Here is an 87,870-nt window from a genome sequence, read left to right as displayed (position 1 = left end):
GGGCGGGGGCCTTTCCGTCCGGGGGTGGCGCGGGGGGGGGGGGCCCGGGCCGCCCACGTGCGCGATCAGGTGCGCGGACGGTGGCGGTGGAAGACCAGCGGGCTGTAGGGCACCGCCGAGGGCGGCGGCGAATTCAGGATGCCGGGCTTCATCGCGCCGACCACGTGCATTTCGCAGGGTTTGCAGTCGAAGCGCAGGGTGTAGCGCTCGCCGCCGCTGACCAGGGTCATCGGCTCCGCCCGCACCTGGCCCTGCACGCCTTGCACGCCCTTGGCTTGCTTCGGGCACAGGTTGAACGAGAAGCGCAGGCAGTGCTTGGTGATCATCAGCGGCACCTCGCCCGGTTCCTCGTGCGCCTCGTAGGCGGCGGCGATCAGCTGCACGCCGTGCTTGTGATAGAAGGCGCGCGCCTTCTCGTTGTAGACGTTGGCCAGGTAGCTCAGCTGGGTTTCCGGGTACACGGCGCGCGGCTCGGCCGGGGCCTTGCGCGGCGGACGGTCCCAGGCCGCCAGGCGCGCAGCCTCGTGCGCGGCGACGGCGTCGCGGCGCAGCGCGTTGATGGCGCTGGACGGCACGAACCAGGGCTGGCTCAGCTTCAGCTCGACGTGGCCGGCTTCGAACATGGTGTTGCCGAGCTTGGCCAGGCTGGTGCGCAGGCCAGCCTCGGCCTGGGCGGCCTGCTGGGCCGGCTGCAGGGCGATCGCCGCCACGGCGTCGCTGGCGATGCCGTCTTCGTCGACGATGGCCAGGCGCAGGCCTTCCGGCGTCTCGGACAGGATCAGGTCCACGCGCACCTTGCGCTCCGAGGACTTCTTGTTCAGCGCCGCTTCCCACTGGTGGTCGCGGTTGCGGTGGATGACGCTGCCCACCTTCAGGCCCGGCAGGGTCGCGATGGCCTCGTTCGGAAACACGCGCCAGCGCTGGCCTTCCTCGTCCTCGCCCAGCTTCTCGGCGCGGTTGGCCTGGATGCCGACCGTGGTGCGCTTGTTCATGTAGTTGAGGCCGTCGCCGTTGGCCATCGGCGCGCTGCTGAGCAGGTCGAAGTGGTCGCCGGCGATGCGGGTGACGCTGCCCAGCTCCACGCCCACGTACTTGGGCGAGTCGAAGGCGCCGATATCATCCTGGCGGCCCTGTGCGAAGTAATCGGTGTGGCCGCGGTGGAAGTTCTTGTCCACGTCCGGGGTGAACATGACCTGGGTGCGGCCGCTCGAGGCGCGCGCGAATTCGGGACGGCGCTCCAGCAGCTCGTCCAGCAGGACGCGGTAGTGGGCGGTGATGTTCTTCACATAGCCCATGTCCTTGTAGCGGCCTTCGATCTTGAAGGAGCGGATGCCGGCGTCGACCAGGGCTTCCAGGTTGGCGCTCTGGTCGTTGTCCTTCATCGACAGCAGGTGCTTGTCGTAGGCCACCACGCGGCCCTGGCCGTCCGTCAGGGTGTAGGGCAGGCGGCAGGCCTGCGAGCAGTCGCCGCGGTTGGCGCTGCGGCCGGTGTCGGCGTGCGAGATGTAGCACTGGCCGGAGAAGGCCACGCACAGCGCGCCGTGCACGAAGTACTCCAGCGGCGTGTCGACCTGGGCCTTGATCTTCCTGATCTGCTCGACGGTCAGTTCGCGCGCGAGCACCAGCTGCGAGAAGCCGACGTCGCCCAGGAATTTCGCCTTCTCGACGGTGCGGATGTCGCACTGGGTGCTGGCGTGCAGCTGGATCGGCGGCAGGTCGAGCTCCAGCAGGCCCATGTCCTGGATGATCAGGGCGTCCACGCCGGCCTCGTACAGCTGCCAGATCTGCTTGCGGGCCAGGTCCAGCTCGGCGTCGTGCATGATGGTGTTCATGGTGACGAAGATGCGCGCGCGGTAGCGGTGCGCGAACTCGACCAGCGCCGCGATGTCCTCGAGGGGATTGCTGGCGTTGTGGCGGGCGCCGAAGGCCGGGCCGCCGATATAGACCGCGTCGGCGCCGTGAAGGATGGCTTCGCGGCCGATCTCGGCGGTCTTGGCGGGCGAGAGCAGTTCGAGCTGGTGAGCGAGGAGGGACATGGGAATTCCTGTGGGGCGAAGGCCGAAATTATAGCCAGATCGCCGTCCGCCGTCATTCCCGGGGAAGCAGTGCGCCTCTCGCCGTCCCCGTCTGTGTTGTTGCCTGGCCTCGACCGTGCACGCGCATGCGGCTGCGCAGGTCGGGCTGGAAGAAATATTCCCCGCCGCCCAGGCTGTCCAGCAAGGCTTGCGCATCGCGCTGGTCGCGGCTGGGAAAACCCTGCGGGAAGCGGCGCAGCACCGCCGCCAACTGGCCCAGGGCCTCGGCGGCGCGCGGCGTGCCCAGCGACCACTGGGCGCGGGTGAGGGCGACGCGCAGCAGCCAGGCCAGCGCCCCTTGCGACTCGGCAATTGCGGCGGCCTGCAGCAGCACGCTGTCCGCCTGGGCCGGGGGGCGGCCGGCGGTGCGCATCCAGACCGCTTTCTGGCGGATCAGCTCCGCCGCGCACCAGCCCGCCAGGCCCTGGCCGACCCGGGCGAAATCGGCCGGCCCGGCCAGGCCGGGAAGGATGGTGAAGATCGTCTCGGCCTGCGGTCCCGGCAGCAGCGCGCCGGCGCCGCTCGGGCATGCCCCTTCGCTCAGCGCGCTGAACTGGGCCGCCCAGGATTGCCAGTGTTTCAGCCCGTGCACCTGCGAGCGCTCACACAGCACGCCGGTGAAATAGGACGCCGCATGCTGGTCGCCGTTCCAGAAGGCAATTGGGATGGCGGACAGGGCCAGCGACAGGCAGGTCGAGGCGGGATGCTCGATTTCCTGGGCGCGCTCGAGCGCATTCGTGGCCAGTGCGGCCGCTTCCTCGGCATGGCCCGCGAGCCAGCGGATGCGCGCCAGCACCGCGCTGGAGGCCGCCTGGCGGTCGTACTGGAGCGCCGTTCCGGCGGGACCATGTGGCGCCGGCCATTGTTCCGTGTCGCGCGCAAGCCGGTGCACGCGTTCGGCGTGGAACCGCGCCTGGCGCTGTTCGCCATGGAAATGCAGGGCGGCCGCCATCATCCGGTCGTGGATATCGTCGGCGCAGCGGTCATGCGCGCTCTTGCCGCCCTTACGGTAAGGCGCGAACGCATGAGCCAGGGCGATTGCCTCCGGATACTGCCCCTGGAGCAGGTGATTGACGCACAGCCCGCCGAAGCTGCGCGCCAGCTGGGTATTGTCCCCCTGGCTGTGCGCCAGCTCGTAGGCGCGGGTGAAGGCGGCCGCTACCTGTTCCGACGGGCTGTCAAGGTGCACCAGGACCCCGCCCAGGCTGGCCTGCAAGGCCATTTCGGCAGCGGCGTCGCGCGCGTGCGGCAAGGCGCGCAGGATCTGGGTGCGCTGCTCGTCCAGCAGCGACAATTCGCTCCACAGCGGCGTGGCCGCCGCGGCCAGGCGGACGCCCAGTCCGGCATCGCCGCCGTGCGCGAAACACCAGTCGAGGGCGGCGCGCACGTCTGCCAGGCGGCCGGCATGGCGGGCCAGGCGCTGCGCTCCGCCGGGCTCGCCGCGCGCTTCCAGCATCAGGTCCAGGCAGCGCGCGGCGTGGGCGCGCGCGACAAAGGCCAGTTCGCCATCCTGCGCCAGGCGCTCGGCGGCGTACAGGCGGGTGGTCGCGAGCATCCGGTAGCCCACGCCGGCGCCATCGTAGTCGCACACGAGCAGGGAACGCGCGGCCAGGTTGTACAGGGCCGCCGGTTCGAACGCGGCGCCCTGGTCCGGCCACAGGGCGCGGGCGCAATCGGCGGTAAAACCGCCGCGCCATGCCGACAGGCAGCGCAGCAGGCGCTGTTCGCCCGCCGACAGGAGTGCATAGCTCCAGTCGAGCACGTCGCGCATCGACTGGTGACGCGCCTCGCCGCCGGGCCGGCTGCGCGACAGCATGGCAAGCGATGCGCCCAGCCCGGAGGCGACGCCGTGCAGTCCGAGCATCGGTACCCGCGCGGCGGCCAGTTCGATGGCCAGGGGCAGGCCGTCCAGGCGCCGGCACATTTCCGCGATCAGGTTCCAGTCGTCCGCAGTCAGGCGCGAAGCATCAATCGCACCGGCTGCGCATTCGACGAACAGGGCCAGCGCGCCGTAGGCGGGGAGCGCCTCGGCCGGCGTACCCGCAGCGGGCACGGCGAGCGGCCCCAGGGAGTGCACCCGCTCGCCCGCCAGGCCCAGCGCCTCGCGGCTGGTCGCCAGCAGGGTCAGGCCGGGCGCGGCCGCGCACAAGCCCTCGGCCAGGCGCGCCGGCGCATCGCCCAGGTGTTCGCAGCTGTCGAGCACCAGCAGCATGCTGCGCCCGCGCAGTTGGGCCAGGATAGCGTCGTAGGGAGCATGCGAGGGGAGTTCCAGCGCCGCCGCCAGGGCGTCGACGACCAAGGAGGGATGGGAAACGCTTCCCAGCTCCAGCATGCATACCCCGTCGCGGAGGTGCTGGGCCATCTGGCGTGCGCAAGCGATGGCGAGCGCCGTCTTGCCCACGCCGCCGGGTCCGGCGATGGTGAGCAGGCGCGTGTCCCCCAGGGCGGCGCAGACGGCGCCGACGGCGTCCTCGCGGCCGATCAGCCGCGAGCCGAAGCGCTGGTCCAGGCGGAGAGGCGCGGACAGGGGGGTGATGCGCGAGCCTGGCGCCGCGGCGATGGAGGCCGAGGACACCGGGCCGACGAAGCTGTAGCCGCGGCCGGCCACGTTGTCGATGTAGCGCAGGCCGCCGCTGTCTTTTTCCAGGAGCTTGCGCAGGGCGCTGATGTGGACCCGCAGGTTGGATTCTTCGACGCAGGTACGCGGCCAGGCGCGCGCCATCAGCTCTTCCTTGCCGACGACTGCGCCGGCCCGCTCGAGCAGGAGGGTCAGCACGTCGAACGCCCGGCTGCCGATCTGGACCGGCTCGCCATTCCTCAGCAGCGTCCGGCGCAGCGGATGCAGTTCGAATGGACCGAACGTGAACGGGACGGTGTTCATGCGGTGTGTATCATGCAGGACTGAGTGGGCACAGCGGGCGCTTTCGTGTCATGGCCTTTATGAACTTGCAACAGTTTAGCGCAAGCTTCAGCACTTTCCGTCAACCGGATACAACATTACGAGTGCATGCACTGAATTTTGGTCGACAATTCTTTCACGAACCTTGCAGACTTTTAGTATTTTTACCCGCTCCGCATGATTACACCGGTCGACCGCTTAATTCACGCGGAATTGGCCGTCGACCAGGCGCGCAATGCCCAGCGGATTACCGTCGCGCAAGGCTTGCGGCAAGAGTCCGGTCGGGACATCCTGGTAGCAGACCGGCCGCAGGAAACGCTCGATCGCGGTCGCCCCCACCGAAGTCGAGCGGCTGTCCGATGTGGCCGGGAAGGGACCGCCGTGCACCATCGCATGGGCCACCTCGACACCGGTCGGGAAGCCGTTGAACAGGATCCGTCCGGCCTTGCGTTCCAGGGTCGGCAGCAGGACGGCCGCGAGGGCATGGTCGGCCTCCGTCGCATTGACGGTGGCGGTCAGCTGGCCTTCCAGGTGACGCGCCACGGCCAGCATCTCGGCCTGGTCGCGGCAGGCGATGAGCACCGAGGCCGGTCCGAAGATCTCTTCTTCCAGGGCCGGGTTGGCCAGGTAGGTGGCGGCGTCGCATTGGTACAGGGCCGCCTGGGCGGCGCAGCCGCTTGCTTCGGCGCTGCCGCGTGCGAGCAGTTGCACGCCGGCCAGGCCCGAGCGGCGCTCGATGGCGCCGAGATAGGCCTGGTGGATGCCGGCGGTGAGCATGGTCCCGGCGGCTGTGGCCTGCAGCGCGTCCACCGCGGCAATGCGGAAGGCGTCCAGCGCCTCGCCCGCCAGCGCGATCACCAGTCCCGGGTTGGTGCAGAACTGGCCGACGCCCAGGGTCAGCGAATCGATGAAGCCCGCCGCCAGCCTGGCGCCGCCGTTGGCGAGTGCGCCCGGCAACAGGAAGACTGGATTGACGCTGCTCATTTCCGCATAGACGGGAATCGGCACCGGACGCGCATTCGCGGTGCACAGCAGCGCCAGGCCGCCCTGGCGCGAGCCGGTGAAGCCGACCGCCTGGATGGCCGGGTGGTTCACCAGGTCCTGGCCGATCTGCTTGCCTTCGCCGATCACCATCGAGAACACGCCTTCCGGCATGCCGCAATCGATGGCGGCCCTCTGCACGGCCCTGGCCACCAGCTCCGAGGTGCCCAAGTGGGCGTTATGGGCCTTGACCACCACCGGGCAGCCGGCCGCCAGCGCGGAGGCGGTATCGCCGCCGGCAACCGAGAACGCCAAGGGGAAGTTGCTGGCGCCGAACACGGCTACCGGGCCGAGCGGGATCTTCGCCATCCGCAGGTCCGGGCGCGGCGGGCTGCGCTGGGGAAGGGCGGCGTCCAGGGTCGCTCCGAGGAAGTGGCCGTCGCGAACCACCTTGGCGAACAGGCGAAGCTGGTTGACCGTGCGTCCACGTTCGCCTTCCAGGCGCGCTAGCGGCAGGCCGGATTCCTGATGGGCGCGCTCGATCAGCAGCGGGCCGATGTCCAGGATTTCTTCCGCAATCGATTCGAGGAAACGGGCGCGCTGCTCCAGGCCAATGGCGCGGTAGGCATCGAAGGCCTGCTCCGCCAGTTCGCAGGCGCTCGCCAGCTGCGCCGGGCTCGCCGTGCCGAAGGCCGGTTCCAGTGCCGCGCCGCGCGCGGGGTCGGCGCTGCGCACTTCGCCTGCGACACCGCGCTCGCTGCGGCGCCCAATGATCATTTCTCCGTGAATCGTCATCCCTGCTCCCATAAAGACTGTGACTGCCGTGCGTTCATAAAAGGCCGGGCGCGATCTTATCAAAGGGCTGTGCGCGAGACTGTGCCGATTCCCGCAGCGAAGGGCGTTAAATGCGACAGCGATATACGTATCCATTTTTCATGGCCAGGCCGGGTTCCGCTGGATAGAATGAGGCGCTGACAATACTGAGGGAGCGTCAAATGCGTGGGGTCCTGATGGCGCCTGTGCTGGCCGCCGCATTGAACATCGTTCGGGCAGCGGCGCAATCCCTGCCTTCGGTCAGCGTACCGCCCGAGGTCGACCGGGTGTTGCGCGATTACGAAAAGGCCTGGGCGGCGAACGACGCCAGGGGCCTCGCCGCCCTGTTCGCGGAGGACGGCATGGCCCTGCCGAGCAACCAGCCGCCCGCGCGCGGCAGGGACAGCATCGCGAAGGCGTACTCCGGCGGTGGCGGCATGCCGACTTTCCTGCGCGTGATCGATTATCGCGCTTCCGGCGACCTCGCCACGGTGGTGGGCGCGTATGGCCCGGCCGGCCAGGCGCTCGATGCCGGCAAGTTCGTGCTGGTACTGCGCAAGGTGGATGGCCGCTGGCTTATCGCGGCCGACATCGAGAATGCCAATATGCGCATGGGACCGCCGCCGCGGCCGCCGCCGAAGCCGGCGGGTTGAAAGACATCCGGCGAGGGCTCAGGCCGGCATGGGGATAGCCTGGCGCAGGCGGATGATGTGCCGGGCGCCGTCGCTGCCGATCACTTCGATGCTCTGCACCTTGCCGCCGTCTTCCTGGACGTAGATGTCCTGGGGATGGCGGACCATGTGATCCAGGCCGTCGAAGCTCACGGCCAACATATCGTTCTTGGGGTCGTACAGGATGCCCAGCAGCGGAATCCATGCGGCCGCGAGCTGGACGCCGAAGTTCATCGACGCGACTTCGACCTCGGCGGGCGTACCGAGGAGCGCCTTCGACATCCTGTCGGCGTAGCTTCCCCAGGCGGGCTTGTCCAATCTGATGGTGGCCATGTTTCCTCTCCTTTGCCTCCTCTGTCATCAGACCGCGCCGCGCCGCCCGAGTTTCGCGATCACTTCATCGTATAGCTCTGCCAGGCGGTGTCGACGGCATAGTTACGCGCAGTGTCCCAGTAGGTGAAGCTGTAGCGCACCACGTCGCCGATCTTCAGGCCGCCGGCGATGAAGCTGTTGCTGCTGCCGTCGAGGCGCATGCGCACGTTCTGCTGGGCGCCGTTGTTGACCGTGTAGTGCACGTCGGCCCAGCTGCCGGTATTCGCGGTGAACTGGAGCGTGGTCGCCGAGGTTTGGGTCACGTAGGTCGGGCCGGTCGGCGCCGGCGGCGGGGTGGTGGTCGTGCCCGAATCCCAGACGATGTCGTCGATGGCGAACTGGAAGGCCGAGGCCGGCGAGCGGTTGGCGTCGCTCGAGATCATGAAGACGTCGAGCAGCGACTGCAGCGCCACCTTGGGACCGATCAGGGTGCTCACGGGGACGGTGGCGGTCGCCCACTCGCCGTTGCGCACCAGGCCGTGGGTCGTGGTGTTGGCCGGGAAGTTGACCCAGTTCTGGTTGGTATAGGTGTCGCCGACGCCGATGTTGAAGGAGACGTTGGCCGGAATCTTGATGCGGAACTTCATCGTCCCGTTGCGGAAATTGCTCAGGTCGCGGGCCTGGCGCGACTGGACGCCGCCGCCGAACCACTGGCCGGGGGTGTTGTAGCTCCAGGCGATGACGTTGCTGCCCTCGTAGGGCGGCAGGTTTCCCGCGCCGCTGGAGGCGCCGTTCCACAGGAAGATGTCCGAGCTGGTGCCGGCCACCAGCTTGTTGTTGACGCTCGTGGTGTCGGTGAACACGCCGAACTTGCCGACTTCCGGCACGGTCTGGTTGCCCAGCTTGACCGTTCCCTTGCCGTCGAGCCGGTAGACGCGCACGTAGTCGACGTACATGGTCCCGGGCAATGGCGCGCTAACCTGGCCCGGGCTGGCGGCGTCGGTGAAATTGCCACCCACGGCGAGGTTCAGGAGCAGGTAGAAGGGCGCCTGCAGGGCCGTCGAATTGACCGGCAGCGGCGCGTCGTACATGTTGCGCTCGACGCCGTTGTCGACCACCGTGAAGCGCATCTCGCTTTCCGTCCAATACAGGCGGTAGAGGACGAAGCGGTTGGTCAGCGGGGTCGAGGAGACGTACCAGTTCTTGGTCTGCCAGGCGGTCGAGGCGGCGCAGCTTTCATTGCCGGGGACGCAGGCCGCTTGCTGGTAGGTGATGACGTTGGAGCCGACAAAATTGTTGGCGGAGGGCGAACCGGCGGCGGTCCGGCTCGAGGCCTTGTGGCCCATCTCCATGATGTCGATCTCGCCGTTGCGCGGCCAGGTCTGCGGGCTCACGCCCAGCATCCAGGCGGCCGGCCACAGCCCGGTGGCGACGGCGGGAGTGCTCATGCGCACCTCGACCATCCCGTATTGCACCTGGACCTTGCCCTTGGTGTCGATCTTCCCTGAGGTGAAGACATTGCTGCCGATGGTCTGGTTGCGCGCCTGGATCGCAAGGGCGCGGGTGCCGGATTCGAAGGGCACGTTGACGATCGATACGTTGTTGGGGCTGTAGTACTGGAGCTCGGCATTTCCGTAGCCGCACAGGTTGATCTGGCAGCCGTTACCGTCGGTGGCGGTCCACGCACCGGTGTTGAGGCTGGTGCCGTTGAACTCCTCGGACCACAGCAACTGGCCGATGGCGGGGTTGCTGACGCTGGCGGAGGTCTGCGCCCCCATGGTCAGCAGCAGGCCTGCGGCCATTGCCTGGAAAGGTTTCCATGTAAAGTGACGATTTTGTTTATGGTTATTCACTTCGACTCCTCGATTAACTCCAAAGAAATGTGGGGAGGCCGTTCTGGCTCCGCCACGCTGCGCCCAACATCGACGTTGGTTCTGAGAATTCTTGCGGAAGCTGTGACTGGAAACGTTTCCATTCGGAATACGAAAAAATATATGCGTATTTGAATAGCGCGTCAAATCCAATCGTGCGCAGTAAAGCTATTGAGAGCGCTCGGTTGTGAATGTTTGAGGTGGCTCAAAAGAGGGCAGGTGGGACTGCGTGAGTGAGCCAGCGCAGGGAAGCTAAAACTTTGGGCTGGCCTTCCCCGTTTGCGCAACTCGACGAGTATCGGAATTTCTTCACGGCATATCGCAACTCAACAAGTTGCGGTATGCTCCCGGCAGGAGGAGCCAATATGAGAAACGATTTTCGTCTGTCGAGGATGCTGCATGTCCTCGTCCACCTGCACGGCCGCAAAGGCGCGGCCAGTTCCGAAGAGATCGCCACGATGCTGGACACGAATCCGGTACTGGTACGCCGCATGATGGCGGGCTTGCGCACCGCTGGCTACGTCAATTCCACGGGCGGGCGGGGCGGCGGCTGGACCCTGGCCGCCGACCCGGACACCATTACGGTGCTGGACGTCTACCGCGCCCTGGAGGAGCCGGTCATCTTCGCGATCGGTCCCAGTGTCGATCATCCGGGCTGCGCGGCCGAGGAAGCCATTACCGGGACGCTCAATGTCGCCCTGGCCCAGGCCGCAGGCCACCTGATGCGCCAGTTCGGCGAGATCCGCCTGTCGGCCTTCTTGCCGCCGGCCCGCCCCGGCTGAAGCGCACTTCCGGAGCGCAGCCTACGCGCTGCGCATGAAATGGCGGCGCCGCCGCCATATTACTTTACCGCTTATATAACTGTTGATATTCTTTACCCATGAAACAAGGACTCGGTACCCAATTGCGCCACCTGATCGAGCTGCTCGACAGCGCGGTCGAAGCCGCCTACGTCGACGCCGACCTGCCGGATTACCGGCCGCGCTACACGCCGGTCATGCGCGTGCTGTCGATGCGCGAGGCGGTGACGATTGGCGAGATCGCGGCCCTGGCCGGCATCACCCAGCCAGCCGCCACCCAGACAGTGGCGCTGATGCAGAAGCAGGGCCTGGTGCAGATTGCGCCGGGCGCGGAGGATGCCCGCCAGCGTGTGGTCAGCCTGAGCGCGAAAGGCCGCGCACTGCTGCCGCGCCTGCAGGAATGCTGGCGCGCGACCAAGCTCGCGGCGGATGGCCTGGACGCCGACCTCGACCTGCCACTGTCGCAATCGCTGGCGCAGGCCATCGCCGCCCTGGCCGACCGGCCGTTCGGCGAGCGCATCCGGTCGGCGCGACTCGCATTGCAGCAGGACGGCGACAGCAAGGCGACAGGCCAAGACAGCCGGCGCCGGTCCGGCAAGAAGAACGCGGCTTAAGAAGAATCCAGAAAAATGTACAGGAGACGAAGCAATGAATGAAGCAAGCACGATGTCCGCCAACAAGGCGGCGCCATCCTCGCGCCTGATGGCCCACCCTTTTGTCCGCAGCGTGATCGGTATTGTGCTGACCTTCGCGCCGGTGCCGCTGACGATGATCCTCTCGTCGGCACTGGTGGACAAGCCCTACCGGATCGCCTGGCCCCAGTTGCTGGCGGCCGTGCTGTCCTTCCTGGCCTACCGCTTCTTCGTGCACCGGATCGAAAAACGCGCGCTGACGGAATTCGGCGCCCAGGGCGCCGCGCGCGAATCCTTGCTCGGCCTGGGATTGGGCGCGGGCCTGGTGTGCGCCGTGTTCGCCTTGCTTGGTTTGCTGGGCGCCTACCACCTGGACGGCATGAACACAGTCACGCTGCTGCTTGCGCTGCCATTGGCCGAATTGATGCTGGTTGCCCTGACCGAGGAAATGCTGTTCCGCGGCGTCGTGTTCCGCATCAGCGAGCAATCGATCGGCAGCCGCTGGGCGATCATCGTTTCGGCCGTCGTGTTCAGCGCCGCCCATTTGCCGAACGACGGTGTCAGCCCGGTCGCCGTTGCGGCACTGGCCGTGTACAGCGTCATGCAGGCGGCTATTTTTATGCGGACGCGCCGCCTGTGGATGTGCATCGCCAGCCACCTCGCCTGGAACTACTTCGTCGGGCAGATCTTTTCGGCCACGGTGTCCGGCCACCAGGCCGAGGCGGGGCTGCTGCGTGGCGAACTTTCCGGCTCCATCCTGCTGACCGGCGGCGCCTTTGGGGTGGAAGGCTCCGTGGTCACACTGGTGGTGCTGTGCGCCGCAGCCGCCTGGTTCCTGCGCGGCGCGCTGAAGCGGGGCAGCTGAAGCGCTACAGCAACTCGATCCCGAAACGCCGCACCAGCAAGGCGAAGGCCGCGAAGCAGGCGATCGTGATCAGGGCGCAGCTGCCGAGGGCCCACCAGAAACCGAGACGCTGCAGCAGCCAGGGAAAGGCCAGGAACATCGGCAGGGTCGGCACCACGTACCAGAAGGTGTACCACGCGTGATTGGCCAGCTTGGCGGCAGGCTGGTTCTCCACATGCAGCCACACGAGCGTCAGCAGGGTGATCATCGGCAGGGCGGCGATCAGGCCGCCGAACCGGTCGCTGCGCTTGGCGGTCTCCGACACCAGCACGACAACGGCCGCCGTGATCAGGTACTTCGTAATAATCCACTTCATCGTCTGCTTTCTTCCATCGGCACGGTGAGCGGCGCCTAGTGTAACCCGGCAGGTGGTGCGCGCGGCGGTCAGAAGCGGTGACGCAGGCCGAGGGCGAACTGCCGGTTTCCGAGTCCCGGCTCTTCGCTGTTGCCCTCGGTGTAGACGGCTCCATTGCGGTTACGGATTCCGCCATACGAAGTGTAGACGTCGGTACGCTTGGAGAACGCGTACATATACGCCACGCCCAGCTGGGTCGCGTCCTGGTCGTGCACGGTCCGGTCGTCCGCATGCACGCAGGTCAGCACGACCGTACTGGCCCCAAGCGGGATCGACGCCGCCAGCAGCAGGTCGCGGCTGTCGGTCGACGGCACCGGCGGCGCGCCGCCGAACACCGCGGCGCCATTGTTGATCGGCGCACTGTTCGGCCCCCGGTTCACTTCATAGGCGGCGTGGCCCCGGAACGCAGCGAACTGGTAGTTCGCAGCGAGCAGCAGGTTGCGCGCAAGCCCGCGTCCCGACACGGTAGCGCTGTCGTTGTTCTTCCGGTGGAAGGCAATGCTGGCGTTGAGCGGGCCTCGGCTGAAATCGAGCGAACCGCCGAGCGCCCGTCCGGCGGCGGCATTGCCGGGTGCTTCGCCGGCGGCCAGCATCAGGGCGGTGCTGAAGCCATCGAACACGGGGCTGCGGTACAGGACGGAGTTCGCTGCGCGGAATCCCGCCGGGGCCATCAGGTTGTTCGACCGGATGACGCCATTGCGCAGCGGATCGGCGACGACGTTGAGCACGGTGAACAGCGGCGTATCCTGGAGTCCCACGCTCACGGCGCCGAATTTGCCGCGCAAGCCCACGATGGAGGTCCGGCCGAACAGGGTATTGTTCTGGGTCGAGTCGCCCTTGTCGGCGTGGATGCCGCCTTCGATCACGAAGAAGGCGGCCAGGCCGCCGCCGAGTTCCTCGGCGCCCCGGAAGCCCCAGCGGCTCTGGGTCGCCATGCCGCTGGTCACCCGCGTCGCGCTGCCGGCGGCGCCGCCCTGGTCGACCGAGATGCCCACGTCCATCACGCCATACAACGCCACCGAAGATCCCTGGGCCAGCGCCGCGCCGCTGCAGGCGAGCGCCGCGCACAGCAAGGAAAGCTTTGCTTTCATACGCGCTTCCCTTCTCAGGCGGCCGCCGCCGGTACGGTGGCGGCCGGTGCGGGGTCGGGAATCGGCTCGATTTTCCCGAGCACGAACACGAAGCAGAAAATGCCGATCACCAGGATCACGCCGGCGACCAGGAAGGCATTGGTGAAGGAGGCGGTGGCGCCCACGATCAGGCCGGTCACGATCGGCGCGGCCGCGCCCATCAGGTTGTTGGCGAAGTTCATGATGCCGCCGACGGTGCCGGCGCCGCCCTTGGGGGCGATCAGCGAGGGCAGCGACCAGCTGACCGGTGCGGCCGAGGCCAGTCCGCCCAGGGCGATCGAGATCCAGAAGATCGCCCAGACCGGATCGGTGGTCTGGGTCGCGCCGAACACCGCCAGGCCGAAGCTCATGCCCGTCACCAGCACCGCCTTGCGCACCTTGGATTCGTCCATGCCGCGCTTGATCAGGTGGTCGATCAGCCAGCCGCCGACGAACAGGTCGGTGAGGGTGGCGAAGGCCCAGGGAATCGCCGCGAAGCCGGCCGATTTCAGGATGCTCATGTGCATGGTTTCGACCAGGTAGCCGGGCAGCCAGGTGAGGAACAGGTAGAAGGTATAGCCGTAGGCCGCGAAACCGATGGTCAGACCCCAGACCTTGGTCTTGGTCAGCAGGTAGCCGAGCATGTTGACCGCGCCTGCCTCGGCCGGTCCTTCGGGGGCGGCGCCGCCGCGCTGGATGTAGTCGTATTCCACCTTCGACAGGCGCTTGTCGGCGCTCGGATCGCGGTACAGCACGTAGAAAGCGATGAAGTACAGGAAGCTCAGCACCGCGGTCAGGCCGAAGCCCCAGCGCCAGCCGAAGGTCACGACCGTGATCGCCACCAGCGGCACGCCGATCACGTTCGAGAACTTGGCGGCGGCGTCGAAGATCGCCGTGGCCAGGCCGCGTTCGTGGCGCGGGAACCAGTAGCCGGTGGCCTTGGAGCTGGCCGGGAAGGCGGGAGCCTCGGCCACGCCCAGGATGATGCGCGCGACCAGGATGCCGGCGAAGCCGCTCGAGAAGGCGGTGATGAGCGAGGCCACGCCCCACAGGAAAGCGCCCCAGCGCCCGACCCGGGTCGGGCCGAAACGGTCGAGCACCATGCCGACCGGGATCTGCAGCAGGGAGTAGGACCAGGCGAAGGCGGAGAACAGCAGCCCCAGCTCGACCGGCGTCAGGTCGAACATCTCCTTGATCTGGGGCGCGGCCACCGAGAGGCCGATGCGGTCGATGTAGTTGATCAGGACACCCACCCCCAGCAGGGCGCCGATGCCCCAGCGGCGGCGCGGGATCGTTTGTTTTGGTATGGCGTTCATGTTTGTCTCCTGTGTCGTTCGGCAGGGATCTAGCGGCCCTCGGGATGGATGATGTCGTCGGTAAGGACGGAAAGCGGCTTGCGGATGTCGAGCACCACGCCGGATTCGTCCTCTTGCAGGGGTTCGAGATCGCGCAGCTGGCTGTCGAGCAGCGATACCGGCATGTAGTGGGCGGTACGCGCCTGCATCCGTTCGTGGATCAGCTCGCGCGGACCGTTCAGGTGCGCGAAGCGCAGCCCGGGATCGGCGGCGCGCAGCAGGTCGCGGTAACGGCGCTTGAGGGCGGAACAGGCGAGCACCAGGCCTTCGCCCCCGGCCATGGCGCGGGCAATCTCGTCCTGGAGCGCGCCGAGCCAGTCGGCACGGTCGTTGTCGTCGAGCGGGATGCCGGCCGCCATCTTGGCGACGTTCGCCGCGCTGTGGTAGGCGTCGCCCTCGAGGAAGCGCACACCCAGCGCGGACGCCAGCCGCTGGCCGACTACGCTCTTGCCGCATCCGGAGACGCCCATGACTACCCAGCGGAACGAAACGGAAGAGTCGGGGACCTTGTCATGCATGTGAGATATTCGGTTGGGTTGATCGGGCTTGGTAGCGCTACCAATGGAAAGCGAGTCTACCGCGATCACGGATTTTGTAAAGATAAATTTATGCTGCAGCGCCGCAAACGGCCGCTCCTGCGCGCACGCGGCAGGAGCGGCCCGGGAAGGCTGGCGTCTGCTCAGGCGCTCTCGCGCGCCATCAGGGTGAAACCGAGATCGACCCGGGTCGCCGGCGGCTTCTCGCCGCGGATGACGGCGCGCAGCAGCTGGGCCGCCTCGAAGCCGACCCGGTAACGCGGGGTGGCGATGGTGGTGACGGAGGGATTCATCCAGGCCGACACCGGCAGGTCGTTGAAACCGCAGATCGCCAGCTGCCGGGGCACGGCGATGCCGCGGCGCTGGCATTGGAAGATGGCGCCCTGGGCAAGGTCGTCATTGCAGCAGAAGATGGCGTCGCAGTCGGGCGTGGCCGACAGCATGCGTCCCAGGAGTTCCGCGCCGAGCGCGATGGTGGAAGGATCGCTCACCATGGTTTCGAGCCGGGAATCGTAAACGCCGGCTTCGTCCAGGGCGCGGCGGTAGCCGTCCAGGCGCTTCAGCGTGCGTTCGTCGCGCTGCGCGCCCATGAAGCCGATGCGCCGGTAGCCCTTGTCGAGCAGATAGCGGGTCATCGTGTAGCCCGCCTGCAGCTGGGAGAAGCCGACCGACATGGTGTCCGGCGAGCCGGCCAGGTCCATCATCGACACCACGGGCCGCCTGGAAGAGGCAAGCAGCTCGGTGACCCGTTTGCTGTGGGTCAGCCCGGACAACAGGATGCCGTCCGGGCTCGACTGCAGGTAGGTGCCGAGCAGCTTCTCTTCCTCGGCGTCGGAGTAGCGGGTGTTACCGATCAGGATCTGGTAGCCGTCCGGTTCCAGCGCATCCTGGATGCCGGCCAGGACGTCCGTAAACACCGCGTTCGACAGCGAAGGCACCAGCACCACGATCACCTTGGATTGGGCCGAGGCCAGCGCGCGTGCGACCCGGTTGGGGACATAGCCAAGCTCGGCCACGGCCTGGTCGACGCGCGCTCGCAGCGCCGCCGACACCATGTCAGGCTGGCTGATGGCCCGCGACGCGGTCATCGTGCCGACACCGGCCTTGGCCGCGACATCGGCCAGCGTGACGCGGCCGCTTGCACGGGATCGGGAGGTCTGTGGTTTGCTCATTCTTCCTCAGTTAGGAGCTTCCGGTGGTAACGTTATCAAGGGTGCGGCCGCGACTCGGACTGCTGGCGGCGCTTCCAAATGCGGACGCGGTCTTGTATCGGAGCACGATTATGGCAAATGAATCGCAAATTGGCGAACCGGCATGGTCCGTATGGAGCTCGGCCCCATAAGCGAAGGGCCGGTAGCGAATACCGCGATTCGCTACCGGCCCCTTCTTATTCGACCTCGAGGCGGGTCAGGCGGTCTTGCTCTTCAGCCAGCCGGCCTTCCAGCTCACCCCGAGCGTCACCGCGAGGCTCATGATCAGTGCGCCGATGACCGCCATCAGGACCGCGTCGAAAACGCTCTCCGACTTGATGCGCCCATCGAACTCCTGGCGCAAGATCGCCTTGTCCGGCAAGCCGGCGGGATAGACGACCTCCAGGCTGGGCTTCGAAGCAAGCGCCTCGGCCTCTTCCTTGTTGTGCGCCCTGGCTTCGTGGTGATAGGTGACGCCGTCGACCTGGTAGACATAGGCAACGGCATAGTCCTTCATACGGCTGACCTTGTGGCGGACCACGCCTTCAGGGGTGGCCATCGCATACACCGGCGCCTTCTCGATCACCGCGTAGTCATCCCGCTTGCTCAGCGAGGCGTAGCTGAAGAACCAGGCGGAGAGGGGGAAAAGGACAGCCAGCAGGATCAGCGGTTTTTTCATGAGGAAGTCGCAAGAAAGTTGTCGATAGGAAATAAGTATCCCATAAGACGATCGGTATGCGATTGCCCAAGTCGCGCTCACGGCAATTTTACCCATCGCGCGTAAGCGGCCCGGCCGGGATGGAAGGGCAGCATCGGCGGGTATAATCCAGGCCATGAACGACGCCCTGAAACCCGCTTCGGAACCCACCTTGTCCGATGTCGCCGCCCTGGCGGGCGTGTCGCGCGCGATCGCGTCGCGGGCCTTGTCGGCGCAGCCGCGGCCGGTGTCCGCCGACAAGCGCGAGCGGGTGCTGCATGCGGCCGAGGCGCTGGGCTACCGCCCCAATTCGCTTGCGCGCGGGCTGGCCAACAAGACCGTCAACCTGGTCGCGATCCTGGTCAATCACATCCACGACCTGTCCGACCTCGACCTGTTCGACCTGCTGCTGGCGGAGATCCAGGCGATCGGCAAGCAGGTGATCTTCATCCGTGTGGGCGCGGGAGAGGACGCGGAAGACTTTTTGCGCGACGGCGTCGCCTATCACGTCGATGCCGCATTGGTATTTGCCGATTTCGCCGACGCCGCCACCGTGCGCCGCATGTTCCGCAACAATGCGGTGCTGATGCTCAACGGCCATCACGAGCCGGGAGCGCCGTCGGTGACGATGGACGAAGACCAGGGGATCCGTGAAGCGGTGGCCGATGCGGCGGCGAAGGGCGTGCGCAGCGCGCTGCTCCTGACGGGGCGCAGCATGTCGCGGGTGGAGCAGGCCCGCATCGCCTCCTTCCGCGCCGCGATGCGGCAGCATGGCATCGCGCTGCTGGGCGAGCTGGCGGGAGATTATTCCTACGCCAGCGGACGCGCGCTGGCGCAGCAGATCGACGTGGATGCCACCGGCGCCGTGTTCTGCACCTCGGACGCGATGGCGATGGGCGTGCTGGATGCGCACCGCCGGTATTTCCCGGGCCATGCTCCGGAGCGCTTCCGGCTGTACGGCTTCGATAACATCTCGCTCACGCAGTTCGACGCCTATCCGATTTCATCGATCGGAGCGGACAAGCGCGACTACGTGGCGCAGATCGTCCGTATCCTGAACCGGCCAGCGGGCCTGGCCCGGCATAGCGAGCACGTGCTGGTCGCCACGCGCTTCGTCCCTCGCCTGACCGGCTGAGACCTCAGCCCTGCGGCGCCAGGGTCGGCGGAACCGCTTTGCTGCCCCACCACTTCTTGTAGTTGGCCGCGTAGGCGCCCGACTTGACGTAGTCCGCGACGAAGCCGTTCACGAAGTTCAGCAGCGCCGGATCGCCCTTGGCCATGGCGATGCCGATCGGCGTGTTGCCGTACATCGTGGGCAAGGTCTCCAGCTGGCTGTTCTTGCTGGCCAGGTAGTCGAGCAGCGAGGAATCCTCGATGCCGGCGTCGACCCGTTTTTGCTGCAGCAGCAGGACGCCATCCGGTGCGAAGTTATCGGTGTAGACGAACACCGCCTGCGGCGCCGATTTCCTCAGGAAGGCATCCGCCGTGGTGCCGCGGCCGACCACGACACGCTTGCCGTTCAGGTCCGCCAGCCTCTTGATCTGCGCGCTCTTTTGCGCGATCACGCGCAGGCCGGCGACGTTGTAGGGGATGGAAAAGTCCACCACGCGCGCGCGCTGCGGCGTGATCGAGACGTTGGCCACGACCAGGTCGAGCTGTCCCGACCTCAGCATCGAGATGCGCGCATCGCTGGAGACGTCGGAAAAGCGCGCCGGCACGCCGAGTTTCGCGGCCAGCTGCCTGGCGACGTCGACGTCATAGCCGACCGGCTCGTTGCTGGCGTTGCGGAAGCCCACCGGCTCTCCGCCCAGCGAGACGCCGATGCGCACGTAGCCGCGCGCCTTGATGTCCTCGATGCGGCCGGCCAGCGCGGACGTCGCGGCCAGCATCAATGCCGCGGCGGCGGCGTAGCGTTTCAGGCGAAGCTGCATGATCTTTCCTTTCAGGGTTGGATGGTGGAGGCGACGCGCAACTCCGGCGCGGCCATGCGCTCGTCCCAATACCAGTAGCGTATCTCTTCGTCGCAGCGGTAGTTGACCACCCGGTGATTGCCCTTGGCGTCCATGGCGTGGATGACCACGCCGGCCAGGAAGCCGCTCTTCAGCTCCGACAGCTCTTCCACGGCCAGCTTGACGGCGTCTTCCAGGGACGCGCCGAGGCGCATCGCCAGCACGATACTGCGCGAGGTCCCGCAGCGCATGGTCATCTCGCCGGTGTGGGTGCAGGCGGCGGCGCCGTAGCGGCTGTCCGCATAGAAGCCCGCGCCGGGGATCGGCGAATCGCCCAGCCGGCCTGGATACTTCCACGCCCAGCCGGAGGTCGAGGTGACCACACCGATATGGTTGCCTGCGTCGCGGCCCAGGAAGACCGTGGTGTCGCGCACGCGCTCGGGATCGGTGATGGTGTTGCTGAGCGGGGCCAGCGCGATATCGGGGAAGGCCGCCCGCTGTTCCGGCGACATCTCCTTTTCCAGGCGCTCCCACCAGACCCGCTTGCTGTCCGGGTGCAGCACCTCGTCGACCGCGAAACCGCGTTCGGTGGCGAAGCGGCGCGCACCGGCGCCGGTCAGCATCACGTGCGGCAGATGCTTCATCACCTCGTGGGCCAGCGCCGAGACGGGCAGGGTGGCCGGCACCGCGCCGACCGCGCCGACTTCACGCGTCGTACCGTCCATGACGCCGGCGTCGAATTCCATCTCGCCCAGCATGTTCGGCCAGCCGCCATAGCCGACGCTGCGCACCTTGGCTTCACGTTCGACCTTGGCGATGCCGCCGACCATGGCGTCGATGCCGGCGCCGCCTCGTTTCAGGAGTTCGACGGTGGTGTCGAAGCCGGGCCAGGCCTCGGCGTTTGCTAACAGCATTTTCATGACTTGCTCATCTTGGACAGGAATTGGGCGATGCGCGGCTGCGCCAGGCCGCCGTGGGCGGCGAAGAAGCGCGAGGTCGGCAGGTCCGCCAGCAGCCGGCCCTGGTCGAGGAACACGATGCGGCTGGAGATGTGGCGGGCGAATTCGATTTCGTGGGTCACGAACAGCATGGTGGTGCCGCTTCCCGCCAGCTTGGCGAGGATGGCCAGCACTTCGGCCGTCATTTCGGGATCCAGCGCGCTGGTGACTTCGTCCAGCAGCAGGTAGCGCGGCTTCATCGCCAGGGCGCGGCAGATGCCGACGCGCTGGCGCTGCCCGCCGGAGAGCTGGGCGGGATAGGCGTCCGCGCGCTCCAGCAGGCCGACGGCGGCCAGCAGTTCGCGCGCTTCTTCTTCGGCCTGGCGGCGCGGGACCTTCAGGACTTCGACCGGCGCCAGCGTGATGTTCTGCAGCGCCGTCATGTGCGGGTACAGGTTAAACAGCTGGAACACGGTGCCGCAGCAGCGGCGCGCGAGCTGCAGGGCCCTGGGATCGTCGACGCGGTGGCCATCGACGGAGATCGCGCCGCCATCGAGTTTTTCGAGGCCGTTGATGCAGCGGATCAGCGTCGACTTGCCGGAACCGCTGGCCCCGAGGATGGACACCACTTCGCCCGGCGCGATGCGCAGGTCGACGCCATCGAGGACCGTGTTGGCGCCGAAGCGTTTGACCACGCCTTCGATCTGGATCATCTTACAAACCCTTCCATTGGCTATGCGCGCGCAGCTTTGCTTCCGCGCGGGCGCAGGCCCGGGCGATCAGCCGGGCCATCAGGTAGTACAGCAGGCCGATCACGGTCCAGACGATGAAAGGCTTGAGCGTGCGCAGGTTCAGGATCGCGCCGACCTTGGTCAGGTCGACCACGCCGATCACCGAAATCAGGGAGGTGACCTGCAGCTGGTTGACCAGCAGCCCGGCCAGCGGCCCGAAGCCGAAGGCCGCGGCCTGGGGTGCGACGATGCGGCGTAGTGTCTGCCAGCGGCTCAGGCCGAATACGCGCGCCGTTTCCAGCTGATCCCGCCCGACCGATTCGATGGCGGAGACCGCGATCACGTAGACGAAGGCCGCCGTGTTGCCGGACAGGGTAATGAGGGCGGCCTGCACCGGTGTCAGGTCGGTCTCCAGCAGCACCGGCAGGCCGAAAAACACCAGGAAGAGCTGTACCAGCACCGGGGAATTCTTCAGCAGCTCGGCCAGGGCCGCGGCGAATGGAGCCAACAGCGGCGTGCGGTAGTAGCGCAGCATCGCCCAGCCGAGGCCCAGCCCCAGGCCAATGAGGGTGGTCGCGGCGAACAGGGCGACGGAGACACCCAGGCCTTCGAGCAGAAGCAGCAAGTCGTGGGGCGTGAAATCGGTGTAGCGCATCAGCCGAGATTCCTGTTCAGGCGCCGGTGGAGCGCGCCGGCCGACAGCGACACCAGCCAGGTCATCACGGCGTACATCAGCAGGAGCAGGGCGTACACCTCGAATGGCTGGAAGGTGTCGGCGGCGACGATCTTGGCGCTTCCTGTTAGTTCGTTCAGCGTGATCGCAGAGAGAATCGAGGAGGTCAGGATCAGGTTGACGAATACCGCACCAAGCGGACGCACTGAGTTGCGCAGCGCGATGGGCAGCACGATGCGGCGGTAGATGGTGAGGCGAGAAAGGCCGCTGACCTGCGCGGCCTCCAGCACGCCGGGGTCGACCGCCAGGATGCCGGAACGGATCACGTCGGACGTGAAGGCACCGCCCGCCAGCGACAGCGCCAGCACGCCGGTGCTGAAGGCGCTCAGCTCGACGCCGATTTCTGGCAGCCCGTAGAACAGGAAAAACAGCTGCACGATGAAAGGGACGTTGCGGAACACGTCGACGTAGATATCGGCGATGCGCCTGGCCAGCGGCGACGCCGCCGTGCGCATCAGGGCCGCCACGATGCCCAGGGACAGGCCGCCGGCCAGGGCCAGCGCGCAGGCGAGGGCGCTCAGGCGCGCTCCGGCCGCGAAGTCGCCCAGATAAGGTTCAAGCGTGGTCGGATCGAACGTCAAACAAGATGCTCCAACTAACAGTGGTTCCAACACGGTGTGAAACCGGTTTCACCGCAATCCGGCGAGTGTCACACACGCTGCTGCGGATTTCAAGGGCGAGGCCTTGTCAGGCGCGTAGTTTAGCTTTCAGCGCCGCGACTTTTTCGCTGCTGGTCCGGCGCCGGCTGCCGGAATCGAAACCCAGGGCAGCGACCTTCGGCGCCGGCGCCGGCAGGGGCTCCGAGCAGGACGCGTGCACGTCGGTCAGCGGCAGCTGAGCGCGCAGCAGGTGCACGTTGTCCCCGCCGATGCCGGCGCCGGGCATGATCGTGATGCGGCTGTCGGCGGCGTCGAAGCAGCGCCGCAGTCCGGCCAGGCCTTCCAGTGCGCTGGTGGCCCCGCCCGAGCTCAGGATGCGCTCGAAGCCCAGGCTGACGGCCAGGGTGGTGGCCTGCGCCAGGTCCGGGCACAGGTCGATGGCGCGGTGCAGCGTGCAGCGCAGTCCGTGGTCGGCAGCCCGCTGGACCAGCCGCTCGAGTGTGCGCTGGTCAAGGCGGCCGTCGGGCAGCGAGGCGCCCAAGACTACGCCTTGGAGGCCGGCGGCGGCAACGGCGTCGATCTCGTGCAGCATCAGCGCCGTTTCCGCATCGTCGAAGCAGAAGTCGCCGCCGCGCGGGCGGATCATCGCGACCACCGGCACGGGGCTGCTCGAGGCGACGCGCAGCAGGCCGGAGCTTGGCGTCAGGCCGCCGACATCCAGCGCGCCGCATAACTCGATGCGGTCGGCGCCACCGGCGATCGCAGCGGCCAGGCCACCGAAGGTGTCGACGCAGACTTCGAGGGTGATCGTGTCAGGCATGTTTGTCCCCCAGTTTTTCCAGGCCCAGCCAGGCCGCGCCGATCAGTCCCGGTTCCGTGCCGGACTGGCCGGGCACGATGATCGGGGTGGCGGTCTTGCGCAAGGTGGCGGCGCGCACCGCCTGGTCGAGCCCGGCGATCAGCGGCGCGCTGTTGGCCAGGCCGCCGCCGGCCGGCAGGATGGACGCGCCGAGGGTATTGACCAGCATGGCCAGCGGCCCGCTGAGCAGATCGATGAAACAGGCGATGGTGCGCTCGGCGGCGGCGTCGCCGGCCTGCCAGGCGTCGATGATCTGGCGGCTGTCCAGCGCCTGTTGGTGCAGGGTGTGGTGCAGCCGCTCCAGGCCGCGCGCGCCGCCGACCGTGTCCAGGCAGCCCGCCTGGCCGCAGCCGCACTGGAAGCGCGGAATCGTTTGCGGTGGCTTGCCGGCGATCTGCACCGTGAATGGCGCGACGACAGGGCCATGACCCCATTCGCCGGCGAAGCCGCCAGGGCCGCCGATCAAACGGCCGCCGATGACCAGGCCGCCGCCGACGCCGGTGCCCAGGATCAGGCCGAACACGTTGGCGTGGCCGCGTCCGGCGCCGGCCTGGGCTTCGGCCAGGGCGAAGCTGTCGGCGTCGTTGATGATCCAGACCGGCAGGCCGAGGGCTGCGGACAGGTCGGCGGCCAGCGTACGGCCGTCGATGCAGGGAATGTTCGCGCATTTGATGCGGCCATCGACCGGATCGATCACGCCGGCGATCGAGATGGCGACGCCGCGCGACGGGCCGCCGGCGGCGATCAAGGCTTGCAAGGCGGCGGTGAAGGCGGCAAAGTCCTGGGTGGGCGTCGGAACCCGCTGCAGGTCGCCGATCCGGCCGTCAGCCGTTGCGACGGCGCATTTGATGGCGCTGCCACCGATATCGAAACAGGTAATCATGGTCCGAATCATAGGGGCAACAGCCGCTAAACGTAAGAGCGGGCGCTGCTAAACTGGAATAAGTCGTAGTGCGCATAATCTATATTATGTTAAATGCGCTATCTATTGGTGGTCATCGGGACAGGCAGGCCGGCAAAGGTCAATCCAGGAACCGGTGCATTGCGCGGCTTCCTGGTCTGTAGGAAGCCGCCTACTCGGCCTGTTGCCGCCATCTCTAGCCTCGAGAAACGCAAGGCTCCGTATGCGAGCGCTTCCCGGCCTGATGATCGGCGCCTCGCTGCGGTTTCTGTTTGTCTCTTCTCCACCGGACTCAGTCTGTTTCGTACAAGACCGCCGACGCATCGTCGGCGCGCTTCACCGCCATTGCCGCCGTACCGAAGGTCCTGTCTTCATGCGAACGCAGTTCGTCCAGCATGACGGCGAGTCCCATCCGCCGGCAGCGCGTGGCCAGCTCGCCGTGCGTGTACAGTCCATAGGGTTCGACCAGCCGGTAGAAGCCGTCCGTCATCATCAGCAACGCTGATCCGTGCGGCAGTTCGGCTTCGAGAGTGCGCGCCGCGAATGGACCGGAAGGTTTCAGGCACAGGATCGAGGGCGCCGGCGCGGTGTTCTGGGCCTCACGCCTGGCGCGCAGCATCGGCTGCATCAGGGCGCGCCGTTCGCCCGCGTCGGTGACGCCCTGGTCGATCAAACGGGCGATTTCAGCCTGCAGCACGGCCTCCTGCGGATTGACGAAGGGATCCAGATCGACGGTGGGTGCATCCGGCGCATGCAGCAGCGTCTTGCAGTCGCCCAGGCTGTACAACTGAAGCCGGCGGCCGCCACTGGCTGCGTGGACCCGCGCCCAGGTCATCGCACCGATCGGCCATGCGTGCAAAGGCACGTCCTTGCCTGCGGTTCGTGCGGTGAATTCTTCGTACAAGGCCGAGGCGGCGCGCTGTGCGCACGCTTGCTGCGACAGTCCGTCGCCGAGGCACTTCGAGAGTTCGGCGGCAAACCCCTCCGCAAACCAGACGACGTCGCCGCGTTCAGGATCGATGAAGTGACGGTCGGCGACCGAGGTGCCGCCGTCGATCACGATCAAATCGATCATCCCATCGGCCTCGTGGACTGCCACGAAGTCCTCGTTCGAATGTGCCTCCGCGCCGGAAGAAATAGTTTGTACACGCATCGCTGAAACCCTGCTCGACTTGATCGGACCGCAATGTACAGGCTGGATGCTTGAAAAACAATCTCTCCCGTGGTTAACGGGCGTATACTCGACAATATATTTGCTAATGTCGAGTGAGGGAAATCGGAATCCAGGGCTGCTAGCGCTACGATTTGGCACGGATGCGCATTCAGCGTATCAGCACTATAAGAAACTTCGTGCAGTCTTTGGCCTGGTGCATGCAAGGCCTTGTGCAAGCGCGAGCGAGCGACGACCCGCGCTCGCCATCCATCCGATTGTCGTTCACTCATGCAGGTGCAGACCTCCTTCCACGAGCGCACTACGATTTCGCGCTACCGCCACCATCGACACCCTCATGCCTCCTGCACCGCCATTGTCATAGTCGACGACCTTCTTGCCCTCTGCGTCCTTGTGTGAAATTCGCACGCGGAGCGCATCTTTGCTGGCACGTTTCCCCTCCCCGCCATCGACTGCCTCAAGCACGAAGCGATACCCCGGCAGCCCGTTGTAGCGGCCCGTCCCCTCCAGGCGCACCAGTTCTCCACTGCGGCTCGCCTCCTTGATTTCCTGCGCGCGAAACTCGAAAGGCCCGGACAGGCTGACGAATCCAGCGCCTGCACGAGTGCGCCCGCCTGCCATTGCCGCCGCCTGATTCGAGAGTGGCGCCCAGAGCGCGAACCGCAGCGGTCCCGCCTTGGCCCCTGCCCCGCTCGCGGTCGCTGCCACCGTCCCCTGGCCGCGCAGCGTGGCCATTTCCGGCTCGAGCACCCAGACAGGGTGGCGCGTCACAGTCGAGCGGCCGCCAGAATCCGTAACTTGCACAGTTACAGTAAAGAGGCCGGGTGCACAGAAACGGTGCTGGAAATCCACCGACCCTACGCCGCGTGCTTCGCGCACGGTGGGATACGATGTATCGCAGCCATCGGTCCACGTCGCCTTTGCCTTGTGTGTCTGTGTAGCCGAGTTGTCGACAAAGCTGAGCGAAAGGCGCGCTTCGTCGCCGACCACGACGGTGTCGGCCAGCCCGGCGATGGGGCCGAGCACGGGCGCATCCGTTCCACGTGTTCCAGGGCGTAACAAGATCATGCCTGCGTTCGAGTGGGCGGCGATGACACCGGCATCATTGATCGCGCTCGCCGTGGAAATAACCAGGCCGGCAGGCGCCCGGTGGACCCGGCTGGTCAGATCAACCGGCGTGCGCAGCCCCTGCCAGCGCACCGCCCGGTTGCCGCCGCTCTGCAGGATCTGGCCGACCATTTCGCCGCGGTTGTTCAGGTCGAGCACGTCGGTATCGCCTGGGCCGAGGCCTGGCAGCAGCGTCATCCCGCGGGACCGCGTCCAGAAATAGGCCGCGTAGCGTGAGGGCAGCAAGGTATTACCCGAAATTTCCCCGCGGTCGTTCAGCGCTGTCACCAGGCGAAAGCCGGTGTCCTGCGCGCCGGTCGGCACCTTGCCGCTGCGTGGACTCCAGTAGAAAGCCGCTACATGCGCGTCACCGGGGGTATCGCCGATCCCGGCTGCCGCTCCCCATTTGTTCACGAAATAGGTGATGCCGACGCTGCCGCCCAAGCTTCCCAGGTCGATCTGCCGGCCGGTCGCGTCCCAGAGCATGGGGTGAAGATCTCCACCGGCGACGTCGGCGAAGCCGACAGCGATCCCGAGGTCGTTGATGTCCCGTGCTTCAGACCACGAGAGCGGGAGCGGACCGAGCGTGCGGATGCGACCGTTCGGGTCCCAGCGCGCTGCCCTGGCGGTAATGCCTGGGGCCGGGATGTCGCCCACGATCTGGTTCCTGTCGTTGATCGCGAGCGCATAGCTTCCTCCCGGCCCAGGCAGCGCGCGCATTCCGCGTGCGGCCGTCCAGATGTAGGGCCCGTAGCGCGGGAACGGCTCGCTGGCGTCATTGGTATGACCGATCACCACGCCGAGGTTGTTCAGGCCGCTCACGGTGGCGTAGCCGCCGCCCAGCGAACCGAGAGCGTAGGCGCGCTCACCGTCGAAAAAGCCTGCGTCGTTGAACAGATACGAGGAAAATGCGACCTGGCCTTTCTCGTTGAGGAAGGAATTGGCATCTTTCTCGACCGGCAGGTTGATCACGCTGTAGACCGGAGATCCGTGCGCCCGATGGTCCGGACTCCCGGCGCCAACCGCACCCGAAGCGCGTACCTCGTCCGGGCCGGGCCGCACCGGATCCGCGCTCTGTCCGACGCCGCTGGCCATGCTGCTGACCGCGATCGCCAGAGACGTCACCGCTGCCGCCAGCGCCCACCTCCCGCTGCCTGCACGGGTTCTTGCTTGCTGATTCATGATCCTCTCCATTGCTACAAGTAAGTGACCAGCGGAACGAGATTTTGAAGGGATGCCGCCAGCTTCAATATCCAACTCTAGGCTGTTCGGCAGGCCCGAGGGCTGACCTCGCACAAATGCGCCGGGCGGTCTGGAGGCGGTGTAGACTGAACTTATTCGTTCGGTAGCGGTCGCTAGCGCTTGCACCAGGCCTGTGAAACCGATGGCGGCGCTGAGCGGTCAAAGCCATGACGCGTTCTCGATGCGCATGTGTTGGAGAAGACGATGTGCCGGCGAAAATGGTGGTGCCTGCTGGTGGCGGCCCTGATGGCGTTCGCCGCCTGGGCGCACGCGTCCGCTTCGGCGCCGCCGCTCTCGCCGGTGTCATCGACCACATCGGCCGCATCGGCTGCAAAGCGCGTCGGCCTGCTGACGATCGACGGCGCGATCGGGCCTGCAACGGCCGACTACATCGCACGCGGCATCGCTTACTCGGCGAGCGAGCATTTTCAGCTGGTCATCCTGCAGATGGATACGCCGGGCGGACTGGATACCTCGATGCGCACTGTGATCAAGGCGATCCTGACCTCGCCGATACCGGTGGCGGTGTATGTCGCCCCGAGTGGCGCCCGGGCGGCCAGCGCCGGCACCTATATCCTGTACGCCAGCCATGTGGCGGCCATGGCTCCCGGCACGAATATCGGCGCGGCCACGCCTGTCGAGGTCGGCATCGGGCCGCAGCAGCCCACGCCCGGACGCGAGCCTTCCCCGCTTCCCGCGCCCGCCGCCGACAAGAGCCGCGGCGCCGAGCCAGAGCGCAAGGGGCCGGACACGCCAATGGCGCGCAAGCAGGTCAACGACGCGGCGGCCTACCTGCGCGGGCTTGCCCAGATGCGCGGGCGCAATGCCGATTGGGCCGAGCTGGCGGTGCGCGAAGCGGTCAGCCTCAGCGCCCACGATGCACTCGAGCAGCATGTGATCGAGTTTGTCGCGGAAGACCTGGACTCCCTGCTGGCCCAGCTCGACGAGCACAGCGTGACGGTACACGGCCATGCGCAACGCCTGCACACGAAGAATGCCGCCGTGGTGCCCATCGAATCGGACTGGCGCAACCGCTTCCTGGCGGCCATCGCGAACCCGAGTGTTGCGCTGTTGCTGATGACGATCGGCATCTACGGGCTGGTGTTCGAATTCATGAACCCGGGCTTTGTGGCGCCTGGGGTGATCGGCGCGATTTCCCTGCTGCTGGGCCTGTATGCCTTGCAGCTGCTGCCGGTGAACTATGTTGGCCTGGCCCTGATCATGCTCGGACTGATGTTCATGATCGCCGAAGCCTTCCTGCCCAGCTTCGGGGTGCTCGGGCTCGGCGGCATCGTCGCCTTCGTGGCCGGCGCACTGATGCTGATCGACACCGCCTTGCCGGGCTTCGGCATCCCGCCCGTGCTGATCGTGACCCTGGGCGTGCTGAGCGCCCTGCTGCTGGCCGGGATCGCGCGGATCGCGCTGGCGACGCGCCGCCGCCCCGTCACCAGCGCCACGGCCGGCCTGCCCGGCTCGCTGACCCGGATCGAAAGCATGGAACAGCCGGGCGCCTGCGAAGGCTGGGTCCGTCTCGAAGGCGAACTATGGAAAGCCGTCAGTCCCCTGCCCCTGAAGCCGGGGCAAATGGTGAGGGTGCTGCGGCGCGATGGCCTCACGGTGCGGGTGGCTCCGGCCGAGAACAATCAAGGAGGATGAGCATGGTGTTCGAAATCGGTATCGGCATCGGCGCCCTGCTGATGCTCGTGCTTGGCTTGCTGGCGGCCGCGATCCACATCCTGCGCGAATACGAGCGCGGCGTGGTGTTCCAGCTGGGACGCTTCTGGGGCGTGCGCGGTCCCGGCCTGATCATCATCATCCCGGTGCTCCAGCAGATGGTGCGGGTCGACATGCGCACCGTGGTGCTCGACGTGCCGACCCAGGACGTGATCTCGCGCGACAACGTCTCGGTCAAGGTCAACGCGGTGATCTATTTTCGCGTGGTCGATCCGGACAAGGCCATCATCCAGGTCGCCAACTTCATGGAAGCCACGAGCCAGCTGGCCCAGACCACCTTGCGGGCCGTGCTCGGCAAGCACGAACTGGATGAAATGCTGGCCGAGCGCGAGCGGCTGAACATGGACATCCAGCAAGTGCTCGACGTTCAGACGGACGCGTGGGGCATCAAGGTCGCCAATGTCGAGATCAAGCACGTCGACCTGGACGAGTCGATGATCCGCGCCATCGCGCGGCAGGCCGAGGCCGAACGGGAACGGCGCGCCAAGGTCATCCACGCCGAGGGCGAGCTGCAGGCCTCGGAAAAGCTGCAGCAGGCGGCGTACGTACTGTCGCAGCAACCCGGCGCGATGCAGCTGCGCTACATGCAAACGCTGAGCGCGATCGCCGGGGACAAATCCTCGACCATCGTGTTCCCGTTGCCGGTCGATCTGCTGGGTGACCTGGCGGGGACGGTGCGACGCGAACGGACCTGAGTTTTCGCACCGGGCCCCTCCCCTCCCGGACGTGGCTTGGCGGCCGGAGCTCGTAGCGCTCGACCACAAAAACTTGGGCGACACCCGCGGGCCGCGCGCAGCCCGCGACGCATCCCCCATGTGCTTACGCAATATGCCGGTGCAACACCCGCGCACGGATGACGGCAGCGATTTGCGCCGAGGCTGTCCCTGCGGGACAATGGCCACATGCGAACTGATCATTCGAAGGGAGCAGCATGAACATTACGGTGAAGAACACGACGCCGGATACGGCGCGCATCACGCTGGTCGGCGAACTCCAGGACGGCAGTTTCGATGCAAAGGTCATGACCGAGACCGATGTGCCCTATACCCCCTACTGGGAAAAGCAGCTCGAGCAGCGCATCGTCTACATCCAGCCCGACGCCGAGCAACTTGCCTCCATCCTTAGCGCCTTGAACGAGCGCCGTCTGTCACTCGACGAGTTACAGAACTACGGCAGCTCCGCGGGCGGTACCTCCTCGATACCTGTCTGAGCAACTCCTTTCTGGCACTCGACGAGTTACGCAACCACCGAAGCTGAGCGGTAGAGCCACCGTCCAGGCGGATGCTGGCTGTCACTCGATAAGTTACGTTCTGCGGCGGCGCGGCGGCGCCTGCTCGATATCCGTCCAAGCGAGCGGCATCTGGCACTCGACGAGTTACAGAATTCTTGAGCTCGTCAGTGACGCCTCTCGATCCAAGCGAGACCCATCCGCAACTCGACAAGTTACTTATTTCGGCAGCTCGGCGCCAATGTGAGGCAGTGACGTCAGCGCCAGGCGCCAGCCGAGCCCGGGCCGGCTACAGCAGCCCCTTCCCCGGCGCGCCCACGATCTCGTCGTGGCGTTCGTGATCCTGCTTGTGCAGGTAGGCGGCCGTGGTGGCGATGTTGGCGTGGCCGGCCGTGTCCTGCAAGGTCTTCAGCTGCACCCCGTTGTTGGCGTGGTTGGTCAGCATGCTGTGGCGCAGCCAGTGGGTCGATGCCTGGCGCAAGGCCGCCGCGCTGTCGCCGTCGCCCTGGGCCGCCGCTGCGCCGGCCGCCGCCTGGAACACGGCTTTCAGCGCTTCGGAAGCCGCTTCATCGCTGACGCGCACGAACTCCTTGCTGCGGCTCGACAGGACCAGGGGCATGCGGTCGGCGCGCCCGGTGTGTTCGAGCAGGCCGAAAGCGCGGCGATAGTCGCGGTAAGCGGCCAGCATGGCCGGCGGCACCGGCAGCCGGCGCGGCTTGGCGCCCTTGCCCATCACGTCCAGCCACCAGCGCCCGTCGCCTTCGCTGTAGATGGCGCCCATGTGGGCGCCGACGATCTCGTTCAGGCGCGCGCCCGTCTGCGCGAAGGCGACCAGGAGGAACCGGTCGCGCTCGCGCTGGCGCCGCTCGGCTTCGGTGCCGGCCGGGCGCCGCTCCAGCGTATCGAGCGCCAGCGCGACGGCCTGCGGACTCAGGTAGCGCGTGATCCGGCTCGCGTGCGGCGCCCGGACGTTCTTCACCAGGCGCGCCGGATTGCGGCGCAGGTAGCCGGTCTGCTCGGCATAGGTCAGCACGCCCTTCACCGCGATCATCGCCTGGCGCCGGCTCGGGTCGGACAAGGGCCCGGAAAACGGCCGGTAGCGCGGGTCGCTGCGCGGCCACTTGGTGGTCGAGATCCACTCGGCGGGTGGCTGCTTGAGGAACTCCTTGTAGGCGTTCAGGTCCCCGGTATTCAGCTGCTGGAAACTCTTCTTCGCCTCCTCGCGGCACCAGGTCAGGAAACGGTAGAGCTCCTTCTGGACGTTGGCGATCGACTTGGGACTCAGTTCGCCGTGCGAGATGTATTCGCGCGCCAGTTCGGCGTCGCTGCGCGCATCGGTCGCGGGCTCGTCGTGGAAATGCGCTCCCAGGTTCTTGCCCCGTCGCGTGGCCGCCGCCTTGTCCAGCCCTTCATCAGGGAGCGGGTCGAGATCGATGGGCAGGAAAACAGGCATGAGGCGGCAATGAAAGACTGTACTTATATACAGTATAACACCGCCTCGCGGGGCCGCGAAGGCCCGAGCGCTCAGTGCGGCGCCGGGACGCCATAGCCGGGCGCGCCGAGGGCCATGCCGCCCATGCGGCGGCATTCGACCGCGCACTCGCGGCAGGCCGCCGCGCATTCCTGGCAATGCTGCATGGGGTGGTTCGCGCACTCCTCCGCGCACATGTCGCAGACCTCGGCGCAGGCGCTGCACACGGCCTGGGCCGCCTCGCCGCCACGCGCCATCACGCTCGCCGCCAGCCGGCACAATTGGGCGCAGTCCATGTCCAGCGAAATACAGCGCGCCATCATCTTCACATCGTCCTCGCGCAGGCAGGCGGCCGCGCACATGTCGCAGGCGTCGGCGCAATGCTTGCAGGCTTCGATGCAGGTGCTGTAATGCGATTGTTCCATCTCTCCCTCCTACAGGCTGCTTGTGCTCCGGAAAAGAGGCCGTACTGGTATAGTAGCGGCGCGTTTCCACAACCGGATACCGTAGCACCATAGCCTGACCGGCTACGGACGATTCGTCCGGGCAAACACCATCCTTGATTGACAGGAGCAAGCATGTTCAAGCCTTACTTCATCCATTCGGCCGCCGCCGCGCTGATCGCGCTGCCCCTGGCCGCCTGCGCCGCCCAGCCGGTGATCGAGGTGTACAAGACCTCGATGTGCGGCTGCTGCAAGGAATGGGTCAAGCACCTCGAGGCGAATGGCTTCACGGTCAAGGCCACGGATGTCGAGGATCCGTCCGACTACCGCCAGAAGTTCGGCATCCCCGAACAATACGGCTCCTGCCATTCCGGCCGCGTGAAGGGCTACGCGCTGGAGGGCCACGTGCCGGCCGCCGAGATCAAGCGCCTGCTGGCCGAGAAACCGAAGGCCGTGGGGCTGGCCGTGCCGGCGATGCCGCTCGGCTCGCCGGGCATGGAAGGTCCGCGCAGCGACCCCTACGATGTACTCCTGGTGAAGGACGGCGGCAAGACCGCGGTCTACAAGCACTATAACTAACTGAGCTGAGCTTAGCGCGGGCCTGCGCGGCCCGGTCCTACAGCCCTACCGACAACCCGCCGACAGCGACGCGCGCATCGCTGCGCGACAATAGGCCTCCACCATCACAGGAGGCCGCGATGATTTCTTCCGCATCCCAGCCCGGTACGCCGGGGCAGGACGATCCGTCCACCACGATCGGCGTCGGCGGCGTGACTTCGGGCCAGCAAGGCGCGACGCCCAGCCATGAAACCCAGCAGGAAACGGGCGGCAGCGGCGGCGATGGCCTGACCCGCAACCAGTCCGGCGAAACCACGAATGCCCCCACCGGCGAGGCCGGGACACCCGACTCAGGCGGCATGGCCGGTGAAGCCGCCGACAGCGCGATGACCCATATCAATCGCGGCGCCCAGGACACCCGCGCCAGCCAGGCCGGACGCTCGGCCACCGGCTTGGGGGCGCCGGAAACGGGCGGCAACCAGGACGAAGGGGACCTGCCCCCGGTCAGCCCGTAACAGCAGTAGTGGCCGCTTCGCGGCGGGCCAGCTTGCGCCACCAGATCCAGGACACGATCGCGTTGATCCAGAAGCCGACGTAGAGCGCTGAAGTCAGGTACAACTCGCGGCTGAAGTAAAGCGGGACCGCGACCGTGTTCACCAGCAGCCAGACCGGCCAGTTCTCGATGCGCCTTTGCATCATGAGGAGCTGGGCGATAACGCTGAATACGAGCACGGCGGAATCGACAAAAGGCGCGTAGGCATTCGTGTAATGGTGCAGCAGCGCGCCGTAAGCGGCCGTGGCCGCGATGCCGGCCGGCGCCAGCCACAGCAGGGTGCGCAGACCGGCATGCGTGATCGGCAGCGGAGCGCCATGGTCGCCGCGCAGCCAGCGCCACCACCCGAGCACGCTGGTGGCCACGAAAAATACCTGCAGCAGCACATCGGCGTACAGGCGGTTCTGGGCGAACAGCACGCCGAACAGGGTGCAGCCGACGATCCCGGTCCACCAGGTATGGACGCTGTTGCGTCCCGCCAGCACGATCGCCACCGCCGTGAACGCGTTGGCCGCCAGTTCGAGCGGGCCGGTCATGCGCCGCGGCGCCAGAATCTGCTCATGGTTCGCTCCAGTCCAAAAGCGGCTACTGTAAGCGAACCACGTACTCCTCAGCAAGAAATCACAGCCGGATGGTCCCGTGGTCGGCATCGACGTCCGGCGTCGAGCCGGTCACCGCCGCCTTGGCCATGGCGAACAGGCGAACCATTTTGCTGTCGTTCGAGTCCCAGTATTCGGCGGCATGCGGGGCCACGCGCACCAGCACCACGTGCTCGTCCTCGGGACCGGCCGGGAACCAGGCCTGGACCATCGGGTTCCACAGCGCGCGGATCTGGGTGCGGTCCACCACGCGCTCGGCGATGCCGCTGACCGACACATAGGTGCTGTCGTCGCTGTTGGCGAAGCTCACGTTCACCTCGGGATCGTGGGCGATGCTGTCCCACAATGCGGTCGTGGTGCGCACGTAGAACCACAGCCCGCCCTCGCCGTCCACCTGCTGGTTGGTCATCGGCTGGCTGGCCAGGTGGCCATGCTGGTCGCGGAAGGTGAACATGGCGAAGCGCATCGAGCCGATCTTGTCGGACAGCGCGGCGGCGTGGGCGGACGTATCGTGGTTGGACATGGCGGATCCTCGTCGTGTTGAATGGGTCGATGCTAGCCCGGATGCAAGGGCGTCTCCGTGCGGCCGCGTACGCAACCGGCCGGCTGCCGGGGGGGCGGCCTGACGCGGCCAGCGCAAATCGTCTATAGTGATGCCTCTGTACAAATATGACATTTGCCATGAAATTTGACGTCGCTATTGTCGGCAGCGGTCTGGCCGGCCTGTCGGTGGCCCTGCATCTCGCGCAAACCAAACGCGTTGCGATCATTTCGAAACGCGAACTCCTCGACGGCGCCAGCAACTGGGCCCAGGGCGGCATCGCCGCCGTGCTCGATTCGGGCGACAGCCACGACCAGCACATCGCCGATACCCTGGTGGCCGGCGCCGGGCTGTGCGACGAAGCCGCCACCCGTTACATCGTCGAACACGGCCGCGAAGCCATCGAATGGCTGATCGAGCAAGGCGTGCCCTTCACCCGCGACGAAACCGCCGAACTCGGCTTCCACCTGACCCGCGAAGGCGGCCACAGCCAGCGCCGCATCATTCACGCCGCCGACGCCACCGGCCACGCCGTCCAGGTGACGCTGGAGCAGAAGGTGCGCGCCCATCCGAACATTGAGCTGTTCGAGCACCACTGCGCGATCGACCTCATCACTTCCGACAAGCTCACGGCCAACGGCATCCAGGGCAATGCGCCCCATCTGGTCGGACAGCCGCGCTGCTACGGCCTGTACGTGCAGGACGAGCGCAACGGCAAGGTGCTCACCGTGGAGGCCGAGCACACCGTGCTGGCCACCGGCGGCGCCGGCAAGGTCTACCTGTACACCACGAATCCCGACACCGCCACCGGCGACGGCATCGCGATGGCCTGGCGCGCCGGCTGCCGCGTGTCGAACATGGAATTCATCCAGTTCCACCCGACCTGCCTGTACCACCCTTACGCCAAGTCCTTCCTGATCACCGAGGCGATCCGCGGCGAAGGCGGCCTGCTCAAGCTGCCGCCGGAAGCCGGCGCCGCCGCCGGCACGCGCTTCATGCCGGCCCACGACGAACGCGGCGAACTGGCCCCGCGCGACGTGGTCGCACGCGCCATCGACTTCGAGATGAAAAAGCGCGGCCTGGATTACGTGCACCTGGACATCAGCCACCAGGATCCGGCCTTCCTCAAGGAACACTTCCCGACCATCTACGCGCGCTGCCTGGAGCTGGGCATCGACATCACCAAGGAAGCGATTCCCGTGGTGCCGGCGGTGCACTTCACCTGCGGCGGCATCGTCACCGACCTGGCCGGGCGCACCGACATCCCCGGCCTGTACGCGGTGGGCGAGACCGCCTGCACCGGCCTGCATGGCGCCAACCGCCTGGCCAGCAACTCGCTGCTCGAATGCGTGGTCGTAGGCCGCGCCTGCGCGCACCAGATCGCGGCCGCGCCCCGGGTCGAAAATCCTGTGCTGCCGCCCTGGGACGAAAGCCGCGTCACCAATGCCGACGAGGAAGTGGTGATCGCCCACAACTGGGACGAACTGCGCCGCTTCATGTGGAATTATGTGGGCATCGTGCGGACCACCAAGCGCCTGGAGCGGGCCATGCACCGCATCAAGCTGCTCAAGGAGGAGATCGACGAGTACTACCGCAACTTCCGCATCACGCCGGACCTGCTGGAGCTGCGCAACCTGGTCGAGGTGGCCCACCTGATCGTGCGCAGCGCCTTGTCGCGCCACGAGAGCCGCGGCCTGCACTTCTCGCGCGATTTCCCCGACACGCTGCCGAAGGCCCTGCCAAGCGTGCTCACGCCGCGCCGCCGTTAATTTGCTACACTGCCTGCTGCACCGGCCCGCTTAGGCGGGCCGCTTTCCTGATGAACCGCCAAGCCCTCACCCCCTCCACCATACTGGCCCTGACGATTCCACCCGTCTTGTGGGCCGGCAACGCCGTCGTCGGCCGCCTGGTGCGCGACGCCGTGCCGCCGATGACCCTGAACCTGATCCGCTGGGTGCTCGCGCTGGCTATCCTCGTGCCGCTCGGGCGGGCCGCCCTGCGCGCCGGCAGCGGGGTAAGGATGAACTGGCGCCGCTACTGCGTCCTGGGCCTGCTCAGCGTGGGCCTGTACAACTCGCTGCAATACCTGGCCCTGCAGACCTCCACCCCGATCAACGTCACCCTGGTGGCGTCGGGAATTCCGGTCTGGATGCTGCTGGTCGGGCGCCTGTTCTACGGGGTGCCGGTCAAGCGCCGCCAGGTGGCCGGGGCGATCCTGTCCATCCTCGGGGTGCTGGTGGTCATGTGCCGGGGCGACCTGGAACAGCTGGCCGCGCTGCGCCTGGTGGTCGGCGACCTGTACATGATCCTGGCGACCATTGCCTGGTCCTTCTACAGCTGGATGCTGATGCAGCAGAAGGACGTGCCCGCGCTGCGCCAGGACTGGGCCGCCTTCCTGCTGGCCCAGGTGGCCTACGGGGTGCTGTGGTCGGCCGCGCTGGCGGGCGGCGAATGGGCGCTCAAGGACGTCGCGATCGTCTGGAGCTGGCAGCTGGCCGCGGCCTTGCTCTACGTGGCCATCGGCCCGGCGATCCTGGCGATGCGCTTCTGGGGCGCCGGCGTGCAGCGCGCCGGTCCCAGTATCGGCGCTTTCTTCATCAACCTCACGCCGCTGTTCACGGCCCTGCTGTCCTCGGCTTTCCTGGGCGAGCCGCCGCATCTCTACCATGTGCTTGCCTTCGCCATGATCGTCGGCGGGATCGCAGTGTCCGCCCGCTAATTCGCCGGCCTGCCGAGGCGCCGGTATGTAGCCATGGAATCGTGTTCCGAGGCCCGCGGCAAGAATGCTACGATCCCATGCATAGGGAGGATCTCGCAACATGGCAGAAGCATTTACCGTTCAGGACCGCGCGGAGGAACTGGCCGCCTTCCTCGATCGGCACACCCGCACCCTGGTGCTGACCGGGGCCGGCTTGTCGACCGCGTCCGGCATTCCCGACTACCGCGACCGTGACGGCACGCGGCGCGGCAAGCAACCCATCCAGGGTCCCGAGTTCCGCCGTTCCGAAGCCGTCCAGCGCCGCTACTGGGCGCGCAGCATGGTCGGCTGGCCGGTGCTGGCCAAGGCCACGCCCAACGGCGGCCACCAGGCACTGGCCGCGCTCGAGGCCAGCGGCAGGATCGGTTTCATCCTCACCCAGAACGTCGACGGCCTGCACCACCAGGCCGGCAGCCATGCCGTGCTCGAGCTGCACGGCAACATCCACCACGTGAAATGCCTCGCCTGCGAGGCCCAGTTTCCGCGCGCCTTCGTCCAGGCCCAGCTCGAGGAGGCCAATCCGGACGTCGCCCGGTCGATGGCGCTGCCGCTGCCCGACGGCGACGCGGCCCTCGAACCCGACGCGCTGACCGACTTCAGGCTGCCGCACTGCGTGCATTGCGGCGGCGCTCTGATGCCGGACGTTGTCTTTTTCGGCGATAACGTGCCGGCGGCCCGCACGGCCTGCGCGCTGGCGCAAATGGAAAAGGCCGATTCACTGCTGGTAATCGGCTCTTCGCTGATGGTGTACTCGGGCTTCCGCTTCTGCCGCATGGCGACCCAGAGCGGTAAACCGATCGCCGCCCTCAACCTCGGGCGCACGCGGGCCGACGACCTGCTGCACCTGAAGCTCGACGAATCCGCCGAGCACGTGCTGCCGCTGGTGGCGCAGTTGCTGAATGCGCGGCCACCCGGGCTGCCGCCCGCCCTCATCGACCATAGGGGAACACTGTGAACGATTCTTACCGAAGCTATTCCATGCGCTCCCGGCCTTCCTCGGGCCTGCGTCCCGGACTGCTGTGGGCCGCCGCCGGACTTGCCGCTTCCTGGCTATTCGTCCAGGCCCGTACCCGCCAGGTGGAGCGCGAGCATCCGCCCGAAGGCAAGTTCGTGACCGTGGACGGCGTACGCCTGCACTACCTGGAGCGCGGCGAAGGCCCGGCGCTGGTCCTCCTGCACGGCAATGGCGTGTACTCGAAGGATTTCGAGCTCAGCGGCCTGCTCGACATGGCGTCCAGCCACTATCGCGTGATCGCCTTCGACCGCCCCGGCTTCGGCTACAGCGAGCGGCCGCGCACTACCGTGTGGACCCCGGACAAGCAGGCGCGCCTGCTGCACCGCGCGCTGCAGGAGATCGGCGTCGATTCCGCCATCGTCCTCGGCCATTCCTGGGGCACCATGGTGGCGCTGGCGATGGGCTTGCAGGTGCCGGACTTCGTGCGCGGCCTGGTCCTGATGTCGGGCTACTACTACCCCAGTGTGCGGCTCGATGCGCCGCTGTCCTCGCCGCCGGCCGTACCGGTGATCGGCGACCTGATGCGCTACACGGTGTCGCCCCTGGTGTCCCGCATGATCTGGCGCCCGGTGATCAAGCGCGCCTTCTCGCCGATGCCGGTTTCCGAGCGTTTCAGTGGCATGCCGGTGTGGATGGCGCTGCGGCCCGGCCAGCTGCGCGCCGCCGCGGCGGAAAGCGCGATGATGATCCCGGCTGCGATGTCGCTGTCCGGGCGCTATGGAGAATTGAAGGTGCCGGCCACGATCCTGGCCGGCACCCAGGACAAGGTCGCCAGTTCGGGCCACAATGCGGAGCGGCTGCATGAGGGCTTGCACAACAGCCAGCTGGAACTGGAGCCGGGCACCGGCCACATGTTCCATTACGCCCACCCGGAGAAGGTGATGGCGGCCATCGACGGGATCGCCGCCCAGGTGGGCGAGCCGGTCGTGCTGCGCAGTCCGCGCGCGGAGGCGCTGGCGCGGGCCAGCGAAAGCGGGGTCTAGCTCAGGGCCGGGAAAGGATCTTCAGGACCACGCCGATGACGATGAAGGCCGCCATGGACAGCGACAACGCGCCGATCAGCTTCGGCGAGCCGATGGTGTCGGCCTCGCTGTCCGCCTTCATGCGCAGGGCGCGGCCGATCACGACCGGGCGCAGGAAGCCGCGGATCCCCAGCAGGACCATGCCGACGCCGAAGAACAGCTCGCCGTTCAGGTCGTAGCGCACCCCGTCGGCGATCTGAGGCAGTCCCAGCAGCAGGCCGAAGCCCAGCCAGAACAGCCGCGAGCCCATCGCCCGCTTGAGCTTGGCGGTCGACATCAGCCGACGATACGCAGCGAGTAGTCGGTCGCGCGCACGTCCTTGGTCAGGCTGCCGATCGAGATGCGGTCCACGCCGGTCTCGGCGATGGCGCGCACGGTGCCGATGTTGACGCCGCCCGAGGCTTCGAGCAGCGCGCGGCCGGCATTCACCTTGACCGCTTCGCGCATCATGTCCAGGTCGAAGTTATCCAGCAGGACCGACTTGACGCCGGCCGCCAGCGCTTCTTCCAGCTGGACGATGGTTTCCACCTCGATCTGCACCGGCACGCCGGCGTTCAGGGCGTCGGCCGCCTTGAGCGCGTTGGTCACGCCGCCGGCCGCCGCGATGTGGTTTTCCTTGATCAGGATGCCGTCGTAGAGGGCCATGCGCTGGTTCTTGCCGCCGCCCACGCGCACCGCGTACTTCTGCGCCAGGCGCAGGCCCGGCAGGGTCTTGCGGGTGTCGAGGATCGCGGCACTGGTGCCGGCGATAATGTCCACGTACTTGCGGGTGACGGTTGCCACGCCCGACAGCAGCTGCATGAAGTTCAGGGCCGCGCGCTCGGCGGTCAGCAGCGAGCGCGGCGAGCCGGCGATGGTGCAGACCACGGAGTCCGCGCTCATCAGGTCGCCCTCGGCGTATTTCCAGTCGATGTCCAGGTCCTGGTCGACGGCCAGCATCACGCCCTCGAACCAGGGCGCGCCGCACAGCACGGCGGCTTCGCGCACGATGACCCGCGCCTGGACGCGGGTGTCGCCCGGGACCAGCATGCCGGTCAGGTCGCCGGTGCCGACGTCTTCCAGCAAGGCGGCCAGGATGTTCTGCTCGAACGCCGCCTGCAGTTTTTCGTCGAAGGCGTTGTCGTCGATGAAGGGATTGCGCAGGGTCGTCATGCCGGGCCCACTCCCGAGAACAGGGTCGCGTTCTGCTCCAGCGCGCCTTGCGGCAGCGCCTTGGCCTTCTTGGCGGCTGCGAAGTCCAGCATGCGGTCGATCGCGCGCTTGGCCTGGCGGCCAATCTCCGGATCGACGTGCACCTGGTTGGCGCCGCTCTCCAGCACTTCGGCCAGGTTGCGCAAGCCGTTCATGGCCATCCACGGGCAGTGGGCGCAGCTCTTGCAGGTCGCGCTGTTGCCGGCGGTCGGGGCTTCGATGAAGGTCTTGCCCGGCGCGGCCATGCGCATCTTGTGCAGGATGCCGTTGTCGGTGGCGACGATGAAGGTGCTGGCGTCCAGGTCGCGCGCGGCGTTGATCAGCTGGGTGGTCGAGCCGACCACGTCGGCCTGGGCCACCACCGAAGCCGGCGATTCCGGGTGCACCAGCACCTTGGCGTCCGGGTGCTCGGCCTTGAGCAGGTCGAGTTCGATGCCCTTGAATTCGTCGTGCACCAGGCAGGAACCTTGCCACAGCAGCATGTCGGCGCCGGTCTGCTTCTGGATCCAGGCGCCCAGGTGGCGGTCCGGCGCCCACAGGATCTTCTTGCCCTGCTCGTGCAGGTGCTTGACGATGTCCAGGCCGATCGACGAGGTCACCATCCAGTCGGCGCGCGCCTTCACGGCGGCGCTGGTGTTGGCGTACACGACCACCGTGCGATCCGGATGCTGGTCGCAGAAGGCCGCGAACTCGTCGGCCGGGCAGCCCAGGTCCAGCGAGCAGGTCGCGTCCAGGTCCGGCATCAGCACCGTCTTTTCCGGGTTCAGGATCTTCGAGGTTTCGCCCATGAAGCGCACGCCGGCGACCACCAGGGTCTTGGCCGGGTGGTCGCGCCCGAAGCGCGCCATTTCCAGCGAGTCCGAGACGCAGCCGCCGGTTTCCTCGGCCAGGTCCTGCAGGTCGGCGTCCACGTAATAGTGGGCCACCAGCACCGCATCGCGCTCCTTGAGCAGGCGGCGGATGCGTTCCTTGAGCTCGGTTTTTTCGGCCGCGCTCGGCGCGGCGGGCGTACGGGCCCAGGCTTCGGCGGTACAGGCGGCGCCGGCGACCGGGCGGTCGTATTCGTAGGTCTTGATCGGAAGGACTGTGTTCATAAAGCTATGATCTCACAATGAAACGGAAGCTGCAGAGGGCAGGTCGCCCTGCCCTGCCTCATCAGTCGATGCCCTGGCTCTTCAGGTATTCCTCGTAGTTGCCCTGGAAGTCGACGATCTCGTTCTCGCGGATCTCCAGGATGCGGGTGGCCAGCGAGGACACGAATTCGCGGTCGTGCGACACGAACACCAGGGTGCCGGCGTATTTGTCGAGCGCGATGTTGAGGGACTCGATCGATTCCATGTCCATGTGGTTGGTCGGTTCGTCCAGCAGCATGACGTTGTGGCGGCCCAGCATCAGCTTGCCGTACATCATGCGGCCCTTTTCGCCACCGGACAGCACTTTCACCGATTTCTTCACTTCATCGCCGCCGAACAGCAGGCGGCCCAGGATGGAGCGCACGGCCTGGTCGTCGTCACCTTCCTGGGTCCACTGGCCCATCCAGTCGGTCAGGTTCTCGCCGCCGGCGAATTCCTCGGTCGGGTCCTGCGGCATGTAGCCGACGTTGGCGTTCTCGGCCCACTTCACGCGGCCCTGGTCGGCGTCGAGGCCGGTGATCTCCTTGCCGCCGATGCAGCGCAGCAAGGTGGTCTTGCCGGCGCCGTTGGCGCCGATGATCGCGATGCGTTCGCCGGCCTCGACCATGATCGAGAAATTCTTGAACAGCTGGCGGTCATAGGCTTTCGACAGGCCTTCGGTCTCCACCGCCAGGCGGTGCAGCTTCTTCTCGCCTTCGAAGCGCACGAAGGGATAGGCGCGCGAGGAAGGCTTGAATTCCTCGATCTTGATCTTGTCGATCTGCTTGGCGCGCGAGGTCGCCTGGCGCGCCTTGGATTTGTTGGCCGAGAAGCGGCGCACGAAGTCCTGCAGTTCCGCGACCTTTTCCTTGGCCTTGGCATTGTTGGCGAGCTGCTGGTTGCGGGCCTGGGTCGACGCCAGCATGTAGTCGTCGTAGTTGCCCGGATAGACCTTCAGGGTGCCGTAGTCCATGTCGGCCACGTGGGTGCAGACCTGGTTCAGGAAGTGGCGGTCGTGGGAAATGATGATCATCGTCGAGTTGCGCTCGTTGAGGATGTCTTCCAGCCAGCGGATCGTGTTGATGTCCAGGTTGTTGGTCGGTTCGTCCAGCAGCAGGATGTCCGGATTCGAGAACAGGGCCTGGGCCAGCAGCACGCGCAGCTTCCAGCCGGGCGCCACGGCGCTCATCGGGCCCTGGTGCAGGTCGCTGGCGATGTCCAGGCCGAGCAGCAGCTCGCCGGCGCGCGCTTCGGCCGAATAGCCGTCGTATTCCGCGACCTTGCCTTCGAGCTCGGCGGCGCGCATGTAGTCTTCGTCGGTCGCTTCCGGGTTCGCGTAGATGGCGTCGCGCTCCGAGATGGCGTTCCACAGCTCGGTGTGGCCCATCATGACGACGTCGAGCACGCGCACGTCTTCGTAGGCGAACTGGTCCTGGCGCAGCTTGCCGAGACGCTCGCCCGGGTCCAGGCTGACGTTGCCGGCGGACGGCTCGAGGTCGCCGCCGAGGATCTTCATGAAAGTCGACTTGCCGCAGCCGTTCGCGCCGATCAGGCCGTAGCGGTTGCCTTCGCCGAACTTGACGGAAATGTTTTCGAACAGCGGCTTGGCGCCGAATTGCATCGTGATATTGGCAGTAGAGAGCACGGTGTACCTTTGGAAGCGTTGGTCGGCGGATTTCGCCGATCGGATAACCGGCTATTCTACCATCCCGGGCCCCTCCTTGGGAGGCGGCGGCGATGTTGTATTGTCACTTGTTTTGGTCCGGAACGCCCTGCGAACGAAACGTGGGCGCAGCTGCGCTTGCTATGCTTGGCGCACCGAAGCACAGGAGGTGGGCATCACGCGTGCTTCTTCGATGCGCCCCTGCTGCTCGGATGCCTGGGGTGATATCCGGCAGCGCAGGCGCAATCCGGTTGGGAGGTGAGCGGACAGGTCAGCCATGGCAACCTCGGCCCTTACAGCTTCGCGCTCGACATCCCTGCGAAGCCGGCGCGGTGCAGATCGGCATCGACGCCTGGGCGCGCAAGGCCAGAGACGGCAGCATTACCTTCGGAAACGACCAAGGTGGCGGTCGAGTTTTCTTACAACTCGCCCATTTCGCAGAGTAAATACGAAGAGAAAACAGGTGTTTATATAACGGGCATAAAACTCGCTTTTCTAGTTGACGCGGTTACTTGGTTGGCCAGCGCTTCGATTTGGGGCTTACTGCTCGCGTATAGGTCTGCGCCTGGCCAGTCGTCTACTCTACGTTGGACTGAGGGGAGCCCATATGAGAAAGCTGCTAGTGTTGCTCGGCCTATGCGCCGGGCTAAATAATGGTCTGGCTCACGCTGCGGTATTGGAGACGGTTACATTTGATTATACGGCCCGCGACAATACGGGTACTGCCACGGGAATCTTCGGTGGACAAGGCAGCTTCACGTACAGCATTAATTTTCCTTTGCCAGGCGGCACCGTGATCGGGCGAGGAAACATCACAAACTTCCAATTCTCATGGGGTGCAACTGTGCCTGAGTTGGGAACGGCGACCTGGAGTTATGGGCTGGCTGATCTGCAAAGTTTTTCATTTAACACAGCCAACATCAATTCGCTTTCCCTCCTCACGCGCTCAGTATCGGCGTCCAATTCGAACTTTACCGACGCGTACTTCTCCGTTTCCGGCATTAACGGGAAAACCGTCCGGGGCGACCAAGCCGCGGTCTTGACGTCCGGCGCCGTCAAGGTAGCGCTGAGTCAGCAAGAGAAAGCGCGCTGGGCAAAATCTGCGGACGAAACAAACAAGGTGAGTAATGTCTTGAATGCGATCGGATGCGCGGAAGGCTTAAAGGGCTGCCTCGGGGTGATTGCGCCAGGCCTGACTTCCGACAATGAGAGTCCCGTCCTGGAGTGGCTTGGCTACGTTGCGCTGGCGGCAGCAGCTGTCGCGGCGATTGGGGCCGGTTCGCTACCGGCAATGGCGCTTGTGGCTGCCGGTGTCGTTGGCGTCTACGCAAGCCACGTCTCCGATGTTGAGCGTAAAATTGCTCAGGATCCGCCGGACGCCAACTATACGGTAGTCGCAACGTATTCAAATACAGACACCCCTTTCCAGAGCTGGCTTGATGCCCAATTCGACGCCGCAATGTCGCAGTTGACGTCGTCGATGACGCGCTGCCTGGAAGCCCGGCAGAATGCGCTTGTTTCCATGGAGCGTTATCAAGGAGCGGTATTGGCAGAAAACGCGACGTTCGCGGCAATCCAGCTAAACGCGATGCAATCGTTTTTTCAAGACATAGAGGGCTGCGACAGTTTAGTTGGAGGAAATCTTACCGCCTTGCTCGCCACGATGTCCGATCTTGGCGTTTCGGATCTTCAGTTTGACCCAGACAAATTTGATCAGGTGCGAGCGGACATTATCGCGCTCGGCAACGCAGATCTCACAGCACAGATTAACTCGATTGACGTGAGCGAAATCGGACAAAATACCACGCTATTCACAACGCTCGACAACTTTGCCGCCCCGATGAGTGAAGAGAATCCGGTGCCCGAACCTGCTGTACTTTTACTCTTCGGAATCGGAGTATTAGGGCTAATGCAGAGCATTAGCCGTAAACCACGGGACGCTGGTTGAATAGTTCGATTCTGCGGCAGCGGTACTCTTGCCGTGCAAAACGATAATTGCACGGCGAGGGAGTGACTGCCCGCGTAGAGCCGGCCAAGATACTCCAAAGCCACAGGACTTATTCTCATTGGGTAGAGCGCAGACCACAGAAGCGTCAGGTCAAGACCGCTTGATCCGAGGTTCTCGCTATAGAAGACGCCTCGCATTACGCGCAGGCGTGTCTCCTGATTAGCGGCGCAGCAGGTCGCGCAGGCCGTAGTACCAGTAAGTCGCCTGGGCCGCCGCCAGGCCGGCCGGACCGCCGGTCCATAGCAAGCCCCAGCGCGCGTACTGGCGCAGGCGGCCGCCGTCCCCGGTCAGCGCACCGGCCAGCAATTCGCCGGCCAGGGTGGTCGGGGCGACGCCGTGGCCGCCGAAGCCCATGCCGTACCACAATCCGTCCGGAAGGCGGCCGACCTGGGGCATCTTGTGGCGCGCGTAGCTCATCAGGCCGCTCCACGCATGTTCGACCCGCACCCCCTTGAGCTGGGGATAGACCTTCAGCATGTCGCCGTAGAGCAGCCTGGCCACGGCGCGCGGCGAGCGGTGCAGGATCGAAATGCGGCCGCCCCACAATAGTCGGGTGTCCGGCAAGGCCCGGTAATAGTCGAAGGCGAAGCGGGTGTCGTAGACCGCCGCCTCGGTGCGGATGCTCGAGGCCAGGCGCTCGCCCAGCGGCTCGGTGGCCATCACATAGGTGGCGATCGGCAGGATGGCGGCGCGCAGCCGCCGGTGCAGGCTGGCCAGATAGCCGCCGCAGCAGACCACCAGTTCGCGCGCCGCCACCGTTCCCTGCGCCGTCACGACCAGCCAGCCGCCCTCGCGGCGGCGGATCGACGTGACGCGGCTGCGCTCGTGGATCGTGACGCCGGACCGGGCCAGGGTGCGCGCCAGGCCCTGGGCGTATTTCAGCGGGTGGAAATGGAAGCCGCCCGGCTCGAACAGGCCGCCCTTGTAGCGGCGCGTCCGCAGCCGGTCGGACAACTCGTCCCGGCCCAGGTGCTGCCATTGCACCCCCATGTGCTCGGCCATGAAACGCTGCTGCTCGAACAGGATGCGGTCGTCGTTGAACCAGTTGGCCAGGATGACCCCGCTCTCGCGGGCTTCGCAGGCGATGTCGTGGCGGCGGATACGTTCGCGGATCAGGCCCACCGCCGCCAGGGTGTCGCCGTACAGCTGGCGGGCGGCCGTCCCGGCGCTGCGCTGGAGCGCCCGCTCGCCGAGCGAGAAACCGCCGAACACGAAGCCGCCGTTGCGGCCCGAAGCGCCGTGGCCGACCTCCTCGGCCTCCAGCACGACCACGTCGCGCTCGCCGCGCTCGGCCAGCGACATCGCCGTGCCCAGGCCGGCGAAGCCGGCGCCGATGATGCAAACGGCGCATTCGCGCTCGCCCTGCAGGGATGGATAGCTGTCGGGCGAAGAACTCGCCCTGTAATAGGTATGCTGCCCGAGCCGCTCAGCCACGGCGGACCGTCGGGTAATCCGATAGCGTGAGCGTGAAGCCCCCGGCGTTCGAGACCAGGCGGCCCTGGGCGCCGAAGGGAATGGTCACCCGGCGCTGGATATGGCCAAAGCTCAGGCCGGTCAGGACCGGCACCGGCAGTGTCGCGCGCAGGTAGGCCAGCATCGCGTCGAAATCGTAGCCGTTGTCCTGCGGGCTGAGCCGGTAGCCGGACAAGTCGCCCAGGATCACGGCGCGCTGCCGGTCCAGCACACCGGCCTGCTGCAGCTGGAGCAGCATGCGCTCCACCCGGTAAGGATGCTCGTTGATGTCTTCCACATACAGGATGCCGCCCTCCACCCGCGGGAAGTACGGCGTGCCCAGCAGCGAGACGATCATCGCCAGGTTGCCGCCCCAGACGGTGCCGCAGACTTCCAGTTCCGGGTTCCCGGCGGCCTGCTCGCGGATGGTATGGGTCGGCCCGGCCAGGCAGCGCCAGAACTGGTCGATGGTGAAGGGATCGGTCTCCCTGGCGCCAAAGTCGCCGGCGATCATCGGCCCGGCATAGCTCAGGGCGCCGGTTTTGGCCAGCAGGCCCATCTGCAGGGCCGTCACGTCGGAAAAGCCGACCACGATCTTGCCGCTGGCCGCGATGGCCTCGAAGTCGATCTCCGGCAGCAGCCGGGTCATGCCGTAGGCGCCGCGCAGCGCGATGATCAGCTGGACATCGGGATCGGCTACGGCGGCATGCAGTTGCGCCAGCCGGCCCTCGTCGGTGCCGCCGAAGCGCTGGTGGATGGCGGCCTGGTCGTAATAGTTATGGACCAGGCAGCCCTGGGCTTCGAGGCGCGTGATGGCGCGTTCGACGGATGCGGGGTCGGACGTGTAGCCGCCCGGCGCCACGATGGCGATGCCGATGTGTGGGGTGATCACTGTTTGACGAAGAGCCGCGGTGTTGAGTCTGGCAGCATCTTACCCCGGGCATGGGCGTCGATCAAGGCGAGGAGCCGCTCCACAAGCTGGGGCGGCAAATCGTGGCCCATGCCTTCGATGACCTCGAGCCGGGCGCCCGGGATCTGCTCGGCGGTGTCCTGGCCGCAGGCCAGCGGCACCAGCGGATCGGCGGCGCCATGGATCACGAGGGTGGGCGCACCGATCCTGCGCAGCTCGGCGCTGCGGTCGCCGCCGGCGGCCACCGCCATCATCTGGCGCGCAAGGCCGCCAGGGCAATAGCTGCGCCGCAGAGTACGGGCCACGCGCTTGCGCAGGGCTTTTTCCGGGGTCGGATAGGCGGGGCTGCCGATTTCCCGCAGCAGGGCGACCGTATGGTCGACGATACTGTCCAGGTCGGCGGGGTTGGCCGGCTTGCGCGCCAGCGCCTGGCGCACTTTCGGCAGCGGGCCCGGCAGGCCGCGCCGGCCGCTGCTCGACATGATCGAGGTCAGGCTCAATACCCGTTGCGGGTGACGGGCCGCCAGGATCTGGGCCACCATGCCGCCCATCGACACCCCGACCACATGGGCACGCGCCACGCCCAGCGCGGACAGCACGCCCAGCGCATCCTCGGCCATGTCCTCGAGGCGATAGGCCGGACGCAGCGACCAGCCCAGCCTGGACTTCAGGCGGGCCAGGAACAGATTGGGAACGCCGGCCTGCTCGAACTTGGTCGACAAGCCGCAATCGCGGTTGTCGAAGCGGATCACATAGAAACCGAGCTCGACCAGGCCCTCGACGAACTCATCGGGCCAGGCGGTCAGCTGCATGCCTAGTCCGTGTACCAGCAGCAGTGGTACGGCCTTGGGGTCGCCCGCGGTGTCGAAGGCGATGCGCAGTCCATTGGCATTCAGGGTCGGCATGACGGGTGGTTCCGCGCTCGCAATGCCAGTAACATGCGGCGCAGTATCGATATTGGTTAAGCGATATTGGTTAAGCTCTCTGTCGTCGCCGTGCGGGACGGCTTGGAATCAGCATAACACTTTCGCCGTGGGGGCGGCGCTCATGCGGGACAAGCCTCGAGGCCGCCAGCAATGGCGGCCCCCCCGGGATCAGGCGGCGGGCAGCTTGCGCGCGGCGGCGCGGCGCTCGGCGAAGAAGGATTTCAGCAGCTGGCTGGCCTCGTCGGCCAGCACGCCGCCCACCACTTCCGTGTGGTGGTTGAGGCGCTCCTCGGCGAACAGGTCGACCACCGAGCCGCAGGCGCCGGTCTTGGGGTCGAGCGCCGCATAGACCACCCGCGCCAGGCGAGCGTGCATCATGGCGCCGGAGCACATGATGCAGGGCTCCAGGGTCACGTAGAGCTCGCAGCCCGGCAGCCGGTAATTGCCGAGTTTTCCAGCGGCGGCGCGCAAGGCCACGATTTCGGCGTGGGCGGTCGGGTCGTGGCTGCCGATCGGCTGGTTATAGCCGGTCGCGATCACCTCGCCGTCCCTGACCACCACCGCGCCCACCGGCACCTCGCCCTGCTCCCACGCCTTGCGCGCTTCCAGCAGGGCGAGTGCCATGTATTTCTCAGGCATCGACGATCTCTGCCCAGCAGTTCGGGGTCTCGTGCAGCACCAGCTTGTGCAGGCGCAGGCCGGTGCCGTAGCGGTCGGTGAACACGGTCTTCAGGATGCCGAAGGCGACCTGGGCCAGGTTCTCGACGGTCGGGATGCGGTCGATCACGACGGTCTTGTGGCCCGGCAGCGAGGCCAGGAAGTCGCGCACCTTCTCGTCCTTGTCGTAGACCAGGAAAGCGTGGTCCCAGACGTCCACCAGGTGCTGCTTGGCCAGCGCCTTGACGTCCGAGAAGTCCATGATCATGCCGTTGTCGGAGTTGCCGTCGGCGTCGATCACGGCCCCTTGCAGGGTGATCTCGAGGGTGTAGCGGTGGCCGTGCAGGTTGCGGCACTGGCTCTTGTGGTCGGGAATCCGGTGGCCGGCATCGAATTCGAGCTTGCGGGTAATCGTCAGCATGGAAGCCTGGTCAATCTCAATTAGGGAATCTGGAGGAGTTTATGGGTCTGGAGGCTGAGCTTCCACTTGGGGTTGCGGCGGCAGGTCTCGATCGCCAGGCGGGTGTTGTGGGCGGCCAGCGGGCCGTCCATCGGCTGGACGTAGAAGTTCTCGAAATCGAGGTGCTCGTAGGCGGCCAGGTCCTGGTTCGCCTGCGGAATCACCACCTTGATCTCGTTGCCCTTCTCGACCACCAGCCTGGAGCCCATCTTGGGGCTCACGCACACCCAGTCCACGCCCGGCGGCACCGGCAGGGTGCCGTTGGTCTCGATGGCGATCGTGAAGCCGTGCGCGTGCATGGCGTCGATCAGGGCGGCGTCCAGCTGCAGCAGCGGCTCGCCCCCGGTGAAGACCACGTACTTGCTGGGGGTGTAGGCCGGCGGCCACAGGCTGTCGATCGCGGCGGCCAGCGCGGCCGCGTCCTTGAACTTGCCGCCGCCTTCGCCGTCGGTGCCGACGAAATCGGTATCGCAGAAGGTGCAGACCGCGCTGGCGCGGTCATCCTCGCGGCCGCTCCACAGGTTGCAGCCCGAGAAGCGGCAGAACACGGCCGGACGTCCCGCATGGGCGCCTTCGCCCTGCAGGGTGTAGAACATTTCTTTGATGCTGTAGGTCACGTTATGTAGGGTAAGGCGCTCGTCAACCTTCCATTATAGCGCGCCCCGGCGCCGGGCGCACCTGCCGTCGCCCCTGCGCTGCCAGCCTGCCGTCTGCGTAAAACTTGAGCATTAACAATATTCCTGGCTCGGGACCAAGGTAAGTTCTTACCGAAGTCTTGCGGAACATTCCGAATCGCGTAAGAAGGACGCCATGACCAAGCCCTCTGCATTCCTAGCCGCCCTGTTCGCAGCCGCCCCCTCCGCGGCCTGGGCCGGTTTGCCCGTCCCGGCCGCACTGCGTGCGGTGCCTCCGGAGCTGCTGGCCTGCGCGCTGGTGACGCTGGCGGCGCTGCTGCTGGCCTTCCTCGGCCTGCGGCGCAGCCTCGGCACCGAGGAACGCGCCCATGCCCTGCAGCTGCAGCTCGCCGCCGAGCGCGAAGCGCGCAGCCATGCGGACCAGGCGCTGGCCGAGCACCACGACGTGCTGTGCCGGCTGGTGCGGCGCCAGGAAGGCGTGCGCGAAGGCGAGCGCTCCCGCATCGCGCGCGACCTGAACGACCAGCTTGGCAGCCGCCTGAGCCGCTTGCGGGCCGAACTCAGCTGCCTGCAGGACGGCGCCGACGCCGCGCCCCAGCTGGCGAGCCGCCTCGACGGCGCCCTCGCCAACATCGACGGCGCGATCACGGCGGTCCGGGCCGTTGCCGGCGCCCTGCGTCCGATCGGCCGGCAGGAAGGACTGCGCCAGGCACTGCAGCATGTGCTGCAGGACCAGTCCCGCTTGTCCGGCCTGCGCTACCGTTTCGACGCCGGCACCGACCCGGCCGCGCCGCCGGCCGAGCGCGCCGCCCGGCTGGCCGTGTTCCGGGTGCTGCAGGAAGTGGCGGCCAGCGCCGGGCGCCGGGGCGCCGCCGAGCTGCACGTGCGGCTGGCCGAGGGCGCCGACCGCCTGAGCCTGCAGCTCGACGGCGACGCGGCGATCGCGGAAGACAGCCTGCCCGACGAGCTGCGGGAGCGCCTCCATGCGCTGGGCGCCAGCCTGCGCCTGGCCGAGCCGGCGCCGGGCCGGCGGCGAATGACGCTCAGCATTCCAGCCCGGGAGGTTGCCGAACTGGCCTGAGCGGCCGCGCACTGGAGCACGCCTGTATTCTTGCTGAAAATCAATAGGTCGTTCTATCCGCGGTAGCAGAATTGCTTCCTAGCAGCGGCCATCCGGCTGCTTACCGCGACTGCAAAGGACGGCACATGATCAGCACCCTTCCTCCGACAGCCAGCCAGCTCGCCGCCCCGGCGCCTGGTCCGCTCACCATGGTCCAGGACGTGGCCTTCGTCGGCCAGCTGATGGAGAGCCTGTCGGTGCCCGTGTTCGTGCTGGATACGCGCTCGCGGGTGATGATCTGGAACCGCGCCTGCGAGCATCTCACCGGCGTGCCGGCGGACGAGGTGCTGGGCACCACCGACCACTGGCGCAGCTTCTACGAGCAGCCCCAGCCCACCCTGGCCGACCTGGTGCTGCAGGGCCGCGCCGAAACGGCGCGCGGCATCTATCCGCGCGAGGGCGCTCACCACGACGGACACGGCGGTGCGCACCCGGCCTCGCCGGCCGGCCTGTCGGTCGAAAGCTGGTGCGACATGCCGCGCGCCGGGCGGCGGCGCTACCTGGCGGCCGACGCCAGTCCCATCTTCGACGGGGGCGGGCGCCTGTCGGCCGTGGTCGAGACCCTGCGCGACCTGACCGACGAAAAGATGGCCCAGGTCGCCCTGGAGCAGCTGGCCACCCGCGACGGCCTGACCGGGCTGGCCAACCGCCGCTGCTTCGACGACACCCTGCACGCCGAGTGGGCCCGCGCGCTGCGCCAGCAGCAGCCGCTGTCGCTGCTGATGGTCGACGTGGACAACTTCAAGGCCTATAACGACGCCCACGGCCATCTGGGCGGCGACGAATGCCTGAAGCGCGTCGCCAGGGCGGTGGCGAGCGAGATGCGGGCCAACGACCTGGTGGCGCGCTACGGCGGCGAGGAGTTCGCCGTGATCCTGCCCAACCAGTCGCTCAAGGGCGCGGCCATCGTCGCCGAGCGCATCCGCGCGCGGGTCGAGCAGCTCCAGCTGCCCTGCCGCTTCGCGCCCGGCAAGCATGTGACGGTGTCGATCGGCGCCGCCACCGCCATCGCGGGGCCGGACAACAACGCCAGCCAGCTGGTCGCCATCGCCGACGCCGCCCTGTACCGGGCCAAGCACCTGGGCCGCAACCGCATCAGCCTGCCGATGAGCGAAGCGGCGTAAAGACCTGCGCCGCCCACCCTGCATATGCATGGCTGATACTGCTGTTCTTTCCTTGTCGAATATTCTATGCTGCGCGCTTAGCGTATTTTCCAAGGAGACAACGTGTTCACCTCGACCCTGTCGCGCACCACGCTCGCGACGCTGATCCCGGCCCTGCTGCTGGCCGCGCCGGCCCATGCCGCCCCCGCCAAGAGCGCCGCCGGCGACGTCCTGCCTTTCAAGGCCACCGAAAAAACCCTGCCGAACGGCCTCAAGGTGATCGTGGTGCCGACCGGCTTCCCGAACCTGGTCTCGGTCCAGATCCCGGTGCAGACCGGTTCGCGCAACGAAATCGAGCCGGGCAAGTCGGGCTTCGCCCACTTCTTCGAGCACATGATGTTCCGCGGGACGCCAAGCTATCCACCGGAGAAGTACCAGAAGATCATCACGGAGGCAGGTGCGCGCCAGAACGCCTACACCAGCGACGACCTGACCAATTACTACACCACCTTCGCCAAGCAGGACCTGGAAACCGTGCTGAAGGTCGAGGCCGACCGCTTCCAGCACCTGTCCTATCCGGTCGAGGCGTTCAAGACCGAGTCGCGGGCCGTGCTGGGCGAATACAACAAGAACAGCGCGAACCCGATGCAGAAGCTGTTCGAGGTGCAGCGCGACGCCGCCTTCACCACCCACACCTACAAGCACACCACCATGGGCTTCCTCAAGGACATCGAGGACATGCCCAACCAGTACGAGTATTCGAAGGTGTTCTTCGACCGCTGGTACCGGCCGGAGAAGACCACCGTGATCATCGCCGGCGACGTCGAGCCGGCCAAGGCCATCGCCATGGTCGAAAAATACTGGTCCGGGTGGAAACGCGGCAGCTACAAGGCACCGGTCCCGGCCGAGCCGGCCCCGCGCGGCGCCCAGTACCGCCACGTGGCCTGGCAGACCCCGACCCTACCGCTGGTGACGGTCGCCTTCCGCGCCCCGGCGTTCTCGGACAAGGCCAAGGACCAGGCCGCGCTGTCGATGCTGCTCTCGCTGTCTTTCGGGCGCACCTCGCCGCTGTACAAGCGCCTGGTGCAGGATGAGCAGAAGGTCGACCAGCTGTTCGACTACGCCCCGAACCGGGTCGATCCGACCCTGGCCACCATCGGCGCCCGCGTCAAGCAGCCGCTCGATACTTTGTATGTGCGCGACGCCATCCTGCAGACCGTGGCCAGGCTGCGCGACGAGCCGGTGACGGCCCAGGCGCTGGAAGACGCCAAGTCGGCCCAGAAATACGGCCTGATCCGCTCGCTGGACAACACCGAGCAGATTGCCTCGACCCTGGCGTCCTATGTGCATTTCGACCGTTCCTACGGCACCCTGAACCGCTACTACCGCGTGGTGGACAGCCTGACGCCGGCCGACCTGCAGGCCGCCGCGCGCAAGTACCTGGTCGACGACTCCATGGTCGTGACCACCCTGGCGCACGACGCCCTGCCGGCCGGCATCGAGGCCCTGCCGAAGCTGGCCGATTTCGCGCCCAAGGCCGGCGCCGCGAACTTCGACGTGCTGGTGCAGAAATCGGCCCTGCCGCAGATCCGCTTCAAGCTGCTGTTCGCGGCCGGTTCGGCCCATGACCCGCAAGGCAAGGAAGGCCTGGCCGCCCTCACCGCCGCCATGGTCGCCAGCGCCGGTTCGCGCGAGCGCAAGATCGACGAGGTGACCAAGGCCCTGTTCCCGCTGGCCGGCAGCTTCACCGAGCAGACCGACAAGGAAATGACCACCTTCACCGGTTCCACCCACAAGGACAACTGGAACAGCTTCATGGCCATCGCCATGCCGCTGCTGGTCGATCCGGGTTTCCGCGAAGAGGACTTCCGCCGCCTGAAGGATGCCCAGCGCAACGCCCTGGTGCTGGACCTGAAGGACAACAACGAGGAGGAGTTCGGCAAGGAGCGCCTGCAGGCCAATGTCTTCGCCGGCACGCCCTATGGCCACCCGGTGCTGGGCACGGTCAAGGGCCTGGACGCGATCACCCTGGACGACGTGAAGGCCTTCTACCGCCAGGCGTATGCGCAAGGCGCCGTGCGCGTGGGCATCTCGGGCGACGTCTCGGACCAGATGGTCGCTTCGCTCAAGACCCAGCTCGCGCGCCTGGCGCCAGGCGCCGGCCTGGCGGCCACCACGGCGCCGCGCGGGCGCATGCCGAACGGCCTGGAAGTGGAAATCGTGGAGAAGAACACCCGCGCCACCGCGATTTCCTTCGGCCTGCCGATCGCCGTCACCCGTGCGCACCCGGACTTCCCGGCCCTGTGGCTGGCCAAGACCTGGCTGGGCGAGCACCGCGCCTCGAGCGCCCGCCTGTACCAGCGCATCCGCGAAGAGCGCGGCATGAACTATGGCGACTATGCCTATATCGAGGCCTTCCCGCGCGGCATGTTCCAGTTCTTCCCGAACCCGAACCTGGGCCGCAAGGCGCAGCTGTTCGAAGTCTGGATCCGCCCGGTGGCGCCGCAGAACGGCCATTTCGCGCTGCGTGTCGCTCTGCACGAACTGGGCAGGCTGGTCGACCAGGGCCTGAGCGAGCAGGATTTCGCCACCACCCGCGACTACCTGATGAAGAACGTGTTCGTGATGACCGCGACCCAGGACCAGCAGCTGGGCTACGCCCTCGACGCCCAGTGGTACAACACGCCGGAATTCACCCGCATGATGCGCGACGGCCTGGGCAAGCTCACGGCGGCCGAGGTCAATGCGGCGATCAAGCGCCACCTGTCGGCGAAGAACCTGTCGGTGGTGATCATCACCAAGGATGCGGCCGGTCTGAAGGATAAGCTGGTGAGCGACGCCTTCTCGCCGATCACCTACGACGCCAACAAGCCGCAGTCCCTGCTGGATGAAGACCGGATGATCGGCTCGATGAAGCTGGGCATCAAGCCGGAAGCGGTGAAGATCACGCCGGCGGCCGAGGCCTTCGCGCAGTAAATCAACGTACCGACGCAGTAGAAAAAGCGGCGCCCTCGGGCGCCGCTATGCTTTCCAGCCGTACCAGTCGCCGTCAATAGGTCAGGCGGTTCCAGCCGTGACGCACCGCTTCCTTGACCTTGTCCCAGGTGCTCGGGCCGCCCGGATAACGGCTCTGCCAGCCGCTGCGCAGCTCGTTCTCGAGCTCGTCGTCCCAGGCCCGGTTGCTGTACTGCGGGTTGCGGTGCATCGAGCTGCCGTACTCGTAGGCCGGACGGTAGGTGTCGTAGGACTCCCCGCTCGTGCCGTAGGTCGAGGTGTAGTGGTTGCGGTAGTAGCTGTCGTCATCGTCCGACAGGGCGCCGGTCATGCGGTTCCAGCCATGGCGCACTGCGTCCTTCATGTCTTCCCATGCGGAGCCGGTGGCGGAGGTCCCGCCCGTGGCCGTCGTGCCGTTGCGGCTTTCCCAGTCGCTGCGCAGGCTGGGCATGGCCTCGTCCCAGGGGCGGTTGCGGTAGATCTCGCTGCGCGCCATCTCATTGCCGTAGGCGTAGGCCGGTGCGACCTCGTCGTAGCTCTTGCCGCTGCTCGCGTAGGCCGAGCTGTAGTGGCTGCGGTAGTAGGCGTCGTCATCGTCGCCGGTCATGCGGTCCCAGCCGCGGCGGACGGCGGACTTCATTTTCTCCCAGGTGGAACCGGGATTACGCGTTTCCCAGTCGCTGCGCAGATCGTTCTCGACCTCGTCCCACTGGCGGCTGCGATAGCGGCTGTCGCCGCGCATCTGGCTGCCGTAGCGGTAGGCCGGGGCGTAGTCGTCATAGGAGCTGTCGGCGCCGTAGGTGGAGCTGAAATGCTCGCGGAAGTAGGTGTCGTCGTCGATGTCCGCCCCCGTCGAGTAGCCCGATTGTCCCATGTCGCCGCGCGAATAGATGCGCGAGCCGCCGCGCTGCTGCGAGGCCAGGCGCGATGCGCCCGACGCCGGGACGCCCGCATATTGCTGGGAATCCGAACGGACCGGGTTGCCGGTCGACGAGCCCTGGATCGAGCCGCCCGTGCCCAGCCCCTGCGGGGTGCCTTCGAGCGACGATCCCTGGACCGGGTTCTCCTGCAGGGTCGAGCCGTGCAGCGAGGTGCCGCCTGTCGCGCTCAGGCCGCTCTTGCCCATCGGCTCCTGGTAGGTGGTGCCCATCGGCTCGGCCTGGTTCAGCGACTGCTGCTGGAACAGCTTGCGGTCGCCCGGGTTGTCCAGGGCCTGGTCCTGCACGCGCTGCTGGCTCTGCACCGGGGCGGCCGCGGACTGGGAGGACGCGGACTGCTGCGACATCGGCGCCGCCTGCATGCCGCTGCTGGTCCCCATGCGCATCGCGCCGGCGCCGGACGGCACCTCTCCGAAGCCGGAAGCCTGCTCGTCGATGTCGGTCGGGCCGTAGCGCTCGACGATGTCGGCGGCGCGCTCGACTTCCGGCAGGGAGGAGGCGGTCACGGTCAGCACGTGGTGCCCGCGGGTCACCGCGCCTTCGTAGCGGCTGACGTGGTCCGGATTGTCGCTGCCGAACAGGTCGCTGAAGAAATGCTTGATGCTGGCGGCGATGCCCAGGCTGCTGGAATCGCCGGCGCGGTCGTGGGCCAGGTCGCGGTCGCCGGCGATGTCGGATTCGCCGGTCGCGCTGTCCGTCTGGCCGGTCGGGTCGGCGTTCGACAAACGTACTTCCCCTTTGGAGAATCCCGACGACAGCAATTCGTTCATGGCGTTCTGCGCGTCGGTCCGGTTATCGAACACGGCTACAAGTGTATGTTGCATGGTCGTTTCCTCCGTGATGGTGGTTGTCATGACGCCGGCGGCGTGCCTGGCCTGCTTGCCTCGGCCGGCTCATCGAAGCGTTCGACGTGGACCTGCTCGGACTTGAGCATGACCTCGTCCTGGTAGCGCTCCTCGCGCCGGACACGGGTGATGTGCAGTTCTTCCTTGATGCGCAGGCGGCGTTCGACCACCAGCACCTCCTCCAGAACCGGCACCACCAGGGTCTCGCCTTCGTAGCGGGTCGCCGGCGCCTGGTCGGCGGCGACGATGCGGTCCACGGGAACATGCCTGACTTCCACCTCCTCGCGCGCCAGGCGCTCGTCGATGGTCACCGGCTGTTCCGATACCGTCTTGTGGATCCGTACGCCGCGGCCGGTCTCGGCGACGCGGGTGCCCACTTCGAGCCTTTCCTCGATCACCGGAATGGAGAGACCTGGCTGCGTGCCTTCCTGCGGCTGGGGTTCGGGAATGGTGCTGGACATCGGGTGGGCTCCTCGTTCGCTGGACCGTTGAATCGAGATTACTCCAATCGCGTCCGGGCGGGCGCGCGGCTGCCCAGCTGTGCCCGCCATGTCGCCAGAGCGGCGACAGCGGGTTTCCGCAAACGAAAACGGCGCCCGCAGGCGCCGTGATGGTGCAGCCCGGCGTGGCCGGGCTCAAGGGCAGCTTAGTAGGTGCGCGAGCTGCTGTTGTCGTCGGTCATGCGGTCCCAGCCACGGCGCACGGCGGCCTTCATGCGCTCCCAGGTCGAGCCCGGATAACGGGTTTCCCAGTCGCTGCGCAGGTCGCTCTCGACATCGTCCCACGGGCGGTTGGCGTATCGGCTGTCGCTGCGCATCTGGCTGCCATAGGAATAGGCCGGCGCATAATCCTCGTACGAACCGCCCAGCGAGCTGTAGTTGCTGGTGTAGTGGCTGCGGTAGTAATCGTCGTCGTTGTCGGTCATGCGGTCCCAGCCGCGGCGTACCGCCGCCTTCATGTTTTCCCAGGTCGACCCGGTGCGGCCGGCATTGCGGGTTTCCCAGTCGGTGCGCAGGTCGTTTTCGACGTCGTCCCACTGGCGGTTCGCGTAGCGGCTATCGCTGCGCATCTGCGAGCCGTAGGAATAGGCCGGCGCATAGTCGTCATACGAACCGCCCACGCTGCCATAGGTGCTGGTGTAATGGCTGCGGTAGTAGTTGTCGTCGTCATCGTCGGTCATGCGGTCCCAGCCCCGGCGTACCGCCGCCTTCATCTTCTCCCAGGTCGAGGGGCCGCCCGCGTTGCGCGATTCCCAGTCGGTGCGCAGGTCGTTCTCCACATCGTCCCACTTGCGGTCGGCGTAGCGGCTGTCGCCGCGCATCGAGCTGCCGTAGGAATAGGCCGGCGCGTAATCGTCGTACGACGCGCCCGTGCTGCCGTAGTTACTGGTGAAGTGGCTGCGGTAGTAGCTGTCGTCGTCGCGCATGTTGCCGGTGGCGCCCAGGCGCTCGACTTCGACTTCGGTGTGGCGCACCGTGTCCTTGACCTGTTGCTGGCGTTCGCTGACTTGCTTGCCGACCGTCACTTCCTCGACCACGCGGGCGGTCTTCTGCACCACCGCTTCCTCGGCGGTCTCGCGCATCTCGATGGTCTGCTCCTTGAACGCAGTGGCGTCGTTCGGATTGATCGGCTGGTCGACGCGATGGCGTTCCACGTTCACATGCTCTTCGCGCAGACCGATGCTTTCATTGACCGGGGTTTCGATCACGCGCGAGAAGATGCGCACGCCGCCGCGCTGCACTTCGCGCTTGCCGACCCTCAGCTGCTCTTCCACCACCGGGATCGACGCGGTGCTCGAGGTGGAGCCCATGGCGGCCGTGTCGCGCTGCAGCGAATCGGTGCGCTGCCGGGTGCCCTGCAGGTTCGCGCCTTGCGAGGCCGACTGCGCCGACATCGAGGACGACTGCTGCAGGCCGCTCGAGCCGGCCATGGCGCCGGTCATGCCGGCGCCGGCCATCGAGCCGCTACGGTCCGAATGCTCGTCGATGTCGGTCGGGCCGTAGCGCTCGACGATGTCGGCGGCGCGCTCGACTTCGGGCAGCGAATCGGCGGTCAGGGTCAGGACGTGGCGGCCGCCGCTGACCGCGGTTTCGTAGCGGCTGGCGCTCGTGCTGTCGTCGCTGCCGAACAGGTCGCTGAAGAAATGCTTGATGCTGGAGCCGATGCCTTCGTCCGTATCGGTGGTGGTGCGGACATCGGTGGTCCCGGCGGCGCCGCTGGTGTCCGAGGTGGACAGGCGCACGTTTTCACGGGAAAAGTTCGACGACATCAGTTCGTTCATGGCGTTCTGTGCGTCGGTGCGGTTGTCGAACACTGCTACAAGCGTATGTTGCATGATCGTTCCTCCGTTTGGTGTCGCGGCGGCGCTGGAGGATCCGGCGCAGCCCTTCGAATTGCGCGCGTCTTTTCAGGCGCTATGCTGGTCGAGCGTACCCCAATCCCGCTCGGGCTTGCGCACCATTGACACCCGACAATTGGAGGCAAAGCCGGCCGTCCTTTCACCATGTTTCGGAGGAATCGAAGCTGGCTCAGGCGAAAGGATTGTCTACCGACTTGACGTCCGGCGCGGGCAGCCGCTCGGGCAGTTCGCGCGCCTCCAGCGCGGCGACGATCGCGCCCAGCGCCTCGTGCAGGCGGCGCGCCGCGGCCAGGCCCCGCTGGTCGGCGGTCAGGTCCACGTCGCCCGAGATCGTGATGCGGTCGACGCGGTTCTCCAGCATCAGCTTACCGACTTCCAGCACGTCGGCTTCGTTGGCGTAGGGCGTGAATGCGGTCTTCTTCGGCTTCATGGGCGAACTCCGTGATTAGTTGTATCCGTGGTTGCGCGGCTTGCGCTGCTTGATCTTCGGCAGCTTCAGCATGCGCTCCTTCTGCTGCCGGCTGAGCGAAGGCAGGAGCTCGATGCCGACGATGCGTTCCAGCTCGGCCACCGGGATCACGTGGATGGGCGCATCGGCGCGGTTCTCGACGAACCAGGCGGCGGCCGCCTTCTGGCGCGGACTGTACACCACCTTGTACAGGTGGCTGGGCACGAGCACGTTGCCGACCTTGCGCAGGCTGGTGCCCAGGAATGCCGGGCCGGTAATCACATACAGCTCGCCTTCGCGCTTGGCCATCTTGCGCACGCTTTGCTCGATCGGGGCCCAGATGTGGCGGTTATGGTCGCCGTCCTGGGGCACCATGTTGGCCAGAGAGAAGCTCTCGCGCTGGGTGCGGCGGTCCGGCATGTCGCCGTTGGGCGCGAGGTGGCCGCGGTCGAAGCCGCTGCGCGAGTAGTCGGACAGCTCGGCGCGCTGGCCCTGGGGCAGGCGCGGCTCGGCGTGGAAGGCGTTGTCGCGGTCCAGGCCTTCGGCGCGCTCGAGGTTGTCCGCGCGCAGGTATTCGGCCGACCACAGCGGCGTGCGGGTCACGCCCGAATGCATGATGCCGAACACGCCGTAGCACAGCTCGCGCGTGGCGGTGGCCAGCTTGGGGTTGCGGATTTCCGGCGCGCGGCCGTCGAGATAATGGACGGGGCAGCTGGCTGCCTGGACGGCGCCGGCGGCGAGCAGCGCGCCGGCCATGGCCAGGCGCGCGAAGATCGTACGGAACATGATGATCGAACTCAAAGACTTGGTGTGATCATTTTAGCCGACCGCAATCTCCGGCCAAAATATGGATGAGCATTGCGATCGCATGGAGCCGCGCACGATTGAAAGTGCATTGCAAAAAAGAATGATCTAGAATTTGTGTTTTCCAATCAAAAATTTCCTTCACGGAAACACATGATTCACGCATGACACACGCGGAGATCCCGGAGGACCTGCGGCGCTTCGTCCTGACGAGCGTGCCCTCCGTACCGTTCCTGGAAGCCCTGCTCCTGTTGCGCGCCTCACCCGGGCAGCAATGGGACGGCGCGGCGCTGGCCGGACGGCTCTACATCCGCGAGAAGGTCGCCCAGGGCCTGCTCGACGAGCTGTGCACTGCGGGCATGGCGCGCCCTTGCGACGCGCCGGCCGCGCACGCCTATTGCTATGCGCCGGCCAGCGAGGCGCTGCGCGAGCTGGTCGACCGTCTTGCCGAGCTCTACGCCAGGCACCTGGTGGAAGTGACCCACCTGATCCATTCCACCCTCGACCGGAAGGCACAGAAATTCGCCGACGCCTTCCGTTTGCGAAAGGACACCTGATATGGGTGAGATCATCTACACCCTCTGCATCCTGACCTCGCTGGCCTGCGCCTGGCTGCTGTTCAGCAGCTACCGCCGCACCCGCTACCGCCTGCTGTTCTGGAGCGGCTCCTGCTTCGCGGTCATGACCGTCAACAACCTGTTCCTGCTGCTGGACAAGGTGGTGTTTCCATCTGTCGACTTCATGCTGCTGCGGCTGATCAGCGCCCTGCTGGCCTGCCTGCTCCTCTTGTACGGCTTGATCTACGAAAATGATTGATCCAATGAACGATCTCCTCAGCGGCGCCATCGCGATGGCCTCGCTGACCATCGCCCTGTTCTTCATCCGCTTCTGGCGCAGCTCGGCCGACCGCTTCTTCCTGTGGTTCGCGCTCTCCTTCGCGATCCAGGGTGTGCACCGCCTGTACGCGGTGCTGCGCGACCAGGGCGGCGAAGATTCGCCGCTGCACTACCTGATCCGCCTGCTGGCCTACGGCCTGATCCTGTGGGCGATCCTGGAAAAGAACCTGCCGCAGAAGGACAAGGGACGGTAGCGTGCGCCCGGGGGCAGGTGGCTAAGGGATAATCGGGGCAACCCGAATCGATTCCAGGAGGACAGCATGGCCGACCCAAAACAGTCTGCACACCAGAAGGAACCCTTCAGCGAAGTGCTCGGCGGAGGGAAGGACAAGCGCTCCGACAACATGCTGCCCGGCGAGGGCGGCGCCGAGGACGGCCGCTTCGACGTGGCCGAGGAAGTGAACCTGGACCAGCAATCGGACGAGGCGCGCCGCGTCGGCCAGGGCCCGAAGAACGGCATCGCCGACGCCATCCCCGAGGGCCTCAAGACGCCCGTACCGTCCCAGCCGGTTCCGGACAAGCCATCCGGCCAGGAATAGTTCTTGGCCGCGCGCCACAGGTGCGCGGCCCCCTCCCTACCCCATCGACAGGCCCATGCGCAGGCCCTCGATCGTGTGCGCCTGGTAGATCGGTTCCAGCTCGTCCATCACGCGGCAGTTCAGGTGGCGCGCCACTTCCAGCGGCAGGCTGGCGTGGAAGGCGCGCGAGACCTGCAGGTCGTGCTTGACCAGGCTGGTGCAGTCGGGCGCTTCGGTGCCGAGCACCAGCACCGGGCGCGAACGGTCCGACATATTGGCGGTGCCGCGGTGGATGGTCAGGGCCGAGCGGGCCGAGATGTCGCCCATCTTCGGCAGCTTGCGCTGGGCCCGCTCCTCGTAGCGCGACCAGGTGCCCTGCGGCGGGAACATCGGGTCGCCGCCCGCCAGCTCGTCCCACTGGGTGCCGGGCGCGATTTCGAAGGGGCCCATGTCCTCGGTGACGTCGACGGTCGTGAGGTTGAAGGCGAGCGAACTCAGACGCCGGCCGGCCAGGGTCTCGGGCGGCGACGCGAAATCGCGGTGCCAGGGCTGGTGCATCGCTCCCGGTCCGGGCACGTCGAAGCCGATCTCGACGATCTTGTAGTCCGGCCCCAGCACCGCGCGGCAGACCGCCGTCACCCATGGGTGGGTAACGAGCTCGAGGAAGCCCGACAGGCGCTCGGGGTGGACCTCGACATAGTAGCGGTTGGGGCCGCGCTCCAGTGCGCCGCCCGGCCGCGCGCGGGCCTCGTCGAACAGCGTGGCGATGTCGGCGCCGAGGCGCTCGACCCATTCCCGGCTGAAGGCGCCGCGGCAGGCGATGATGCCGTCGCCGTACAGGCCGCCCATGATCTCGGCCACGTCGTAGTGGGCCGCCGTGCTTTTTTCCATCCTTGCTTCCATGCTTTCCTCCTCTGAACCGGCATGCTGCTACCAGCGAAAAAGATACTACCGGCAAAGCAAAACGGAGGGCGCACCGCCCGCCGCGGGTACCCGCCGCGGGTCGCGCAAAACAGACGTTGACAGCGCGGAGATGCCCGCTTAGATTGTCCAAGTGATCACAGCCATGGAGCCTGCCTGCCCGGCTCCGACCAGACGCCTACATGACCGAGCCGCAGCCTGAGTCCCATCGCGAAACCGCCCCTCGTCCACGCCCCACCGTCCTCTTCATCTGCAACCGGCCCGGGGTCGACCCGGTCGTGTCGCAGATCTCGGACGAGCTCGGACAGGCCATCGTGCGCGTCCAGACGGCGGCCGAGGGACTGGCCCAGGCCAGGAGCCACGACTTCGCGCTGATCCTGGCCGGCTATGCGGGCGACGCGGCCATGCTGCTCAACACCATCCGCCTGATGCGCGCCAACCTGCGTTCGCTGCACACGCCGATCATCGCCCTCAGCTTGCCGCCGCAGGCCGAACTCCCGGCCCGGCTGCCGGTCGAGGCCCTCTACGAGGCCGGCGCCATCGCCGTCCTGCATGCCCCGCTGTCGCCGGCCATCCTCCGGGCCAAGGCGCGTTTCTACATCGACGCCTTCAACAGCATGGCCGAGCGCCAGCGCGCCGAGTCGGCCCTGATGGATACCCAGGCCCGGCTCGAGACCATCATCGCCGCCGCCGAGCTGGCGGTATGGAGCTGGGACATCGCGGCCGACCGCGTCAGCGCCGACGCCCGCATGGCCGCGCTGTTCGGCATCGATCCCGCCGAGGCCGGCGAGGCCCCGCTCGCGGCCTACCTGGCCGCCCTCCATCCGGACGATGTGCCTCCGCTCCAGGCGGCGCTGGCCGAGGCGATCGCGCGCGGTGGCGTCTACGACGTGACCTTTCGCGTGCGCATTCTCGGCGGCGCCTGGCGCTGGGCCATCGCGCGCGGCCACGTGGACCAGGATGCTTCCGGCGCTGCGCTGCGCATCCGCGGCGTGGTCATCGACGCCACCCGGCAGTTCGAAGCCGAACAGCAGCTGCGGCTGACGGAGGAGCGCTACCGCACCCTGTTCGACTCGGTCGACGAAGGGCTGTGCGTGATCGAGATGCTTTACGACAGCAACGGCCAGGCTGTCGACTACCGCTTCCTGGAAACCAATCCGGCCTTCGTCAAGCACACCGGGCTGGCCGCCGCGGTCGGCAAGACCGCGCGCCAGATGGCGCCACGCCTGGAGGCGCACTGGTTCCATACCTACGGCCGTGTGGCGGCGAGCGGCGAGCCTGTGCGCTTCGTCAACGAGGCGCGCGAACTGGGACGCTGGTTCGACGTCTACGCCACCCGGCTCGGGCCGCCGGAATGGCGCCGCGTGGCGGTCCTGTTCAGCGACATCACCGAACGGCGCCGCTCCGAGGACGCGTTGCGCAAGATGGCTTCGGACCTGTCGGAGGCCAACCGCCTCAAGACCGAATTCCTGGCCACCCTGGCCCACGAGCTGCGCAACCCGCTGGCCCCGATCCGCAGCGGCCTGCAATTCATCCGCCGCGCGCCCGGCGACGCCCAGGCGGTGACGCGGGTGCACGACATCATGGAACGCCAGCTGAGCCACCTGGTGCACCTGGTCGACGACCTGCTGGACGTGGCGCGCATCACGCGCGGCCAGGTCGAGCTCAAGCGCGAGCCGGTGGACCTGGCCACCGTGCTCTCGAGCGCGGTCGAGACCAGCATGCCGCAGATCGAGGCGGCCCGCCATTACCTCGACGTGCGCATGCCGAACGAGGCCCTGCTGCTGGACGCCGACCCCACCCGCCTGACCCAGGTGATCAGCAACCTGCTCAACAACGCGGCGCGCTACACCCCGCGCGGCGGACGCATCGTGCTGGCCGCCGAGCGCGACGGCGGCCAGGCGGTAATCGCCGTCTCCGACAACGGCATCGGCATCGCGCCGGACAAGCTGGAAGACGTGTTCAAGATGTTCACCCAGGTCGGCCAGGGCCAGCAGCCCGGCGCCGGCGGGCTCGGCATCGGCCTGTCGCTGGTGCGCAGCCTGGTCGAGCTGCACGGCGGCAGCGTCCGGGCCGCGAGCGACGGCACCAACGCCGGCAGCGTGTTCACCGTCCGCCTGCCGCTGCACGCGTCCCAGCAGGGCCACCCGCCCCCGCAGGAGCCGGCGCAGGCCGCGAACGATGCGCCCGGCGGCATGGAGGCCGGGGCCGGCGCGGGGCTGAGCGTGCTGGTGGTCGACGACAACCGCGACGCCGCCGAAACCCTGTCCGCCCTGCTCAACCTGCTGGGCCACAGCGCGCCGGTGGCGAACGACGGCCACCAGGCCCTGCGCATGCTGCCGGGACTGCGGCCGCAGGTGGTCTTCCTCGACCTGGGCATGCCGGGCATGTCCGGCTACGAGGTGGCGAGCGCGATCCGCACCGAGCCGGCCTACGCGGGCATCAAGCTGGTCGCCCTGACCGGCTGGGGCGGCGAGGCGGACCGGGCGCGCACGGCGGCCGCGGGCTTCGACCTCCACCTGACCAAGCCGGCCACCCTGGAAGCCATCCAGGAAGTGCTCGCGCAGGTCTAGCGCAGCGGGCCTACCAGGCGATCCCGAGCAGGACCTCGGCCATGCGCGGCCAGCACAGGCTGGCGACCTCCTCGCGCGCGGCCCAGCGGTAGCCATCCATTTCCGGTGTCGGCGCACCGGTCGTATGGTGCGGGAAGTAGCTGCTGCAATGCAGGTGGTCGAGACTGTCGAGCTCCGGGCCGGAACGCACCAGGTAGAGATGCAGGCGCTTGTCGCGCCGGTACTCGAAGGGGCCCAGGTCGCGGAAGGCCTCCGCCGCGAATTCGAGGCCCGCCTCCTCGCGCAGCTCGCGCACCGCCGCCTCCAGCTCGGTTTCGCCAGGGTCGCGCATGCCCTTCGGGATATCCCACTTGGGCGTGTCGGTGACGTGGCAGAGCAGCAGTTCGCCCCGGGGATTGACTACCAGGGTGCCGCAGGAAACCGTGAATTTCGCCATGCTGAGAAGGGTGAACGATGCAAAGGTTCAATGTATCGGCCGGCGATCAGGCTTGTCAATTGTGCGCGCTGTTGGGCGTGCGCACCGCAAACTAGCGGCTTGATTCGCTTGGCTGCACGGGAGTACTGCATGGATTTTCTGGTACCTGGTAATTTGTTGGGCAATACGCTGCAAGACTGGATGATGGCGATCGGCGTCGCCATCGGCGGCACCATCGCGATGTATGTGGTGCGCGCATTCGCGCTGCGCAGGATGCACGAGCTCTCGCAACGCACCGCCGGCAAGCTGGACGATTTCGTCACCAAGATGCTGGCCAAGACCTACCTGGTCTTCCTGCTCGCCATCGGCATCTACCTGGGCAGCATGTTCCTGGTCCTCCCGGACAACTACCGCTTGATCGTCTCGCGCATCGCGGTGGCGGCGCTGATCCTGCAGCTGGGGATCTGGGGCGATTCCGGCCTGCGCGCCTGGCGCGCCCAGTTCATGAGCGCGAATGGCGACGGCGCCCGCAAGGCCTCGAGCACCATCATGTTCTTCATGATGCGCCTGGTGGTCTGGACCGTGGCCTTCCTGATGATGCTGGATAACTTCGGCTTCAACATCACCACCCTGGTGGCCAGCCTGGGCATCGGCGGCATTGCGGTGGCCCTGGCCACCCAGAACATCCTGGGCGACCTGTTCGCCTCGCTGTCCATCATGCTCGACAAGCCTTTCGAGATCGGCGACTTCATCATCGTCGGCGACGCCCTCGGCGCGGTCGAGTACATCGGCCTCAAGACCACCCGCCTGCGCGGCCTGGGCGGCGAGCAGATCGTGTTTTCCAACAGCGACCTGCTCAAGAGCCGGATCCACAACCACAAGCGCATGCAGTCGCGCCGCGTGGCCTTCATCCTGCGCGTGGCCTACGGCGCCAGCGACGCCCAGATGACGCGTATCCCCGAACTGGTGCGCGCCATCGTCACGGCCCGCGGCGATGTCGACTTCGAACGCGCCCACTTCTTCCGCTACGGCGAGTGGTCGCTGGACTTCGAAATCGTCTACCACTTCAAGAGTCCCGACTACATCCTGCACATGGACGCCCAGCAGGCCATCCTGCTGGAGATCTACCGCGCCTTCGAGCGCGAACGGATCCAGTTCGCGCACCCGCTGTCGGTGATCCGGGTGGCCGAGCCGACCGACCCCGCAGGCGGCTGGCTGGCTCATACGATGCCACGCAATGATGAGCTAAGACATTGATTTGTATGGCTAAGTTAGCCGGACTCTTCCTACACGGCCGGGCTGCCCGGTCCTATTCCGGCCAGCTTGTCCATGTCCTAACATGAATTCAACGCCTCACCGATCGCGGTGCCCTCACACCGCCGCCGGGGCAGGCACTCCACTCACTGTGTCATTGATAAAGGAGACGATCATGGCATCGAACAAACAAGCAAGCAGCAAGCGCGGGATCGCTTCGCAAGGCGGCCGCTCCTCGAGCAGCGGCAGCCGCGGCAACAGCCAGAGCGGCAGCCAGGGCAACAGCCAGAGCGGCTCGGGCAGCAACCGCGGCTTCGCCTCGATGGACCCGCAACGCCAGCGCGAGATCGCCTCGCAGGGCGGCCGCGCCGCCCACGCGTCGGGCAACGCCCACGAGTTCAACTCGCAGGAGGCGCGCGAGGCCGGCCGCATGAGCCACAAGAATGACGGCAACCGCCAGAGCGGCAGCGGCGGCAGCCGTGGAGGCGGGAATGGCGGCGGTAATCGCTAAGATCTTCCCGTAACATCTCGCACGGGATGGCTGGACCGGCAGCGGCGCTCTTTTGGGGCGTGGCTGCCGGTCTTTTTTCGTGGGTGTTCGTAGTAAAGTCAACTTGGGTCCCCGCCTTCGCGGGGATGACGTTCAGAAGTAGCGGGCTACGATGAAGCTTTTGGCCCGCTACCGTAATACGTCATCCCCGCGCAGGCGGGGACCCAAGTTCGCACCGCAGCCACCAAATCACGCAGCAAGGTAAACGAAAAAAGCCGCAGGGTTCGACCGCGGCTTTCCTACACGAGCTGAAGGAATTACTCCGCCTTCGCCCCCACAGCCTTCGCCGAAGCCGCCGTCTGGTGCACCCCACCCCCGATCGCCTCCGCCGCCTTCTTGCCGGCCAGCAGAGCGTGATCCGAGTTGTAGTACTCCCACTCGCTGTAACGGCCCGCCAGCGTGATGTCATGCTGCTTCAGCCAGTTCTTGCAGATCTCGACATTCTTTGCACGGTTGTGGTCGTACAGCACGTAGGCGATCGGCATGTCGACCTGGTTGGCGCACAGGATAGTGTCGCCTTCCTGGATCATGCCCACCTTGCGGCAGTCCTCGATCGCACGCTGGATCAGTGCCTCGCCCTCGACCGGCAGCGGCTTGTGCGGCGAGTACGAGATCTCGCAGGTGAAACCGAAGCCGCCCGACGGGTTGCATTCCGGGCTGGCGTTGCCCTGCACGAAGATGCGGTGGAAGATGCTGTCTTCCGGGTAGTAGATCCAGTGCTTGTCGGTCGCGTTCGGACGGTCGATGCCGATGTTCACGCAGCGGATCGACACGTGGCGCAGGCCCTTGGCGGCCGCACGCACTTCTTCCGGCGCCTGGTCGCCGATCACGCGGATCAGTTCCGGCAGCGGCATGGTCGAGACCAGCTGGTCGTAGCGGAAGCGGCGGCCGTCGGCCAGCGCGACCACGTGTTCGCGCGGCAGCACCTGCACCACGTCGGCATTGGTCTCGATCTTGCCCTGGATGTGGGGCAGGAAGCCGTTCATCAGGGCCTGGAAGCCGCCCTTGAGCGGGTAGCCGAAGCGGGCGTTCGGGCCCATCGGCTTGGCGACCGGCTCCAGCGCGCCCTGGATGATCTCTTCCAGGTTCGGCAGCGGCACGCGTCCGCCCAGCCACGAGGTTTCCATCTCGTTCAGCGGCACGGTCCAGATCTTCTTGTTGTAGGGGATGGCGAAATGCTTGGCGATGCCCTTGCCCCACACCTTGTAGATGAACTGTTCGAAGTTCTTGACCTCGCCCTTCACCGACTTGTCGGTGTTGCAGGCGTCCAGGGTGCCGTCGGCGCAGCAGTCGTCGATCTGGCGGGCCTCCTGCTCGTCCGCGCCATTGTCGCCGTAGCGCGCCTCGATGGCGCCCATCACGCATTCGCTGATTACCTTCGGCGGCAGGCCGTAGAGCGCGCCCTGGAAGGGATAGCGGGTGTAGACGTTCTTGCTGTAGACCCAGGCTTCGCGGTTCTGCCAGTGCACGTTATCGCCCAGCAGCACGTCGTACATCTTGAGGACGTAGGGGTCGTTCGAGAACATGATGTGGCCGGCGTAATCGAAGGTGAAGCCCTTGTCCTGGATCGAGCGGCACCAGCCGCCGATCGTGGCGTTACGCTCCAGCACCAGGGTGTCCGCGTCCAGGTGGTAGGCCGCCGACAGGCCGGTCGGGCCGCTGCCGATCACGATATTGCGGTACGAAGACTTGGCGCTCTTGGCCAGCGGCAGCGGATTGACCGTGGCCGGCAGGGCCTCCGGGTTCGCCGCCGACAGTCGCTGGGCGCGGTTGCCCGGCACCACGTTCCGGATCAGCTCGTGCATGCGGCCGGCGGTAAGGTCCCAGGAGGTGCCGGCCACCACTTCGCGCATGCGCTTGGCCATCTTGAGCTTGTCGCCTTCGGTCATCGCCAGCATGCGTTCGCAGGCGGCGATATAGTCCTTGGCGCCGTCGGCGATCGCCACCACGTCGCCATAAGGGACCTTGACGTCGGTGATCGAGGTCGAGACCGAGGGCAGCTCGGCCGCCATGTATTCCAGCACCTTGGTCGGGCTGATGAACTTGGTCGACTCGTTCAGCGCGAACGGCAGCAGGCAGACATCCCAGCCGGCCAGGAACTTGGGCAGGTCCGGGTAGTTGCGCTGGCCCATGTAGTGGATGTTCGGGCCTTGCGGCAGGTGGGCCGGGTCGATCTTGACCACCGGGCCGACCAGCACGATGTTCCATTCCGGATGGGCCTCGGCCATGGCGCGCACCAGCTCGGTGTCGAAGCGCTCGTCGATGACGCCGTAGAAGCCCAGGCGCGGATGCGGGATGTGGGCCTGGTCCGGATGCGAGATGTCGCGGTCCTGGGCCTGGCGGAAGTGCTTGGCGTCCACGCTGCTCGAGAAGCAGTGCGCGTTCGCATGGCGGTCGCGCTTGGACTGGTACAGGCTCGGGCCGCCGGTGAAGACCAGGTCGGCGATGTTCAGCAAGGCGCTCTCGCGTTGCAGCAGCTGTTTGGGCGCATTCTTGAACGCCGCCAGTTCGTCCATGCAGTCGTAGATGACCTTGGATGGGTGCAGGCCTTGCAGCAGCGGCAGGGCCATCGGGGTGTAGAACCAGACGATCGGCTGTTCGCCGTCCGGGACCAGGTCCTTCAGCAGGGTCTGCAGGGTCGGGAGCTGGTCGTCGTGGAAGCCCGGTGCGTGGATGGCGGTATGCGGGCGGCACACCGTGATGTTCGGCGCGACGGCCGTTTTCTGCAGGTGTGCCTGTCCCTCGCTGTACACCGGCTCTTCGACGAAGAGGACGTTATAGTGTTCCGCCAGACGGGTCATCAGGTGCTGGGGGCGCTGGAAAACGAAATCCCAGCGCAGATGGCAAAACACGATCAGGGTCGGCATGTTGATTTCCTTTCGCCTTGCTGGCGCTATAGTTGTTGGCAAAGATCTCCGGGCCGGTTTTCTCTCTCTCTTGCCATATGACACAGTGGTTCAACCTGGCCGGACCCCGAAATCGTAACATGTAAATTTTTTAATGTTTTCATTTATGCATTGCAACATTGCCAACAGGAATCACGTCTGACCCAGCCGTTTCGCCTCTCTCCTAGGAGAGGGTTGGACGAGCGATATCTCATGTAGGGGGCGTCCTACATCGATACAGGAAAATCCACTACGAAGCGGTGAAAACTTTTGATTGTGCGGCGCAGCGCGGACCGTCGAAAACGCGGCCCGCACGGGAATGAAGGGGGGATTTCGGGAGGGAATGAGGGCGCGCGCCGACTTTCCGGCGCACGTGACGCAGTGCGGCAATCAGGCGCGGTGGTAGGGCTCGGCGCCTTCGGCGTGCCCGTCTTCGCTGAAGCCCGCGGCCACCGAGACGCCTTCCAGGCCCGCCGAGAGCAGCGCGTCGCACAGCTCGTCCACTTCGGCGCCGAGGTCGGCCGCCAGGTCCACCGGTTTCTCCACGCTGCCCCAGGGCTGGCCGCCGTCCAGCGCATACAGGTTGGCGCGCAGGACGATGTGCTCGCCCATGTCGAGCGGCGCCACGGCGGCGTGCACCTGGTCCGGCTCGAGGTCCTTGGCCGCCAGCGTGCGGCGCACGTCGGACAGCAGCGCCAGCATGCCCAGTTCGTTCACGGCCTGCTCCTTGGCGCCGAAGAACAGGTCCTGGTACAGGAAGTCGAGCTCCAGGCGCTCCGGGTCGGCGGCCAGGCTGCGTCTGAGCAGCGGCGCGATCTCGACGGTCCAGTCGCGGTAGCGTTCCATGCGGCGCGCGAAGTAGGCGTCGCTGCCCTCCTCGTCCTTGGGCACCCGGTAGAAGGGATCGTCGGCGCGCTTGAGCGAGAAGCCGAGCAGGAAGCGCAGCTCCATCGCGGTCTCGTCGGGGGCCACCGGTTCGCCGGTCCAGCCGCGCATGCTTGCTTCGATGGTCGGAGCCGGCTGCAGCTTCTTTTCCAGCAGCGAGGCGCTGGCCTCGCGCAGCATCTCGTGCAGGCTGCTGTAGCTGACGTGGTCGATCTCGGCCAGGTCGTAGGCATGGCGGATCAGCACCACCCTGGCCGAGGGACTGTCGAGGCCGGCGGCCTGGAAGCTGGCGGACAGGCGTTCGAAGGCTTCGTCGTCCTGGAAGGCCTCCCGGGCCACCAGGCCGCCCGTGCTGCGCACGAACAGCGGCACCAGGAAGGCGTCGATCTCGTATTCCGGCCCGTCCTCGCGGCGCAGGCGCCAGGTCGCGGCCTCTTCCTCGATGCGGCCGCGCAGGATGCGGCAGGCCAGCGGATCGGTATAGCGCGCCAGCTCGATCGCCTCGTACAGCACCTCGTCGCGCTTTTTGCGCACCGTCTTGCGCACCGCCGCGCTCAGCGCTTCCTCGCGCTCGTCGTCGGAGCCGAAGCCGGGCAGGTCCTCGCGCTCGGCGATCTCGAGGGCCAGGTCGGCCAGTTCCTTCGCCTGGGACGAGGTATCGGGTTCGCGCACGTTGTTCGACTTGCGGGGTGCGGGACGCTTGTTCTTGGGCATGGTGTGGTGCGGAAAGTGATCAAGGTCTTCATGGTAACGCATCGGCCCCGGCGCCGGCGAGCGCCTCGGCGCGCCGCGAAACGGGCGGCGCCAACCGGGATGGCGACGGATGGGCTGCCGGAGTGCTATGCTTCGGGCAAAATCAACAACAAGTGCGGCCCCGCGCCGCCACAACCGGGAACCATTCCACATGCTCGAGAAACTCTTCAAACTCAGGGAAAGCGGCACCGACGTGCGCACCGAAGTGCTGGCCGGCCTGACCACCTTCCTCACGATGGTGTATATCATCTTCGTCAATCCGGCCATCCTTGGCGACGCCGGCCTGCCGAAGGAGTCGGTGTTCGTGGCCACCTGCCTGGTGGCCGCCCTCGGCACGGCCGTCATGGGCCTGTACGCCAACTACCCCATCGCGATGGCGCCGGGCATGGGCCTGAACGCCTATTTCGCCTACGCCGTGGTGCTGGGCATGGGCATCGCCTGGCCGGCGGCGCTGGGCGCGGTGTTCATCTCGGGCTGCCTGTTCATCCTGGTGTCGCTGCTGGGCCTGCGCGGCATGATCGTGGACGGCATCCCGCGCTCGATGCGGGTCGCGATCACCGTCGGCCTGGGCATGTTCCTGGCCCTGATCGCGCTCAAGAACGCCGGCATCGTGGTGGCGAACGAGCCGACCCTGGTCAAGGCCGGCGACCTGCACAAGCCCGAGGCCCTGATGGCGATCGCCGGCTTCCTGGTCATCGTCGCCCTCGACCGCCTGAAGGTGCGCGGCGCGATCCTGATCGGCATCGTGCTGGTGACGGTGCTGAGCTTCTTCTTCGGCGGCAACACCTTCAAGGGCATTTTCTCGCTGCCGCCCTCGATCGAGCCGACCCTGTTCAAGCTCGACATCGCCGGCGCGCTGTCGGTCGGCATCCTGAACGTGGTGCTGGTGTTCTTCCTGGTCGAGCTGTTCGACGCCACCGGCACCCTGATGGGCGTGGCGCGCCGCGCCGGCCTGCTGGTCGAGGGCAAGATGGACCGCCTCAACAAGGCGCTGCTGGCCGACAGCGGCGCCATCGTGGCCGGCAGCATCCTGGGCACCTCCAGCACCACCGCCTACCTGGAAAGCGCCTCCGGCGTGCAGGCGGGCGGGCGCACCGGCCTGACCGCGCTCACGGTCGCGGTGCTGTTCCTGGCCTGCCTGTTCATCGCGCCGCTGGCCGGCGTGGTGCCGGCCTACGCGACCGCACCGGCCCTGCTGTTCGTGGCCTGCCTGATGCTGGCCGACCTGGGGGATGTGGAATGGGGGGACAGCACGGAGAGCATTCCGGCGGCGGTCACCGCGCTGGTGATGCCGTTCACCTTCTCGATCGCGGAAGGCATCGCGTTCGGGTTCATCACCTATGCGGCGCTCAAGCTGCTGACCGGGCGCGCGCGTGAAGTGCGGCCGGTGGTGTGGATCATTGCGGCGCTGTTCACGTTCAAGATCGCCTATATCGGCACCTAAGCACCACGACGGTTTCGAGGCTGGCGATCATCAACTCAGTCGAGAATGATCGACCCGTCCGGATTGCGCCTGACGCGCGTGATGCCCGGTTCCTCCTGCTCCAGCCTGCGCGCCTCGTGTTCCTGCGGCGTAAGCTCCTCCGAAATCTCCGGCTCGGCCAGGCGCCGCGCGGCCAGCGCTTCGTCGCGCCGGGCGAAGGCCTGGCGGAAGATCTTTTCCAGCTCGGCCGCCTGCCAGGGCTTGGCCACGTAGCGGAACACCTCGGCGCGGTTGATCGACTCCATCACCTCGCCGATGTCGTTCGAGGCCGACAGTACGAGGCGCACCGCGTCCGGCTGCAGGCCCTTGACGACCTGCAGGAAATCCGCCCCGGTCAGCCCGGGCATGCGGAAATCCGACATCACCACGTCGAAACTGGCCTCGGCGCAGCGCAGCAGCGCCTGTTCCGGGTCCTGGCAGGTCATGATCTCGACCTCGCTCCCCGGCAGGAAGCCGCGCAGGGCGCGCTGCAGGGCGCTGAGCACGTTGGCCTCGTCGTCCACCAGCAGAATACGTCTCATCCAGCTTCTCCTTCGATGCGCACGTGCACGACGAACTGCTCGTTCGCGCTCTTTTCGTAGTCGGCGATCTGGGCGATCATGCGCTCGGTCAGCACATGGTCGGCCGACAGCAGCAGCTGGCCGCCGCGCGTGATCAGGTCGCGCGAGGTGCGCATCCCCGGACGCAGGACCGCCACCTTCAGCGGGCGGTCCGGCGGCGCCTCGGGCGGCGGCACGCGGCCGGTGGCCACCTCCATGAAGGCCGCCACCACCGCTGGGTCGTAGCGCGAACCGCGCCGGTCGTGCACCAGGCCGGCCGCCTGTTCGCGCGACATCGGGTTGCGCGCCAGCACGCCGATCTGCAAGTTGTCGTAGTCGCTCGCCACCGCCAGGATACGCGCCCCCAGCGGAATGTCCAGGCCCGCCAGGCGGTCCGGAAATCCTTCGCCGTCGAAGCGCTCCTGGTGGGCGCGCACCAGCGCCGCCGCTTCCGCCAGGTCTTCCAGCGGCATCAGGATCTGCTGGCCGCGCGCCGGGTAGAGCTTGTACTGGTTGAGCTGCTCGCCCGTCATCATCGCCACCGGCGTGTCGAGCAGCAGGTCCGGCATGCCGATCTTGCCGATGTCGTGCAGCAGGCCGGCGACGAACACCTGCTGCATCTCCTGGGCGTTCATGCCCATGCGCTGGGCGATGCGGCGCGCGAGGTCGGCCACGCGGCGCGAATGGCCGGCCAGCTTGGGACCGCGCAGCTCGATCATGCCCGAGAATACCCGGATCGAGGTCAGGAAGCTGCGCTTGAGCTTTTCGTGCGAGGCCACCAGGCTTTCGTGGGTCGCCTTGAGCTGGGCCGTACGCTTGGCCACCTGGGCTTCCAGCCCCTGGTTCAGTTCGCGCAGCTGCTCGTTCTGCCGGCGCGTCAGGTCCTCCAGGCGGCGCTTTTCCTGCTCCAGCTCGCGCCGCTCCAGGGCATGGCGCACCAGCAGCAGCATCTCGGTGTCGTCCCAGGGCTTGGTGATGTAGCGGTAGATCTCGCCGCGGTTGACGGCGCCGATGATCTGGGCAACGTCGGCGTAGCCGGTCAGCAGGATGCGCAAGGCGTCCGGGTGGTCCTGGCGGGCGCGTTCCAGGAACTGGGCGCCGTCCATCTCGGGCATGCGCATGTCCGAAATGATCAGGTCGACCTGGCGCCCGGCCAGCATGGCCAGGCCTTCGCGGCCGCCGCCGGCGGTCAGGATCTCGTAGCCCTGGGCGCGGAACAGGCGCCGCAGCGCCGACAGGATGTGCGGCTCGTCGTCGACGCACAGGATCACGCCCGCCTGCTTGCCGTTGCCCGGATTGGCGCTGGTGCTCATGCGTCCGCCTCCTCTGCGCCTCCGGCCACGTGATGCACCGGCAGCGTGATGCGGAAGGTGGTGCCCTTCCCGACTTCGCTCTGCACCTCGATCTGGCCATGGTGCTTCTGGATGATCCCGTAGGACAGCGAGAGGCCGAGCCCGGTCCCGCTGCCGATCGGCTTGGTGGTGAAGAAGGGATCGAAGATGCGCGCCAGGTGCTCCTTGGCGATGCCGCTGCCGTTGTCCGCGATCTCGACCCAGACCTGGCTGCCGTCTTCCGCCACGCCGGTCCGGATCGTGATGCGCCCGTGGCCTGTGATCGCGTGGGCGCCATTGACCACGATGTTCATGAACACCTGGTTGAGCTGGGACGGCAGGCATTCGATGTCGGGAATGTCGCCGTACTCGCGCACCACCTCGGCCTTGTACTTGACCTCGTTGCTGACGATGTTCAGGGTCGAGTCCAGGCCGGCGTGCAGGTTGGCCCACTGCCATTCCTGGTTCGCGTCCACGCGCGAGAAATCCTTCAGGTCCTGCACGATCTTGCGCACCCGGGTGATGCCCTCGCGCGATTCCGACATCAGGACCGGGATGTCCTCGATCAGGTAGTCGAGGTCGATCCCGGCGCGCATCGCGCGCAGGCGCTCCAGCACCTCCGGCGCGGCGATGCTGGCCTCCGCCTCTTCGTAGGCCTTGAACATCTCGAGCATGCGCCCGATGTAGCCGCCGAGCGTCTCGAAGTTCGAAAACACGTAGCCGATCGGGTTGTTGATCTCGTGCGCCACCCCGGCCGCCAGCTGGCCGATCGAGGCCAGCTTCTCGGACTGGACCAGCTGTTCCTGGGCCATCGACAGGCGCGCGTTGACTTCGGTGAGTTCCGCGTTGCGGCGCACCAGCTCGGCCTCGGCCGCCTCGCGCCTGCGGATATCGTCTTCCAGGCGCTGCATCGCCTGTTCCAGCTGGGCGGTGGGATTGCCGGCCAGGGCGTCGTCGGCGCCGGCCTGCCTGCTCTGCTGCTGCTTCGCTTCCATGTTGATCAAGCCTTCACTCCTTGCCCGGCCGTGCGGCCAGGACCTGGCAGGTTTCTTCGAATTGGGCCTCGGTTTCCGCGAACACCGCACGCAGCGCCGCGTCGTCCAGGCGCAGGCTGTCCCAGGCGCCCTGCACCAGCACGGGCACCTGGTCGTCTTCCTGGTCGGCCAGGTCGAGGCCGTGGGCGATCACGTTGGCCACGTGGACCACCGCCGGAAGCTCGCCTTCGTCCTGGTGCATCGGCTGGTGGTGGTTGGCGATCGCGCGGCAGATCGGCTCCGGGATCTTCCAGTGCTGGCCCAGGGCGCGCCCCACCTGGGCGTGGTCGATGCCCAGCACCTCGCGCTCGGCCAGCAGCAGCTCGCAGTCGCGCAGGGCGCGCCGCGCCAGCACTTCGGCGTAATGCTCGGGAAAGCGCGTCACCAGCACCAGGCGCCCGAGGTCGTGCAGCAGGCCCGCGACAAAGCCTAGCTCCGGGTTGGTGCGGGCATGGCGCGCCAGCGCCCGCGCGCACAGGGCGGTGCCGATGGCGTGGCGCCAGAAACCGTCGTAGTCGAAGCCCTTCTCGCGCCCCGCCTCGAAGCCCCCGATCACGCCGGCGCCCACCACCAGCGCGCGCACGCTGTCGAAGCCGAGCACCTGGATCGCCTGGCCGATGGTGCGCACCCTGGACTGCAATCCATAGAAAGAAGAATTCGCCAGGCGCAGGGTCTTGGCCGCCAGCGCCTGGTCGTGCGCGATCTTGTCGGCCAGCTGGCCCAGCTCGACGTCGGGATCGTCGAAACTGGCCAGCAGTTCGCTGACCACCAGCGGCAAGGCCGGCAAGTCCTTCAGGCGCGCGACCGCCTGTTCCAGACTCAGCTGATAATTGCCCATCGCATCGCTCATAGCGCCTCCAGGCGGTAGGCCAGCAGGCGTTCGCGCAGCTCGCCGGCCGGCGCGCCCTGCTGGTGGCGGAACAGGTGGGTCAGGCGCGCTTCCAGGCGCGCGCGCTCCGCCTCCAGGCCGGGGCCGCCCTCGTCCGCATCCACCAGCACCCGCAGGCGCTGGACCCCGCGCCGTTCCAGCGCCGCCAGCATGCTCGCGCTCAGGATGCTGCCTCGCTGCAACAACACGGTGCCCTGGCGGTCGACCAGGTCGCGCGCCAGCTCCATGCCCGCCTGCGCCTCGTCCAGCCGTATGTCCTTCGATGAGCTACTCAACGCACTCCCCCTGCGGCTAGCGGTGTAAATGTGAGCAAGGTGCCGCGCGAACGGGTGCCCCGTCCCATGCTGTGCACCTCGACGGCAAAGGCGCGTTCGCCGCGCCTGAACGCCATGGGCGCCGCGGGCGCGCCCTCGCCGCGGCCTTCCAGCTCGGCCAGCACGTCCGGGATCACCTCCGCCGCGTCGCTTCCCAATAGGGTATCGCCACCGCCAAGCATCTGGCGCGCGCTCGCGTTCGCATAGGCGATCTGCTGCTCCTCGTCCAGCGCCAGGATCGCCAGCGGCACCCGCTGCAAGGCCTCGCGCACGATGTCGAGCGAAATGCCGTCACGCCGGATCTGCTCGCGCTGCTGCTGCAGCAAGTCCTCGAGCTGGCGGTTGGCCCCGGCCAGCTCCAGGTTGGCGCTACGCAATTCCAGGCCCAGGCGGCGGTTCTCGTCGACCATTTCCTTGTGGCGGAAGGCTTCCTCGATATGGCCGCGCAGCTGGGTGTCGTCCCAGGGCTTGGTCAGGAACTTGTAGATCGCGCCCTCGTTCACGGCGTCGGTCACGGATTGCAGCTCGGTAAAGCCGGACAATACGATGCGCACCGTGTCCGGGTGCGACTGCTTCACCACGCGCAGGAATTCCACCCCGGTCATGCCCGGCATGCGCTGGTCCGAGACGATCACGTCCACCTCCTCGCGCTCCAGCAGGGCCAGGCCCTCCTGCCCGCTGGGCGCGGTCAGGATGCGGCAGCCGGTCCCGCGCATCTGGCGCTTCAGGGCGGTCAGGATGTTCGGCTCGTCGTCCACCAGCAGCAGGGTGCGCTCGCGCTTGTGCAGGCGCAGCACATTCCTGGGGAGGGCGGTCCCGGCGGCCAGCAGCGCGCCGGCCGCCTCGGACCCGAGCGGCTCCGACAGCAGCGCCCCGCTCACCTCGTCGCACATATTGCGCGCCAGGACTTCGGCCTGGGCGGCGCTGTCGACGCCTTCGGCCAGCACGCGGATGCCCAGGCTGTGCGCCATCGAAATGATAGCGTCCGGAATCGCCTCGGCCGCGAAGCTCACGTCCACGTCCTGCACCAGCGAGCGGTCGATCTGGATCACGTCGATCGGATGGCGGCGCAGGTCGGCCAGGGTGGTGTGGCCGTTGCCGAAGCGGTCGACCGCCAGCCGCACTCCGAGGGCGCGCAGGCTGTCGAGCACCGGCTGGGTCTGTGCAGCATCGCCGGCCAGCACGCTCTCGGCCAGTTCCAGGCGCAGGCAGCGCGCCGGCAAGCCCGTGTCGGCCAGCACCTCGTCCACCATGGCCAGCAGGCCCGAATCCCTCACCTGGCGCATGCCCACGCCCAGGGCCAGCACCAACTCGCCATGGCCGGCATCCTGCCAGGCGCGCACCTGAGCGGCCGCCTGTGCCAGGGCCCAGGCGCCCAGGGCGATGCTGGCCCCGCTCTCCTCGGCGATCGGCTGAAAGGCTTCCGGGGCGACGAGGCCCAGCTCCGGGTGGCGCCAGCGCAGCTTGGCCTGCACCCCGGTGACGCGGCCGCTGGCCATGTCGGCCCACGGCTGGTACAGCAGGTCGAACTCGCCGCGCTCGCGGGCGCCGCGCAGGGCGCGCTCGAGTTCCAGGCGCTGGTGGGCGGCGTCGTTCATGGCCGCCTGGAAGAACTGGAAGTTGCCCGGACCGCGGCGCTTGGCGGCATGGGCGGCGCGGTCGGCGCAGTCGATCAGGACATCGGGATCGTTGCCGTCGGCCGGGTAACGGGCGATGCCGATGCAGCAAGACACTTCCAGCTCCTGCCCGTCCACCCTCACCGGCTGGGCGATGGTCTTCATGATGCGTTCCAGCGCAGGGCCGCCCAGCGGCAGGCCGGTGCGTTCGGGCAGGAGCAGGACGAACTCGTCGCCGCCCAGGCAGGCCACCGTGTCGCCCTCGCGCACGGTGTCGCGCAGGCGGTCGGCGACCGCGCACAGATAGCTGTTGGCCGCCTTGTGCCCGATGCTGTCGTTGAGGGGCTTGAAGCGGTCGATGTCGATGAACAGCAGCGACACCGCCTGGCGGCCGCGCGCCGCGACCGCGATCTCCTCCTCCAGGCGGCGGCGCAGCAGCTTGCGGTTGGGCAGACCGGTCAGCGTGTCGTGGGTGGCCTGGTACTCCAGCTCGCCCTCGAAGCGCCGCTTCTCGGTGACGTCGTGCTGGACGATGACGAAATGCTCCACCTTGCCGTCCGCTCCGGTGCAGGGCGAGACCACCAGTTCGCACCACAGCTGGGTGCCGTCCTTGCGATAGGTCCGGACCAGGACCTTGCCGCCGCGCCGCTCGCGCGCCAGGGCCGCGCCTTCGCGCACGCCGCGCTGCCTGGGTTCCTGCGCCCACAGCAGCGCGCCGCTGCGCCCGATCACTTCCTCGGCGCGGTAGCCGTTGAGGCGTTCGAACGCGGGGTTCACGTACTCGATCGGAAAGTCGGGGTCCTCGGCGCGCGCGATGATGATGCTGTCGACGCAGGCGTCGATGGCCTGCTGGCGCAGCCGCAGGCTGGCATTGGCTTCGGTCAGCTCGGCCGTGCGCTGGTCCACCATGGCGCGCACGCTGTGGTTGCGCTGGGACAGCATGTTGGCATAGGCGGCCGCGCCGAGGCTGGCCAGCAGGCCGCCGGCCAGCACCAGCAAGGAGCCCAGGTGGTCGCGCAGCAGCGCGGGCGGCGGCGGGCTGATCACCATGTGCCAGGGCTGGCCGGCGACGGTCAGGGTGCGCGCCAGCGGCGGCGCCTGCTCGCCGTCCAGCAGCGAGGCCGTCATGGACGGCGCCTGGCCTTCGTGCACGAACACCAGTTCGTTGGGGTCCGCGCGCCCGGCCGCGTACAGGCGGATCGCGCCTGCCGCGCGCGGCTGTCCGGCCGGGACGTCCAGCACCCGGCGCTTGAGGGCCAGCGAAGTGAAGCCGACCGTGGTGTAGCCCAGCACCTGCCCGCACGGGCCGGCGCCGGACAGCAGCGCCGTGCCTTCCTGGTACACCGGCATCAGGAGCACGAAGCCGCTCTGCTGGGCGCCGCCCATCAGGAGCCGGAACTGGCGCGTCATGGCGGCCTCGCCGCTGGCGCAGGCGCGCCGCGCCGCATCGGCGATCTCGGGCCGGGTGGCGGCGTCCAGGCCGAGCGCCTGCTCGTTGCCGCGCTGCGGCGCCAGGTACTCGACCACCTGGTAGAAGGGCCGGTGCGCAGCGGGCGCCTGGCCGTCGGCGCCGATCTCGCTCAGGCGGAAGCCGGGGAACTCCTGGCGCCGCGCCGCCTCGAACGCGGCGCGTTCGGCGTCCGGCACCACCAGCTGCCAGCCGATCAATTCGATCTGCGGATGGCGCACGAGCATCGGGGCGGTGAAGGCGTCGAACTGGCGGCGGGTCACCGGCTGCATGGTGGTGAACACCCGGGTGACCGTACCCAGCACGTCGACCGCGCTGTCGAGCTCCGCGCGCAGGGCGCCGACGCGCTCGAGCGCGCCGCGCTCGAAGGCCGCGCGCTGGTTCTCCTCTTCGTAGGCATGCACCGCGGAATACAGCAGGCCGGTCAGGAGCAGGCCGGCCAGCAGGGCCAGGAAGGTCGGCGCCGGAGCGATCCGGCGCCAGGTGCGACTGTTCATGGTTGTCCGGCGCCGCGCGCCGCCCGTTTACGTTCGTGCTCGGCGAAGGCCTCGCGCAGCGCCTCGTCGAGTTCCTCTTCGTCCCAGGGCTTGGTCAGGAACTTGAAGATGGCGCCATGGTTGACCGCGTCCGTCACCGATTGCAAGTCGGTGTAGCCCGACAATACCACGCGCGTGACCTCCGGGTACATATGGCGTACGCGCGACAGGAAGGCCGGGCCGTCCATGCCGCCCATGCGCTGGTCGCACAGGATGACCCCGACCTCGGTGGTGGCCAGGATCTCGAAGGCGTCCGCCGCATTCGGAGCCGACAGTACCACATAGCCCTTGTGGCGCAGCGCGCGCCGCACCGCCGCCTGCAGGTTGGCTTCGCTATCCACGTACAGCAGGGTGCGGGCATACGGCGCCCGCTCCAGGAAGCCCAGTTCGAGCGAGGCCCGGTCGCGCAGCAGCGCTTCGCAGGCTTCGGCGGGCACCGGGCGGCTGAACAGATAGCCTTGCATCTCGTCGCAGCCGTTGTCGGCAAGCAAAGAAAGCTGGCCCTGGCTTTCCACCCCTTCCGCGATCACCGTCAGGCGCAGGCCATGGCCCATGGCGATGACGGCGCGCGAGATCGACAGGTCGTCCGGATCGGACACGATGTCGCGCACGAAGGACTGGTCGAGCTTCAGCTTGTCGACCGGGAAACGTTTCAGGTAATTCAGGTTGGAGTAGCCGGTGCCGAAGTCGTCGATCGCCAGGCGCACGCCCATGTCCTTGAGCTGGCGCAGGATGCCGAAGGACTTCTGCGGGTCCTTCATCGAGGCGCTTTCGGTCAGCTCCAGTTCCAGCAAGCGCGGCTCCAGCCCGGTTTCCTCGAGAATCCGCTTGACCGTGGCCGGGATATGCTCGGAGAACTGGCGCGCCGACAGGTTGACCGAGACCGGCACCACATCCAGGCCGGCATCCTGCCAGGCACGGCACTGCTGGCAGGCGCGGCGCAGCACCCATTCGCCCAGCGGCAGGATCAGGCCGGTTTCTTCGGCCAGGTCGATGAACACGGCCGGCGAGACCATGCCGCGCTCCGGGTGGCGCCAGCGCACCAGGGCCTCGACCCCGATGATGGCGCCGCTCTTGAGGTCCACCTGCGGCTGGTAGTGGAGCAGGAATTCCTCGCGCTCGATGGCGCGCCGCAGCGCGTTCTCGAGCCGGAAGCGGGCGTCCGCGCCCTCGTTGAATTCGGGCCGGAAGAAGGTGTAGCGCTCGCCCCCGGCATCGACCCGGCCGAGCGCGTTCTCGGCGCCTTGCGCCAGGGTTTCGTAGGTGTCGCCGTCGTTCGGGCAGACCGCGATGCCGATGCGCGGATCGAGGTGCAGCTCCTCGCCTTCCCACGAGAACGGCCGCCCCAGGCACTCGATGACCTGGCGCGCCAGCACCGCGAGCTCGTCGACCGAGGCGCGCCGCGCCGCCATCGCGAAGGTGCCTTCCGCGTAGCGCGCCACGGTGTCGCCGGCCGACAGCGAGGAAAGGCGCCGCGCCGCGTCCGCCAGCAGCGCGCGCTCGACCCGGTCCCCCAGGGTCTGGCGCACCAGGGCAAGGCGGTCCAGGCCGATCACCAGGAAGCCCATCAGCTCCTGCCCGGCCCTGGCGGCCTCCTGCAGCTGCGCCATGCGGTCGCCCAGCAGCGCACGGTTCGGCAGCCCGGTCAGGGAATCGTAGTTGCTCAGGTAGCGCAGGCGGTCTTCCACGCCGCGCAATTCGGTAACGTCCATGCCGGTGCTGAGCACCCCTTCGATTTCGCCGGCGGCGTTGCGGATCAGGGCGTTGGACCAGATCACCGAACGCACCTGGCCGCCGCGGGTCAGCCAGTCGCCCTGGATCTGGCGCGGCATCTCTTCCAGCGGCAGGTCGTGCCAGAACCGCCGCACAGCATTGCTCTCGCCGCGCAGGGCAAACACATCCCACACAGGCTGGCCGAGCGCCTCGCCCGGCTTCAGCCCGAAGGTCTCTTCGCAGGAACGGTTGATCAGGCTGATGCCGCCGTCCGGCGCGCACAGCACCACCAGGGCGCCGGTGGTGTCCATCACGGTGGACAGCAGGTTGCGTTCGCTCTGCAGGGCCTCGGTGCGCTCGCGCACCAGCGCTTCCGAGTTGGCGTACAGGTGGGCGCGTTCCATCGCGATCGCGATCTGGTTGCCGACCGTGCCCAGCACCTGCATGTCCTCGGCGCTCAACGCTTCGGGAGTCGTCGCCAGGTGCAGCAGGCCGAGCTGGCGCCCGCCCGCGCTCAGGGGCACGCAGGCGTGCATGCCGCCCATGGCTTCGCATTCGTGGCGCAGTTCCGGTCCGCGCAGCGCGCCCGACAGCAGCATGCGCGCGCAGCCGCAGTCGAGCGCCGCTCCGACCCGCATCGGCGCGTCGTCGTCGCTGACCGCGGCGACGCGCAGCACGCCGTCGTCCAGCAGGGCCAGGCAGCCGCCCGCCACGCCGGGGAAATCGAGGGCCCGCTCGAGCGCGCTGGCGGCCACCGCGCCTTCGGTGAGCGCCGGGTTGAGCGCCTCGGCGATCTTGTACAGGCCTTCCAGCGACTGGTAGGAGCGCGCGATGCGCTGCTGCTGCTGCTTGAGCTCCTCCGTCATCTGGATCGCTTCCTCGTAGGTCGAGATCAGGAGGTCGAAGATCTGCTGGCGTTCGGCGGTGATGAAATGGGTCTGCCCGCCCAGGTTGATCTGCATCCCGAGCTGGACCCGCTCGTTGCTGCGCAGGGCGCGGTTGGCGAGGATGAAGCGGATGCGGCTCAGCAGGTAGCGGGCGTCGAAGGGCTTGCGGATGAAGTTGTCGGCGCCGCTGTCCAGACCGCGGATCACGTCGTACAGGCTGGTGAGCGAAGTCAGCAGGATGACGGGGATGTCCTGCAGGCGCGGGTCCTGCTTGATCTCGCGGCACAGGGTGAAGCCGTCCATCTCCGGCATCTGGATGTCGCTCACGATCATGGTCGGGGCGCGCAGGCGGGCCGCGGCCAGGCCTTCCGCGCCGTTGCCGGCCACCCTGACCTGGTAGCCGCCCTCGCTCGTGAGCAGATGGGCCAGGTGCTCGGCCTGGGTCGTGCTGTCCTCGACGATCAGGATCTCCACCAGCCGGGCCGGGATCGGCCTGTAGTCGTTATTGTTCATGGCTCGCTCGTGCATTTCGCTATGCGCTAGTTTCATTGTCAAAATCCCAGGACGGACAGGCCGCTGCCCGGGTTGTGGGCGATCGCATGGATCGCCTTGCCGATCCGGACCGGATCGAGCACCAGGGTGGCGGCGTCCAGCCGCACCGCCTCGCCCGGCATGCCGTACACCGCGCTGCTGTCGCGGTTCTGGACGATGGTCACCGCGCCGTCCTCGCGCAGCTGTTTCAGTTCCACGGCCCCGTCCTTGCCCATCCCGGTCAGCAGCACCGCGATGCTGGCCGGCCGCAGCGCGGGGACGATCGAGCGGAACAGGCAGGAGACCGCCGGACGCATTCCGTGTTCCGGCGCCGCCAGCGACAGCTGGGCGCGCAGCGTCGGCGACACCCCCAGGTGGTAGCCGTCGGGCGCCAGGTAGGCCGTGCCGGACGCGAAGGCTTCGTCGTGCAGGGGAATGCGCACCGGGAAGCCGCTGGCGGCGCCCAGCCATTCGGCCAGGCCCGCCGTAAAGCCGGCCGCCATGTGCTGCACGATCACCACGGGCAGCGGAAACCGCGCGCCCAGCTGGGCCAGGATGTCGCGCAGCACCGCCGGTCCGCCGGTCGAGGCGCCCATCACCGCCAGCCGGTAGCCCGGCTGGGAAGGCTTCCTGGCGGGCTGGCGCGCCGGCCGGCCGCCGTTCCAGCGCCGCACCACCCGCACCTCGGCCATCGACTTCACCGTGCGCAGCAGCGCCCGGGCGCTGGCCGCGTGCTCGGGATGGGCCAGGCCATAGGGACGGCGCACCAGCACCAGGGCGCCGGCCTCGATGGCGCGGAAGCTGGCGCCGACTTCTTCCGGGTTCTCGCTGCCGCTGACCACCACCACCGGCGCCGGGCAGGACTCCATGATCCGGCGCGTGGCTTCGTAGCCGTCCATGTTCGGCATGTGCAGGTCCATGGTGATCACGTCCGGGCGCAGCCGCATCGCCATCGCCACGCCCTCCTCGCCGTCGGCGGCGCAGCCGACCACCTCGAGCGCGGGATCGCCGCCCAGGATGTAGTTCAGCAGCTCGCGCACCGAAGGCGAATCGTCGACCACCAGGACACGAATCATGGGTTGCTCCTCCGCAGTGCGTTCCGCAGTTCGTTCCGCAGTTCGTTCATGTCATCCTCGCCAGCAGGGCGAGCAGCTGGTCCTGGTCGAAGCTGCCCTTGGTGAGATAGGCGTCGGCGCCGGCGTGCAGCCCGCGTTCGCGTTCGGCCGGGGTCTGGAGCGAGGTCACCAGGATCACCGGCAGGTCCGCGGTGCGCGGATCCTGGCGGATGCTGGCGGTCAGGCCGAGGCCGTCCAGGTGCGGCATCTCGACATCGGACACCACGGCGTCGTAGCTTCCCTGGCGCAAGCGCGACAGGGCCTCCAGGCCGTCGGCGGCTTCGTCGACCCGGTAGCCGGCGTCCTCCAGAATGTGCTTGAGCAGCAGGCGCGACGTAATCGAGTCCTCGGCCACCAGCACGTGCCGCCGGCCCGGCCCCGCCCCGTCCTGTCCACCTTCTTCCTGCGCCGCCCCGGCTGGCGCGGGCGCGCCCTGGGCCAGTGCCGCCACATCGTCCAGCGCGAGCACCGGGACCAGGCTGCCGTCGCCGAGCTGGGTGGCGCCGCTGAAGCAGCGCACCCGCTGCAGCAGCGGGCCGAGGGCGCGCGGCAGCACGTCCTGTTCCGACAGGATCGCGTCCACCAGCAGCGCGAAGCGGCCGTAGCGCGCGCCGGCCAGCAAGGCCACGCCGGCCGCCCTGGCGGTCTCGGGCTGCGGCGCGCCGCACAGGCTCCCCAGGCGCACAAGGGGCAGCACGCGGCCGTCCACCGCCAGGGTCTCGCGCCCCTCCACCGTCTTGACGGCGCCGGCCGGGACCGCGCGCACCGCGTCCAGCGCGTCCAGCGGCGCGGCGAAGCGGCGCCCGGCCACCTCCACCACCAGGGCGCGCAGGCTGGCCAGGCTGACCGGCAGCAGCAGCTCGAAGGCGCAGCCCAGGCCGGGGCGGCTCTCGATGGTCACGGTGCCGCCCAGCGCCGCCACCTTGTCGGCCACCACCGCCAGCCCGACGCCCCGTCCCGACACCGGCGTCACCTCGATCCGGGTCGATACCCCCGCGCGCAGCGCCAGGGCCAGGCGCGCCGCCTCGTCGAGCTGCTGCACGTCCTCGGCCAGCCCGGCGCGCGCGGCGGCCCGCACCAGGCCGCCCGTGTCCATGCCGGCGCCGTCGTCCTCGACCCGCACCAGCACATGGCGCGCGTCCGGCTGGCTGGCGGCCACCCGCACCAGGCCCGCCGCGCGCTTGCCGGCGGCGCGCCGCTGCTCCGGCGCCTCGATGCCGTGGTCGACGGCGTTGGTGACCAGATGGATCAGTACCTCGCGCAGCACGGCCAGCACGCGCCGGTCGACCTGGATCGCGGCGCCGCCGGTCTCGAACACGACTTCACGCTCCCGGCTGCGCGCCAGCTTGCGCACCAGCGAAGGCAGTTCGCCGAGGGCGCTGCCGAAGGGTTCCAGGGCCGTTTCCAGCACCGCCCCCATCAGGCGCTTGCGCGTGATCGCCAGCCCCGCGCAGCTGGCGCTCAGGGTCTGGGCCAGGCGCTCGCAGCGCAGCTGTGCTTCCGAGGCGGCGCCCAGTTCGCGCGCGAGCTGGCGCAATTCGCCGGCCTGGTGCATCAGGGCGAGCTCCGAGGCCAGCAGCGCTTCGGCCTCGGTGCGGATGGCGTCGATCTGGGCCGCGCGGACCCGTACCATCGCCAGCTCGGATTCATTCCTTGGCAGCGCGGGCGCGTCCTGGGGTGCACCCGCCACCTCGTGCGGATCGGAAGCATCGTCGACCTCCGGGGCCCCGGCTGCGGGCGCGGTGTTGGACTGCGGTTCGGATGCAAGCCCGGCCGGGGCTTGGGGA

Annotated in this window: 78 protein-coding genes; 26 read left to right on the top strand and 52 right to left on the bottom strand. The window is 67.3% G+C overall.

Translation table 11 applies throughout. The features are described 5' to 3' along the window. Positions 1-65 precede the first annotated feature (65 nt). The 3 genes from J8847_RS13895 to J8847_RS13885 form a co-directional block, all read right to left on the bottom strand. On the bottom strand, positions 66-2,036 hold the full coding sequence (locus tag J8847_RS13895) for a U32 family peptidase (RefSeq protein WP_211525304.1): 1,971 nt from the start codon (positions 2,034-2,036) through the stop codon (positions 66-68). A gap of 52 nt (positions 2,037-2,088) precedes the next feature. Further along, positions 2,089-4,956, bottom strand: a complete 2,868-nt coding sequence (locus tag J8847_RS13890) for a winged helix-turn-helix domain-containing protein (RefSeq protein ID WP_211525303.1) — start codon at positions 4,954-4,956, stop codon at positions 2,089-2,091. Positions 4,957-5,172: 216 nt separating this feature from the next. Continuing rightward, positions 5,173-6,750, bottom strand: a complete 1,578-nt coding sequence (locus tag J8847_RS13885; RefSeq protein WP_211525302.1) for an aldehyde dehydrogenase (NADP(+)) — start codon at positions 6,748-6,750, stop codon at positions 5,173-5,175. A gap of 200 nt (positions 6,751-6,950) precedes the next feature. Here J8847_RS13885 and J8847_RS13880 point away from each other — a divergent pair, with 200 nt between their 5' ends. Beyond that, a complete protein-coding gene (locus J8847_RS13880; RefSeq protein ID WP_211525301.1) occupies positions 6,951-7,421 on the top strand; it encodes an SgcJ/EcaC family oxidoreductase in 471 nt (156 codons plus the stop codon). Positions 7,422-7,439: 18 nt separating this feature from the next. Here the strand turns inward: J8847_RS13880 and J8847_RS13875 are convergent, their stop codons facing one another. Continuing rightward, positions 7,440-7,772, bottom strand: a complete 333-nt coding sequence (locus J8847_RS13875; RefSeq protein WP_211525300.1) for a DUF5335 family protein — start codon at positions 7,770-7,772, stop codon at positions 7,440-7,442. Between the two features lie 59 nt (positions 7,773-7,831). Then, a complete protein-coding gene (locus tag J8847_RS13870; RefSeq protein ID WP_229512809.1) occupies positions 7,832-9,553 on the bottom strand; it encodes a glycoside hydrolase family 16 protein in 1,722 nt (573 codons plus the stop codon). A 434-nt stretch (positions 9,554-9,987) separates the two neighbouring features. Between J8847_RS13870 and J8847_RS13865 the strand changes: the two genes are divergently transcribed. The 3 genes from J8847_RS13865 to J8847_RS13855 all read left to right on the top strand — a co-directional run bounded on the left by J8847_RS13865 (position 9,988) and on the right by J8847_RS13855 (position 11,919). Beyond that, positions 9,988-10,404, top strand: coding sequence for an Rrf2 family transcriptional regulator (locus J8847_RS13865; RefSeq protein ID WP_211525299.1), 417 nt, complete (start codon positions 9,988-9,990; stop codon positions 10,402-10,404). A gap of 98 nt (positions 10,405-10,502) precedes the next feature. Further along, entirely contained in the window at positions 10,503-11,036 is a 534-nt protein-coding gene (locus J8847_RS13860) for a MarR family winged helix-turn-helix transcriptional regulator (RefSeq protein WP_211525298.1), read from the top strand. A 34-nt stretch (positions 11,037-11,070) separates the two neighbouring features. Beyond that, positions 11,071-11,919: a CPBP family intramembrane glutamic endopeptidase gene (locus tag J8847_RS13855; RefSeq protein ID WP_229512807.1), complete on the top strand. Its 849-nt coding sequence runs from the start codon at positions 11,071-11,073 to the stop codon at positions 11,917-11,919. Positions 11,920-11,923: 4 nt separating this feature from the next. Here the strand turns inward: J8847_RS13855 and J8847_RS13850 are convergent, their stop codons facing one another. The 6 genes from J8847_RS13850 to J8847_RS13825 all read right to left on the bottom strand — a co-directional run bounded on the left by J8847_RS13850 (position 11,924) and on the right by J8847_RS13825 (position 17,182). Beyond that, positions 11,924-12,274 carry a DUF3147 family protein gene (locus J8847_RS13850; protein WP_211525297.1) on the bottom strand — a complete coding sequence of 117 codons (351 nt, stop codon included), beginning with the start codon at positions 12,272-12,274 and terminating at the stop codon, positions 11,924-11,926. 68 nt (positions 12,275-12,342) lie between these two features. Further along, positions 12,343-13,404 (bottom strand): porin, encoded by a 1,062-nt coding sequence (locus J8847_RS13845; protein WP_211525296.1) that lies wholly within the window; start codon positions 13,402-13,404, stop codon positions 12,343-12,345. Positions 13,405-13,418: 14 nt separating this feature from the next. Then, the gene (locus tag J8847_RS13840) at positions 13,419-14,738 is read right to left on the bottom strand and encodes an MFS transporter (RefSeq protein WP_211525295.1); all 1,320 of its coding nucleotides are present in this window, start codon (positions 14,736-14,738) and stop codon (positions 13,419-13,421) included. Positions 14,739-14,767: 29 nt separating this feature from the next. Next, entirely contained in the window at positions 14,768-15,295 is a 528-nt protein-coding gene (locus J8847_RS13835; RefSeq protein WP_229429788.1) for a gluconokinase, read from the bottom strand. 161 nt (positions 15,296-15,456) lie between these two features. Then, positions 15,457-16,485 carry a LacI family DNA-binding transcriptional regulator gene (locus J8847_RS13830; protein WP_211525294.1) on the bottom strand — a complete coding sequence of 343 codons (1,029 nt, stop codon included), beginning with the start codon at positions 16,483-16,485 and terminating at the stop codon, positions 15,457-15,459. Between the two features lie 235 nt (positions 16,486-16,720). Continuing rightward, positions 16,721-17,182: a hypothetical protein gene (locus J8847_RS13825; protein ID WP_211525293.1), complete on the bottom strand. Its 462-nt coding sequence runs from the start codon at positions 17,180-17,182 to the stop codon at positions 16,721-16,723. A 154-nt stretch (positions 17,183-17,336) separates the two neighbouring features. On the opposite strand from J8847_RS13825, the gene J8847_RS13820 reads away from it, so the two are divergent. Continuing rightward, on the top strand, positions 17,337-18,335 hold the full coding sequence (locus J8847_RS13820) for a LacI family DNA-binding transcriptional regulator (RefSeq protein ID WP_211525292.1): 999 nt from the start codon (positions 17,337-17,339) through the stop codon (positions 18,333-18,335). Positions 18,336-18,339: 4 nt separating this feature from the next. Here J8847_RS13820 and J8847_RS13815 read toward each other — a convergent pair whose 3' ends face one another. The 9 genes from J8847_RS13815 to J8847_RS13775 form a co-directional block, all read right to left on the bottom strand. Next, positions 18,340-19,131, bottom strand: coding sequence for a transporter substrate-binding domain-containing protein (locus J8847_RS13815; RefSeq protein ID WP_211525291.1), 792 nt, complete (start codon positions 19,129-19,131; stop codon positions 18,340-18,342). A gap of 11 nt (positions 19,132-19,142) precedes the next feature. Next, entirely contained in the window at positions 19,143-20,069 is a 927-nt protein-coding gene (locus J8847_RS13810) for a N(4)-(beta-N-acetylglucosaminyl)-L-asparaginase (RefSeq protein ID WP_211525290.1), read from the bottom strand. Further along, the gene (locus J8847_RS13805) at positions 20,066-20,800 is read right to left on the bottom strand and encodes an amino acid ABC transporter ATP-binding protein (RefSeq protein WP_211525289.1); all 735 of its coding nucleotides are present in this window, start codon (positions 20,798-20,800) and stop codon (positions 20,066-20,068) included. Before J8847_RS13805 ends, J8847_RS13810 begins: the two co-directional genes overlap by 4 nt. Before the next feature lies 1 nt (position 20,801). Continuing rightward, on the bottom strand, positions 20,802-21,473 hold the full coding sequence (locus J8847_RS13800) for an ABC transporter permease subunit (RefSeq protein WP_211525288.1): 672 nt from the start codon (positions 21,471-21,473) through the stop codon (positions 20,802-20,804). Beyond that, positions 21,473-22,132: an amino acid ABC transporter permease gene (locus J8847_RS13795; RefSeq protein WP_211525287.1), complete on the bottom strand. Its 660-nt coding sequence runs from the start codon at positions 22,130-22,132 to the stop codon at positions 21,473-21,475. Before J8847_RS13795 ends, J8847_RS13800 begins: the two co-directional genes overlap by 1 nt. A gap of 106 nt (positions 22,133-22,238) precedes the next feature. Then, positions 22,239-22,970 carry a copper homeostasis protein CutC gene (locus J8847_RS13790; protein WP_211525286.1) on the bottom strand — a complete coding sequence of 244 codons (732 nt, stop codon included), beginning with the start codon at positions 22,968-22,970 and terminating at the stop codon, positions 22,239-22,241. Next, positions 22,963-23,892, bottom strand: a complete 930-nt coding sequence (locus tag J8847_RS13785; RefSeq protein WP_211525285.1) for an ROK family protein — start codon at positions 23,890-23,892, stop codon at positions 22,963-22,965. Before J8847_RS13785 ends, J8847_RS13790 begins: the two co-directional genes overlap by 8 nt. A 310-nt stretch (positions 23,893-24,202) precedes the next feature. Beyond that, positions 24,203-24,985: a hypothetical protein gene (locus J8847_RS13780; protein WP_211525284.1), complete on the bottom strand. Its 783-nt coding sequence runs from the start codon at positions 24,983-24,985 to the stop codon at positions 24,203-24,205. Positions 24,986-25,345: 360 nt separating this feature from the next. Continuing rightward, on the bottom strand, positions 25,346-27,370 hold the full coding sequence (locus tag J8847_RS13775; RefSeq protein ID WP_211525283.1) for a hypothetical protein: 2,025 nt from the start codon (positions 27,368-27,370) through the stop codon (positions 25,346-25,348). Positions 27,371-27,634: 264 nt separating this feature from the next. Here J8847_RS13775 and J8847_RS13770 point away from each other — a divergent pair, with 264 nt between their 5' ends. From J8847_RS13770 to J8847_RS13760, 3 genes are all read left to right on the top strand, one after another. Continuing rightward, positions 27,635-29,086: a nodulation protein NfeD gene (locus J8847_RS13770; protein ID WP_211525282.1), complete on the top strand. Its 1,452-nt coding sequence runs from the start codon at positions 27,635-27,637 to the stop codon at positions 29,084-29,086. Between the two features lie 2 nt (positions 29,087-29,088). After that, positions 29,089-29,859, top strand: a complete 771-nt coding sequence (locus tag J8847_RS13765) for a slipin family protein (protein ID WP_211525281.1) — start codon at positions 29,089-29,091, stop codon at positions 29,857-29,859. Between the two features lie 236 nt (positions 29,860-30,095). After that, complete coding sequence (locus J8847_RS13760; RefSeq protein ID WP_211525280.1) at positions 30,096-30,374, top strand: hypothetical protein; 279 nt, start codon at positions 30,096-30,098, stop codon at positions 30,372-30,374. A gap of 307 nt (positions 30,375-30,681) precedes the next feature. Here the strand turns inward: J8847_RS13760 and J8847_RS13755 are convergent, their stop codons facing one another. Then, positions 30,682-31,845 (bottom strand): tyrosine-type recombinase/integrase, encoded by a 1,164-nt coding sequence (locus J8847_RS13755; RefSeq protein WP_211525279.1) that lies wholly within the window; start codon positions 31,843-31,845, stop codon positions 30,682-30,684. 71 nt (positions 31,846-31,916) lie between these two features. Continuing rightward, positions 31,917-32,288, bottom strand: coding sequence for a four-helix bundle copper-binding protein (locus J8847_RS13750; protein ID WP_211525278.1), 372 nt, complete (start codon positions 32,286-32,288; stop codon positions 31,917-31,919). 153 nt (positions 32,289-32,441) lie between these two features. Here J8847_RS13750 and J8847_RS13745 point away from each other — a divergent pair, with 153 nt between their 5' ends. Both J8847_RS13745 and J8847_RS13740 read left to right on the top strand, forming a co-directional pair. Beyond that, on the top strand, positions 32,442-32,885 hold the full coding sequence (locus J8847_RS13745) for a DUF411 domain-containing protein (RefSeq protein WP_211525277.1): 444 nt from the start codon (positions 32,442-32,444) through the stop codon (positions 32,883-32,885). Between the two features lie 119 nt (positions 32,886-33,004). Beyond that, positions 33,005-33,379, top strand: a complete 375-nt coding sequence (locus J8847_RS13740; protein WP_211525276.1) for a hypothetical protein — start codon at positions 33,005-33,007, stop codon at positions 33,377-33,379. On the opposite strand, the gene pnuC is transcribed toward J8847_RS13740, so the two are convergent. Beyond that, complete coding sequence (gene pnuC / locus J8847_RS13735) at positions 33,369-33,953, bottom strand: nicotinamide riboside transporter PnuC (RefSeq protein ID WP_211525275.1); 585 nt, start codon at positions 33,951-33,953, stop codon at positions 33,369-33,371. The genes J8847_RS13740 and pnuC overlap by 11 nt on opposite strands. Positions 33,954-34,038: 85 nt before the next feature. Further along, positions 34,039-34,539 (bottom strand): pyridoxamine 5'-phosphate oxidase family protein, encoded by a 501-nt coding sequence (locus J8847_RS13730; protein WP_211525274.1) that lies wholly within the window; start codon positions 34,537-34,539, stop codon positions 34,039-34,041. A gap of 158 nt (positions 34,540-34,697) precedes the next feature. Here J8847_RS13730 and nadB point away from each other — a divergent pair, with 158 nt between their 5' ends. The 4 genes from nadB (at position 34,698) to J8847_RS13710 (ending at position 39,313) form a co-directional block, all read left to right on the top strand. Next, positions 34,698-36,326: an L-aspartate oxidase gene (nadB, locus tag J8847_RS13725; RefSeq protein WP_211525273.1), complete on the top strand. Its 1,629-nt coding sequence runs from the start codon at positions 34,698-34,700 to the stop codon at positions 36,324-36,326. 50 nt (positions 36,327-36,376) lie between these two features. Then, positions 36,377-37,276 carry a DMT family transporter gene (locus J8847_RS13720; RefSeq protein WP_211525272.1) on the top strand — a complete coding sequence of 300 codons (900 nt, stop codon included), beginning with the start codon at positions 36,377-36,379 and terminating at the stop codon, positions 37,274-37,276. Positions 37,277-37,376: 100 nt separating this feature from the next. After that, positions 37,377-38,270 carry an NAD-dependent protein deacetylase gene (locus tag J8847_RS13715; protein WP_211525271.1) on the top strand — a complete coding sequence of 298 codons (894 nt, stop codon included), beginning with the start codon at positions 37,377-37,379 and terminating at the stop codon, positions 38,268-38,270. 23 nt (positions 38,271-38,293) lie between these two features. Beyond that, the gene (locus J8847_RS13710; protein ID WP_211525270.1) at positions 38,294-39,313 is read left to right on the top strand and encodes an alpha/beta fold hydrolase; all 1,020 of its coding nucleotides are present in this window, start codon (positions 38,294-38,296) and stop codon (positions 39,311-39,313) included. A 1-nt stretch (position 39,314) separates the two neighbouring features. On the opposite strand, the gene J8847_RS13705 is transcribed toward J8847_RS13710, so the two are convergent. The 4 genes from J8847_RS13705 to J8847_RS13690 all read right to left on the bottom strand — a co-directional run bounded on the left by J8847_RS13705 (position 39,315) and on the right by J8847_RS13690 (position 43,300). Further along, positions 39,315-39,629, bottom strand: coding sequence for a hypothetical protein (locus tag J8847_RS13705; RefSeq protein ID WP_211525269.1), 315 nt, complete (start codon positions 39,627-39,629; stop codon positions 39,315-39,317). Then, positions 39,629-40,504: a carboxylating nicotinate-nucleotide diphosphorylase gene (nadC, locus tag J8847_RS13700; protein ID WP_211525268.1), complete on the bottom strand. Its 876-nt coding sequence runs from the start codon at positions 40,502-40,504 to the stop codon at positions 39,629-39,631. Before nadC ends, J8847_RS13705 begins: the two co-directional genes overlap by 1 nt. After that, complete coding sequence (gene nadA, locus J8847_RS13695; protein WP_211525267.1) at positions 40,501-41,637, bottom strand: quinolinate synthase NadA; 1,137 nt, start codon at positions 41,635-41,637, stop codon at positions 40,501-40,503. Before nadA ends, nadC begins: the two co-directional genes overlap by 4 nt. A 61-nt stretch (positions 41,638-41,698) precedes the next feature. Further along, positions 41,699-43,300, bottom strand: coding sequence for an ABC-F family ATPase (locus J8847_RS13690; RefSeq protein WP_211525266.1), 1,602 nt, complete (start codon positions 43,298-43,300; stop codon positions 41,699-41,701). Between the two features lie 625 nt (positions 43,301-43,925). Between J8847_RS13690 and J8847_RS13685 the strand changes: the two genes are divergently transcribed. After that, positions 43,926-45,266, top strand: a complete 1,341-nt coding sequence (locus tag J8847_RS13685) for a PEP-CTERM sorting domain-containing protein (protein WP_211525265.1) — start codon at positions 43,926-43,928, stop codon at positions 45,264-45,266. 219 nt (positions 45,267-45,485) lie between these two features. On the opposite strand, the gene J8847_RS13680 is transcribed toward J8847_RS13685, so the two are convergent. The 6 genes from J8847_RS13680 to queE form a co-directional block, all read right to left on the bottom strand. Further along, positions 45,486-46,760 carry an FAD-binding oxidoreductase gene (locus J8847_RS13680; RefSeq protein WP_211525264.1) on the bottom strand — a complete coding sequence of 425 codons (1,275 nt, stop codon included), beginning with the start codon at positions 46,758-46,760 and terminating at the stop codon, positions 45,486-45,488. Then, complete coding sequence (ldcA, locus tag J8847_RS13675) at positions 46,753-47,670, bottom strand: muramoyltetrapeptide carboxypeptidase (protein ID WP_211525263.1); 918 nt, start codon at positions 47,668-47,670, stop codon at positions 46,753-46,755. Before ldcA ends, J8847_RS13680 begins: the two co-directional genes overlap by 8 nt. Continuing rightward, positions 47,667-48,593, bottom strand: a complete 927-nt coding sequence (locus J8847_RS13670) for an alpha/beta fold hydrolase (RefSeq protein WP_211525262.1) — start codon at positions 48,591-48,593, stop codon at positions 47,667-47,669. Before J8847_RS13670 ends, ldcA begins: the two co-directional genes overlap by 4 nt. Before the next feature lie 189 nt (positions 48,594-48,782). After that, the gene (gene tadA / locus J8847_RS13665) at positions 48,783-49,253 is read right to left on the bottom strand and encodes a tRNA adenosine(34) deaminase TadA (RefSeq protein ID WP_211525261.1); all 471 of its coding nucleotides are present in this window, start codon (positions 49,251-49,253) and stop codon (positions 48,783-48,785) included. Then, a complete protein-coding gene (queD, locus tag J8847_RS13660; RefSeq protein WP_211525260.1) occupies positions 49,246-49,692 on the bottom strand; it encodes a 6-carboxytetrahydropterin synthase QueD in 447 nt (148 codons plus the stop codon). The genes tadA and queD overlap by 8 nt, the downstream gene beginning before the upstream one ends. 20 nt (positions 49,693-49,712) lie before the next feature. Then, complete coding sequence (gene queE, locus J8847_RS13655; protein ID WP_211525259.1) at positions 49,713-50,348, bottom strand: 7-carboxy-7-deazaguanine synthase; 636 nt, start codon at positions 50,346-50,348, stop codon at positions 49,713-49,715. Between the two features lie 193 nt (positions 50,349-50,541). Between queE and J8847_RS13650 the strand changes: the two genes are divergently transcribed. The 3 genes from J8847_RS13650 (at position 50,542) to J8847_RS13640 (ending at position 55,565) form a co-directional block, all read left to right on the top strand. Beyond that, positions 50,542-51,447, top strand: a complete 906-nt coding sequence (locus J8847_RS13650) for a histidine kinase (protein ID WP_211525258.1) — start codon at positions 50,542-50,544, stop codon at positions 51,445-51,447. 221 nt (positions 51,448-51,668) lie between these two features. Further along, positions 51,669-52,610, top strand: coding sequence for a diguanylate cyclase (locus J8847_RS13645; RefSeq protein WP_373999901.1), 942 nt, complete (start codon positions 51,669-51,671; stop codon positions 52,608-52,610). Positions 52,611-52,712: 102 nt separating this feature from the next. Further along, complete coding sequence (locus tag J8847_RS13640; protein WP_211525257.1) at positions 52,713-55,565, top strand: pitrilysin family protein; 2,853 nt, start codon at positions 52,713-52,715, stop codon at positions 55,563-55,565. Between the two features lie 73 nt (positions 55,566-55,638). Here J8847_RS13640 and J8847_RS13635 read toward each other — a convergent pair whose 3' ends face one another. The 5 genes from J8847_RS13635 to J8847_RS13615 form a co-directional block, all read right to left on the bottom strand. Continuing rightward, a complete protein-coding gene (locus J8847_RS13635; protein ID WP_211525256.1) occupies positions 55,639-57,345 on the bottom strand; it encodes a hypothetical protein in 1,707 nt (568 codons plus the stop codon). 26 nt (positions 57,346-57,371) lie between these two features. Next, positions 57,372-57,827, bottom strand: coding sequence for a DUF2382 domain-containing protein (locus tag J8847_RS13630; RefSeq protein ID WP_211525255.1), 456 nt, complete (start codon positions 57,825-57,827; stop codon positions 57,372-57,374). A 185-nt stretch (positions 57,828-58,012) separates the two neighbouring features. Further along, the gene (locus tag J8847_RS13625) at positions 58,013-59,701 is read right to left on the bottom strand and encodes a YsnF/AvaK domain-containing protein (RefSeq protein ID WP_229512805.1); all 1,689 of its coding nucleotides are present in this window, start codon (positions 59,699-59,701) and stop codon (positions 58,013-58,015) included. A gap of 193 nt (positions 59,702-59,894) precedes the next feature. Beyond that, a complete protein-coding gene (locus tag J8847_RS13620; RefSeq protein WP_211525254.1) occupies positions 59,895-60,155 on the bottom strand; it encodes a hypothetical protein in 261 nt (86 codons plus the stop codon). 15 nt (positions 60,156-60,170) lie between these two features. Continuing rightward, positions 60,171-60,959: a DNA/RNA non-specific endonuclease gene (locus tag J8847_RS13615; RefSeq protein ID WP_211525253.1), complete on the bottom strand. Its 789-nt coding sequence runs from the start codon at positions 60,957-60,959 to the stop codon at positions 60,171-60,173. Between the two features lie 182 nt (positions 60,960-61,141). Here J8847_RS13615 and J8847_RS13610 point away from each other — a divergent pair, with 182 nt between their 5' ends. The 4 genes from J8847_RS13610 (at position 61,142) to J8847_RS13595 (ending at position 62,412) form a co-directional block, all read left to right on the top strand. Continuing rightward, positions 61,142-61,534, top strand: a complete 393-nt coding sequence (locus J8847_RS13610; protein WP_211525252.1) for a hypothetical protein — start codon at positions 61,142-61,144, stop codon at positions 61,532-61,534. Between the two features lies 1 nt (position 61,535). Further along, entirely contained in the window at positions 61,536-61,793 is a 258-nt protein-coding gene (locus tag J8847_RS13605; protein ID WP_211525251.1) for a DUF5985 family protein, read from the top strand. Positions 61,794-61,797: 4 nt separating this feature from the next. Continuing rightward, positions 61,798-62,067 (top strand): DUF5985 family protein, encoded by a 270-nt coding sequence (locus tag J8847_RS13600; RefSeq protein WP_211525250.1) that lies wholly within the window; start codon positions 61,798-61,800, stop codon positions 62,065-62,067. Between the two features lie 66 nt (positions 62,068-62,133). Next, positions 62,134-62,412, top strand: coding sequence for a hypothetical protein (locus J8847_RS13595; RefSeq protein ID WP_211525249.1), 279 nt, complete (start codon positions 62,134-62,136; stop codon positions 62,410-62,412). Positions 62,413-62,448: 36 nt separating this feature from the next. On the opposite strand, the gene J8847_RS13590 is transcribed toward J8847_RS13595, so the two are convergent. Next, positions 62,449-63,294, bottom strand: a complete 846-nt coding sequence (locus J8847_RS13590; RefSeq protein ID WP_229429785.1) for a phytanoyl-CoA dioxygenase family protein — start codon at positions 63,292-63,294, stop codon at positions 62,449-62,451. Between the two features lie 200 nt (positions 63,295-63,494). Between J8847_RS13590 and J8847_RS13585 the strand changes: the two genes are divergently transcribed. Next, positions 63,495-65,885 (top strand): ATP-binding protein, encoded by a 2,391-nt coding sequence (locus J8847_RS13585; RefSeq protein WP_211525248.1) that lies wholly within the window; start codon positions 63,495-63,497, stop codon positions 65,883-65,885. Positions 65,886-65,895: 10 nt separating this feature from the next. On the opposite strand, the gene J8847_RS13580 is transcribed toward J8847_RS13585, so the two are convergent. After that, on the bottom strand, positions 65,896-66,321 hold the full coding sequence (locus J8847_RS13580; protein WP_211525247.1) for an NUDIX hydrolase: 426 nt from the start codon (positions 66,319-66,321) through the stop codon (positions 65,896-65,898). A gap of 129 nt (positions 66,322-66,450) precedes the next feature. Between J8847_RS13580 and J8847_RS13575 the strand changes: the two genes are divergently transcribed. Together J8847_RS13575 and J8847_RS13570 are read left to right on the top strand one after the other, a co-directional pair. After that, complete coding sequence (locus J8847_RS13575; protein WP_211525246.1) at positions 66,451-67,557, top strand: mechanosensitive ion channel family protein; 1,107 nt, start codon at positions 66,451-66,453, stop codon at positions 67,555-67,557. Between the two features lie 172 nt (positions 67,558-67,729). Next, the gene (locus J8847_RS13570) at positions 67,730-68,065 is read left to right on the top strand and encodes a KGG domain-containing protein (protein ID WP_211525245.1); all 336 of its coding nucleotides are present in this window, start codon (positions 67,730-67,732) and stop codon (positions 68,063-68,065) included. A 296-nt stretch (positions 68,066-68,361) separates the two neighbouring features. Here the strand turns inward: J8847_RS13570 and J8847_RS24350 are convergent, their stop codons facing one another. Further along, positions 68,362-70,971: an NAD(P)-binding protein gene (locus tag J8847_RS24350; RefSeq protein ID WP_211525244.1), complete on the bottom strand. Its 2,610-nt coding sequence runs from the start codon at positions 70,969-70,971 to the stop codon at positions 68,362-68,364. 408 nt (positions 70,972-71,379) lie between these two features. After that, positions 71,380-72,588 (bottom strand): hypothetical protein, encoded by a 1,209-nt coding sequence (locus J8847_RS13560; RefSeq protein ID WP_211525243.1) that lies wholly within the window; start codon positions 72,586-72,588, stop codon positions 71,380-71,382. A gap of 190 nt (positions 72,589-72,778) precedes the next feature. On the opposite strand from J8847_RS13560, the gene J8847_RS13555 reads away from it, so the two are divergent. After that, positions 72,779-74,071, top strand: coding sequence for an NCS2 family permease (locus J8847_RS13555; RefSeq protein WP_211525242.1), 1,293 nt, complete (start codon positions 72,779-72,781; stop codon positions 74,069-74,071). Positions 74,072-74,106: 35 nt separating this feature from the next. Here J8847_RS13555 and J8847_RS13550 read toward each other — a convergent pair whose 3' ends face one another. From J8847_RS13550 to J8847_RS13510, 9 genes are all read right to left on the bottom strand, one after another. After that, positions 74,107-74,631: a response regulator gene (locus J8847_RS13550; RefSeq protein ID WP_211525241.1), complete on the bottom strand. Its 525-nt coding sequence runs from the start codon at positions 74,629-74,631 to the stop codon at positions 74,107-74,109. Further along, the gene (locus J8847_RS13545; protein WP_211525240.1) at positions 74,628-75,962 is read right to left on the bottom strand and encodes an HD domain-containing phosphohydrolase; all 1,335 of its coding nucleotides are present in this window, start codon (positions 75,960-75,962) and stop codon (positions 74,628-74,630) included. The genes J8847_RS13550 and J8847_RS13545 overlap by 4 nt, the downstream gene beginning before the upstream one ends. Further along, positions 75,959-76,975 (bottom strand): ATP-binding protein, encoded by a 1,017-nt coding sequence (locus tag J8847_RS13540; protein WP_211525306.1) that lies wholly within the window; start codon positions 76,973-76,975, stop codon positions 75,959-75,961. Before J8847_RS13540 ends, J8847_RS13545 begins: the two co-directional genes overlap by 4 nt. Before the next feature lie 13 nt (positions 76,976-76,988). Beyond that, a complete protein-coding gene (locus tag J8847_RS13535; RefSeq protein WP_229429784.1) occupies positions 76,989-77,864 on the bottom strand; it encodes an HDOD domain-containing protein in 876 nt (291 codons plus the stop codon). Beyond that, positions 77,861-78,178 carry a hypothetical protein gene (locus tag J8847_RS13530; protein ID WP_211525239.1) on the bottom strand — a complete coding sequence of 106 codons (318 nt, stop codon included), beginning with the start codon at positions 78,176-78,178 and terminating at the stop codon, positions 77,861-77,863. The genes J8847_RS13535 and J8847_RS13530 overlap by 4 nt, the downstream gene beginning before the upstream one ends. After that, on the bottom strand, positions 78,175-81,798 hold the full coding sequence (locus J8847_RS13525; RefSeq protein WP_211525238.1) for an EAL domain-containing protein: 3,624 nt from the start codon (positions 81,796-81,798) through the stop codon (positions 78,175-78,177). The genes J8847_RS13530 and J8847_RS13525 overlap by 4 nt, the downstream gene beginning before the upstream one ends. Then, positions 81,795-84,950 carry an EAL domain-containing protein gene (locus J8847_RS13520; protein ID WP_211525237.1) on the bottom strand — a complete coding sequence of 1,052 codons (3,156 nt, stop codon included), beginning with the start codon at positions 84,948-84,950 and terminating at the stop codon, positions 81,795-81,797. The genes J8847_RS13525 and J8847_RS13520 overlap by 4 nt, the downstream gene beginning before the upstream one ends. 38 nt (positions 84,951-84,988) lie before the next feature. Beyond that, on the bottom strand, positions 84,989-86,044 hold the full coding sequence (locus J8847_RS13515; RefSeq protein ID WP_211525236.1) for a chemotaxis protein CheB: 1,056 nt from the start codon (positions 86,042-86,044) through the stop codon (positions 84,989-84,991). 46 nt (positions 86,045-86,090) lie between these two features. Then, on the bottom strand, positions 86,091-87,870 hold a 1,780-nt coding region (locus J8847_RS13510), incomplete at its 5' end, for a response regulator (protein WP_211525235.1).

The sequence above is a fragment of the Massilia sp. AB1 genome, assembly GCF_018119385.1.
In the GTDB taxonomy this organism is placed as follows: Bacteria; Pseudomonadota; Gammaproteobacteria; order Burkholderiales; family Burkholderiaceae_D; genus Telluria.
The sequence above is the reverse complement of the archived record's forward strand: the minus strand, read 5'-3'. Positions and strand labels throughout refer to the sequence as shown.

What these genes read in the sequence shown, in the direction of transcription:
- J8847_RS13895 (WP_211525304.1), bottom strand. Translation starts at nt 2,036, where the DNA reads ATGTCCCTCCTCGCTCACCAGCTCGAACTGCTCTCGCCCGCCAAGACC.
- J8847_RS13890 (WP_211525303.1), bottom strand. Translation starts at nt 4,956, where the DNA reads ATGAACACCGTCCCGTTCACGTTCGGTCCATTCGAACTGCATCCGCTG.
- J8847_RS13885 (WP_211525302.1), bottom strand. Translation starts at nt 6,750, where the DNA reads ATGACGATTCACGGAGAAATGATCATTGGGCGCCGCAGCGAGCGCGGT.
- J8847_RS13880 (WP_211525301.1), top strand. Translation starts at nt 6,951, where the DNA reads ATGCGTGGGGTCCTGATGGCGCCTGTGCTGGCCGCCGCATTGAACATC.
- J8847_RS13875 (WP_211525300.1), bottom strand. Translation starts at nt 7,772, where the DNA reads ATGGCCACCATCAGATTGGACAAGCCCGCCTGGGGAAGCTACGCCGAC.
- J8847_RS13870 (WP_229512809.1), bottom strand. Translation starts at nt 9,553, where the DNA reads ATGGCCGCAGGCCTGCTGCTGACCATGGGGGCGCAGACCTCCGCCAGC.
- J8847_RS13865 (WP_211525299.1), top strand. Translation starts at nt 9,988, where the DNA reads ATGAGAAACGATTTTCGTCTGTCGAGGATGCTGCATGTCCTCGTCCAC.
- J8847_RS13860 (WP_211525298.1), top strand. Translation starts at nt 10,503, where the DNA reads ATGAAACAAGGACTCGGTACCCAATTGCGCCACCTGATCGAGCTGCTC.
- J8847_RS13855 (WP_229512807.1), top strand. Translation starts at nt 11,071, where the DNA reads ATGAATGAAGCAAGCACGATGTCCGCCAACAAGGCGGCGCCATCCTCG.
- J8847_RS13850 (WP_211525297.1), bottom strand. Translation starts at nt 12,274, where the DNA reads ATGAAGTGGATTATTACGAAGTACCTGATCACGGCGGCCGTTGTCGTG.
- J8847_RS13845 (WP_211525296.1), bottom strand. Translation starts at nt 13,404, where the DNA reads ATGAAAGCAAAGCTTTCCTTGCTGTGCGCGGCGCTCGCCTGCAGCGGC.
- J8847_RS13840 (WP_211525295.1), bottom strand. Translation starts at nt 14,738, where the DNA reads ATGAACGCCATACCAAAACAAACGATCCCGCGCCGCCGCTGGGGCATC.
- J8847_RS13835 (WP_229429788.1), bottom strand. Translation starts at nt 15,295, where the DNA reads ATGCATGACAAGGTCCCCGACTCTTCCGTTTCGTTCCGCTGGGTAGTC.
- J8847_RS13830 (WP_211525294.1), bottom strand. Translation starts at nt 16,485, where the DNA reads ATGAGCAAACCACAGACCTCCCGATCCCGTGCAAGCGGCCGCGTCACG.
- J8847_RS13825 (WP_211525293.1), bottom strand. Translation starts at nt 17,182, where the DNA reads ATGAAAAAACCGCTGATCCTGCTGGCTGTCCTTTTCCCCCTCTCCGCC.
- J8847_RS13820 (WP_211525292.1), top strand. Translation starts at nt 17,337, where the DNA reads ATGAACGACGCCCTGAAACCCGCTTCGGAACCCACCTTGTCCGATGTC.
- J8847_RS13815 (WP_211525291.1), bottom strand. Translation starts at nt 19,131, where the DNA reads ATGCAGCTTCGCCTGAAACGCTACGCCGCCGCCGCGGCATTGATGCTG.
- J8847_RS13810 (WP_211525290.1), bottom strand. Translation starts at nt 20,069, where the DNA reads ATGAAAATGCTGTTAGCAAACGCCGAGGCCTGGCCCGGCTTCGACACC.
- J8847_RS13805 (WP_211525289.1), bottom strand. Translation starts at nt 20,800, where the DNA reads ATGATCCAGATCGAAGGCGTGGTCAAACGCTTCGGCGCCAACACGGTC.
- J8847_RS13800 (WP_211525288.1), bottom strand. Translation starts at nt 21,473, where the DNA reads ATGCGCTACACCGATTTCACGCCCCACGACTTGCTGCTTCTGCTCGAA.
- J8847_RS13790 (WP_211525286.1), bottom strand. Translation starts at nt 22,970, where the DNA reads ATGCCTGACACGATCACCCTCGAAGTCTGCGTCGACACCTTCGGTGGC.
- J8847_RS13785 (WP_211525285.1), bottom strand. Translation starts at nt 23,892, where the DNA reads ATGATTACCTGTTTCGATATCGGTGGCAGCGCCATCAAATGCGCCGTC.
- J8847_RS13780 (WP_211525284.1), bottom strand. Translation starts at nt 24,985, where the DNA reads ATGATCGATTTGATCGTGATCGACGGCGGCACCTCGGTCGCCGACCGT.
- J8847_RS13775 (WP_211525283.1), bottom strand. Translation starts at nt 27,370, where the DNA reads ATGAATCAGCAAGCAAGAACCCGTGCAGGCAGCGGGAGGTGGGCGCTG.
- J8847_RS13770 (WP_211525282.1), top strand. Translation starts at nt 27,635, where the DNA reads ATGTGCCGGCGAAAATGGTGGTGCCTGCTGGTGGCGGCCCTGATGGCG.
- J8847_RS13765 (WP_211525281.1), top strand. Translation starts at nt 29,089, where the DNA reads ATGGTGTTCGAAATCGGTATCGGCATCGGCGCCCTGCTGATGCTCGTG.
- J8847_RS13760 (WP_211525280.1), top strand. Translation starts at nt 30,096, where the DNA reads ATGAACATTACGGTGAAGAACACGACGCCGGATACGGCGCGCATCACG.
- J8847_RS13755 (WP_211525279.1), bottom strand. Translation starts at nt 31,845, where the DNA reads ATGCCTGTTTTCCTGCCCATCGATCTCGACCCGCTCCCTGATGAAGGG.
- J8847_RS13750 (WP_211525278.1), bottom strand. Translation starts at nt 32,288, where the DNA reads ATGGAACAATCGCATTACAGCACCTGCATCGAAGCCTGCAAGCATTGC.
- J8847_RS13745 (WP_211525277.1), top strand. Translation starts at nt 32,442, where the DNA reads ATGTTCAAGCCTTACTTCATCCATTCGGCCGCCGCCGCGCTGATCGCG.
- J8847_RS13740 (WP_211525276.1), top strand. Translation starts at nt 33,005, where the DNA reads ATGATTTCTTCCGCATCCCAGCCCGGTACGCCGGGGCAGGACGATCCG.
- pnuC (WP_211525275.1), bottom strand. Translation starts at nt 33,953, where the DNA reads ATGACCGGCCCGCTCGAACTGGCGGCCAACGCGTTCACGGCGGTGGCG.
- J8847_RS13730 (WP_211525274.1), bottom strand. Translation starts at nt 34,539, where the DNA reads ATGTCCAACCACGATACGTCCGCCCACGCCGCCGCGCTGTCCGACAAG.
- nadB (WP_211525273.1), top strand. Translation starts at nt 34,698, where the DNA reads ATGAAATTTGACGTCGCTATTGTCGGCAGCGGTCTGGCCGGCCTGTCG.
- J8847_RS13720 (WP_211525272.1), top strand. Translation starts at nt 36,377, where the DNA reads ATGAACCGCCAAGCCCTCACCCCCTCCACCATACTGGCCCTGACGATT.
- J8847_RS13715 (WP_211525271.1), top strand. Translation starts at nt 37,377, where the DNA reads ATGGCAGAAGCATTTACCGTTCAGGACCGCGCGGAGGAACTGGCCGCC.
- J8847_RS13710 (WP_211525270.1), top strand. Translation starts at nt 38,294, where the DNA reads ATGCGCTCCCGGCCTTCCTCGGGCCTGCGTCCCGGACTGCTGTGGGCC.
- J8847_RS13705 (WP_211525269.1), bottom strand. Translation starts at nt 39,629, where the DNA reads ATGTCGACCGCCAAGCTCAAGCGGGCGATGGGCTCGCGGCTGTTCTGG.
- nadC (WP_211525268.1), bottom strand. Translation starts at nt 40,504, where the DNA reads ATGACGACCCTGCGCAATCCCTTCATCGACGACAACGCCTTCGACGAA.
- nadA (WP_211525267.1), bottom strand. Translation starts at nt 41,637, where the DNA reads ATGAACACAGTCCTTCCGATCAAGACCTACGAATACGACCGCCCGGTC.
- J8847_RS13685 (WP_211525265.1), top strand. Translation starts at nt 43,926, where the DNA reads ATGAGAAAGCTGCTAGTGTTGCTCGGCCTATGCGCCGGGCTAAATAAT.
- J8847_RS13670 (WP_211525262.1), bottom strand. Translation starts at nt 48,593, where the DNA reads ATGCCGACCCTGAATGCCAATGGACTGCGCATCGCCTTCGACACCGCG.
- tadA (WP_211525261.1), bottom strand. Translation starts at nt 49,253, where the DNA reads ATGCCTGAGAAATACATGGCACTCGCCCTGCTGGAAGCGCGCAAGGCG.
- queD (WP_211525260.1), bottom strand. Translation starts at nt 49,692, where the DNA reads ATGCTGACGATTACCCGCAAGCTCGAATTCGATGCCGGCCACCGGATT.
- J8847_RS13650 (WP_211525258.1), top strand. Translation starts at nt 50,542, where the DNA reads ATGACCAAGCCCTCTGCATTCCTAGCCGCCCTGTTCGCAGCCGCCCCC.
- J8847_RS13645 (WP_373999901.1), top strand. Translation starts at nt 51,669, where the DNA reads ATGGAGAGCCTGTCGGTGCCCGTGTTCGTGCTGGATACGCGCTCGCGG.
- J8847_RS13635 (WP_211525256.1), bottom strand. Translation starts at nt 57,345, where the DNA reads ATGCAACATACACTTGTAGCCGTGTTCGATAACCGGACCGACGCGCAG.
- J8847_RS13630 (WP_211525255.1), bottom strand. Translation starts at nt 57,827, where the DNA reads ATGTCCAGCACCATTCCCGAACCCCAGCCGCAGGAAGGCACGCAGCCA.
- J8847_RS13625 (WP_229512805.1), bottom strand. Translation starts at nt 59,701, where the DNA reads ATGCAACATACGCTTGTAGCAGTGTTCGACAACCGCACCGACGCACAG.
- J8847_RS13620 (WP_211525254.1), bottom strand. Translation starts at nt 60,155, where the DNA reads ATGAAGCCGAAGAAGACCGCATTCACGCCCTACGCCAACGAAGCCGAC.
- J8847_RS13615 (WP_211525253.1), bottom strand. Translation starts at nt 60,959, where the DNA reads ATGTTCCGTACGATCTTCGCGCGCCTGGCCATGGCCGGCGCGCTGCTC.
- J8847_RS13610 (WP_211525252.1), top strand. Translation starts at nt 61,142, where the DNA reads ATGACACACGCGGAGATCCCGGAGGACCTGCGGCGCTTCGTCCTGACG.
- J8847_RS13605 (WP_211525251.1), top strand. Translation starts at nt 61,536, where the DNA reads ATGGGTGAGATCATCTACACCCTCTGCATCCTGACCTCGCTGGCCTGC.
- J8847_RS13600 (WP_211525250.1), top strand. Translation starts at nt 61,798, where the DNA reads ATGAACGATCTCCTCAGCGGCGCCATCGCGATGGCCTCGCTGACCATC.
- J8847_RS13595 (WP_211525249.1), top strand. Translation starts at nt 62,134, where the DNA reads ATGGCCGACCCAAAACAGTCTGCACACCAGAAGGAACCCTTCAGCGAA.
- J8847_RS13590 (WP_229429785.1), bottom strand. Translation starts at nt 63,294, where the DNA reads ATGGAAGCAAGGATGGAAAAAAGCACGGCGGCCCACTACGACGTGGCC.
- J8847_RS13585 (WP_211525248.1), top strand. Translation starts at nt 63,495, where the DNA reads ATGACCGAGCCGCAGCCTGAGTCCCATCGCGAAACCGCCCCTCGTCCA.
- J8847_RS13580 (WP_211525247.1), bottom strand. Translation starts at nt 66,321, where the DNA reads ATGGCGAAATTCACGGTTTCCTGCGGCACCCTGGTAGTCAATCCCCGG.
- J8847_RS13575 (WP_211525246.1), top strand. Translation starts at nt 66,451, where the DNA reads ATGGATTTTCTGGTACCTGGTAATTTGTTGGGCAATACGCTGCAAGAC.
- J8847_RS13570 (WP_211525245.1), top strand. Translation starts at nt 67,730, where the DNA reads ATGGCATCGAACAAACAAGCAAGCAGCAAGCGCGGGATCGCTTCGCAA.
- J8847_RS24350 (WP_211525244.1), bottom strand. Translation starts at nt 70,971, where the DNA reads ATGCCGACCCTGATCGTGTTTTGCCATCTGCGCTGGGATTTCGTTTTC.
- J8847_RS13560 (WP_211525243.1), bottom strand. Translation starts at nt 72,588, where the DNA reads ATGCCCAAGAACAAGCGTCCCGCACCCCGCAAGTCGAACAACGTGCGC.
- J8847_RS13555 (WP_211525242.1), top strand. Translation starts at nt 72,779, where the DNA reads ATGCTCGAGAAACTCTTCAAACTCAGGGAAAGCGGCACCGACGTGCGC.
- J8847_RS13550 (WP_211525241.1), bottom strand. Translation starts at nt 74,631, where the DNA reads ATGAGACGTATTCTGCTGGTGGACGACGAGGCCAACGTGCTCAGCGCC.
- J8847_RS13545 (WP_211525240.1), bottom strand. Translation starts at nt 75,962, where the DNA reads ATGAGCACCAGCGCCAATCCGGGCAACGGCAAGCAGGCGGGCGTGATC.
- J8847_RS13540 (WP_211525306.1), bottom strand. Translation starts at nt 76,975, where the DNA reads ATGGAAGCGAAGCAGCAGCAGAGCAGGCAGGCCGGCGCCGACGACGCC.
- J8847_RS13535 (WP_229429784.1), bottom strand. Translation starts at nt 77,864, where the DNA reads ATGAGCGATGCGATGGGCAATTATCAGCTGAGTCTGGAACAGGCGGTC.
- J8847_RS13525 (WP_211525238.1), bottom strand. Translation starts at nt 81,798, where the DNA reads ATGAACAGTCGCACCTGGCGCCGGATCGCTCCGGCGCCGACCTTCCTG.
- J8847_RS13520 (WP_211525237.1), bottom strand. Translation starts at nt 84,950, where the DNA reads ATGAACAATAACGACTACAGGCCGATCCCGGCCCGGCTGGTGGAGATC.
- J8847_RS13515 (WP_211525236.1), bottom strand. Translation starts at nt 86,044, where the DNA reads ATGATTCGTGTCCTGGTGGTCGACGATTCGCCTTCGGTGCGCGAGCTG.